This window comes from Pseudomaricurvus sp. ABR4_320 (genome assembly GCF_056159445.1).
On sequence record NZ_JBSWVF010000013.1, the window covers coordinates 1 to 115,343 of the forward strand.

A 115,343-nucleotide genomic window follows, 5' to 3' on the forward strand; every position below is an offset into this window, starting at 1 on the left:
ATAGATAATTTATGAAAGTAAAGCTCAACGCCGCCAGTGCGGTCATGATCGGCATACTCGCCACTCAGGTTTCCCAGTCCGCGTTCGCGCGGGCCTGGGAGTCCGCCGGCGGCAAGGAAGACGAAATGGTCTTTGTATTGACCGGCGATGCGATCATCAATCGACGTCTGTCGACCATCAACAAGCCCAACATCGACAAGATGTTTGAGGTTATTCGCGGTGCCGACGCGGCTTACACCAATTTCGAAACCTTGATTCATGATTTCGATTATCCGCCGGCGCAACAGAGTGGTGGAACCTACATGGGGTCGCCAAGTTTCGTTCTGGATGAACTCGAGTGGGCTGGGTTCGATATGGTGTCGCTCGCCAATAATCACACCGGCGATTACGGCGTAGAAGGGCAGCGCAGGACCGTCAGGGCACTGTCGAAAACGGATTTGATCTATGCCGGTGTTGGTGAAAATCTCGCTCTAGCCCGTATACCAGGATATCTCGATACCAGGAAAGGGCGTGTGGCGATGATCTCTTTGTCGACCACGTTTCCCGATGCGAGTATTGCGGGTCCTCAACGCAAAGATTTGCGTGGGCGCCCGGGGTTGAATCCGCTTCGCCATTCTGTGACTTACACGGTACCGCAGGCAACGTTCGACACTCTGTCTGAATTGTCCGGAGGCCCTGTTAATGCGCAAATGGCGGCATTTCGAGGTGTACCAGAGGGCTCAGTCTATTTCGGAGGGGCATCTTATGAAGTCGGTGAAGAAATCAGTAAGATCACCAAGCCCAATGAGCGGGATATGAAAGAATTGCTGGCCAGTATCCGCGATGCAAAACAGCAGGCTGATTGGGTTGTCGTGGCGGGCCATCACCACGAGTCGCTGGAGCTTGATGATCGTGATCAGCCGGCAGCATTTTACGTTGAATTTGCCCACGCGGCGATCGACGCTGGTGCCGACGTGGTTGTCTCACACGGGCACCATATGCTGCGGGGCGTGGAAATCTATAACGGCAAACCTATCTTTTATTCCCTCGGCGATTTCATCTTTGAAAACGACCTCGTCGATATGCAGCCGGCCGACAATTACGACAAGGTGGGGCTCGATGGCGACGCATTACCAAGTGATTATTACAGTAAGCGTTCGAAAAATGACTCTGTGGGATTTCCAGCCGATCGTCGCTACTGGCAGTCTGCTGTCACTGAAGTTGTCTATTCCATGGACGGCACATTAAAGGAAGTGCGCATGCACCCCATCGCCCTTGGTTTTGGCAATAAGCGTTCTCAGCGCGGCCAGCCCTATCCAGCCCCCAAGGAAGAAGCCGATCAGATCATTGATGACCTGAAGAGAGTGAGCGAGCCTTTCGGCACGCAATTCACTTACTCAAAAGGGCTTATTACGGTAACGCCTTAGCATCAAAAACCCTCCAGGTAGTGCTGGAGGGAATCCACAAGTAGTCCGGTTCTGACACGTAAGTTGTTAGGGAACCTCTGATTAATGTTGGCGAGCTCGACGGCGCAGGTAATTAATCCGCAGTTCCTTAGATGACCGAACCGGTCTGCAGTCCTTTTAACCAAAACGACAGGATAGTCTCCCAGAGGTCAGCGCGGTGGGCGGCGATCGCGCCCACGCTTTATTTTTCTTTTACGATGGCGTTTATAATGAATACGGTATATCTCAACGGCAACTTTATGCCTGCTGATCAGGCAAAAATCTCTCCACTGGATCGTGGATTTCTCTTTGCCGATGGTGTCTATGAAGTCGTTCCAGCGGTCGGAGGGAACTTGTTTGGGCTCACAGAACATTTGCAGAGATTGGAGCGATCCATGGCGGAGCTTCATATCGATAACCCAATGCCTCGCGAGGATTGGATTGCGCTGTCCAAGGCCATGATTGCCCGCAATGGGGGAGGTGACTTATCGGTCTATATACAAGTGACTCGAGGCGCACCAACGAAACGTGAACACACATTCCCTGCACCCTCGGCGGGCGTTACGCCCACGGTGTTCGCAACGACATCACCTCTGGCTCGGTCTTCCATTTATGACATCGATGCCGCCGCTGGTGCCAATGCCATTACACGCAAGGATATTCGCTGGGAGCGATGCGACATCAAATCCGTGTCGTTGTTGCCCAATGTGCTTTTTAATCACGAAGCACGTAAAGCTGGAGCCGCAGAAGCAATTTTGTTGCGCGAAGGGCTCGTTACCGAAGGAACATCGTCGAATGTATTTGCGGTCAAATCTGGCAGGGTGCTGACGACGCCTTTAAGTCATCGAATCCTGGGCGGTATCACTCGGATTTTCGTCATGCAGATGTGTCGAGAGCTTGGCTTTGATCTTGAGGAATGCGATATCAGTGAAGAAGACCTGCGCTCTGCCAGTGAGATTTGGATCAGCAGCTCAACGAAAGATGTCTTACCGATAATCAATCTGGATGGTATGGCGGTTGGCAATGGTGAGCCAGGACCTATGTGGAGGCTGCTGGCGCAACGTTTGGTTGACTTCAAGCATCCTGCCTGACGTTTAGATTCTGTCGTGCAACGCGGGTAAAACTGAGTTGTGCGATAGCATCTACCGATTTTACGACTGAGAAGTAATCTCTAGAGGGATTTTGATACTGGTAAGGAGTGTTGTTTCTGCTTTCACAAAAACAGACTCAACAAATGGGAAAATGGCGGTGGGGTAGGGATTCGAACCCTAGGACCTGTTACAGTCAACGGTTTTCAAGACCGCCGCTTTCGACCACTCAGCCACCCCACCGGAAGATGCGCATTATACATGGGTTGTCGCTCGCGGCAACCCGCTAACCCACTAAATTACAAAGAAAAAGCCCTTTTTTTTCGGAAGGGCGAAACCGATGTGTTTCCAGGTTACTCTTGCGGCGCTTCTGCTGCGACAGCGGCGCTTTGACGCTGATGTCGTGGGTCGTTGGCAGGGCGATCGAGTTGCCGCGGATTGCGTTCAATTTGCGCTGTCTGGGTAGTGTCCAGAGGTCCGCTGGCGATGATCTCCGCAATGATCGTACGGATTTCGACGTTGGTGACCGGCTTGGGATTGATTCGAGGGTCGTTCTGCGGCCGACGATATCCTTTTAGGGGTTCACCGTCATCAGAGGCTGTTGGCGCCTCGTCCGTCGATTCATTCGCCGCAGCGGCGGCTGCCTCTTCCAGCTGAACATCGTTGGAGACCTCTTCGACAGCGGCTTTGGTGATATCGAGCAACGGCGCCGGAGCGTCAGTACGATCTTCCACCGGTGCAACCTCAGGTTCAGCGGCAGCTACCGGGGCTTCAACCACAGGAGCTGGCGTTTCAGACTGAGTAGCGTCTGTTTCGCTGGTGGTCTCGGATTCAGCGGCATTTTCAGAAGCAATCTTTTCTTCAGTGGGAGCAGGCTTAGTCGGTTCGACTTCGGCTTGCGCCTTTCTTGCTTTCGCGGCTTCAACGGCTTCAAACACGCTGTTCGATGATTCGCTGGCATTGGCCGCTCCAATGACGCCGGCCATGGTCGCCTCAGAATCGCGTACATTCGACTTGGTTTCGTTGGAAGCGCGACTGTCTTTGCGAACAGCCTCATCTTCAGTAGTGGTCAGCTGTGGATCGAAGACAAACTTCGGAGGTTTCGACTCGGACGTTGGGTTGCTGTCATCTTTGTCCGTGATATCCGTTTGCGAGTCGTTAGACGTTTCTGCTGGCGCATCACGCTTTTCCGTTTTCGCTTTAGGCGCTTCAGCAACCGTCGCATCTACCGTTTCTGGCGCGTCTTGGACGTCACTGTTGGCGACTTGCTTACCACTGTCTTCTGTGGATTGAGTGTCTTGCTCGGAATCACTGCGTCTGCCGCGTCGACGGGGTTGAGCTTTACCGCGTTTGTTGGCAGGGCGCCTGGTTGGCCGATCGCTATTGTCTTCCTGATTGCTCTCGTCCCTTGCGTCCGCGTCGTTGTTATCAACTTTCGACTCGGCGTTTTGGCTTTGTTTTGGTTTGCGGGTCCGACGAGAGTCTTTGCGGCGGTTTTGCTTGCCGCGTTCGGAGTAGTTGTCCTGAGAGTCATCGGTACTATTTTCGTCCGCGTTCTCGCGATTGTTGGCTCTGGCTTGCCGATTGTCACCGCCGCTGTCTTTGCGTCGATTACGATTGGCATTGTTGCGACGAGGGCGAGAATCCGCTGACTTGTTGGCGGGCTCCTCAACGGGCTCAATGACGGCGTCCTCAACCTTTTTACGGGCTTCTGGATCGCCGAAGATGGCGTTGATGGTGCGCGTCCACAGGCTCTGCGGTTTATTGGCTGCGTCCTGGCTCGTTTGCGTGGGTGCAGGAGCCGGTACCATTTCGCCAGGCTGCAATTGTTGCACCGCCGGTTGAGGCAATGGTCCTGAGGGTGCCTCTTTGGTGTCGGTCTCCAGTGCTTCTTCTGGCGGAGTGATAATTTTGTAGCTGGACTCGGTCGTTATAACTTCATCGTCGCGCAGGCGCTGCACTTCAAAGTGCGGGGTATCCATGTGTTCATTGGGAAGAATGACCACTTTGGCATCATTGCGCTGTTCGATGTCAGAAATCGCCTTACGCTTTTCGTTGAGAAGATAGGTTGCCACAGAGACAGGAGTAATCGCCCGAATTTCGGCGCTGCGCTCTTTTTGAGCCTCTTCTTCGACCAGACGTAAGATCGACAGGGCGATGGACTTGGTGCCGCGAATGGTGCCCTGGCCGTTACAGCGTGGACAGATTTTGGACGTGGTTTCACCGAGGGAAGGGCGCAGACGCTGACGGGACATTTCGAGAAGCCCGAAGCGTGAGATGCGACCGACTTGGACCCGTGCACGGTCCATAGACAGTGCGTCTTTCATGCGGCTTTCAACTTCGCGCTGATTGCGAACCGGCTGCATGTCGATAAAGTCGATTACAACCAGGCCGCCCATATCCCGCAGACGCAATTGCCGTGCGATTTCGTCGGCGGCTTCTAGATTGGTTTTCAGTGCGGTTTCTTCGATGTCACCGCCCTTGGTGGCTCGAGCCGAGTTGATGTCGATGGACACCAAGGCTTCGGTCACATCGATCACGATCGAGCCGCCGGAAGGTAATTTGACTTCCCGTTCGAATGCCGTCTGAATTTGGCTTTCAATCTGGTAACGGTTGAACAGCGGAGTATCTTCTTCGTAGAGCTTAACTTTGGTTTTGCTGCCCGGCATCATTTGAGTGATCAGAGCATGCACCAGGTCGTAAGACTCTTTTTTATCGACAATGATTTCGCCCACGTCCAGACGCAGGTAGTCGCGAATGGCGCGGTAGAGGACGTTACTTTCCTGGAACAAAAACTTGGGCGCGGAATAAGTCTCGGAGGCCGTTTCAATGGATGACCACAATTTCAGCAGGTTATCCAAGTCCCATTGCAGCTCTTCAGCGCTGCGACCCACACCGGCTGTCCGCACGATAACACCCATGCCAGAGGGGACTTCAATGTTATTGAGCGCTTCTTTGAGCTCGGTGCGATCATCGCCATCAATTCGACGGGAGATGCCGCCAGCACGAGGGTTGTTGGGCATCAGTACAAGGTAGCGTCCAGCCAGACTGATAAAGGTTGTCAGTGCAGCACCTTTGTTGCCACGTTCTTCCTTATCAACCTGGACAACCACTTCGGCGCCTTCTTTGACGACGTCTTTGATTTTGACGCGGCCATCAATTTCAGAAGGGGATTTGGAGAAGTATTGACGAGAGATTTCCTTGAGAGGCAAAAATCCGTGGCGCTCCGCGCCGAAGTCGACAAACGCCGCTTCCAGACTGGGTTCAACCCGCGTAATTTTGCCTTTATAGATATTGGCTTTCTTTTGTTCCCGTGTACGGCTTTCGATATCCAGATCGTATAGCCATTGGCCATCGACCAGTGCCACGCGCAGCTCTTCAGGCTGGGTAGCGTTAATAAGCATTCTTTTCATTGTTTTCCTGTAAACATACATGTCACAGGTGGCACTTGGCATAAACGTCGAAGTAGACGAAAGTTAACGGGTTTCTTCAGTGTGCGTAGTTCAACGCCCGGCGTTGTAACGCTGTCTGAGTAACGGGAATACTGCAGGTTGTCAGGCTGGAGCCTGCCGTCATCGGTACTGCCGAATCGGGCGAGTGGACACCGTTGCTCATGAAGTTCCGAAACTGGGTTTGTTGAAAACCAATCGGACAAACATTGCTAAAATCGGTTTCGAAGGGTCTAACCCATTCGATTGTTCAATAATCTTTTGGACTATTGATCCGATTAATCGGCGACAAGTCGAATGATCAGGCTTGCCATACGATCCTTAATTTTCGTCTTTTCTATACTTTATAACCCGCGCCATCTGTGGGGTTATCATCGAAACCTGTACGTCGGAGTTAACTTACGCAGTGCTGGTTTGTGACCTGGCAGGTGCGAAAGTGAACACGCTTTTAACGAACAGGTTTTACGTAAACTCTTTCTTCTTCCAACTGTTTCAAATCTTTTACTGACCAGTCGTTTCGAGGTTAACCTTACGTTGTCTTTGCCTCGACGCTAGGATTCGGTAATTCAATCCCGTTTCTGGTACTATTCTTTCATCGTGTCTGAGGAGGCAATACGTCAATCTTTTCGTATCAATCGTCGGTTAAGAGGTAGGTGGTGACTAAGCAGCCACCGATATGGCCTCGTAAATTATACGATTGTGCCGTACCAGACTTTGGGGAATATAGCAATTATCTTCCCTAGCATCAATCAATTAGCGGAAATGTGGCATTTTTGTGGTTAGTTTTTTAAACATCGCCGTGTCTTTCTCTGGAGGATGGGGTTTTGACTGAACCACAGCCATATTCATCGGTACAAATGGTGACCATTTCCGACGACCGGGCTGGTCAGAGAATAGACAATTATCTGCTGGCTCATTTCCGCAATGTCCCCAAATCTGTGGTCTACCGAATCCTGAGAAAGGGAGAGGTCAGGGTCAATAAGGGGCGGGTCAAACCTGAGTACCGGTTGCAGTCAGGGGACAATGTTCGAATTCCGCCCATCTACCGAGAGCCAGAAAAAGCACCGGTTCGCGTCAATGATCAGTTTCTTGCCGAGCTGGAGGCGTCGATACTGTTCGAAGATGACCAGATGCTGGTGATCAATAAGCCCTCTGGTATTGCCGTGCATGGTGGCAGTGGCATCCGGGTTGGCTTGATCGAAGCGATACGTCAAATGCGCCCTCAGGAAAAATCCTTGGAGCTGGTCCATAGGTTAGACAGAGAGACGTCTGGCTGTGTGATGATTGCCAAAAAGCGCAGTATGCTGCGCTTTCTGCATCAGGCGCTGCGTGAGGGCAAAGTCGACAAGCGCTATCTGGCCCTGGCTGTGGGGCGTTGGAATCGCAATTGTATCGAAGTGAATGCGCCTCTTCGGAAGAACGAGCTGAGCAGCGGTGAGCGTGTTGTCAGGGTATCCGCCGATGGCAAGCCATCAGTCACGCGTTTTGAAGTGTTAGAGTATTTCCCTTTGGCAACACTCGTTGAGGCCTCCCCAATAACTGGGCGTACACACCAGATTCGAGTTCATGCTCAATGCGTCGGGCATCCGTTGGTGGGCGACGAAAAATATACGAACAATGATGATTTACAGGCATTAAGAGCACTGGGTTTTAAGCGGCTCTTTTTGCATGCGGTTAAATTAACCTTTCCCCATCCCGATCAGGCCGGCGGATGTGTCGTTGAGGCGCCCTTGGACGAGTCGTTAACGGGATTGTTGGAGCGCTGGAGAAAAGACGACTTGTGACCTTGTTTGTAACTGAAAAAGTCTTCGAAAAAAAGCTGTATATCTTCGACTGGGACGGCACTCTGTGTGATTCGACCGGTTATATCGTCGCCACATTACAGTCTGCGGCACGCCAACTGGCGTTTTCGCCTCTGACGGATGCGGCTGCGCTCAACATCATTGGGCTGGGTTTGCCCGAGGCCGTTGACCAGTTGTATCCCGGTATTTCAGCGGACGACAATGAGCGTTTAAGGTTGGCGTATCGCGATGAGTTTTTTCGCCCTGGGCGAGAGCAGGCGGCGTTGTTTCCGGGGGCAAAACGCCTTCTTGAGAGCATTCTTTCGAGGGGTGCTTTATCTGCGGTCGCAACCGGTAAAAGTCGCCATGGGTTGACCGATATGTTAGCCCGGCACGCGCTGGACGAACATTTCATCACGACCCGCTGTGCGGATGAAACCGCCAGTAAACCCAATCCTCTCATGCTAGAGGAAATTCTGGCTCACCTTGAGATGACGCCGGACCAAGCGGTGATGATTGGCGATACTGAGTACGATATGGATATGGCCGTGCAGGCGGGAATGGATTGCATCGCCGTGGATTTTGGTGCCCACAGTCTTGAACGGCTGCTCAAATATAAGCCGATTGCCGCGATTACATCGTTGAATGAATTGATCGGCTAGCCGACGATGTACGCACCGCTACTCGTTATTGAGTAAACGGTGCGGGCCGTGTTTAAAACAGGTCTACTTGATGAGCCTGTTCTTCTGCGTTGCCAATGTAATTGGCCGGTGTCATTTCTCTCAGACGCTGCTTGGCGTCTTCGGGAATTTCCAGTGTTTCAATAAACGCTTTAAGCGTTTCTGCAGTGATGGCTTGGCCTCGGGTCAGCGCTTTTAGCTTTTCATAGGGCTCTTCGATATTGTAACGGCGCATCACTGTCTGGATGGGTTCTGCCAGAACTTCCCAGCTGTCGTTCAAATCCTGCGCGATTCGGGCCGCGTTAATTTCCAGCTTACCGATCCCTTTTAGCGTGGACTCGTAGGCAATAGACGCATAACCAAAGCCAACCCCCATATTCCGTAGAACGGTAGAGTCGGTTAGATCCCGTTGCCAGCGAGAAACTGGCAGTTTGCTGCTGAGATGGCCGAACACGGCATTGGCAATCCCAAGGTTCCCCTCGGAATTTTCGAAGTCGATAGGGTTGACTTTATGGGGCATGGTTGAAGAGCCAACCTCTCCGGCAACGGTTTTCTGTTTGAAGTAACCGAGGGAGATATAACCCCAAATGTCCCGGTTAAAATCAATCAGAATCGTGTTGAAGCGGCTGATGGCGTCAAACAGTTCTGCCATATAGTCGTGGGGTTCGATCTGTGTTGTTTTTGGGTTCCAAACTAACCCCAGTGACGTGACAAATTGTTTAGACAGGTTCGGCCAGTCGATATTAGGGTAGGCGGATAGGTGGGCATTGTAGTTGCCGACCGCACCGTTCATTTTGCCCAACAGATCGACGCCGACGATTGCTGCGCGTTGGCGCTGCATGCGGGCGACGACGTTGACCATCTCTTTACCGACGGTTGTTGGCGAGGCGGTCTGGCCGTGGGTGCGCGACAGCATGGGAACGTCTGCGTAGGTTTTCGCGAGGTCAGTGATGGCCGCAATAATCCGGTCGATCTGTGGCAATAAGACGTTTTGGCGGCCTTCGTTCAACATCAATCCGTGGGAGAGGTTATTGATATCTTCTGAGGTGCAGGCAAAGTGTACAAATTCTGAGACAGCACTCAGTTCACTGTTGTCGCCGAACTGCTCTTTTATAAAATACTCGACGGCTTTTACATCGTGATTGGTGGTGCGTTCGATTTCTTTTACCCGCTCTGCCTGAGGCAGGCCAAACGAGGTTAGGATGCCATCCAGGAGCTGGTTGGTTGCGTCAGTGAAGGCGGGAACTTCGATGATATCGGGGCTTGCAGCCAACAATTGTAACCAGCGAATTTCTACGGTTACGCGGCTTTTTATCAATCCGAACTCACTAAAGATGCTGCGATAGTCATCGGTTTTACTGCCGTAGCGACCATCAATGGGGGATACCGCGGTCAGGGAGGTTAATTCCATGGTGTCTGCCTTTTGGTTCAAGGTGTTATCGACCCGCACGTCACTGTTTTGCTTTACAAGGGCAACCGATTGCTGTGCAGGTGTTCAGTCTTACGCTTTCGTTGGCGTTTTACAGTGTCCGCCGCAGGTTTACAGCGGACGCGATTTTATTTCTCGAAGTAAGTCATCGGCCAGTTGTGCCGTTTTCTTACGTGCAAAGATGACCTGAAAGCGATTGCCGCCAACCTGGCGCCACAGTGTCGCCGAACGTATCCCGGCCATCAGAAGGGTGCGAACCATATTGGCAATGCGCGCTTGTTGCAAATAGGCAAAATCGCCGGATACCTGGATCCGAAATCGGAAGGTGCTGATGGTGTCGCTGTAAATGTCTGCCAAGCCCGCAAGAACATTCTCGTGGGTCACACCAAAGTGTTTCGATTGCTCGGCGCTTTGATTGATGCGTTTGCCGATGACTTCGAGCATATCTCTGCGCGTCAGCAGCTTTTTCTGTAGATGCAACATTCCGAGCACATAACGCAGGGAATCCGGGTGTTCGCGCGATTGACGATGTTGCAGCAAATCGTTCATTACCTGCAAGCCCAGTTCGACATGTGCAATGTCATCGCCGTAGACATCCAAAACAGAATCTGGGTTTTGCTTAAAGAGACTGCTAACCGATGCCTCTAGGAAGGTGGAGGGGACGTATCCGGTTTTGGCCAGCTGTTCAACCAGTGCTGCTGCTTGGAATACACCGGCGAGGGCGAGGGTGGTATCGCGAGGAGAGCGGCTCAAGACTGGGGCTCCATTTGTGTGAAATAAACGTAACGATGACAGGCCATTGGCTAGTTCTCATCGGTACTGTTGATCACCGCGCCACCCAAACAGCATTCGCCATCGTAGAATACCGCGGATTGTCCCGTTGCGACGGCTCGTTGCGGTTCGGCAAAGTCGACGTGCACGCTACCATCATTCTGTACGGAGACTTCACAGGCTTGGTCAGTCTGGCGGTAACGGACTTTGGCAGTGCAGTGAAAATTTTTGGCCGGCGGTTCGTTGACCCAAAAGCCTGGTTCTGTGGTCAGTCGGCGGCAATAGAGTAGAGGGTGATCTGTACCTTGCACCACCAGTAATTGATTGCTGTCCATGCGTTTCGATGCGACATACCAGGGTTTTTCCGATGCGCCTTGACGTCCGCCAATGCCCAAGCCTTGGCGTTGGCCGATCGTGTGATACATCAAGCCCTGGTGCTGACCAATAACGCGTCCTTCGGTGTCTACAATGTCGCCGGGTTGCGCGGGCAAATACTGCTGGAGAAAATCTTTAAAGCGGCGCTCGCCGATAAAGCAGATTCCCGTACTGTCTTTCTTGTTGTGGGTAACCAAATCGTGGGTCTCTGCCAACTGTCGCACTTGAGGTTTTTCCAAGTGGCCAACAGGAAACAGGGTCTTGGCGATTTCGTTGCCCCCGACCGCATGCAAAAAGTAACTTTGATCTTTTTGGGGATCGAGTCCGCGCAGGAGTTCTCCTCGCCCATCGACAACTCGGTTGCGCACATAGTGACCGGTTGCGATCAAATCTGCCCCGAGCATTTCAGCATAGTCAATGAAGACTTTGAATTTGATTTCTCGATTACAGAGGATATCTGGGTTGGGTGTGCGGCCGGACTGATATTCCTGGAGGAAATGATCAAACACATTGTCCCAGTATTCGGCGGCAAAATTAGCGGTATGCAGTGGTATGCCCAGTTTTTGGCAGACAGCTTCTGCGTCGGCCAGGTCTTCCCGCGCAGTGCAGTACTCTGTGCCGTCGTCTTCCTCCCAGTTCTTCATGAACAACCCTTCGACCTGATAGCCTTCTTGCAAAAGTAGCAGGGCAGAGACAGAGGAGTCGACGCCGCCTGACATGCCGACGATGACGCGGGTATTGGCTTTGTTGTCGTCGATATGGCTTTTGCTCATTGGGTCTGGGCGGACTGGTTGAAGGACGGTTTGATCATAGTACCTTATGAGGGCCACCGATTCTGTGGTGCAGGGAGCAGGGCGCGGTATTCTACCTGTGCTCGTAGAGCAGGTCCAACGGATAGACGGTGGCGTGTTGATGGTCCTGCACTGCTTTTAACACCAGGGGACTGCGTAAGTCTGCCTGTCGGGCCTGGATGTCACTTGCGGTGAGCCACACGATGTCGTGAATGTCGGGGTCTCGCTCAGCGTCTTCAAGAAACTCGACCGGTGACGCGATAATATTGTGGCGGATATAGGTGATGCCATTTGGCGCATGGTACACAGAGATGTTGAGAAAGCCCGTTGGTTCGATACGCCAGCGCGTTTCTTCTAGTGTTTCGCGGATAGCCGCCGCAAGAATCGATTCGCCGTTCTCAATGTGCCCCGCAGGCTGATTTAACACCAGTTTGCCGTTTTTACGTTCCTGCACGAAAAGATATTCATCTCCTTTTTGCACGATGGTCGCAACCGTGGCATGGGGGAGTTTATGGCTGGTCATGAGTTGTCCTGTCGGTAACAGTTTTGTGATTATCGCTGACGGGGTAAATGAACGTTTTCCATTCGATATTCTCCCGGCTGCAGTTGCTTGAGCTGCCAGGGGCCGATGCTGGCGCGCACCAGTCTCAGGGTTGGGAAGCCCCAAGCCGCCGTCATCCGGCGAACCATGCGGTTGCGCCCTTCGCTGACGCAGATTTCAACCCATTGCGTTGGAATAGACTCTCGGGAGCGAACGGGCGGGCAACGCTCCCACAGCCTGGGCGTAGGGATCAATGTTGCGCGGTCTGCCCGTGCGGGGCCGTCTTTCAGCGATAATCCCTTCTTAAGCAGCTGTAAATCCTTTTGATTGGGGCTGCCTTCCACTTGTACCCAGTAGGTTTTTGGCAACTTAAATCGAGGCGATGCAATTCGATGTTGCAGTTGGCCGTCGTCGGTCAGTAAGAGCAGTCCTTCCGAATCGTAGTCGAGCCGGCCAGCTGGGTAAAAACCTTTGAATTCGCCCAGGTCACGGGCGAGGGTGGTGCGCTCTTCTTTATCGGTAAACTGACTCAGTACCTGGAAGGGCTTGTTAAAAAGAATGATCTTACTCATCTGTTGGTTCTATCCTACCTCGGGTGCTCTTTGCTTCTCCACCTGTACGGAAAGCAGCTGTGGTGGTATTATCCACCGCGCTTTCAGCGCTCGGTCCATCCTCCAGGGCTCACCTCGATCTAAGAATACCCGACGATATGGAGTAATAATGTCCACGGAATCACCCAAGATTATCTATACACTTACCGATGAAGCGCCCGCCCTCGCGACCTTCTCGCTGCTTCCCATCATACAAGCATTTGCCGAAAAAGCCGGAGTTACTGTAGAAACTCGCGACATTTCGCTTGCCGGCAGGATCCTGGCAAATGTTTCTGAATTTTTGCCCGAAGACAAGCGCGCCAGTGACGATTTGGCGGAGCTGGGCAAATTGGCGGAGACGCCAACAGCCAATATTATCAAATTACCTAACATCAGTGCGTCAATGCCGCAGTTGAACGCGGCCATCAAAGAGTTGCAGGCCAAAGGCTATCCGATTCCTGATTATCCATCGTCGCCTACAACGGACGAAGAAAAGAAAATCAAAGCTGCGTACGACCAGGTTAAAGGCAGTGCAGTAAACCCGGTTTTGCGAGAAGGTAACTCCGATCGCCGTGCAGCGGCGGCGGTAAAAGCCTTTGCTCAAAAGAATCCTCATCGTATGGGCAAGTGGACGTCCGACTCTAAAAGTCGTGTGGCTCACATGTCTGATGGAGACTTTTACAGTTCAGAAAAATCTGTAACTTTGGCATCGGATGACACGCTTTCCATCAAATTTGTTGGTGCTGACGGGACAGAAACGGTTTTAAAAGACAAGGTTCCTGTGTTGGCTGGTGAAGTTGCCGATGCAGCGGTCATGAGTGCAGCGGCCATCAATGAGTTTTACGCCAAGAGCATTGAAGAAGCGAAAGCCGAAGGCGTTCTTTTTTCTCTGCACCTTAAAGCGACCATGATGAAGGTTTCCGACCCCATCATGTTTGGTTTTGCGGTAAAGCAATTTTATAAGCCGGTGTTTGATAAATTCGGTGATGCGCTTTCCGCCATTGGCGTTGATGTAAACAATGGGCTTGGCGACCTTTATGCCAAACTGGACAAGCTTGAGCCAGCGCAGCAAGAAGAGATCAAAGCGACGATCGACGCCTGTTATCAGGATCGTCCACCAATGGCCATGGTGAACTCAGATAAAGGTATCACCAATCTGCACGTTCCCAGCGATATTATTGTCGATGCCTCTATGCCGGCAATGATTCGTGATTCCGGTAAAATGTGGGGCCCTGATGGTGCTCTGCACGATACGATGGCGGTCATTCCAGATCGCTGCTATGCCGGTGTTTATCAAGCGGTTATCGATGACTGTATTAAGAATGGCGCCTACGACCCGAGTACCATGGGAAGTGTGCCAAACGTTGGTCTGATGGCCAAAAAGGCTGAGGAATACGGATCCCACGATAAAACCTTCCAGGCGCCCGCTGAAGGCAAGGTTCTTGTCGTCGCCAGCGTTGGTGAAACTCTGTTGGAGCAGCCTGTCGGGGCAGGGGATATTTTCCGCGTCTGTACAGTGAAAGACGAGCCGATTCGCGATTGGGTCAAGCTGGCCGTCACCCGCGCTCGTGCAACGGGCTCTCCTGCGGTTTTCTGGCTGGATGCAAACCGCGCCCACGACGCGCAATTGATTGAAAAAGTTGAAGCCTATCTTAAAGATCACGATACAAGTGGTCTGGAAATCCTGATTAAGAGTCCGGTTGAGGCGACACTTTATTCAATCGAGCGAATTCGTCGTGGTGAAGACACCATTTCGGTCACGGGAAATGTTTTGCGCGACTATCTGACAGATCTTTTCCCAATTCTTGAGCTGGGAACCAGCGCCAAGATGCTGTCGATTGTTCCGTTGATGAACGGTGGTGGGTTGTTTGAAACAGGCGCCGGTGGCTCTGCACCCAAGCATGTGCAGCAGTTTGTTGAAGAAAATCATCTGCGTTGGGATTCACTCGGTGAATTCTTGGCGATCTCGGAGTCCTTCGCGCATTTAGGTAATACTTTTGGTATCGAAAAAGCCAAAGTGCTAGCTGAGACTCTGGATCAAGCTAACGGCAAGTTCTTGGATGAAGGTAAATCGCCGTCTCGCAAGGTCAATGAGCTGGATAATCGCGGCAGTCATTTCTACTTGGCGATGTATTGGGCAGAAGCTCTTGCGGCCCAGGATAAGGATGCTGAACTGAAGGCAACTTTTGCGCCTTTGGCGGAAACCTTAGTGAGTCAGGAAGAGGCTATCGTTAAGGAGTTGGTTGACTGCCAAGGTACGTCTGTTGATATTGCTGGTTATTACCGCCCTGACGAAAACCTGGCCTCTCAGGCCATGCGTCCTAGCAAAATCCTCAACGATGCGTTAGCGGCACTGTAATCCATTCGCCCCGATGTGTTCTGCATCGGGGCAATTTCCTGCAAGCCAGGTATTGAAAAGCCCAATTATCTCCCCAACATAGTAACGACGCGCAGACGAATTCGCTTCAAGCTGTCGCACTCGAGAACTGTGGTTCCGCTTGATATCAGATAAGGGTTTGTAGGGAGAGCCTACAAAACTTACCTAAAAGCCACGTTGTGTTATGCGTTGGGCCGTTGGTTAAACGGCCTGGAGTTTTCGCTGGGGGCTGGGTGGAGCTTCATCTGCTTCAATCGTTGGTGCGGGCTCTGGTGACCCGGTCCCGTTTGATTGCGCGATGGTGATGTCGGTGGCGTGTAGCCCCTTATCGCCTTCGACAATGCTGAATGAAACCAGTTGACCCGCTTTTAGGGTCTTGTAGCCATCCATTTGGATTGAAGAGTAGTGGGCAAAAAGGTCGCCTTCGCCATTATCTGGAAGGATGAAGCCGTAGCCTTTTGCATTATTGAACCACTTAACGGTACCCGTTGGCATGGTTGATATCCTCGAGCCGCTGCTGAACAGCGAATGTCTTTATTATCGTTGTTTATTACCGGCCAGCAGTTTAATAATGGCTTACCAGTGCCTTTGCTCTTATAGTTAATGATTGCATTGGGAAGCAATTGCTGATATCGGTATACTTACTTGAAGCGTTTCCGTTATAGCGAAGTTAATTTTTCAAGTCAATCGCAAAGCCTTCTTTTCATGAGGGTAGATTGATCAAATTTTAAACGTCTCGGTGAGTTGCATCACGGTGAAGTGTGGAAGTATGGAAAAATTGATCAAACCTGGCCTAATATTTAGCATGGGTGATCAAAATAATGATGACCAGTCCGGCGATAGCGGGCTGGCTGTGCAAGAGTCTCGTCCCCAGCTGAAAAAGCCACCGATGTATAAAGTGGTACTTATTAACGACGATTACACTCCAATGGAGTTTGTCGTAGAGACGCTAGAGATTTTTTTCGATATGAATCGGGAAAAAGCGACACAAATAATGTTGACTGTACACACCAAAGGAAAAGCGGTCTGCGGCGTCTATACCCGAGATATCGCTGAGACCAAGGCGGCCCAGGTTAACGAGTATGCCCGTCAAAACGAGCATCCGTTACTCTGCGAAATTGAGGCCGTTGATGACGCGGAGGAGTAGCGACGGTGCCCACCCCGTTTATGTATTTTGTGTATTTGTTCCAAATTTGAATCAGCAACTGTTCCGCTAGAGGTGATCACCAATGCTTAGTAAGGATCTGGAAGTTACTTTAAATGTTGCGTTTAAAGGTGCTCGCTCAAAGCGCCACGAGTTTATGACCGTCGAACATCTGCTGCTGGCCCTTATCGATAATGATTCCGCGGCAAATGTTCTGAGGGCCTGCGGTACAGATTTAAACGTACTGCGTAAGGATTTGGTGGAATTTGTGGATTCCACAACGCCTTTGATTCCCGAAAATGACACGGATCGTGAAACTCAGCCAACCTTGGGTTTTCAGCGTGTACTGCAGCGCGCGGTTTTCCACGTTCAGTCTTCCGGAAAAAAAGAGGTCACGGGTGCCAACGTCTTGGTTGCCATTTTCAGTGAGCAAGAGAGTCAGGCGGTCTACTATCTGAAGCAGCAGAGTGTTGCTCGCATTGACGTCGTCAATTTTATTACTCACGGGATTTCTAAAGTCTCAGGACATGATGAGCATCCCGATGATGCGAGCCCGGAAACCAGCGATGAAGCTGCGATGGGCGGCGAGGCTCAGCCGCAAAGTCCGCTCGAGTCCTTTGCAACCAATTTGAATGAAGAGGCTATGTTGGGTCGTATCGATCCGCTGATTGGCCGCCAACAAGAGGTTGAGAGGGTCAGTCAGATTCTGACCCGACGTCGTAAAAACAATCCGTTATTGGTCGGTGAATCCGGTGTCGGTAAAACGGCAATTGCAGAAGGCTTGGCCAAGCGTATTGTCGATGGCGATGTGCCGGAAGTATTGGCCTCAAGTGTGGTTTACTCTTTGGATCTTGGTTCGCTATTGGCCGGTACCAAATATCGTGGTGACTTTGAGAAGCGCTTCAAGGGCCTGTTAGCGGATCTAAAAAAGCAAGACAATGCGATTTTGTTTATTGATGAAATTCATACCATTATCGGCGCTGGAGCAGCTTCAGGCGGAGTAATGGATGCATCTAATCTGCTCAAGCCTCTGTTGACGTCCGGTAATCTCAAATGTATTGGATCGACGACATTCCAGGAATATCGCGGTATTTTCGAAAAAGATCGTGCCTTGTCGCGTCGTTTCCAGAAAATTGATGTCAACGAGCCGAGCGTCGACGATACCTATAAAATTCTGAAGGGTCTGAAAAACCGGTTCGAAGAGCATCATAAATTGCGGTATACCGATACGGCGTTAAAGGCTGCGGCTGAGCTTGCAGAGCGCTATATCACTGAGCGATTCCTGCCAGATAAGGCTATCGATGTTATCGATGAGGCGGGTGCTTATCAGCAGTTGTTGGCGCCGTCTAAGCGTAAGAAAGTGATTGGTGTTACCGACATCGAGTCTGTGGTCGCTAAGATTGCTCGAATTCCGCCCAAGACAGTTTCTTCCAGCGATCGTGAGCAATTGCGTGATTTGGATTCTAATTTACGCATGACAGTTTTTGGGCAAAATGAGGCCATCGATGCGCTGAGTACATCAATCAAGTTGTCGCGCGCTGGCTTGAATCTCGGTGATAAGCCCATTGGTTCTTTTCTTTTTGCCGGGCCAACTGGGGTTGGTAAAACCGAATTGTGTAAGCAGCTGGCGGGCGCTCTGGGCGTTGAGCTGATTCGATTCGATATGTCTGAATATATGGAGCGCCATACCGTTTCTCGCTTGATTGGCGCGCCTCCTGGCTATGTTGGTTTTGACCAGGGAGGATTGTTGACCGACTCAGTCACTAAGCATCCACACAGCGTGGTATTGTTGGATGAGATTGAAAAGGCTCACCCCGAAGTGTTCAACTTGCTCCTTCAAGTCATGGATCACGGTACCCTGACGGACAACAATGGTCGTAAGGCGGACTTCCGAAACGTGATTCTGATTATGACGACCAACGCCGGTGCCCAAGAAATGGGGCGCGCGTCCATTGGTTTCACCAATCAGGATCACACCAGTGATGGCATGGAAGTCATTAAAAAGATGTTCACGCCGGAATTCCGTAACCGGCTGGATGCCATTATTCAGTTTGGCGCGCTGAGCCTTGATGTGATCAAAACAGTGGTCGACAAATTCCTGGTGCAGTTGCAGACCCAGTTGGATGACAAGAAAGTGTCTCTCGATGTATCAGAAGAGGCTAGAGAGTGGCTGGCTGTCCATGGTTACGACGAGAAAATGGGGGCCAGACCGATGGCTCGCTTGATACAGGAAAAGCTCAAAAAGCCTCTTGCGGAAGAGGTGCTCTTTGGTGATTTGTCTACGTCGGGAGGCGTAGTGCATGTGATCGTGGATAACGATGACATCAAGCTGGATTTTGACGCCTGACCCCAACAGCCAACACGGTCCCTGGAACCCATCTTACGGATGAGTCCCAGGGAGTGTGCGTTGTTCTGAGAGTTGCCGCTGTAAAGGGCGGAAGGTCTTTACGTCAGACGCTCGAGACTTGAATCGGTCAGTGAAAAATTGGTTTCACCGACACGATAATAGTGAAATCCGTTAGCGGGCGCGGTAGGTAATACGGCCTTTGCTAAGGTCGTAAGGTGTCAGTTCAACCTTAACTTTATCGCCTGTTAGAATTCGAATGTAATTCTTGCGCATCTTCCCTGAGATGTGAGCGGTCACAACGTGTCCATTCTCAAGCTTAACGCGGAACATAGTGTTTGGAAGTGTGTCAATGACTTCGCCTTCCATTTCAAAATTGTCTTCTTTTGCCATTCGGCAATGTCCTCAGATATCTTTGAATTTGACCCTGAAATTTGCAGGGCGGCATTGTGCCTGAATTAGCAATAATAGCCAAGTTAAACTTATACTTTAGGAATATAAAATCGGAGCTTTTTGATTTTGGGAGAGGTTGGCTGGTCTTTGTTCTGGGAGCTTGGGTGCGCGCCACGTCATATTCTCGGGCGCTAATTAATACCAGAAAAGTGTGTTACAGACTTTCAGCAGAGCACTCTGTGTGGCTTTAGATTATGTCACTTCGTCACTGGCCAGCCTTAAGTAATTCTTAGCCAGCGGCCATTAATCAGCAATTCTAATGGGCGATACTCTGTCTTATAGCTCATTTTTTTGCATTCTTTGATCCAGTAACCCAGATAGACGTGGGGCAGTCCACTGCGTTTGGCCAATTCTAATTGCCACAAGATCGCCAAAGCTCCCAAGCTGCGTTTGGTTTCATCAGGGTCATAAAAGGTGTAGACGGCCGAATATCCCGCTTCCATTCGGTCACACACTGCGACAGCTTTTAACTCACCTTCTTTACGCAACTCAAGATATTCGGTGACTCCCCATTCGCGACTTAAAAATGAGCAGAATTGCTCACGGCTGGGAGGGTACATGTCGCCATCATAGTGGCGTTGCTCAATATACCGGGCATACAAGTTGTAATGTTCATCGCTATCAATGCATTCTGTGGTACTGATTTCTAAGTCGTCGTTGCGCTTCCAGCAGCGCCTCTGTTTGCGATTCATTGTGAAATCTGCAACTGGAATTCTCGCAGGTACGCAAGCGTTACAATTGTTGCAATGAGGCCGGTAAATGTGACTGCCGCTACGGCGAAAGCCCCGCTCCGACAGTTTGCTGTAAAGGATGCCGTCGACAGGATAATTGGGATCGACAAAAACCGAGATGGCTTCTTTTCCCTCTAGATAGCTGCAGTCGTGAGGGTGGGTGGTAAAAAGCCGTATATTTCCTAGGTTGCTCATTAATGGCTCTCGGGGGATGGACGCATTGTTTTCAGAATAGTGAATTACCGGACGGGTGCAACAGCCTTGCCGCATCTGATGGCGTTAAAACCGTCCTTTTACCGTTAATATAGGTCGGTTGGTTGATCAGCTGAGATAACTGATGTTCAAATTCGCTGCGAGGGATCTCCCGCGCGCCAAGAGATGCTAGGTGCGCGGTGTGAACCTGGCAATCAATTAGGGCAATACCCGCCGTGGTTAATATGTTGACGAAATGGACGAAGCCAAACTTGGAGGCATTGCTTTGTCGGCTGAACATCGATTCGCCGAAAAAGACTTTTCCCTGAACAACGCCATATAAACCGCCGACCAATTCCTGATCTCGCCAGACTTCAACGGAATGGGCCAGTCCAAGCTGATGCAATCGCATATAGGCACTGACGATGCTCTCGGTAATCCAGGTTCCGTCTTGATCTTCACGTGGTTCGGCGCAGGCTCTTACGACATGTTCAAAATTCTCGTCAACGGTGACGGAGAAGGACTCCTGCCGCATTAACTTGCGCATACTCTTTGACACATGGAGCTCTTCTGGAAAAAGTACCAAGCGTGGGTCCGGCGTCCACCAGAGTACCGGCTGGTTATCGTCGAACCAGGGAAAAATCCCTCGTTGGTAGGCCGCAATTAACTGTCTTGGGGACAGGTCTCCACCTACGGCCAATAATCCGTTTGGGTCTGACAGCGCAGATTCGGTATCTGGAAAATCAACACTGTCATTGTCCAGCCAGGACAAATTACCCATAGTTCAAAGAATTCCTGATAACGTGAGTTAGGCGAGATTATCCAGGAACTTTTCTGCGTCCAGTGCTGCCATACAGCCGGAACCCGCAGAGGTAATTGCCTGTCTGTAAATATGATCGGCAACGTCACCGGCGGCAAATACACCCGGGGTGCTGGTGCTGGTTGCTTCACCTTGGAGTCCGCTCTTAACGATGATATAGCCGTCTTTCATGTCCAGTTGCCCTTGAAACATGTCTGTATTGGGCTTGTGGCCAATGGCTATAAATACACCGGAGACGCTAAGCTCGCTGGCGGTCTCGTCTTTTGTAGACAGGAGGCGCAAGCCGGTGACGCCGCTGTCATCACCGACGACTTCGTCCAGAGTCGTATCCCAAAGAATGTCGATTTTGCCAGCCTGCTGCTTTTCGAACAGGCGCTCCTGCAAAATCTTTTCTGCGCGCAGCTCATTGCGACGGTGAATCAAGGTGACTTTCGACGCTATGTTGGAAAGGTAGAGCGCCTCTTCAACGGCAGTATTGCCTCCGCCAACGACAGCGACGTGTTGATTGCGGTAAAAAAATCCGTCACAGGTGGCGCAGGCACTTACGCCTTTGCCCATGAATGTTTCCTCGGACGGCAGGCCGATATACTGTGCTGAGGCTCCAGTCGCGATGATGAGCGCGTCACAGGTGTAGCTGTTGGCGCCTTTGAGCTTGAAGGGGCGCTCAGACAAATCGGTTTCATCGATATGATCAAAAATGATTTGTGTTTCGAAGCGTTCGGCGTGTTGTTGCATTTGAACCATCAGTTCTGGGCCCTGGAGCTCGGGCGTGCCGCCTGGCCAGTTTTCCACCTCTGTGGTGGTGGTCAACTGTCCACCTTGCTGCATACCCGTGATGACTACGGGATTGAGGTTTGCTCGCGCCGCATAAATCGCGGCGGTGTAGCCTGCTGGACCTGAGCCAAGAATGATGAGTTGATGGTGTTGCGTGTCACTCATGTGTTTAATACCTGTACAACTTAACCCTATATACGGGGAAATGTTTATCTTGCTTTGCTGTATATGGGCTATTGAACATGAATTTCAATGAGTTATCGAGCAAAATCTCATTTGCGCTCTTTGATGGGGCACGACAAACTGGGAAAATCCAGCCCTTTTGATTTAAACTAATTAAAATTCATTGGCTTAAAGCACTTATTTCATAACCCACTGGAAGCAAAATCCGACGCCAGACAGAAAACTTTGCGGTCATTGGAGTGATTTCCATGATTTTCGTGTCAGAGATCCAATGTCAGGCAAATACAGACGTAAAAGATAGTCCGGAGTGACAATTTGAAATCCTCCTCAAATGCCGCCACTAAGGGGCAAAACGTGGATTCTCAGCCCACATTACCATTGAAGATCGTCAGGGAAGGTACCGTAATCGGGTTGGTGGCACTGTGTACCTACCTGGTTATGGCTCTGGCCTCCTATTCGCCCGCCGATCCCGGTTGGTCTCGCACTGGATCCGGTGGTGATATCCAGAATATGGGGGGAGCATTCGGTGCCTGGCTCGCCGATGTGTTCTTTTTACTATTTGGCTATATGGCCTACCTGTTTCCGGTGTTAATAGGCTATCGCGCCTGGATGATTTTTCGCGACCGCAACAACAGCGATCCAGGCGATTGGGTCGTTTTTCTTTTGCGCTGTGTTGGATTCGCATTGCTGTTGATTACGGCCACAGCGCTGACCACCCTGTACGCCGGCGTGGAAAGCAGCTTGCTGCCGGAATCTGACGGCGGTCTATTGGGCAAGCATGTCGCTTTGGCCATGGAGTCTGCTTTCAGCCGGGTGGGTGGCACGCTGGTTATGATTGCCGTCTTTCTGTTTGGTCTCACGGTGTTTACCGATCTCTCTTGGTTTAAATTGATGGATGCCATCGGTCACGGTGTATTGACCATGATCGAGCGCTGCCGTAATCGGTTCAAGCAAATGGCGGAAGATCGGGCCGAGAAGGCCAAGGCGATTCCGCCGCCACGGGCTCAGCGCCCATTGACTATTGAGCACCAACGTAAAGAAAAACCGGTCAAAGCGGTTCGCGAACCTGAGAAGAAAGCCAAGAAAATCCCAATCATTGATCTTCCGGTTAAGAAAGCGAAGCCTGGTGTTCGATTGGAAAAAGAAAAGCAGAAATCCCTATTCGACAGCAAAGTGGTGGGCGACCTGCCGCCATTAACACTGCTCGATGGTGCCGATAAGTCCAGTGGCGGAGGCTTCTCCGCGGAGTCTCTGGAGCAGATGTCGCGCCTGTTGGAGCTTAAACTCAAGGATTTTAACGTCGACGCCGAGGTGGTTTCTGTACTGCCAGGGCCTGTGGTTACGCGGTTTGAAATTCAGCCAGCGCCGGGCATTAAAGTCAGTCGGATTACAAACCTGGCGAAAGATTTGGCTCGTTCACTGGCGGTGATCAGTGTGCGCGTGGTTGAAGTTATTCCCGGCAAATCGGTCGTGGGTATTGAAATTCCCAATGAAAATCGCGAAATGGTGCGGTTACGGGAGGTCTTGGCGTCCGACGTTTACGAAAAATCCAAGTCGTCACTCTCCATGGCTTTGGGGCACGACATTGCCGGCGAACCGATTGTTGCGGACCTCGCCAAGATGCCCCACTTGCTCGTCGCGGGAACCACCGGGTCTGGTAAGTCTGTCGGCGTTAACGTGATGCTATTAAGTTTGCTGTACAAATCGTCGCCAAAGGATGTACGTCTGATTCTTGTGGATCCAAAGATGTTGGAGCTCTCAATTTACGAGGGCATTCCGCACTTGCTCACACCGGTCATCACTGACATGAAAGACGCGGCCAATGGCTTGCGGTGGTGTGTTGGCGAGATGGAGAGGCGCTACAAGTTGATGGCGGCGATGGGCGTGCGGAACCTCGCCGGTTTCAACCGAAAGATCGAAGAGGCAGACAAAGCTGGGGAGAGCATTCCCGATCCGTTCTGGTCTCCGGACGAACACTTCGAGGCCGGTGAGGAGTCGCCCGAGCCGCCGAAGCTGGAAACCCTGCCAGCGATTGTGGTGGTGATTGACGAATTTGCCGACATGATGATGATTGTGGGCAAGAAAGTTGAGCAGCTTATTGCTCGAATCGCCCAGAAAGCCCGGGCGGCGGGCATTCACTTAATCTTGGCCACTCAGCGCCCGTCGGTCGATGTCATCACCGGACTGATCAAAGCGAACGTTCCGACACGTATAGCGTTTCAGGTGTCATCGAAAATTGATTCGCGCACGATTCTCGATCAAGGCGGCGCCGAGCAACTGCTGGGCCATGGTGATATGTTGTATCTGCCACCGGGAACCAGTTTGCCGCTAAGGGTGCACGGTGCGTTTGTCGATGACCACGAAGTTCACAGTGTGGTGGCAGACTGGAAGAAGCGGGGAGAGCCAGACTACCTAGAAGGTGTCATCGACGACAGTTCAGGTGGGTTATCCATCCCGGGTCTCGGAGGCGATGGCGATGGTGATGGCGGAGAAGAATCCGATCCGCTCTACGATGAGGCTGTCGCGTTTGTTACTGAAACTCGCAAGGCTTCCATTTCGTCGGTACAGCGCAAGCTCCGAATCGGCTACAATCGCGCCGCTCGGCTGATTGAAACCATGGAGGCTTCCGGAGTCGTCAGCGAAATGGGCACCAATGGCAGTCGAGAAGTTCTGGCGCCGCCACCTCCGGGTCGCTAAACACTAAGGGTTCTATGAATATCAAACACAGTATTGGCCGGGCCATTTGCGCTCTGGCCATGTTTTGCACTCTATCCGTCTCCGCCAGTGATGATTCTGCATCGGAACAGGGGACTGCCATTGCGCGTCTCGTCAGTTTGCTGACACCGCTGCAATCGATGACCGGCGACTTTGAACAAGTTCAGAAGGATCCGGATGGCGCCGAGATGTCGCGGGCCAGCGGCACATTCACCATGGCGCGTCCGGAGCGTCTGCGCTGGGAAACTCTGGAACCTTTTCCTCAGCTGTTGGTGACTGATGGCGCTACCTTGTGGTTGTATGATCCCGATCTTGAGCAGGTGACTGTCAGCGGTTTGGATGATCAAATTAATCAGACTCCCGCGGTGGTATTCTCCGGCGATCTCAGCGCCATCGATGAGCGGTTTACGGTGACAGCAGAAGGGGATACCTTTACATTGATTCCCAAGCAGGAAGATGGCCTGTTCCAGCATTTGGAGTTGTCATTCAGTGACCAGCAGCTTGCCGGGATGGCGATCGCCGACGGCTTTGGCCAACGTACAGAATTTCACTTTGCGGATGTCGAGGAGAATACCTCGCCTGCCTCGGACACCTTCATGTTTACCCCGCCGGAGGGAACCGACGTCGTTCGGCGGGAGTAGCCTTGTGTCGCCTGTCACGGATGATCCTGCACCCGCCACTAAATCCCTTTTTAGTCAAAGCCGACCACTTGCCGCGCGCCTGCGCCCCCAAACGGTAGACCAAATCGTTGGACAGCAACACCTGGTTGGCGAAGGCAAGCCTCTGCGAGAAGCCATTCTTGGCGACCATTTGCATTCTATGGTGTTTTGGGGCCCGCCTGGTGTCGGCAAGACCTCTCTGGCACAAGTCATTGCACAATCTTGTGATGCGGCGTTTTTAGCGGTTTCAGCGGTGCTGTCCGGCGTAAAAGAAATACGAAATGCGGTAGAACAGGCGAAATTGGAGCAGCAACTGGGGCGTCGTACCTTGTTGTTTGTGGATGAGGTACATCGCTTCAATAAGAGCCAACAGGATGCGTTTCTTCCCTACGTTGAGGATGGAACCGTGATCTTTGTTGGGGCCACCACGGAAAATCCGTCGTTTGCGCTCAACAACGCCTTGATGTCACGCTGTCGTTTATACGTCCTCAAAAGCCTGACGAACGAAGACTTGATAGCGTTACTGGATTCGGCCCTGCAGCGTCCGGACGGTCTGGGTGAGCGCCAGTTTCAGGTCGAGACAGGAGTGCTGGACGCCATTGCCGGCGCTGCCGATGGCGATGCGAGGCGCGCCCTCAATTTGTTGGAGGTCGCTGCTGATCTTGCCGAGGAGCGTGACGGACAAGCCTGGCTGACAATGTCCAGTCTCGAATTGTTGACGGCAGGCTCCACGCGTCGTTTTGATCGCGGAGGAGATGACTTTTACGAGCAGATCTCGGCGCTGCATAAAGCCGTGCGAGGTTCCAGTGTCGATGGTGCACTCTATTGGTTTTGTCGTATGGTTGATGGCGGCTGTGATTTACAGTATCTCAGCCGTCGTCTGATTCGTATGGCCAGTGAGGATATTGGCAATGCCGATCCGAGAGGCCTATCGATCGCGATGGATGCAGCTGCGGCCTACGAACGCTTAGGCAGCCCGGAAGGGGAATTGTCCTTAGCGCAAGCCGTGGTTTATCTCGCATCAGCGCCCAAAAGTAATGCGGTGTACAAAGCTTTCAAGGAGGCGATGGCAACGGTAAAATCCCAGCCTTCGCACCCGGTACCTCTGCATCTGCGCAATGCACCAACGCGGGTAATGAAATCTCTGGATTACGGGCGAGAGTATCGGTATGCCCATGATGAGCCAGGGGCATACGCCGCAGGTGAAAATTATTTACCCGAGGCGATTCATGACAGTCGCTTCTACGATCCTGTTGATCGCGGGCTGGAGCGAAAAATTGCCGAAAAGCTGGAGCATCTGCGTTCACTGGATGCCAACAGTTCTTGGCAGCGATACAAGAAATAATCCTGGGAGCGAGACGTTGCGGATATCAAGGCGCTCAGCGCCAAATTTTGTAGCGCGACCTGTGGAATTTTGATGGTAATGTGAGGTTATAGTGCACTGGTTAGCGGTCGCCCTGGGAGGGGCTTTAGGCGCCATGGGGCGTTATGGGGTTACAGCGGTGCTGTATTCACCGACACCGGTTGGCAAGTTGCCGTTAGGCACCCTGACGGTCAACGTATTAGGCTCCCTGGTTATTGGCGCTTTGTACATTATCATCGTCGAAAAAGGCTTGATGGCGCCGCATTGGAAAAGCCTGCTGATCGCGGGTTTTCTGGGGGCGTTTACAACGTTTTCCACGTTTGCTCTGGAGTCGTTTTCACTCTTGCAGCACGGCCACTACGGGATGGCTTTGGCCTACACCTTGATCAGTGTTACTGCCTGTATACTGGCGGTTGCCCTGGGCTGTTTTATTACACTTAAATTTATCTGATCTGGAATATCATGCTCGACTTAAAATATCTTCGCGCAAATGCGGAGGCTGTCACTGCCGCTCTGGCCCGTAAAAAATTCACTCTTGATATTGAAAAATTGTCGGCGCTGGACGATCAGCGCAAGCAAATCCAGGTACAGACAGAGAATTTACAACAAGAGCGTAATGCGCGTTCAAAAAATATCGGCAAAGCGAAAGCGGCTGGTGAGGATATTGCCCCCTTGCTGGCGGAAGTGGATGACCTCAAGCAGCAATTGAGCGCGGCGGAAAAACAGCTCAATGACATCTCAACGCAATTACAGGCAGAATTGTCCACCATTCCCAATATCCCAGCCGAGGATGTGCCTGCCGGTAATGATGAAGACGATAACATTGAGGTGAGAACTTGGGGGGACATACCAAGTTTTGATTTTGAAGTGAAAGATCACGTCGATCTCGGTGCGGCATTGAATGGCATTCAGTTGGATATGGCGAACAAAATCACCGGGTCTCGCTTTGCCGTTATGCAAGGGCCGGTTGCGCGTCTGCACCGGGCTCTGATTCAATTTATGCTCGATACACATAGCCGAGATCACGGTTACACAGAAACCTACGCTCCCTATATCGTCAATCGGGATTCCCTGTACGGCACAGGCCAATTACCGAAATTCGAAGAAGACCTTTTCAAACTGGAAGATGACCGAGGTTTCTACCTGATTCCAACCGCTGAGGTGCCGGTAACCAATCTGATGCGAGGCGAAACGCTGCAAAGCCCTGCGCAGCTGCCGCGTAAATTTGTCACGCACACACCGTGTTTTCGCTCTGAAGCGGGAAGCTACGGTCGTGATACCCGCGGTATGATTCGCCAGCATCAGTTTGAAAAAGTGGAGTTGGTACAGATCGTCGAGGCGTCTACGTCTGAGGCTGCTCTTGAAGAGCTAACCAGCCACGCTGAGAATATTCTTAAGGCATTGCAGTTGCCTTTCCGCACCGTCATCCTCTGTGGTGGCGATCTAGGGTTTTCTGCGGCGAAAACTTACGACATCGAGGTGTGGATTCCCTCGCAGGACAAGTACCGTGAAATCTCATCCTGCAGCAACTGTCGGGATTTTCAGGCGCGACGCATGCAGGCACGTGTAAAAAATGCAGAAGGCAAGGGCAGCGAGTTCGTCCATACCCTCAACGGATCCGGATTGGCCGTTGGCCGCACGTTGATTGCGGTACTTGAAAATTACCAGCAGGCTGACGGCAGCATACTGGTTCCGGAAGTGCTCAAGCCTTATATGGGGGGTATCGAACAGATATCCGTCTGATTCCACATGGATTATTTTCCCGTCGCCCTGCGTTTGCAGGGCAAACCCTGTCTGGTGGTTGGCGGTGGCAAGGTCGCTGAGCGCAAAGTATGCGACCTGCTGGCGTCATCCTGTCAATTGACGGTGTGGGCACCGCAACTGACCGATGACCTCTTGGAAAAGGCAAGGCGGGGTGACTTTCGGTACTTGAGTACAGAGTTCAGTCATGTCAGCCAGCTGGGCGGCTATTTTGTCGTTGTCGCCGCGACGGATAATTCTGAGCTAAACCACGCGATAGCCAAGGCGTGTGATGACCAGGGACAGTTTTGCAATAACGTCAGCGATGTTCGCTCGGGCAACACGTTGTTGCCTGCCCTGGTTCGTCGAGGCTCGTTGACGGTCGCGATTTCCTGTGACGGCAAATCACCAACCTTAACCCGAATGATAAAACATCAGCTCGAAGCGTTTTTACCGCAACGATATGGGGTACTTGCTGAGCTGATGGGGCAGTGGCGTAAAAAGGTTAAAGATGCACTGGCTGCAGCAGAGCAGCGCCGTTTCTGGAATCGCTTTTTGATGGATTCACAAGCCGCTGTCACTTTGGGGAACCTTGAGGCCGCCGAGAAACAAGTCGGTCGTCTGTTGGCGTCACCTGCGCCGATGACAGGCAGTGTCGCGCTGATAGGGGCCGGGCCGGGTGATCCGGAGTTGCTCACCTTAAAAGCCCTGCGGCTGATGCAAGTCGCCGATATTTGCTTGTACGATCGTCTGGTTTCCGATGAGATCATGGCGTTATTGCCGGATTCGTGTGAGCGGCGTTATGTCGGCAAACGCCAGGCGGATCACGCGGTTCCTCAGGACGAGCTGAATGTCTTGATGGCTGATCTGGCGGAGGCCGGCCACACGATCGTACGTTTAAAAGGCGGAGACCCATTTATATTTGGGCGTGGCGGCGAAGAGTTGGAAACGCTGGTGAGTCGTGGCATTGATTTTACTGTGGTGCCCGGTATCACGGCAGCATCCGGTTGTGCGAGCTATGCAGGTATTCCATTAACCCATAGAGATTACGCGCAATCGGTGCGCTTTATTACCGGGCATCTCAAGAATAATCAGGTAAATCTGCCCTGGCCTGAGTTGGCCAAATCAGATCAGACGCTGGTGTTCTACATGGGGCTCAGTGGTTTGGCGCAGATTTGCCGCGCTCTTATCGACAGCGGGCGTTCCCCATTAACGCCCGCGGCTATCGTAGAAAAAGGCACGACGCCGCAGCAAGCGATTTATCGGGGTACGCTTGAGTCCTTGCCCGACTTGGCAGTCAGTGCCGGTGCACGGGCACCAACACTGTTGATTATCGGCGAAGTGGTGCAATTGCAAGAGCGCCTTAACTGGTTTCGTCCCGTCACCCAATAATCCTATAAAGGTTTTGGCGTTGGCGCCGATAGCCTTTTTAGGTGGTGACAAAGATTATTGTGATGAAAATTCCCCCAAGGCCGGAGCCTGTGCTGCGCACGCAAAGTGTCAGACGTATATCCGGGGATAAAAGTGATACCGCAAAATCGCGCTTTGAGCAGGAAGTTACCGAGCGACGGGAGCGCCGTCAGGGGCGTTACGACCGACGTCAACGGCGCCAAAAGGTGTTGTTGGATCTTCGTTCTGGCCGTGACCGACGGCGCAATGGCCCCAATCCATCGATCGATATCGAAGTCTGATGCCACCGGGCTAAACGCCGGACCCTTGCAACACTCGATTCCATAAACCACACCCACCACAGAGCTGATGATCTCTGATAGAGTAGCGGCAATGATAATGGTTGCTGAGGGGTTCTTGTGTCCGAATTTGATTATGACCTGTTTGTGATTGGTGCCGGCTCTGGTGGTGTTCGAGCCAGCCGTATGGCCGCTCAATATGGCGCGAAGGTCGCCGTGGCCGAAGACACTTTTCTGGGTGGAACATGTGTCAACGTCGGGTGTGTGCCGAAAAAACTGTTCGTATATGGCTCGCATCTACCGGAAGATGTTGAAATGGCCGCAGGCTATGGCTGGACGGTTGACGGCGTCCGTTTTGATTGGCCGACATTAAGAGATAACAAAACCCGTGAGATTGAACGATTAAACGGCGTGTACAAAAACATTCTTGATAATGCCGGCGTTGAGTTGATTGAAGGGCGTGCGGTCATTGAAGGTCCTCATGGGGTTTCGGTCAATGGCAAGACCTATACCGCTGAACGAATTCTCATTGCGACGGGTGGAACCCCGGTACTGCCAAATATCCCTGGTAAAGAGCTGATGATCAGCTCCAATGAAGCCTTTTACCTCGATGAGTTCCCCAAGCGTGTGATGATACTGGGGGGCGGTTACATCGCGGTTGAGTTTGCCGGGATTTTCAATGGTCTGGGCGCCGACACAGAACTGGTCTATCGCGGTCCGCTATTTCTTCGGGGATTCGATACGGAGGTGAGGGAAGTCGTCGCCAAAGAAATCGCTCAGAAAGGGATCAAACTTAGCTTTGAGGTCAACATTGCCAGTGTCTGCAAGACCGAAAGTGGCGAATTGGAAGTGACCTTAACGGATGGCAGTACTCGCATCGTAGATTGTGTGATGGCGGCGACAGGACGTGCACCGCGGCTTGACGGTCTGGGGCTGGATTCTACCCAGGTTTCCTTGACGGAGAGAGGGACTGTCTCTGTGAATGACGACTATCAGACCACAGAGCCCAGCATCTATGCGATTGGCGATGTAATCGGAAGAATGGAGTTAACGCCGGTGGCCCTGGCTGAAGGCATGACTCTGGCGAAAAATCTTTATCAAGGTGCGGAGATCTCTCTCGATTACGACAATATTGCTACGGCGGTTTTCTGCCAGCCCAATATTGGAACCGTTGGTATCAGCGAAGATACCGCCGTGAAAAATGGCGGTAAATACCGCATTTACACCTCCAGTTTTCGGCATATGAAATTAACCTTGACCGATATACCCGAGCGTACCTTCATGAAATTGATCGTTGAAGATGAGAGTGATCGGGTCGTCGGCTGTCATATGGTTGGCGCGGATGCCGGTGAAATTATCCAGGGAATTGCAATTGCTATCAAAATGGGGGCAAAGAAAGCGGATTTCGACGCAACCATTGGCATTCATCCAACGGCGGCGGAAGAGTTTGTTACCATGCGTGAAGCGACTCGTACGATCGGAAGCTGAGTAGCGCAGTTAACATCGCCCGTACATGCTTCGAATTCGGTAGGGACGTGTGGTTATTTTGCCCTCACAGCACGTCTCTGGCCGGTCTATACTGAGAAGATTGTTGAGACATCGGTCTCCTAAGGATTATTGTAAAAATTCTTGTTGTTGAAAGCGATTGTTCTGGATCTGCACGCTCTGGTGAGGAGGCGCTATGTGGAAAGAAGTTTTCCTGTTTTACTGGATGCTTTATCAACAATACACTTGGCAGCCGACGTGGCTGGATTGCCGAAATCCCGAGCAGACACATTTTCATCGACGGCGTTTTACCCCTAAATACCGCCGTAAAAAGCGCATTGTGCGCAGCCTTTGGTACGGCCTAAGTGGTCTGATGCTGCTCTTTCCCTATCCTCCATTTGCCGTATTTGCTTCTCTGTTTGGTACCTTCCTGTCGTTTTGCATTCTTGACGAAACCCCTTAATTTCTAAGACCAGCGATCTTGCTAGTCTCTCCGCAAGCGGTCATTGACCGCGATGGGGTTGGGGTAGTTGAAAATAACGACATAACTGGAGACCAAAAAGGTAATGATCGCCGTCGCTTGAATCAAAACGGACACGGGTTCACTGATCAACTGGCTTTCAAAGGCAACAAAGGCGATCAATAGAGAAAATTCGCTTATCTGCCCCAGGCGAAAACCGATATCCCACGCCAAGCTGGACGTTTCACTGTGGTGCGCCAGAAGAAACCGAAAGGTAATGGGTTTAAGCAGTAGGATGATGGCCGCTAGCAGGAGACTGGCGAGCCATATATCTCCCAATAGTACGAGATTGAATTGAGCGCCGAGAGAAAAGAAAAAAAGGATTAGGAAAAAATCTCTGAGAGGCTTCAGGCTGATGGCAATGTATTGTGAAATCGGGCTGGTTGCTAAGGTGATACCGGCGATGAACGCGCCGGTTTCGCGTGATAAGCCGATGCTGTTGGCCAATTCTGCCAGTCCGAGACACCAGCCTATGGCAGCTAAAAAGATGTACTCGTGAAAGCGGTCGAATCGTTGAATGACGTTGAGCAGAATATATTTGACGAACAGAACCGCAAAAATGGTGAGCAATGGCAGAGCCAGAAACGCAAAGCCAAGCTTGGAAAAATGGATTTCGCCGAGGTCGCCGCTCAAGAGAACAATCAAGCAAAGTATCGCGAAGAAATCCTGCATCAGTAACAACCCCACCATGAGTTCGCCAGTGTGGCGATGATGCAAAACGGTCGTTGGGAGCAACTTGATGCCGATGATCGTGCTGGAAAACATCATCGCCATGCCAATGATAATGCTCTCCAGATGCGTAAAGCCGAAACTCTGGCCGACAATAAAGCCGCATAATGCAAAAATCAGCGAGCTGATAATACCGACACTGGTCGCTTGTTTCAGTACGTTTAGTAGAGACCTGGGTTGCATATCCAGACCGAGCAGAAATAATAAAAATATGATTCCTATGTGAGACATGTCGGTGACGAGTGAGACATCGGTCACCAAACCCCAGCCAAAGGGGCCCAGTATGGCGCCCAGCACGATGTAACCAACCAGCAGTGGCTGACGGGTATAGAGCGCTAGCGACGAGATGATGGCGGCGCCGGTAAAAATCAAAACAAACGACTGTATGAGGCTCTCGTGCATGGTGAACCTTCGAATAATTTGATGTCACGAGAGTAAAGGCAAATGGCCTTTTAGAAAACCGTCAGAGCAAAAATAGCGGATTTGAAGAGGGGGAAGCGGCAACAGCACGAAAGAGTGCCATTGCCAAATTGCCGAAAGTTACTTGGTGGCGCGACGACGAAACAGAGGTTGAGACTGGTCGTAGGCGGCTTGATAGGTTTCGGAGAAATCGTTGAGTGACGCCATTGTTGTCTCGAGATCGGTACCTTCCTCGAAACAAAAGCTGGTAAATCCACAGCGCTGCAAATAAAAAAGTTGGTCACGGATGATGTGGCCGCTGGCGCGCAGCTCACCTTCAAACCCGTATTGATCCCGGAGCAGTCGTGCGGTTGAAAATCCGCGGCCATCCATGAACGTTGGAAATTCAATACTGATCAAACCGAGTCCTTTGGCATCCTTGCCGAGGCTGTCAGCCAGCTCGTCGCTTTTCAACAGGATACCAAGAGTGGCTTTACGGCCTTCCAGAAGCTCTTTGTGGGACTGCCAACCCTGCAAGGTTACCAACTGCTGTGTTTCTGCCTGCGCCTTGGAGGGGATCTCATCGTCATTTAACAAGGTCCAGACGTCATCGACGATCTGCTTGTCTTTAATGATTTTTGGCATAGACCCGCTCCTTGAATGGTGCCATTCCAATGCGATCATAGGTGTCGATAAAGCGTTCTTCGTCGACTCGTTGTTCGAGATAGACATCGATCAACTTTTGCATCACCGATGGCATATCCGCAGCGATAAATGCCGGCCCAAGGACTTTGCCAAGATACGCTTTCGTGCCGGCGTTACCGCCCAGTTGCACTTGGTAAAATTCCTCGCCTTTTTTGTCGACGCCCAAAACGCCGATGTGGCCCACGTGATGGTGTCCACAGGCATTCATGCAGCCGGAGATATTCAAATCCAGGTTGCCGAGATCATAGAGATAATCCAGATCGTCGAAATGGCGCTGAATGGATTCGGCGATGGGAATCGACTTGGCATTTGCCAGAGAGCAAAAATCACCACCTGGACAGCAGATAATATCGTTCAGAGTGCCAATATTCGGAGTGGTGAATCCGTGATCGCTCGCTTTCTGCCAGAGTTCAAGCAACTGATCCTGGCGGACTTCAGCTAACACGACGTTTTGTTCGTGAGTGGTGCGGGCCTCACCGAAACTGTAGGCGTCGGCCAGATCGGCAATGGCTTCCAGTTGACTGTCGGTAAGATCTCCAGGGGCAATCCCTGTCGGCTTGAGTGACAAAGTTACCATGGCGTAACCTGCAACCTTGTGATCCCGAACATTATGGGTGAGCCAGCGACTGAATGCCGGGTTCTGTAAACGCTGATCGTCAAGCTGCGAAGCGATTTCAGTCGCGTTCAGTGTCTCGTAGGGAAGGGCAGGAAAGCACTGAGAAACGCGATCGATTTCCGCCTGTGTCAGCGTGATGGGCCCATCCTTGAGGCGCTCGAATTCCGCTTCAACTTTTTCACCGAAGGCATCAACGCCCATGGCTTTTACCAGAATTTTAATTCTGGCTTTGTATTTGTTGTCGCGACGACCCAGCTGGTTGTAAACACGAAGAATAGATTCCAGATAACTCAGTAGGTGAGCTTCGGGCAAAAATTCACGCACCACTTCGCCGATGGCTGGCGTCCGACCTAAGCCTCCGCCGCCCAAAACCGTAAACCCGGTTTCTCCCGCGTCATTGATGACGACCTGCAAGCCAATATCGTGAACCTGAACGGCGGCACGATCGTCTTTTGCACCGGTTACCGCAATTTTGAATTTACGGGGTAGGAAAGCAAACTCAGGGTGGAATGAGGACCACTGACGAATGATTTCGCAGTAAGGGCGCGGATCAATGACCTCGTCAGGGGTGGCGCCGGCAAATTGGTCAGTTGTCGTGTTGCGAATGCAGTTGCCGGACGACTGTGTCGCGTGCATTTCGACTTCTGCCAGCTCGGCAAGAATGTCGGGCACTTCTTCCAGTTGGGGCCAGTTAAATTGAATGTTTTGGCGCGTACTGACGTGGCAGTATCCCTTATCGTAGTGGCGAGCAATGTATGCAAGCTTCCGAAGTTGGGTGCTATTGAGCATGCCATAGGGGACATTGACTCGCAGCATGGGCGCCAGGCGCTGAATATAGAGACCATTTTGCAGGCGCAAAGGTAGGAATTCTTCTTCCTTCAGCTCGCCGGCCAGATAGCGTTCTGTCTGGCTGCGGTACTGGGCTATGCGGTCAGCAATGATGGTGTGATCGTAACGGTCGTAACGATACATCGATCAAGAAACCTAATTTTCACGGTTGATTGTTAGGAATACAGTAAATCGGCGTATTCCCTTGGAAAAAGCGCGAAGGATACACGAAAGTCGGATTCGCTGCGAGATTTGCATGGTGTGGTGAATGGTAACGGCCGTGTTACGTAAATTAGCGCAAGCCATTGGTGCAAAAGGGTTTTTGTGACAAAAATAGGGGGGCGGGGGAGAAAACGTTGATAGACAGAATTTTTATATGTATATATTTAAGACGCCCCGCGACATCACAATCTTCCACTCTGGAGAATAACCATAATGAATGAAGAGATTGAGATTCAAGAAACTGGCGACAGCATGGCTGATGCTGTCTCCGCCATTGTGCTAATCGGTGTTTTTGTAGCCACTTGCATCTTTTGGATCAGTGGTCAGTAGACAAACATTTGTTTGTTGCGCTACACCCCTATATGGGGAGTGCATATCCTCATATACTGTGGCTATAATCCTTCTTGGACCTGATTTGATGTCTTAATCGGTCGGGTTCATGCGCTTTTCTACCCGCTGATACAGGGAATGTGAAGCTATCTAGGTTTAGTAAGTTCACAGTTCTAAGCTGCATAAGCAGGTTTTTTTGCGCTTCAAAAAAGCTGGTCTGCTTGTTTCAAGCTTGGGGGTGAGCTGGCGTTTCTATCCACCTTCGATTGCACAGTAGGGATACTCTTGTCGTTTCACGTTCATAACAGCTACACCTATTGGATTTCGCGCCTCGCAAGTACGATGCAAGAAAAATTCAACAAGGACCTCGAAGCCTTAGATGTTACTTGGCCTCAATGGATGATCATTAATTTGCTCTCCAGGCATAAGGCGGAAACCCCTGCTGCACTGGCGGATTTGATTGGCATCAACCGTTCTGCGGTGAGCCGGTTACTGGATCGGTTGGAGAAAAAAGGTTTAATTGCACGAATTCATAACGACATCGATCGTCGATCCGTGAAAATTCGCATCACTGAGCCGGGCGCCATGATGGTTCGACATCTGGATGAAGCGGCTGAGCGTCATCAGGAAGAGTTTCTGGCGCAGCTGGAGCTATCGGAGCTTCATGAATTCAAAATCACCGCACAGAAACTGCTGCGAGCGGGTGGGGTGGAATCGAAGACCAGTTGGAAATACGAAAACAATTGAGTCTTCGAGATAGCCGGCATGGTGTCAGACAACTAAGCTGACACCAAAGGCGACTGCGGCGACGAATCCAATGGTGAACAGTATTCCGGCGACAATATATCGCCAGATATTTCCTTTGGTGAAATCTCGTTCCTGATTGCGGCGAGATTGAACGCCAAATGCTGCGGCTAGAGTACTGCCGATGATTGCGCCTACACCAGGCGCATGATTGTCATCTTTGCGAGGGTTTGAGTCGGGCTTGGGGCTGGTGTTAGACATGTCCGCCTCCTGTTAAGGTTATGACAGTATGCTAACACCTGTGCCGTCCTAATTTCGTCTCATTTCGCCTGTAGTCGATCAATAATCAAGATTCGGCTGTAGCCAGCGCTCTACCTCGGCGACGCTCACTTGCTTGCGCTCTGCGAGAGAAACCACTTGGTCCTTGCCAATCTTCCCGACGTTAAAGTAATGGGATTCCGGATGGGCATAATACCAGCCGGATACCGATGCGGCAGGGGTCATGGCGAAATGTTCAGTCAGCTCGACGCCGACTGACGCTTCGGCATTAAGCAGGCGAAACAATGCCGCTTTCTCTGTGTGATCCGGGCATGATGGGTAGCCAGGCGCCGGACGAATACCGGTGTATTCCTCACGGATCAGCGCGTCATTATCCAACTGTTCGTCAACGCTGTAGCCCCAAAATTGCGTTCTGACCAACCGATGCATGTGCTCTGCCAGAGCTTCTGCAAGGCGATCGGCAAGTGCTTTTACCATGATACTGTTGTAGTCGTCCCCGGCATCTTCGTACTGTTTGGCAAGAGCCTCAGCGCCGATGCCTGCCGTAACGACAAATCCACCGATATAGTCGGATACGGTATTTTCAGGGGCGATAAAGTCTGCCAAAGACTTTGTCGTTTCTGCCTGACCGTTCTTTAATGTTTGCTGCCGAATTTGATGCAATGTTTCTAACTGAGCAGAAGATTGGTTGCTGTCATACACCAGAATGTCATCATCGCGACTGGCCGCAGGCCAAAACCCAATCACCGCTTTAGCCCGCAATAGACGTTCATCGATGATTTTTGTCAGCATTTGTTGGGCGTCGTCAAATAGGGAGCGTGCCGCTGCGCCCACCGTCGCATCGTCAAAAATGCGCGGATATTTCCCAACCAGATCCCACGTAATAAAAAAGGGCGTCCAATCGATGGTTTCAACCAGAGCTCTTAAGTCGATATTGTCAAAGGTACGAGTGCCGAGAAAGGCGGGTTTCTGTGGTTGATAGGTTTCCCAATCGAGAGTTTGTCGTTGTTTCAAGGCTTGCTCATAGCTGAGTGCTTGACCTCGTGGCCGACGTCCTGCGGTACGCTCGCGCACTTGCGCATACTCGGTTTGTATGTCGAGCACGAATTTGTCTCGTTGATGCGGGGACAAAAGGGCGCTGGCGACACCGACGGCGCGTGAAGCGTCCGCTACGTAGGTGACCTGATTCAGGGAAAACTGCGGATCAATCTTCACAGCGGTATGGGCTTTCGAGGTGGTTGCACCGCCAATCAGCAGAGGCTTATTGATGCCCTGGCGCTGCATCTCTTTGGCGACGGTCACCATTTCATCCAGAGAGGGGGTGATCAATCCTGACAAGCCAATAATGTCACAGTCGTTATCAATGGCTGTCTGCAGAATTTTTTCACAGGGAACCATGACACCGAGGTCGATAACTTCGTAGTTATTGCATTGCAGTACGACACCCACAATATTTTTGCCGATGTCGTGAACATCGCCTTTTACCGTCGCCATGACAATGCGACCATTGGAACGGCTGCCTTCCTGTTTCTCAGCTTCGATATAGGGCTGCAAATAGGCGACGGCTTGTTTCATGACGCGAGCGGATTTCACCACTTGGGGCAAAAACATTTTGCCATCGCCGAACAGGTCGCCGACCACGTTCATGCCCGCCATTAATGGGCCTTCGATGACGTCTAAGGGGCGGGTGCTTTGCGCGCGTGCCGCCTCAGTGTCTTCTTCAATATAGTTGGATATGCCTTTCACCAACGCGTGCTCCAGTCGCTTGTTGACTGGCCAGCCGCGCCATTCCAGGGTTTCTTCAGCGACTTTGTTGCTGCCGTCACCCCGATATTTCTCGGCGATTGCCAGAAGGTTTTCCGTGCCTTCGGGCGTGCGGTTGAGAATCACATCTTCGACTCGGTCGCGCAGTTCAGCCGGAAGTTCATCGTAGACGGCCAGTTGTCCGGCGTTGACGATAGACATGGAGAGGCCGGCTTTAATGGCGTGATACAGGAAAACCGAATGGATGGCTTCACGGACGGGGTTATTGCCTCGAAAGGAAAAAGAAACGTTCGAGACGCCGCCTGAAATACCCGCGTGGGGCAGGTTTTCTTTGATCCATTGAGTGGCTTCAATAAAGTCTAACGCATAGCGATTGTGCTCTTCGATACCCGTTGCGACGGCAAAAATGTTGGGGTCAAAGATGATGTCTGAAGGATTAAACTGCAGTTTTTCAATCAGCAAATGATAGGAGCGGGAACAGATATCAATTTTGCGTTGGTAGGTGTCCGCCTGTCCGGTTTCGTCGAACGCCATAATGACTACGGCAGCACCGTACCATTGGCAGAGGCGCGCCTTTTCTAGGAATTCCTCTTCACCTTCTTTTAAGCTGATGGAGTTGACCACCGCTTTGCCCTGGATGCATTTTAAGCCGGCCTCGATCACATCCCACTTGGAGCTGTCGACCATAATTGGGACGCGGGCAATGTCAGGTTCACCGGCTACCAGATTGAGAAAATGAACGATGGCGGCCTCTGCATCGAGCATGCCTTCGTCCATATTGATGTCGATAATTTGTGCGCCGTTTTCGACTTGCTGTTGGGCAACTTCCAAGGCTGTCGAGTAGTCACCGTTCAATATCAGCTTTTTAAAACGGGCTGAACCCGTCACGTTGCAGCGCTCGCCAACGTTGACGAACAACGATTCAGCCGTGATATTGAGCGGCTCAAGCCCACTCAGGCGGCAGCTGGGCTCTAAGGTTGGTTGTTGTCTTGGAGGAATCTCAGCGACCGCGTCGGTGATAGCGCGAATGTGAGCGGGGCTGGTTCCGCAGCAGCCGCCGACGATGTTCAGGAAACCACTGGTGGCAAACTCTTTGACGATTGCGGCCATTTCTTCGGGGGATTGATCGTATTCCCCGAATTCGTTGGGCAATCCGGCGTTCGGATGGGCCGATACAGGACAGTCCGCGATGCGAGACAGTTCCTGAACGTAAGGGCGCAGTTCCTGGGCGCCGAGGGCACAATTAAGGCCAATAGCGATTGGGTTGGCGTGGGCGAGGGAGTTATAAAAGGCCTCAGTGGTTTGACCGGACAGCGTGCGACCCGAGGCATCGGTGATGGTGCCAGAAATCATCACGGGCCATTCCCGTTGCTGGCGCCGAAAATATTCTTTGGTCGCAAACACAGCCGCTTTGGCGTTGAGCGTGTCAAAAATCGTTTCTATCAGCAGGATATCCGCACCACCTTCGATCAACCCATCAATGGCTTCGAGGTAGTTTTCGACCAGTTCATCGAAAGTGACATTGCGAACACTGGGGTCGTTGACGTCAGGAGAGATCGAACACGTGCGACTGGTGGGGCCCAAAACGCCTGCGACAAAGCGCGGTTTGTCAGGATTGGCGCGAGTGACGTCATCGGCTTCCTGGCGCGCAAGTCGTGCGCTCTCACGGTTGATTTCATAGACCGCTGCCTCCATATCATAATCTGATTGGGAAATCCGCGTCGCGTTGAATGTATTGGTTTCCAGGATATCGGCACCCGCTTCGAGATACTGACGATGAATGGCGCGGATAACATCCGGCCGAGTCAGGCTCAAAAGATCGTTGTTTCCTGCCAAGTCTTTGTGGTGATCTGTAAATCGCTGACCTCGAAAGTCGCTTTCTTTCAGCTTAAATTGCTGAATCTGAGTGCCCATGGCGCCATCCAGCAGTAAAATGCGTTGCTGTAGTGCTTTTGCGAGAATGTCGTTGTTGGCTGCTGAAAAAGGCATGGCGGACCTGTTTGGTTATCGGCTGAAGCATCAATTGCGAGTGTTTGAGGATCTATATCAAAATATTTTGATATAGATGGCATTCTAGCAGACTCGTGGGCGCGTGCCCATCCTGCGTTGTTAGGATGGTTCTAGAGACCCTGATAAATATAGTATTTTTTAGGCGCAAGGTTTTCCGTAGAATGACCCTTCCAGAAGTGAGGCGAACTTATGCTTAATGTAACCATTACCGATTCTGCTCAGGATTACCTTGCTGGCCTGTTGTCCAAGCAGGAATGTGAAGGCATCGCCATTCGCATGTTTGTGGCCAATCCCGGAACTCCGCAAGCGGAAACCTGTATAGCCTATTGCCGCCCAGGCGAAGAGCAGGAAGACGATGTTGTTATGGAGCTGACGAAGTTTAAAGCCTATTTCGAAGGCCGCAGTATCCCGTTTCTTGACGACGCGAAAGTGGATTATTCGCCGGATCGTATGGGTGGCCAGCTCACCATACGAGCCCCTAATTCAAAAATGCCTCGGGTCTCGGACGACAGTCCCATTGAGGACAGGATCAATTACGTCCTCTATAACGAGGTCAATCCAGGGTTGGCTGCCCACGGCGGTAACGTTTCGCTGGTTAACGTCACCGAAGACAATTACGCGGTGTTGCAATTTGGGGGCGGTTGCCAGGGGTGCAGTGCGGTTGATTTGACGTTGAAAGAGGGGGTGGAAAAAACCCTGGTAGAGCGAATTCCAACGTTGGCGGGCGTGCGAGACCTGACCGATCATACAGATACCACCAACGCCTATTATTAATCTTTGATGGCCCGTTAATCTGAGCGAGCAGTGGGTCAACCGCGCTTTCGGCGAGGCTGACCGACTCACTGATTAGCCTTGTTGGCGCTCGCGCAGAGGGCGGCGCAGATCAGCGGCCATCTTTTTCAGTGTGGCTTCGGTTGTTGGCCAGTCAATACAGGCGTCGGTAACCGAAACGCCGTATGCCATCGCGCTTTTATCGGCGGTCAGCTTTTGATTGCCTGGACCAATGTTACTTTCCACCATAATGCCAATGATTGAACGGTTGCCGTCAATGATCTGATGGGTGATGTTCTCCATAACCAGTGGCTGCAGCTCGTGATTCTTATTGGAGTTGGCGTGGCTACAGTCCACCATGATGTTGGTGCTGATACCGGCTTTCTCCAACTCCTTCTCGCACAGGGCAATACTGACGCTGTCGTAGTTGGGTTTATCGTTGCCGCCGCGCAATACAACGTGTCCGTAAGGATTGCCTTTGGTGTGAGTTATGGCCACCTGGCCTTCGGGGTTGATGCCAAGGAAGCGGTGGGGGCTGGATACTGACTGTAAGGCATTCATCGCAACGGTAAGACCGCCATCGGTTCCATTTTTAAAGCCCACGGCGGAAGAGAGGCCGCTCGCCATCTCCCGGTGAGTTTGTGATTCCGTGGTACGAGCACCGACCGCAGACCAGGAAATCAAATCCTGGATGTACTGTGGCGAAATGGGATCCAGTGCTTCTGTCGCTGCTGGCAGTCCCATTTCTGCAATATCGAGCAGTAATTTGCGCCCGATATGAAGGCCGTCCTCAATTTTGAACGAATCGTCCAGGTAGGGATCGTTGATCAACCCTTTCCAGCCAACGGTAGTGCGGGGCTTTTCAAAATAGACCCGCATGACAATATACAGTGTATCGCCGACCTCATCTGAAAGTTTTTTGAGGCGTTCGGCATAGTCAATCGCCGCTTTGGTATCGTGTATGGAGCAAGGTCCAATCACCACCATCAGTCGGTGATCTTTACGATCAAGAATATTGCGTACCACTTCACGTCCGTTGGTAACCACTTCTGCAGCGGTTTCGGACAGGGGTAATTCTGACTTGATGGCAGTGGGCGAAATAAGAACTTCCTGAGATACGACGTTCAGGTCGTCCACTGTGTACTGTGTCATAAGGCACCTTGTGCTGTTAAAGGACTAACCGCCGTAGTTTACTAAAAAACCGGCATCCGCGGGCAAAAAAATCGGATGTTTCAATGAATTGCAGTCTTTTCGCTGCCTGTGTCGTCACTGAATCTTCAGCCAGCGGCGGTTAAACCGGTGAATCATTCGGGGGAGATGCTGACCCAACCACGAATTCCGTTACCAAAAACAAATTTGCCAACCCTGTTGAAGAGCGATTTGTTGCAAGTGTGGATCTGGATTGATGACGAAACTGAGCGCGGCGACTTCCAGCAGTGGCAGATCGTGAATGGAATCACTGTACATGGCTGACAAGGGCAGAGATTCCCTCTGTTGTTGCTGTAGCCACCGATGCAAACACACCAGTTTGCCTTCACGAAAGCTGAGAGGCTCCTTTACCTGTGAGGTGAGCTTTCCCGTTTCCGTGTGAAGATCGATGGCAATAACATGCTCAATACCCAACAATTGAGCGATCGGTTCGACAATCAAAGTCGGGCTGGCCGAAATCAGTACCATCAAATCGCCGCTGTTTTTATGCGCGTTAAGTGTCTCTACCGCCTGGGGATAGAGCTGAGCTGGAATGCAATTTTCTGCAAATTCACGGGCCAATTGGTGGATCGCTGAAAGTTGCATGCCTTCCAGTGGCTTTGCCCAGGTTTCCATGTAGGCACGCATATCGATGGGACCGTCGACATAGGCTTGCATGAATTCTTCGCAAATAGCGATGCAAGGCTCGATATTTGACCAGCCTTTACGACGCAGAAAGTAAAGCCACTCTTGGGCACAATCAGTACGTAGCAGGGTGCCATCGAGATCGAAGGCAACCAGCTTTAAGGGTGTTGCTGTAATGAGATTAACTCCGCAGGGGTATTATACGAACAGGCGGCCGGCAAATTCTTGTCGGTAGCTTGGGTCGTCAACCTGTGTAACGACAAGATTGTAACGACCATTGTCATCGACCGGGATGGGTCGTTGCTGTTCAGGCATTAGCGACTGTAAGCTGTCGCTTGTTTCGGGCAATTCAAGTTGAAGGCCGCTGGCATCGGTTTGCAAGAAACAGCCCGCACTGGTCGTCTTAACGCGGAGTGCATTTTTTCGCAGCGTGGAGAGCGAGCCGGCAATTCGTCTGTGAAAGCCCTCTGGCCCCATGATCTGAATGTCGTAACGGCCTGCTGTGACTGGCCAGTGAACGGTCATTTGACGGTTTCCCGCGATCGTGTAGCGATGGGGAATCGCCTCTAAGTTAAGGCGGTCGTAGAGGTGAATGACGACTGTGCGCTCCCCGATATTTTGAAACTTCAGCGACAGCGGGTTCGGCTTCTCGACGATGTGCCACTGCAGTTCGATGGCATACAGGTTTGGGCACTGTTTGCGAAACCCTGATTCTTGCATGGGCAATGTCGGTTTACTGGGAAGTGGGGGCGTTGTTCGCCCTGGCAGCAAGGCCGCTTTCGCTGCGTCAGCGCGTGGATCCGGAAGCGTAGGTTGTTTAATTTGGTTGGGATTGGCGAAATCAAAAGCATTTAAAAAATCACCACAGACTGCTCGTCGCCAGGGGCTGATGTTCGGTTCAACAACACCAAATCGCTGTTCCAGAAAACGAATTACCGAGGTGTGGTCCAGCACTTCAGAGTTGACTTTGCCACCTCGACTCCAGGGTGAAATTACATAGGCCGGCACCCTCGGTCCCAAACCATATGGTCGTTGGCGATACTCGGGAAGATCCAGATCGGCGTCTGCTGACGAGGGGTGAGTGTGGTATTCGCCTTCCGTGGAAATATGAGAATCCCCTGCGTAACCATGTTGACGTGTCGCGTCAGGCGAGGGAGGGGCCGGTGGCGGAAGGTGATCAAAAAAACCATCGTTTTCATCGAACATGATAAACAACGCGGTTTGTGACCACACCTCTGGATTGGCTGTCAGTCTGTCCAAAACCTCTGCTGTATAGGCGGCACCTTGCGCCGGGCTTGAAGGGCCCGGGTGTTCTGATCCTTCTGCGGTGGCGATTATGTAAGAGACTGATGGCAGCTTATTGGCGAGGACATCGTCAGCAAGCTGATCCAGTCCTCGGGTGGTCAGCCCTCGCCGGGCGAGCTCTGGATCGGAATTCGGCGAACGGTTAAAGGACTGGCGAAAACTGTCAAATCCCACGAGTGGATTGTCGGTAAAGTTATCGTCCATGTCTTGGTAGATTGTCCAATCGACGCCAGCACTCTGTAACCGTTCAACATAAGTTGTCCAGGTGTAAGCGTGTTCAGCACCACCATTGGCCGGGAAATTATCGTGCGAGTTACCTATGGCGGGGCCGCCATCTTGTCCACTGGCGTCGATGGTACCTGACCAGAGAAACAATCGATTGGGGTTGGTCCCTGTTTGCATAGAACAGTGATAGGCATCGCACAGCGTAAAGGCGTCGGCGAGCGCGTATTGGAAAGGAATGTCATCACGTTCGAAATAACCCAATGAATGCAACTGTTTGGCATCCGGCCAATGTTGCATACGTCCATTGTCCCAGGCAGCTTGCGCATCAGGCCAGGAATGGGGCGTCCCTTCGACCCGCATATGTTCAAAAGATTGCCGGGTATTCAGGGGAAAGGGGGACGCAACGATCGATTTGTCGCCCATCGTAAAACGCTGTTGAAAAACGCTGCAAACATTTTCTGTATGCTCAGTCGGAGCTAGAGCAGGCGTTGGCGCAGGATAGGGATCGATAAACCCTCGTACGCCTGCCAGGGTCCCAAAATAATGATCAAAAGAGCGGTTTTCCTGCATGAGAATGACGACATGTTTGACGTCCATTAGGGTTCCCGTGGTGACGCTTGCAGGAATCGATAATGCGCGGGCAATGGCGGGAAAGCTCGTAGCAAAACCCGCTGCACCAGCCACCGATAAAAATTGTCGTCTATTGATGTCAGTCATAGCCGTGTACGTCGTTAAAGTAGGAACAAACAGTGATTAAAAAGGTGGGGCCGCAAGCCCCCACAAAAGAGGTTCTTTAAAAATCAGCGCCGATAGAAAATGTCACGGTACGTGGTGAGCCAGGATATACGCTGTTATTGCCGACCGCGGAGATGTAATTTTTATCCAGCAGGTTGTTAACGTTTAAGCGCAGATGAATGGCGGAAATGACATCGTAGGAAGGTTCGATGTCGGTTCCGATGTAGGCATCGACAACCTCATACCCCGGTGCTTCCGCAGAGTTTTCAAAGTTGATGTATCTGTCGCCGATGTGGCGCAAAGAAACGCCGCCGTTGATTGCCTGGTCTGAATAATCTGCGGACAGTGAATAGAAACTTTCTGGTTCGCCGTAAATCCGATTGCCTTCCTGTATTTCGGCATCGGAATCCAGCCCAGTATCACCGGTAGAAATATATTCAGAGTCATTATAGGTGTAGGAACCCGAGACTCGGACTCGGTCGGTCAACTGATAAGCCGCCAAGACTTCGGCACCACGACTCTTTTGACCGCCAACATTTACGTAGCTGCCATCGACAGCCTCTTTGTAGTCGATGCCTTCGGCAACACTCGTATCAATTTGCACAATACGATTATCAAATTCGATGTCGTAAAAGGTGACGGCGGCTTTGAGATTACCATTGTCATAGCGTACGCCCAGCTCGATATTGTCGGACGTTTCCGGGTCGATATTATCAAGCTCAGAATTGGACAGGCCCGAGTCAATAATATCGGGAACCACAGACTTATAGTTCTCTGAATAACCGGCAAAAATTTCAAGGCCGTCTATCGGTGTTGCATAGGTCAGACCTGCATAGAGCAGTGGGTCGGAGGTGGAATCCAGATTGCCCGTGCGAGTCTCGTTATAGAAGTGGTCGACGGTGGTATCAACTTGAAACTGCTTTACACCGAGGCTTGCGCTGAGCGGCCCGATATCCATATTTTCCTGGGCGTAATACATCCATTCTTTGGTGTTGGCTTCCGTTTTAAATTGAACCCAATAGGGTGAACCATTGAACGCCGGGCTGATGGCCGAGTTTGTAATCAGATGCCAGGAGCGGGTGACGTCTGCGTCGTAATTTTCATACCAGAAGCCACCGCGTAAGGTGTGTTTGATATCGCCAGTGGAAAATTCATAGGCGATATCGCCGGTAATTCCGTAGCGACGATTGGAGTAGTTCGACGTTCGATAGGAGCTGACTGCTTCGACGTTGCCATCGTAACAATTCGGGTCTTTTTCGGCATCCAATCCATAGCGTCCCGTACAGGCATCAATCAATGTTGCAGGCGTTGTCGTACCGGTATTCACAAAATAAATATCGTCGCCTTGATAATCGCCATACTGGGTCGAGCCGGAGAGCTCATTGTCGAGAGTCCCGTCACCATCGACATCGGTCACATAAGGTGGAATCCAATCGCCGCGACCTTCCATGCGGTGATAATACACGGCTGAGTTAAACGAAATTTGTCCGTAGTCTTTATCTACGCGCAAACTGGTAAACGTATTTTCCCGTAGGGCGCGCCAACCGTTTCGATTGTTCTCGTCGAGACCTGGGATCCCTGTCCATGTTGAATGTAAACCATCGTGGTTTGGGTTGGCCGCATAGTCGTCGAGAGAGACATATTCGTATTCGTTTTCATCGGAATCATTGTAGGTCGCAAAGCCGGTGATTTCGTAGCCAGCCAAAATGGTTTTAATTTTACCGGTGAGATAGTCTTTTTGGGTGACGGCTTCGTTATCCCAGACGTCTTTATTTTCCGCCGACGATCCACTGATGTAAAAATACGTGTCTGGTCGAATTTCTCCAGAGTCGTAACGGAAGCGATACTTTTGCGCATCTTGATCACCTGTCATATAGAGCAGGCTTAAATTTTCTTCGAGTAGTGGATCGGAGGTGATGAAGTTTAATGTTCCACCCAGCGCCTCGTTGGAGCGGGAGCTGATGTCTGCGGTTCCCTGACTGACTTCAACGGTTTTCAGGTCGAGTACATCGATAAATTTATTCGCCTTACTGCCGCCGCCGTAATTTGAACCTCCATTCGGAAGACCGTCCAGTGTTGTTCCGATTTGGCCGTCGTCGGTATCGAAACCACGCATACGAATGTTTGTCATCCAATCTGATGAGCCAAAGGTGTCCGCCTCCTGGACAATGACGCCTGGCAGTTCCTGCACGACGGTATTGACCGACGCATTGGCTGGGCGTCTCGATATCATTTCTGGTGAAACGATATTCGACGAGAAGCTTTGTTTTTGTCCAACAACCACGAGCTCTTCAAGAGTTTTATCACTGCTCTCAGGCGTTTTAGTCTGAGTTGGCTCATCGGCTACTGCCAGGGTTGAAGCGATCGCGAATACCAGGGGAGAGAGTGTGAAGCGTTTGTTCGGGAACATCGGAAACCTCTGAGGGAAAAGACAGAAACGGCAGAACGGATGGCGTTGTCGCACCAAGTCGATGGGTTAACTGCCGCCCAATATAGAAGCTTCATGTGACATTTTTGTGTGAAATTTATGAAAATATGTGGGAATATTTTTAATAATGTGGGAAATGTGTGTGTATGTGTGGTTTTTGAGGCGGTTAAGTTCTATATTAGCGTGCTAATTGAACGGACTCTTCGGACCGTTAAACGGTTTTACATGGAGGCAATGTGAATACCTCAGACCGAATTTCGCAACTCATGACAATGATTGAAACGCGTGAGGCCATGACCATCGCCGAACTAGCGATTCATTTTGGTGTTTCTGAAGAAACCATCCGCCGAGATGTCCGTCAATTGGAATCCCAGGGGCGGGTGGTTAAAGTGCACGGTGGGGTGCGCCGACAGGAGCTGTTGGTAGAGCCTCCTTACCGACGGCGCATCAACCTCAATGCTGGGGCAAAGCGGCAGGTTGCAAAAACGGCTGCTGCCCTGGTGGACGATGGCATGAGTATTTTTATTGACAGCGGCTCGACCAGTTATTGGTTTTCACGCGCACTTGTGCAGCCGAAGAATCTCCTTGTCATCACCAATTCTTTGGAAGTGGCGGGCGAGGTTGCCGGGCGTAATGATTGGCGACTGGTTTTTACCGGTGGGCAGATTGACGGAGATTATCGAGCCGCATTTGGCCAGGAAGCGATGGCACAAGCGCGACGCTTCACGCCAGATCTTTTGTTTCTTTCGATTGGCGGTATTAATCCAGAGATTGGTTTATTGGATTTTCATGTTGATGAGGTGGATTTCAAGCGGTCTTTGCTGGATCGGGCGCGCGAAAAAGTCGTGCTCGCTGATGCATCCAAGTTTGCGTGTGCGGGTGCTGTGCATCTGGCAAATTTTGATGAGGTTGATGTATTGGTGTGTGATCAAGCACCCGATGCAAAACTGGATCGACGATTAACAGACGCTGGGGTCGAGGTTAAATACCTCGCCGATTAACGTCGCGTGTTTGTAACACGCGACGATGCCCTGGAATGGTTGGACAGCTCTAAAAAAATATTTCTACGAGAGCTTATTCTTTGAGATGGTTTCTATTCTTCCACACGATAAAAATAGGGCACTAAAGGAAAATAGAGTGCGGTAACAACCCGATTATTTTCCCGAGCCTGGTAGAGTTTTCGATAGCGGGACAAAGGTTCGGCGTAGGTGGCCGCCTCCCGGGCGGCGAAGGTTTCCAAGGGTTCATCGGGATGTGGTTGCGATGTTTTATAGTCAATAATCCAACGGATACCGTCGCGGTCAATAAAAGTGCGATCCAGTATTGACTGCCTGACCGCAAAGGGAGATGTGTGAGGTAGTCTGTGGATGACATTGTCGGTATCTTGGTGTACCCAGGAGATTTCGCAACTGCTGTCAGTATGCTGTCCATCAAGTAGCCAACGGCCAGTGGGGTCTTTCAGAATATTCGACAAAGCCGTTGCGAGCGTTTGCAGGGCTTCGTTGCGTTGTGACGCAGGAACCCCAAGGGTTGTTAATTGTCTGGCCAGGGTTTGGTGTTGATGCTGGCAGCGCTCGTTATCCCACCGACCAATGCCTTCGCGGGTTATTTGTGCCAGAGTTCGGTGTAAAACTGTGCCGACAAAGCGGGCATAACGCTTACGAAATCCATTGGCAGGGGGTCGATTTAATGGGCCGTTGGCTGGGGGCGTTGGCAGTTTCGGAAAGAGTTCAGGTCTCGTAGGTGGGCGTACTTCGTAACCAGCGGGTAGGGCTCGCAGCACTTGCTGGTACTCGGGGGCTCTTGCTTCCTCCGATTTGGGCGAGGGGTTGTGTGCCGATTCGTACAGGATTGCCTCAGAGGCAAGCGTTGGCCAGAGTATTCCGAGATAGGAATTTGCGGGAGGCGTTTTTAATTCACCGGTTTTGGTGTCTCTGGCTGTTTGGCCAATAAGATGCAAGCGTTTCGCCGCACGAGTACAACCAACATACAAAAGGCGTGTAGCTTCCAATTGCGCTCGATATTTTTGCTCGCTGCGGATGTAATCGTAAACGGGATCCGTCTCCTCTCCGGTGGCGGAAAGAGGACTCAACAACAGTTGTCTCTGCTGGTATTCGTCAATGCGCTCCAACCATAACAACAGCTGTTTGTCGTCACTGCGAGATTGTCGCTCCAGACCTGGAATAATGACGCAGTCGAATTCCAGACCCTTCGATTTGTGAATGGTCATGACCTGAACACGAATTGAAGGATCGACTTGTGGGCGAGCGTAGAGTTTCGCCATGGCCTGCTCAAACGCGGTCATATCGTCAATGAGTCCGCCGCGGTCGTGCCTTTCCAGGAGTCGAAAAAAATCTTTTGCATCTTCGAGATCACTCTGCTCCTGCAAGGCTGCTGCGCCCCCAAGTGCAACCCAAAGCCCTTCGATACTTTGTCGCAGACTGCGCCGTCGTCGATTTTCCCAGGCGGCTTGAAACAGGGGTACGCAGATGGCAAGTCGCTGCCGACCTCGGTCAGACAACTGGGGTATCTCACGAAAATTGAGAAGGTTTTGAAAGATGCTTGGATGAGACTCAGAGAGGGCGATCCAGCCCTCTGGAGTATATCGGGCGAGATGCAATAGGTCGCTATTATCCAGGGCCAACCAAGGGCAGCGCAGCAGAGCCAGCCAGGCGTTACGATGACTGATGTCGAGCAGAGCGCGTGTCAACGTTAATAAATCTACGACTGTAGTCCGACCTTGCAGAGGATCAATATCATTGGCGCTCCAGGCAATGCCAGCCTGCTGTAAACGGTCGATGATCGCCGGTAAATAAGAGCGGTTACGGACCAGAATGGCAATGCTGGAATCGCTGCTTGTCGCAAGTTCATGGGTGAGCAGATCAACTACGAGCTCGGCCTCTCTAGCGCGAGCGACATTTCGCTCGCCACTATCGTCAACGATGACATGGGCATTGACGGCGGTTCCGGGAAGCGGATCATTAAAGGCAACGGAGGGTGCGTATTTAACGGCGCCACGAGCGATGTCATCTTGTGGGGGAAACGCGGTTTCAAACGCCCGATTGACCCAATCGACAATATTTCTTTGCGAGCGAAAATTGACACACAGATCTAGCGGGCGCAGTGGCAAATTGCCAATGCCATGGCGGCGGGCATCGAGAAACAGGCCGACGTTGGCATCGCGAAAACTGTAGCAGGATTGCATTCCGTCACCGACAATAAACAGCGTCCTGCCATCGTCCGGCTGCCAGCCCGCCGTGAGCTTTTCCAGCAATTGCAGTTGGGGAACCGACGTGTCTTGAAATTCATCAACCAGGAGATGTTTTATTTGATAGTCGAGCATCAGCGCCAGGTTGCTGGGATTTTCTGAATCTCCGAGCGCCTGTAAAGCACCTTGGCTAATTTCCGTAAAATCTACGGCATTGAGGCGGCGAAAAGCCAGTTTCAATTGGACATAGCACAGGGGTAAAATTTGGGTCAACGCTTGCAATAGCTGCCACTGTCGCTCGCTGTAATGAACGGTCGGCAGACTGCGGATCCGGGCGAGTGATTCAAGCAACCCATCGCAATCGGCGAAGGCTGTTAGCATCTCAGCCATTCTCGTTTTCTGTGATTTTGCTGCGGCTTTTTCCTCTTTGGTTTTGCCGGCTGGAAAACCGATCGCTTTGGTCAAACCTTTCGGGGAGCGCCAGCGATTGTCATTGGTCATTAGCAATTGGCAGAGTGCAAGCCAAAGGGACAGGTCCTGTGGGGCCGCCTGGGGCAGATCCGAGATCTCGTCGAGTGCCACTATGGCAGAATCCGGTGCTTCCTGACGACAATTTGCTGCGGCATAGCTGGCCAACGGATAAAGTTCGCCCCAAAAAATTGACACTCGCTGCTGAATATTTTCCAGGGCTTCTCGGATGACATCCTCGAGAACGGCCTCGAAATACGCGCGGGCGTCCTGATGATTGGCGCTGAACACATGTGCCAGCCACTGGGAGCGACTGGACAGCAAGCTGACTAACAGGGTGTGAACCCGGTCGAGATTGTTATCAAAATGCAAGAGTAAGAGCGACAGAGCGTGTTTGGGGCCCGATTCATCTTCGAGCGAGTTCAGTGTGGCTTGTACTGCTTCGCTGTATATCAGCTGAGGGTTGTCGAGCAATTGTGTTGAACCGCCAATCTGGCTGTCCACAGGGTTGCGCAAGGTCAACGCGCGGCATAGCCCATCAATGGTGAGAATACGCAGACGTTGAGGGTTATCCAACAATTGCCAGTGGGCTTGCTGATCCCGATCTAATGCTGCCCGCGCTAACGTCCAATTGGTGAGCGCGTGAGCCGCGGTGGGTGCGGGTTCTGTTGCCGCTCTAACCAGAGAATTGACAATGCGCTGGTGCATTTCCGATGCCGCTTTACGGGTAAAGGTTATGCAGATGATTTCTTCTGGTTGTTCCACTTGAGCTAATAATGCAAGTACGCGTTGCGTCAACAGCTCGGTCTTACCCGAACCGGCCGGTGCGGTAATGGCTATGGATTGTTGGATATTTAACGCTGCCTGGCGCTCTTCAATATCTGCCGGTGTGCTCATTGGTTAGGGTAGGTCATTAGAGTTGGAGAGAAGGGGGGCATCCTGCCAGCGCAGCAACGGACGTAAAAAGTGCAACCGAGATTCGGCAAGCGGGTGTTTTACACGGAGTGGAAATTCCCCTTGGAGAAATTCCGTGAGAGTCTGCGCAAGCCACTCTTCCCAGCGTTGGCAGTTGTCTTGCCAACTGCCCGCCAATCCGAGTCTTTCTCGAGTTGACGAATTTAAGACCCCCGGAATTTCATCGATCAGGTCTCCCATAGCAATGAATTTCACCGCCTTGGGATTGAGTTGGCCGTAGGCGATTCCACAGAGATTGCCGTCATAGCAGCGGGTATAGAGCGGCAGCTGAGGTTCTTCCAGTCGATCACCACGCCAGCCTTTAGCGTCGGGTTGACCGGATTTGTAATCAACAATCAGTTGTCGCCCGTCGGCTAGGCGGTCAACACGATCCAATCTCAGGCGAAAGTCTATGCCCATAAATTCGGTTGCGAGATCAGCTTCAATCGCGGCGACTGAAAACTCCTGCCGCTCTTCTTCTAACGTCAGCCACGCATTGATTAAGGCGAGTTGGCGTTGTCGCTCCAGCTGCAAATAGGATTTGCCGAGAATATGTGGTTCTCGACGGGCAGACTCCGCCAGCTGCCTGTCTAATGAGAGTGTTAACCGCTGTTCACGTTCCGCCGAAGACAACTGCACGAGTTCGGATTTGGTCTTGGTCTCTCGCCAGAATTCGGCAAGGGTATTGTGCATCACATTACCACGTTGCATCGGTGTTAATCCAAGACTGAAAAGCGATTCCTGATCGGCGCCAAGACGATAGAAGGCGAAGGCCGCCGGGGGGGCTAGTGCCTGCCATTTCAGCAAATTTGACAGACTTCGCAACAGTCGTTTTTCGAGTTCATGAACGGGCGGCGCTGAGCTGATATCGATAAGTGTTATGGATTCCGGTGACAGACGTTTTTCAAGGGAAGATTGCCAGCTGTCACTGTCGCATGCTTGTGGGAACGCTGACTCTACATGGAGTTGAGACAGCAGACGGCTGGGTTGTTGCTCTTGATCATCGTCTTCGAGTTTCGCCGCGTAACTGAACACCAGGTGTTGCGCACTGCGGCGGAAATTTTCTGTCAGGCGGCGGGCATAGGTCAGTTCTCGGTGAGCATCGCAATGGGGGGTTTGGTGTTCCCGTTGCAGAGAAATGGGCAGCAAAGCATTGGGTTGGCTGGTCGGTGGCCATTGCTGCTGATTCATGCCCGTTACCCAGACATGACTGAAATTGAGTCCGGAAGCCTCTAGTGCACCGAGTATTTGAATGGGCGAATCCGGAGTCTGTACCTGAAATTCCCGACTGCTGGCGAGTTCCGTCAAAAGGGACCGCGCCTCGGCAATCGTATAGAGGTCGCCACTTGCTTCCAAACCTGAAAAGTCTGTGAGCAGGTCGTACCAACTGGCGACCTGTTGGTATTCATAGGTATCCAGTATTCGCTGCCCTGGCCAGCCCAGCCTTTCCAGATGTTGATCGAAGAGATCTGCCCAACTGGCCGCCGATTGTTTGGTAAATGCGATGGCGTTATCGACGCGCAGATAGGTGAGCGTTTGATAAATCTGGTGCCAGTTTTCCTGAGTCTCTTGGGATGTTTGAGAAGGGCGCTCACGTATCTTTTCGCTCAGAAAAATCACGTCATTCAATCGAATTTCCGTGCGGGCACGTAGGCGCATTTCTTTCAATAGCAGGCTCAGCTCAGTCGAAACATTTCCCCAGGGAAGAAACGGTGAATTGAGTAGCCGAGTCAATTGATCGAGATTGAGCGAACCTCGGTAGCTGTGTAAAACATCCAGTGCATCGGCGACGATCGGAGTCTCGCCAAGGGAAATACCCGCAGAAAAGTTAAAGGGCAGAGCGCGGCGTTCCCGGACGGGCGTCAGTAAATCTGGCTCAAAGGTTTCCATAAAAATGCGTTCGAACAGTCCCCTTTGTTGTTTTGCCTGGGGGGATATGATGGCGAGCCGAAAAGAGGGTGTGTCCGGAGAGTCGGGCACTTGCCTCTGCTGTTGTAAAAGGTTCACTGCCCAGTTTGCTGCAGCCCGGATTTCATCTTCTTCGGAATCGCATCGATACAGTTGTTGACTTACAGCTTGTGAATTTTCTGCCAGTGGTTCGCAATTCAGGCATTGTGAAGTGGCTGAGAGCAGTAAGGCTGAACTGAGTGGCGTAAGCTCATCAAATCCGTAGGTGACAATGGTGGTGTAAGCTGGCAGGTAACCTTGCGTGAAGGCTTGCAACAATTCTTCCTGAAGTGTTTCGGGCGTGTGTAGCCGCTTGATTGAGCACAGGTTTTGAAAATTTTTTCGCCAGTCTGCAAAACGTTGGTCGGTATCACTTTGTTGGTGAGCTTCCAGTGTCTCTGTAGAAATTTGCCAACGATGTAAAATTTGATCTGCGCTGTATGCCTCGCTGGCCAGTCGCGCGCTGTTGATCAGCTCAGTACCTTTCGGGTCGTTGTCAATAATCTGCTGCCAGAGCTGCTTTATTTGAATATCGGGTGCCAGTATGCGGTCACTGGCTTGCCCTTGATCCTGCAGTTGTTGCCATCGCGCCTCAATCCATTGGCTGTACGACCAAATGTCAGGGCGCAGCCAACTGGTGTCGCCGCTAGCCCGTTGGTGTTGATGATAAGATTCTAGTAAAGCTCGGCTCAGGCGGTTGTTGGCGGTCAATACGAGCGCGCCCCGCTTCAGCTGTTGTAAACACTGGGCCGGATTCAGATGGGGGCCAGTTGGCACGTGGGAAGTCGCCTCTGTAAAAAATGAACGTCATTGAAGATTAAGGCTCTGTTGTCTTGTGGACGACAGTGACATACCGTTGAAGTCATTGCGGTTAAACCGCATCAGTGGAGAGGAATCTTACAAGGAAATAAGCTGGCCATCCAGGTTGTTGATGGCATGGAAAATAGCGATCGGATCGACGTATTACCCCGCCATGCGCTTTTTGTATGCGCGTACGGTTTTATTAAATTCATCGGCGATGCCGTGCATTTCTTCCACCATTTCATTGTGTTTTTTTGTGGATTGTACACAAGCCAAATAAATCTCCGCGTCTTCCATATAGGCTTTTACATCGTTTTTTGCTTTGATCATTTGCGGAGTGACCGCTGAATTGGGATCGGGAATGGTTGGTTTTTCCGGTCTTTCGCAAGCCAGCAGCGTTGTTGACATCAATGAGAAAAACACTCCGGCGAGTTGTGTTGGGTAGCGCATCGAAGACCTTCTTCTTCCATATATCCAAGGATCGCGCTGTAACTGCTTAGCGTCTCTTTTTAGTCTAGCACAGGCCCAAAATGCTGCTGTTTGGTGGCAGCGGAATCAAAAAACTGTGCCAATCGTGATAAATGTCTGATAATTGAGAGGAATCTCTCTTAGGCAGGGACTTATTTTACCCGCTCGATGCGAGTACCAAGTCCCGGGAAGGCGATTATGAATTTTGAGTTTACCCTCAGCCAGCGGGAATTAATTTGCCTGGCGATTGCCTCGGGCACATGGCTTTTTCTCTGGCTGGTTGCTGAGTTGCTGCTGAGGCAGCGGCGTCGACGTCTGTTGGCGGAGCAGTTGAACCAGGTGCGCCATGAAACCGAGTTGGAAAAAGCGTTACTCGAGCAGGACAGAGATCATGCCCAGGACTACGGACGTCGTTTGGAGCAGCAGTTAAGGCTTGCTCAAGAGCAGGTTTCCGAGCAACAGCAGTCCATTGTCGACTGTGAGCGGGAGTTGGCGACGGCCCTGGCAGTCGCGGAAAAAATGCCCCAGGTAGAGCAGCGTTTAATCGAGCGGGAGGCAGAGCTTCGGCGGTTGTTGGCAGAATTGGAAGCGACTCGCGCTGGCGCCGATGCGGAAAAATCTGCCTTGGAAGACAAGCTGCGAATGTTGCAAGACGCGAGGCAGCAATTGTCTGCGGAATTTAAGTTACTCGCCAATCAAATTTTCGACGATAAACAGCAGCACTTTAGGACCCAGTCCACAGCCTCGATCGATGCCAGCATTTCCCCGTTGAAGCAACAGCTGGATGCGTTTCGACAGAAGGTGGAGGATGTGTATGAACGTGAAAATGGCGCCAGAAATCAATTGCTCGGTCAGATAGTGGAGCTGCAAAAACACACTCAGGAGATTGGTCGCGATGCGCTCAATTTAACTCGGGCGTTGAAGGGAGACAATAAAACTCAGGGGAATTGGGGTGAGTTGATTCTGGAGCGGGTACTGGAATCTTCCGGTCTGGAGAAGGGGCGGGAGTTTGAGTTACAGGTGACGCTCAAGGACCCCGATGGTGGCCGCCGGCAGCCGGATGCGCTCATTCATTTGCCCGATCAGCGGCAGTTGGTGGTCGATGCTAAAGTGTCGCTAAAGGCCTATGAGTCTTGGGTCAATACGACAGAGGAATCTGCGCGGCGGGAGCTAATGTCCGCGCATCTGCAGTCGATTCGCAGCCATGTGCAAGGCCTCAGCGAAAAAGGCTATCAGCAATTGGAGGGGCTGCGAACGGTTGATTTTGTCTTTTTGTTTATTCCGGTAGAATCCGCATATTTGGCCGCGCTTCAGGCCGATGCCAATCTGTTTCAACAGGCGAGTGAAAAGCGCATTATCCTGGTTTGCCCCACGACGCTGCTCGCGGCTTTGAGAACCGTCGAAAGCATTTGGCGGTATCAGAAGCAAAATCGCCACGCAGAGGAAATTGCCGCGCAGGCCGGCGGTCTGCACGACCAGTTTGTACTGCTTTTTGAGTCTCTCGGCGAGCTTGGCAGACAACTGGAGCGCGGCGTTGTTACGCATCAGACCGTCATGAAACGTCTGGGCTCCGGGCGAGGCAATCTATTGGCCCGGGTGGATGGTTTACGTCGATTGGGAGCAAAGGCCCGCAAGCAACTTCCCGATGCCGGGTGTGAAGATGCTGAGATGCCCCTGGTGATGGATGAGTCTGCACCGGAGGAAGAAGAGGTTTCCGCGTCGCAATCGCCTGTGCCTCTAACGAACTTACGTCGTTAAGGGGGAGGCAATGTGTGCATGGTGAGCCATGTTTTCTGTGACAACGATTTATAGAGTAAGGATGTATTATGAGCGACAACAGCCCCTTGTTTTTCTGGGGCTTGGCCGGGGTGGTTATCATCGTCATTCTGTTCGCCATTGCGGTGTATTATTTGCGTCAGGTGCAGTTGATGCGCCGTCGGCAAAAGGAAAACGAACAGGCGTTGCAAGAGGCAATGCAAAAGCGTCGCGCTGACTATAATCGCAGTATTCAAGTGATCGCCCAAGGCATTTTAAATGATGATCTCACCTTGACCGAGGGCGCGATTCGCATCAGTAATATTCTGGATCGGCTCTCGGTTGCAGGCGAATTGCGCGAGGCGTATACGGCGTTCGATCTGCTGCGCAGCGCGACGGCACATATCCCCATTCTGGAAGCCTGGAAACAGCTTTCCACCAAAGAAAAAATGCAGTTCGATCGCCAGCGTGTAAAGCTGGAGACGGATCATCGGGAGTTCGTGGTCAATGCCGCGCAGACGATACTCGGTCGGGAATTTTGATCGGAAACTCCATTACATTTTTTGCAACAGTACACCGGCTTCAATGTGGTGAGTGTAGGGAAATTGATCAAAAAGAGCGGCTTTAACAACCTGGTGTGTCTCTGATAGCTCGGCCAGATCGCGGGTTAATGTGTCGGGATTGCAGGAGATATAAAGAATATGGTTGAAACCGGATATCAGTTGTCGCGTAGCGTCGTCCAAGCCTGCGCGAGGTGGATCAACGAATACTGTGCTGAATTCATAGCTGTCGAGATCGACGTTTTTTAATCGTCGAAATTCTCGGGTTTTGTTCAAGGCTTCCGTTACTTCTTCGCTCGACAATCGAACTAGGGTCACATTTTCAATCTGATTTTCCGCCAGATTATGCAGGGCGGATTTCACCGATATTTTCGACAGCTCCGTCGCGAGAACCTTGCGAAAACACCTCGACAAAGGCAACGTAAAGTTGCCGTTACCACAGTAAAGTTCCAGCAGATCCTGGGAAAATGGCTGTACGGCTTTGACCGCCCAATTCAACATAGATTCGCATACGGCTGCATTGGGCTGGGTAAACCCTGTTTCGACCTGTTGATAACGATATTTTTGTCCGTCGACCGTCATTTCCTCATACACATAATCTCGGGTGACGGTAATCTTCTGGCGTCGCGATCTACCTACCAGATCGATCGAGAGATCTTGCGCAAGCTGTTGTGCTCGCTGCTCCCAAGACTCATCCAATTTGCGGTGATAAACCAATGTCACCAGGCAATCGCCCGTGGTCGTAGAGAGAAACTCGACGTGGTACAGCCGCTGCTTTAGCTGCGAATCGGCGTTGACTGCGCTGATAATTTGCGGCATTAAGGCGTTAATACGGGCGCTTGCCACCGGGAAGGTTTCTAAAAAGTAGGGCGTTTTATTATCGCCAGGAGTGAACATCGCGTAGTGTGCCGTTTCGCCCTCATGCCATACCCGAAATTCTGCGCGCATACGATAGTGCGACACGGGTGATTTGTAGATCTCTGCAGGGTGATCGAAGTAGGGTGCGAGTAACATTTGAAGCCGTGTTTGCTTCTCATCCAGTTGAGATTGATAGCTTTCGGTCGGCAGCGGGGTGTTTGACATGGTCGTTGTTCAGCCAGATTAGGAGCAAAGGTGCCGCATTTTAGCGGCACATGACTGAAGAACAAAGTCTAATGGATTAGGGTAGCTGGTGAGCATTCGCTCAGCGTGGTCGTTTAATTCGCAGACCTGTCAGTTTTGCGTCACTTGATCTGCGGATGCCAATCCGTCTTGTGGGGCATCGACGACGACTTCTGCACGGCGATTCTCAGCGCGGCCCGACTCTGAATCATTGCTGGCCACTGGGCTGGCGTCACCATTGCCTTTGATACGCCAATTTACCGTAGCGGTGATATCACTTTGAGCCAGATAGTCGGCGACCGCCTGTGCTCTGCGCTGTGACAAATCATAGTTGTAAGCGTCGGGTCCTGTTGCATCTGTGTATCCGTCGATGCGGATGGACAATTCAGGAATGCGGTCGGCGTCCAGCTCGGTCACCATCGCATCAATTGTAGCTTTGTCTTCATCGGTAAGAACCGCAGACTCTAAAGCAAAGTTTACGGTGACTTCCTGTGACTCGAAACTTGGTGCAGCGACTGTTTCCTCCGTGGCTGCCATTGTGCCTTCGTCGGCCAGGTTATCGGCGGATTCACTCTCACCACCCACAGGAACCTTTTTGGTCATACGGGTAGAAGCGCTTGCTGTCGCGTTGTAGACATTGGAGTCTGTTTTCATATTGAGAACGCGATACTCTGAGTCCGCGCCGTCGGTGGCAGCCGTTTGCTGAGTTGAAGAGCATCCAGCCAGTACGCTGGCAGATAGCAAAACAGCCATGCTAATTTTTGTCTTTGGAAATCTCATCTTTTCTCTCCGTTTCATCGAACTGTTATCGCAAACAATTCATCGCAATGTTGCGCCTTAAAAATCTATCAAGGCGATTACAAGTCATTGCCAGTGGAAAAGCGAAACTCGTGCCAGATTCTGGTTTAGAGTAAAAAATTACATAAAAAACAGATGATTATAATTGTTTTATGAGGGCTTTGGGGGAGGGGGTCGCAGACGTTTGACGCCATTTTATGAAAATATTTCGCGGACTTCGTAAGATTCGCAATTGACGGTAGCGATTGCACCGGGCACTCCATGCGCCAAAACATTATTCGAGTGGGGTCCTCACAGGGTTTGTACAGGATTTGTGCTGCAAAGGTATTTCCACCCCGTTCATTATTCATTGATTTTGACGGGAGAGTCAGTGAGCTGTTATAACGGTTTACGAAAAATGTTCTGCGCGCGGCAGGCTAATGACAAAGCGGGTACCATGGTCGGGTTTTGAGTCAACGTCGATGGTGCCTTCGTGGTGCTCTGTAACAATAAAATAACTGATGGACAAACCGAGGCCGGTGCCTTCTCCCGTCTCTTTGGTGGTAAAAAAGGGCTCAAAAATGTGACGGCTGGTACGCTGATCCATGCCGGGCCCGTTGTCTTCAATCTCGACAAAGACACAAGCGGAATCTGCGTAGGTTCGCAAGGTGATTTGTGGGCGACGACGTTTGCAAATGCTGGTATCCGCTTCAATGGCTTGGCAGGCGTTGCGCAGTATGTTTAGAAATACCTGCTGCATTTCTGTCGGTGAACACAGAACCAATGGTACGTCAGTCGCAAACTCCCGCTCAATGCGCAGCGCTGTTAGTCCCTCGTGATGGGTGAGCTCAAATGAGTTGGCGGCCAATTCCAGGCTGTGTTCCAGCAGCTCAACAATGTCGACCGATTGATGGTCGAGAGGTCCGTAGCGGGAAAACTCGAGCATGTTTTTGACGATGTTAGCGGCACGCTCTCCGGCTTCACGAATACCGTCTAAAAAGGTGTAGATTTCCCGCTTTGTCAGATATTCGCGAATAAGCTCAATGGAAGAGCCAAGTTCTTTGGCAACGGTTTTGTTTTGGGCAAGTTCTGTCGATGTCCGCCTGTGAATATTTTGAATGCCGTTCAGTATGGCGCTCAGTGGATTGTTAATTTCGTGAGCCATACCCGCTGCCAGCTCGCCAAGTGACATCATCTTTTCGTTTTGAATCATCATGGTTTCCATGCGAACTCTCAGGGTGACATCGTCCAAGCGAATTACGGCACCGGTCATTTCTTCCGAAATTAGGGGGTAGACAGTTAGGTTGACGTAGCCTTGTTCATTGCCAACATCGTGAGCAATGTTTTCACGGATTTGTGGAATGCCGCTGTCAATAGCTTCCCGAATGAGTTCCAGTGTAACCGGGATCTCAGGGTAAATTTTGAGAAGCTCCTGTCGCAACGCAATATCGGTCGCCGTACCCGTGGCTTTTTGTGCGGCTGTGTTCCAGTGGGTTATCGTGCCTTCGCGAGTCACGCCGATCAAAATAGACGGCATGGAATTGAGGATACTGCGCAAATAGTCTTGGGTTTCGCGCAGCAGTACTTCCGTCAGTTCCTGCTTGGCAATTTCATCGTAGAGTTGGTTGTTAATTTTACGAAGCCGATTGGTGCGTTCGCTGACTCGAATTTCCAGATCTCTTCGATAATCTTTCAAACTTTGTATTTTACGGCGATGGCGATAACGGCTCAGGTTCGCATCGATCGCCAATAACAACAGCAAAATGGTAGAGAACCAGAGGATGTGAATTTGTGTGGGACGCAGTTGCCAGAAAAAAGGATTCAACAACAGTAATAGCAGCGCGCCTGCCGTGGCGAACAAAAGCAGTCGCCGATAAATTCGGTGCATATTCCCGAGTTGCATCATGGTAGCCATCCAAAGCGTTATCCCTTGCTATGATAAGAGTTAAGGCAAGCGGTGCCTACGGCGAATGCCGACGAGTGTTGAATGGCAGTATGTTGCTGAGTGTGACACTTGTGTGAACCTTGAGGCGTATTTGATGTCAGAAAGACTGGACATTTATAGCTAAATAGTCTAAATCTTTCATAAAGAGTTCATTTACAGGTCATATGATCTGTCACTGTTCTCCGCGAATGAGGTTTGGTCATTGCGGCACGTTATTGAAGTTTGTCGCGTGGAACCTTTCGCGGGAACGCAATAAATACAATAAGGAGGTGAACCTATGCAGGATTATCTGGAAGATATCCTCGAAGATCTCTACGAGGAATTTGATGACGATCTGCACAGTGAGGAATATCGGGAAGTTTGATCGCAACCTTAGCGATTGTGAGCGTTTGGAAAAGATGTCTAGACGCTCTCCCCGGTGAACTTTACTGAGTTTTTTTCTCGCGGCCCTGATCACTGGGCCGCTATGAATCCCCCCCAAGAATTGCAACATCCCAATCTACTGGATACTGGCATTCGTCTGTCGATTAAGCGCGAAGACCGGTTAGACCCTCGAGTATCTGGCAATAAACTTTATAAATTGTGGGGCTATTGGCTGCAGTTGCGCGAGCAGAGCAAGACAGGCTGGCTCACGTTTGGCGGTTATTATTCCAATCACCTGCATGCAACAGCCGCCCTTGGATACTGCCTGGGAATTCCAACCGTTGGCGTGGTTCGAGGCCATAAACCTGAGCGGTTGTCGCCAACATTACTGGATTGTGAGCGTTGGGGTATGACGTTGGACTTTGTCAGCAGAGCTGATTACCGACGGCGTGACGACCCGGAATATTGTGATGAGTTATTGCGTCGCTATGGCAACCATTTTTTGATGGTGCCGGAAGGGGGCGCAGGTCCCGAGGGGATGGTTGGGTGCCAACATCTTCAGCGAAGCTTGAGAGAACAGGTGGATTTACAGGCTGCGACGCTCTGTGTTGCCTGTGGTTCTGGAACGACGTTGGCGGGACTCTGGTCCGAGTCTCAAAAGGGTGAATCTTTGCTCGGGTTTTCGGCATTGAAACTGGGCGATCAGCGTGAAGGCTATCGACATTCACTCGCGTGCATGGCCGGTGGCGAGCAGGGTGGACGAGGTAAGCTTTCCGTGACAGATGACTTCTGTGGCCGGGGATTTGGTCGGGCGGATACGGAATTGCTACAGTTTACGGTCGATTTTGAGCGATTTACTGGCGTTCCTCTGGAGCCTGTTTATACCAGTAAAATGGTTGCTGGTGTTGTCTCTCTGGCGGCACAGGGCTATTGGCCAGAAGGGCATCAGGTCGTGCTGTTGCACACGGGGGGCTTGCAGGGGCGACGGGGCTTTCCAGAACTGATGAAGAGCTCGGTCTCTTAAGTTCTGGAAATTTCCCTTGGCCAATGGTTGGGCACGATAAAATAGCGAGCCTGTTCAGTCAGTGTGCTGCCGCTTCTCTGCAGCCGAACCAGTTGTTGCGGACGATCGTTTTCCTGGGACAGCAGATGGCTGGCCTGGTTGATCAGCTGTGGTGCATTAAAAACGTGAGCCTGACCTGAGGCGGGCGTCATCTGCAGGCTCAGTGGCGCGAACCACTGATGCCGGGCTAGCATGCACCAATAGGTCTGCTCGTCCAGGTGATTTTGTTCCTGGCAGCGTGCAATCAGCTGGGACAGTTCCTGCAGGCGTAACCATTCGCCGGATTCGTGATCATCGTTGACATAGTCTGGCAGCGGGAGTTGCTGTTGAAATGGGTGAAAAAGACGACCTTTGACAATCGCAGAACGTGTCAGAGTGTTCGTCTGCCAATTTGATGGCAAGAGGGAAATAACTGCAGGGTTCTCGAGCAATCTTAGTTGGCGATGGGTCAGGTGTTCGATCTTTTTGTCTAAGCGGTCTTTTTGTCCTGGGCCAACCCAGGAATAATCCACTGTATTTTCTGCGGAAGTGGACGCAACCCCAAGAAAGAACTTGACGGCAAGCTCGCTGTGTTCCAGCCGCAGGGCTTTTGTGTCGTAGGCCAAAAGATCGGCCTCGCCCAGCGTTTTGTTCGCCAGATGAAACGGTTGGTTAAAGCGGTATTCCCGTTGCGACCGGTTCGCGTAAGGGCCATTGATCAGCCAATATTGCCAAAGTTTTTCAAAATAAAAACCGAGGCGGCCTGTGGCGGTTTTTCCAATGTATGTCGTCAAATCTAACGGTGTGTGATCGAGCGCCAAAAGAAATTCTTGGGCTGCGTCGGTCAGCGGTTGCACATGGCTAGAGATTGATAAGTTTGCACTTTTTTTAATCAGTGATGGGCTGAAGATGCTCCAGGCGAGATCTCGGACCAGGGGGTGCTTGAGTTCTGGCAGCAGGTTGTTAAAGGTTATTTCCATACAAATCAGTTGCTTGTCATTTATTTCGGTAATGAAAGTCTGACTTGTAGTGGTCAAATCGCTATAATAACCAGACTTTTCGTATCTCAGAGTCCGCTCATGACGGAATTCAAAAAAATTGGTCTTGTCGGTCGTCCCGGCAGTGATCGTGCGCTCTATACGTTGAAACGTATGATTCGCTTTCTCCAGCAGGAGGGTATCGATATCCTCCTTGATGAGGAAGTGGCCAAGACCATTCCCGATAATCAGCTACCGACAGTCTCTGTAGAAGCTATGGGAACTCGCTGTGACTTGGTGACAGTGGTCGGCGGCGACGGCAGCTTGCTGGGGGCGGCGCGTACCCTGGCAAAATACGGTGTTCCGTTGCTCGGCGTCAATCGTGGCCGTCTGGGTTTCCTCACGGATATAACGCCGGATGATATCGAAAACCGAGTTATGGAGGTGCTCAACGGGCACTACACCATGGAGGCGCGGTTTTTACTCGATGCATCGGTGGTCCGACTGGGTACGATCATTGGCGGTGGTGATGCATTAAATGATGTGGTGATCCATCCGGGTCGCTTTATCCGCATGATCGAATTCGAACTCTACATCGATGGGCAATTTGTCTACAGCCAGCGCTCCGACGGATTGATTATTTCGACGCCAACAGGATCGACGGCTTATGCATTGAGTGGGGGGGGGCCAATCATGCATCCAAAACTCGATGCCATTGTTATTGTGCCCATGCATCCCCATACACTCAGCAGTCGACCTATTGTGATTGACGGCAACAGTGAAATTCGTGTCAATGTCGGCGAGCACAACAGTGCCTATCCCCATGTGACCTGCGATGGCCAGAATCATGTGGTAACCAATCCCGGCGATGAGATTCACGTTCATAAAAAGCCTTACAAACTGCATTTAATTCATCCACTCAACCATAATTTTTATGAGACCTGCCGCAGCAAGCTGGGGTGGGGCAGTAAGTTGGGGGAGTAGATGGTGTTTACGACAATGCCACCCAGGGGTGATGTCGGCGTCTTTTTGCGCAGTTTATGTACACGTCCGTATTTCGCCGGGCGTTTGTCCAGTTTACCCACATTAAAAATGGCACGGCGGTGTCGAAGCCAGCGATCAATACCGCATGGGAGAGGAAGTCTGAGTGCATCCAGCGTTAGCTGACCGTTGTCAGGTCGATATCATAGGCGATGTGCATGGTTGCTATGAGCCGTTGGTAAAATTGTTGCAGCGGCTTGGGTACCAGTCGCGCAATGGCACCTATTGCCACCCGGAGCGTCGCGCCATTTTTGTCGGTGATTTGATTGACCGTGGTCCGATGATTCGTGAGACTCTGGATCTTGTGTATCGCATGCATCAGGAGGGGCAGGCTCTCATGGTGTTAGGCAACCACGAATACAACGCCGTTCGTTTTCGCGAGGAGATCTTCCAGTTGTTGGAGGCGGGGGAGCAAAATCAATTGCCGGAACGACTGCTTAAGCTGATGCGTGAAACTCTGCGTCAGTTTGGCCGCTACGGTGACCTGTGGCGCCAGTTTACCCAGTGGATGTCGACCTTGCCGTTGTTTTTACAGGGCGTCAATTTCCGGGTGGTTCACGCTTGCTGGGATCAGCAGTTGGTCGATCGTTATCTGACACAGTATCCAGAAGACGGCATCAACGAAGACTTTATCGAAGCGTCTAAAGTGAAAGGGACCTTGGAGAGCCAGACGGTGGACCGTCTGACGCGTGGCACCAGTATGCCGTTGCCAGACGGAATGCAACTGCAAGGTAAGGATGGCTTTATTCGGCGTTTTTTTCGTACGAAGTTCTGGGCACAGAGCCCGGAAACATACGCGGATGTGGTATTTCAGCCGGATCCGTTACCTTACGAAGTGGCAGAAAACAAATTGCAAAAGCATCATAAAACTCAGTTGGTCCATTACGGAGAGGCAGAACCTCCCGTATTTTTCGGGCACTACTGGATGAAAGGCCGCCCGGCGCCACTTAAAGACAATATTGCCTGCCTGGATTACAGTGCGGTCAACTTTGGTCGTTTGACCGCTTACACCTTCCGCGGTGAAGCGGTACTGACTCCGGAGCATTTCTCCTGGGTATATGTTGATCCCTGATGGCGACGCGCTGGCAGAAAGTCCACATGTATCCGGTGGAGCAAAACCTCATGCCGCTGGTACGCACCCTGCGGCGTCATGCCATTCCTCATCGCATCACCGAAGAGGCCGGAGGGCAGTGCCTTTGGGTGCCGGAGCAGGTGGATATCACTCTATTGCAGGGCGTATTGGATCGCTTGGCTGCCGGTGACGTCGAAGAGTTTGTCAGCGAAGAGCCCAAAACAACCGTTCGCGATTGGCAAATTCGGCAGAAACTGAGCGTTGCGCTGACACTGCTCAATCATTTTCCGGTCACACTGCTGACGATATACTTTGGCATCCTCGGCGCCTTACTGATCGGGCTGGATCATTCGTTTTCCTGGGTGGCGAATTTTACGTTTCAGCCACTGTATGTCATCGGTGATCGGGTCGCCTTTGAAGGCGTCTCTGAAGGCTTGCGTCAGGGCCAATACTGGCGGCTCTTTACACCCATTTTTTTGCATTTTGGTCTTCTGCACATACTCTTTAACGGGTTATGGGTGTGGGAATTTGGACGCCGTCTGGAGCGGGTATTTGGCAGCGCAAAACTGATTGGGCTGATTCTCGGAATTGGCGTGTTCAGCAACTTGTGTCAGTACTTCTGGTCGGGGCCGGGCTTGTTTGGTGGTCTATCAGGAGTACTCTATGGGTTGATGGGGTATCTGTGGATTTATAACCGCCTGCGGCCACATCCAGAGTTACAGATTCCCAATGGAATCATCGGATTTATGCTGGTCTGGCTCGTACTGTGTATGACCGGTGCCGTCAATGTGTTTATGCAGGGCAGCATTGCTAATGCGGCCCACGTGGGCGGTTTGATCGCTGGCGTACTGATGGCCATTCTGGCCGATATCGGGCGCAAAGGTAAAAACGGGTAATGTCTATGGATATTGAACAACTGCTGGGATCAATCACGCCAGAAATCTACGAACAGCTGAAGCGCGCCGTTGAACTCGGCAAATGGGCCAACGGCGAACGCCTGAGTGCTGAGCAGCGGGAAAACTGCATGCAGGCCGTAATAGCGTACGAGTTACGACACGTGCCAGTGGAAGAGCGCACGGGTTACATCCCTCCGAAGCCCCACCAACATTGCGGAGAATCCGGAGAGGTTGCGGAACCCGAGTCGCCGGTTGTAGAAGACAAACCTCTGAAGTGGCACTAAACGCCTTATGGAACTGTTAGGTAGGGGGCATCTGTCCAAAATGGACGTCGCGGCGTCGTCGCCCGTGGCGTATCGATTGCCTCTGGACGAGCAGAGGATTGAATTAAATCCGCTGATCGGGCGTCGTATCGGGCTACATTTTCTCGGTCAAATACACTGTCGGGAATGTGGTCGTAAAACGAAAAAGAGTTTCAACCAGGGTTTTTGCTATCCCTGTTTTCGTTCGCTGGCGTGCTGTGACAGCTGTATTGTCAGCCCCGAAAAGTGTCACTACGATGCCGGGACTTGTCGTGAGCCTGAATGGGCTGAACAGTTTTGCATGGCTGATCATGTGGTTTACCTGGCGAATTCATCGGACGTAAAAGTGGGCATTACTCGTCATAGCCAGGTACCTGTGCGCTGGATAGATCAGGGCGCCACGCAGGCATTGCCGATAGCTCGTACGCGTACGAGGTATCTCGCCGGGTTGCTGGAAGATGCTCTAAAAGCTCGGCTTCCGGATAAAACAAATTGGCGTAAAATGTTACAGGGCGCGGGGCAAACTCAAGATTTACGCGCCGTCGGCGCTCAGGTGGTCGAGCAATTTCAAACAAATATTGATGATTTGCAGAACCGTTTCGGTGCCGATGCCGTAGAGTGGGTCGAAACGATCGATGATCATGGGTTTGAATTTCCCGTGCTAGAATATCCGGTCAAGATCGCATCCCATAACCTCGATAAGAATCCTGTTGCCGAAGGGGTGCTACAGGGAATAAAAGGGCAATACCTCATCATGGACAGCGGCGTCATTAACATCCGTAAGTTTACGTCTTACCAAATAGAATTTTTTGCCGCGGCCTGAACTCAGGCGACAGCAATGCCGTCACGCGAGGTCGGCCGCGGCCTCGATAACCGAGATTGATTATGAAAGACGCATCACCCAAAACCATTTTTCTCAAAGAGTATCAGGTTCCGGATTTCCTGATTGATCAGACCTATCTGCATTTCGATCTGCAACCGAACAATACGTTGGTCGAAAGCCGACTGAAGATCCGCCGTAATCCTCTGGCCGACAACCCTCAGGCGCCGCTGGTGTTGGATGGCGAAAAAATGTCGCTCCTGCGCGTGGAACTCAACGGCCAGAAATTATCGCCGGAACGCTATCAAGTCACAGCGACAGATCTCACCATTAACGAAGTCGAAGACGAGTTCGAATTGGTGACCGAAGTTGAAATAGACCCTGCCAGCAACACCAGTCTGGAAGGCTTGTACAAATCGCGTGCGATGTTTTGCACTCAGTGTGAAGCGGAGGGTTTTCGCCGGATCACCTACTATTTGGATCGGCCGGACGTGCTCAGTGAGTTTACCACCAGTATCGTCGCCAATAAGGCGACCTATCCTATTTTGTTGTCCAATGGTAATTGCGTCGAAACCAGTGATCTCGACGATGGCCGTCATCAGGTAACTTGGCACGACCCTTTCCGCAAACCCGCATACCTCTTCGCGTTGGTTGCAGGTGATCTCGATCATATTGAAGACAAATTTGTCACCTGCAGCGGACGTGAAATTACCTTACAGATATTTGTCGAAAGTAAGGACCTTGATAAGTGCGATCACGCCATGCGCTCCCTCAAGAACGCCATGCGTTGGGACGAAAAGGTCTACGGTCGTGAGTACGATCTGGACATCTTTATGATTGTTGCGGTCGACGATTTCAATATGGGCGCGATGGAAAACAAGGGGCTGAATATCTTCAATACGTCCTGCGTTTTAGCCAAGCCAGAGACCACTACTGACGCCGGCTTTCAGCGTGTTGAGGGGGTCGTTGCTCACGAGTATTTCCACAACTGGTCCGGCAACCGGGTAACCTGTCGGGACTGGTTTCAATTGAGTCTTAAAGAGGGTTTCACCGTCTTTCGCGACGCACAGTTTTCCGCCGATATGAATTCGGCCACGGTCAAGCGCGTTGAAGATGTCAGCCTGTTGCGGACGCTGCAATTTGCAGAGGATGCCGGCCCTATGGCGCATCCGGTGCGGCCCGGCTCCTTTATTGAGATTTCCAATTTTTATACCCTGACCGTGTATGAAAAGGGTGCCGAAGTGGTGGGCATGCTACACACACTGCTTGGTGAGGAGATGTTTCGACGCGGTTCCGATCTCTACTTTGAACGTCACGATGGCGAGGCGGCAACCATTGAGGATTTTGTCGGTGCCATGGCCGAGGTTTCCGGTCGAGATCTCTCCCAGTTTACTCTCTGGTACAGCCAGGCGGGTACTCCCCGGATCAAAGCCACAGATCACTTTGATGCCGCGACGGGCCGTTACACGTTGACCTTGGTTCAGTCGGCGACCGACACACCTGAGTCAAAAGCGTCGGCAAAAGAGCCGTACCATATCCCCGTGGCGGTCGGGCTTCTCGGCAAAGACGGGAATCTCCCGATGACTCTCGCCGACAGTGACACAACCGTCGCTGCCGATCAGAGTTGTGTGCTGGAGCTGACAGCCGCAGAACAGCAATTTGTATTTGAAGGCCTCGATGAAAAGCCGGTTCCCGTGTTGCTGAGAGGTTTCTCCGCGCCGGTAAAACTCAACTATGAGTACAGCCGTTCGGATTTGATGCGGATTATGAGCGCCGATTGCGACGGTTTCAGCCGTTGGGATGCCGGTCAGTCTCTTGCTGTAGCCGTTCTGAACGACGCCATGACCTGTTACCAAGAAGGGAAGACCATCGCGGTAGATTCTCTATTGATCAATGCCTTCGCCAATCTGCTGCAGGATACGACTCTGGATAAAGCGATGGTCGCATTGGCATTGCAGCTTCCGACCGAAGCCTATTTGTGTGAGATTGCTGACGTCATTGACGTTGAGGCCATTCATCACGCGCGGCGCGAAGTGCGTCGTATCCTTGCCGGTGAACTGCGGGAGCTATTGCTGAAAACCTACCATGCTTGCACAACCGATAAACCGTTTTCCGTCAGCGCCGAAGCGATTGCTGAACGCAGTTTGAAAAATATTTGTTTGGGGTATTTGATGTTGGCGGATGCCAGCAGCAGTGATCTGGCCTGGCATCAGCTCTGCAATGCCACCAATATGACGGACGAACTTGCGGCATTATCGGCCCTGGTTAATGATCCTGCCGATGGAGCTGAAGCCCGTCGCCAGGATGCGCTGGAGAGATTCTACGACCGTTGGCATAAAGAAGCGCTCGTGGTCAATCAATGGTTGATGGTTCAAGCCGGCAGTCAATTACCCGGCGGTCTTGAGCGGGTGCGCAAGTTGATGTCGCACGAGGCGTTTGATATTCGCAACCCCAACAAGGTACGGTCGTTGATCGGCGCGTTTTGTAACGGCAATATGATTAATTTCCACGATTCGGACGGGTCTGGTTACAACTTCCTGGCGGATCAGGTGATCGAGCTTGATGGCCTCAATCCTCAGATCGCCAGTCGGCAGCTGACCCCGCTAACCAAGTGGCGCAAACTTAAGGGAGAGCGTCGTGAGCTGATGAAGGCCGCCCTCCAGCGCGTTTTGTCGGCACCAGACTTATCAAACGATGTGTTTGAAGTCGCCAGTAAGAGCATCTAGGCAACGCCATAAAGATCCATAGATTGCCACCGGCTTTCTAAACAATGACGCCAACCATACTCGTGTTCTTAGAGCGTGTTTGGCGCCCTGGCTCTCTGAGGGAGAATCCGCCTAGACAGGTGAACTGAGGAAAACAATCCCGCGTAACAGTCACTTCACTCGTTTGACTGGATACTTCCCGATGTTGCTTCTGCTGATCTTTCTTTTTTCAGCATTGATCTTTTCATTCTATTGCTCAGTGTCAGAGGCGGTGCTGTTAAGTATCAGCCGTCCTTATGTCGCGTTGATGGAAGAGCAGGATCCGGCGATGGGGCAGCAATTGCGTCGCCTGAAAGACGACATCAACAAGCCGCTGGCGGCGATTCTCACACTCAATACCATCGCTCACACAATCGGAGCAGCTGGCGTCGGAGCGCAAGCCGCGGCAGTCTTCGGTAACGCCTATCTGGGCATTGTGTCTGTGGTCATGACGCTGCTTATTCTGGTGTTCTCTGAAATTATTCCGAAAACTCTGGGCGCACACTACTGGCGGCCGTTGGCGCGTCCAGTGGTGATGACCTTGCGTTGGCTGGTGCCGTTGCTCTATCCATTTGTCAAACTCTCGGAATGGTTGACCAAAGGCATTACCCATGGTGAAACCACAGAAATTACCCGTCATGAAATGGCGACCATGGCCGATCTCGGGGAGCAGGCTGGCGAACTCGCTGAGCACGAGTCAAAAATACTGCGCAATGTGTTCGCCCTTCAAGAAACCCCCATTCGTCAGATTATGACGCCACGCGCAGTCGTTTTTTCACTCAAGGAAGATTTGACTGCGAGCGGCTATCTAACGGATTACAAGAACAAGCAGTTTTCGCGCATTCCAGTATTTACCGAACAGCCGGACGATACCTCGGCCTTTGTTCTTCGCAGTGACCTTTTGGAAGCCGTGGCGGAAGGGCGGGGCGATACCCCACTCAGCAGTTTGAGCCGCAGTTTAACGGCGCTTTACGACGGTATCAGTGTCCTGCAGGCCTACGAGACGATGACCACAGCTAACATGCAAATCGCTGCGGTCATTGATGAATACGGTGACCTGAAAGGCATTGTGACCCTGGAAGACGTCATCGAAACCCTGTTGGGCTTGGAGATCGTCGACGAGAGTGACAAAGTCGTCGACATGCAGTTATTGGCTCGCAAGCTCTGGAAACGCCGGGCCAAGCGTAAGGGAACCGACATCGACGAGTAATGCGCTGTGGCTAGCAGGTACACGCCTCTGCCTGTATCATGCGCTCGTGAGTCAAGCGCCATTTGGCTTGACGAAAATCATAAACACGGGGCAGAGAAGCAACACCGATGACGTCTGAATTACCGCGCACACTGACAGGAATTACCACCACCGGCACACCTCACCTGGGCAATTATGTTGGCGCAATCCGGCCAGCCATACAGGCCAGTTTGAATCCTGACAATCAGTCATTCTATTTCCTGGCAGACTATCACGCACTGGTGAAATGCCACGACCCCAAGCAGGTTCATCAATCTACGCTGGAAATTGCGGCAACCTGGTTAGCATTGGGGCTGGATACCGATAAAGCCATTTTCTATCGTCAGTCCGATGTCCCTGAGATTCCTGAACTCTGCTGGCTATTGACCTGCATGGCGGCAAAAGGATTGATGAATCGGGCCCATGCGTACAAAGCGTCCGTGGCGGCCAATCAGGAAGCGGGAGAGGACCCGGATTTTGGTATTACGATGGGGCTTTACAGCTATCCGGTTTTGATGGCGGCCGATATTTTAATGTTCAACGCGACCAAAGTTCCCGTGGGTAAAGATCAAATTCAGCACGTTGAAATGGCGCGTGACATTGCTGGCAGGTTTAATCATCATTTCGGTGAAACCTTTCTTTTACCCGAAGCGGTTGTTGACGACAATGTCGCGGTTTTGCAGGGCCTTGATGGCCGCAAAATGAGCAAAAGTTACGGCAACACCATCCCGTTGTTTTTGCCCGAAAAGCAGCTTAAAAAACACATCAACAAAATTAAAACCAATTTGCTCGAGCCGGGGGAGCCCAAAGATCCGGATTCATCGACCGTGTTTCAGATTTGGAGTGCATTTGCCGATGCCGAAAAAACGGCAACGATGCGCCAAGCCTTTGCCGATGGTATTGCCTGGGGCGAGGCGAAAAAGCAGTTGTTTGAGCTTGTAAATGATGAAATAGGCGATGCCAGAGAAACCTATCAAGGGTTGCTGGATAACCCGTCAAAGATTGAAGAAATTTTGACGGCAGGAGCAGAAAAAGCCCGGTCCTACAGTCGTCCGATGATCGCCCAGTGCCGAGAGGCTGTGGGCATTGCATCGCTGGCGAAGTAGTTTTTGTTGACTGATCATTCTTTTTAACGCCTGCCTACACGGGTTTTTCTCTAACCTCGTAGAACCAAGTGCCAAGTCTTCTTTGCTTGAACGACTTGGCGTCTTGTTCATTGTCGACCAGTGGCCGAACATAGTCTTCCCAACTAATCTTTGTGTAACAAGGGTTTAATAATATTTTAGGGTTGGGCTACCACTGCGAACAGGTCCCCGGTTTTTTTCTGCTATCGACGTAAAGAAGTCAGAGCTTCTGCTCGTCGCTTTCCTGGGAATTGTCTGGGGCGGTCTACTCTTGTCTATTTTATGGCGCGAAGATTATGCTTCCTCTATAGGCATGCTGATCGCTCTCGCACTCAGCGGTTGGTTTTTGCGTTGGAAAGCACAAGGACCTTCGCAGCGAGAGCTTCCCGTCGCTGAAGACGCTAATGAGGAACAGAATCAATTTTTATTAAAGGCGGTAGAACACTGCGAAAGTCTGTGCCGTGACTCATTAGAGAATTGTGAAGAGCTGCGTGGCAATGTGGAAAATAACGTCGGCAATCTCTCTGCAAGTTTTCAGGACATCAACGGCCGTTCTCACGAGCAGCAAGAAATTATGATGGAAATCCTGGGACGGATTTCCGGTAGTTCTGAGAACAATATCGCTGAAGAAGACGTGACCATTGCACATTTCGCGAACGAGGTGGGCAAGATTCTCGATGACTACGTACAGCTATTTGTGGATGTCAGTGAGAAAAGCGTCAATGCTGTACATAATATTCGCGATATGGTTGAACACTTTGACAGTATGTTTGCGACCATAAATCACATCCGTCGTATAGCCGATCAAACCAATCTGCTGGCCTTAAACGCCGCGATTGAGGCGGCGAGGGCTGGGGAATCTGGTAGAGGTTTCGCCGTTGTCGCCGATGAGGTTCGAAAGCTATCCAGAGATTCTTCATCATTAAATGAGGACATTCGTAGCAAAGCAGAACTGGCAAACGCCACAATGCATAAAGTGGAAACGGTCGTCGGTGAGATTGCTGCATTGGATATGAATATCGCGATAGATGCGAAAGGACATCTGGATGGTATGTTACAGCGGTTAGAATCTGTAAATACCGAAGTGTCTGCGGGCGTAGAGAAAATCAGTGGCGTTAACGGTCAAATACAGCAGGATGTTTTTCAAGTCATTACCGCGTTGCAATTTGGTGATATTATCATTCAACAAAACGCGCGGGTTGCCAAAACGTTAGCGGTTTTGGAGTCGATTCTTGGTTTGGTTACCAACAACCTAGAAAGTACGGGTGGCGAAGTGTCCGAGGCGTTGAACTCGATGCAGCAATTGTTGGAAACCCATCATGCCGCAGACGCCGAGGTGCCGGCGGAAAATGAGCCTGACTTGTTTTGATGTGTTTGTCTGATGACGTTCTTTCGCAGTTAAATGATAATGGAAATGACAGATGACAATTACGGTAGTTTCGAATATTCCAGATGAATGCACCATTATTCTGGATGAGAAATTTGACTTTGGTTGTGTTGACGAGTTTCGACATTCCTATGAAAAAATCAGTTCCGGTGCGTTAAAAAAACTGATAGTCGATTTTCGAAGAACGCGATTTATGGACAGCTCTGCACTGGGCATGCTTATTAATATGCAGCGATTCTGGGATGGACGTTGCAGTGAATATCATTTGATAAATCCCAATCAGCAACTTCAGAAGATTTTTGCCATCAGCCGCTTCGATAAAAAGTTTGCCATCGATTAAGGGCGCGACATGGCCATTCTAATTGTCGATGATCTCGCCACCAATCGAGAGCTGCTTAAGATCATACTCGAAGATTATGACTACCCGTGTATAATTGCCGACAGTGGTCAGGCGACGCTTGAGCTGTTGGACACTGAGCCAACCATTGAACTCATTTTAATGGATATTCGTATGCCGGTCATGAACGGCATCGAAACCTGTCGTCAGATTAAGTCGCATTATTCAGACCGCTTTATCCCGGTGATTTTTGTAACAGCTCTGGATGAAGAGGATCAGCTCGCCGAATGCATTTCAGCGGGGGGCGAGGATTTTATTCTTAAGCCAATTTCCGAACGCTTACTGATTGCTAAAGTCAGTGCGCACATGCGAACAGTGGCTCTATACAATCAATTGGAACAGTCTCATCGGGAATTGTCGCTGTACAAAATAGCCACAGATCGCGAGCATCTGATTGTAGATCACATTTTCCGAAACAGCATTCACCGCATTTCGACGCGCTGTCCCAACCTCTCAATTCACTGTTCGCCACTGTCGATGTTTAACGGCGATCTGGTCTTATCTGCGCCCAGCGGTTCCGGTGGTGTGTATGTCTTACTCGGGGATTTTACCGGACATGGTCTGGCCGCAGCGATGGGCTGTATGCCGGTAGCAGATATTTTTTATGCGATGACACGAAAGCGTGCCAGCCTTACGGAGCTTGCGTCGGAACTCAATTTTAAATTGCGCAATTTACTGCCGGATAGCATGTTTTTTTGCGCGGCTCTGATAGAAATGTCTTCCACTGGACGTCGATTGACTTATTGGTCCGGAGGAATGAACGATCTGTTGGTAATACGTCCTGATGGCCGTGGTTTGCAGCGAATTGGATCTCAACACATGCCGCTCAGTATTCTCAATGACCAGGAGTTTGACGCCAGTGTTGGGACAGCCGAGTTGGAGCCCGGCTCTTACCTGCTGATGTACACTGACGGTGTGATTGAGAGTCGCAACGGTGATGGCGAGCTGTTTGGCGAAGAGCGCTTGCAGGCGCTCTTGGAAAATACCGACGGGGATTATTTACAGGCGATGGTACAGGGTGTCAATGAATTTCGCGGCACCGCTGAAAAATCTGATGACCTTTCGATCGTTCAATTACGTTGCGATCCCATTGACTATCCGCAACCGAGCGCCTCGCATTTTCAGGATTCCAGTCGAGACTATCAGCGTTTGCCCTGGCGAATGCACTTTCATCTCGGACCGGAAGATTTAAAGAAGCCTGATATTATTCTCAGCATCATTCGTCACGTTGAGTTTTTTGAACCTCTACGACAAGAACTGGACGTACTGTTTCTCATTCTGAGCGAACTCTACAACAATTCCTTGGAGCATGGTCTGCTGGCGTTGGATTCTGATTTAAAAGCCAGTTCCCAGGGCTTTGACGAATATTATAATCAACGTCAGCAACGTTTGGATAAATTGGTCGACGGTTTCATTCAAATTGAAATGAGCCTCTCTGGTGCGTCGCGCAACCTCCTGCAACTTAAATTGTCCGATTCCTGCAATGGTTATCATCCGTCAGTTCATGCGATGCAGGCGGACATCAGCACCGACGCTGCCGCTGGGCGAGGTATCTTTTTGGTGAGAAATTTTTGCGAATCACTGAGTTATGAACCCGATGGAACTGTGACCGCACTCTATCGATTGGACTAGTGGTAAAAGGGGGCAGCTCCGCTACTTGGTCGAACTCAATACTTTGACCATCGCGGAGGTGAGTCGCTGCATCTCTGCGTCGGTGATCACATAGGGCGGCATGACATACACCAGTCTGCCGAAAGGACGTACCCAGATCTCTTCAGCAATAAATGCTGTCTGAATGCTGGCCATATCGACGGCGGTGTTCATTTCAACAACGCCAATGGCGCCAAGCACTCTCACATCTGCGACGTTTGGCAGTGATCGACAGGGTGTTAGTCCGTGTTCAAGTCCTTGCTCGATGGTAGAGACTTTCTGCTGCCAGTCTGAAGAGAGCAGCAAGCTGACACTGGCGAGGGCCGTCGCCGTTGCCAGCGGATTAGCCATGAACGTTGGTCCGTGCATAAATACACCGGCAGCACCCTGGCATATCCCCTGGCTGACCCGATCATTACAGAGGGTGGCAGCAAGGCTCATATAGCCTCCGGTCAGTGCTTTACCGATGCAGAGAATATCTGGTGTTATGGCCGCATGTTCACAGGCAAACAGTTTACCGGTGCGACCAAACCCGGTTGCGATTTCGTCCGCAATCAGTAGAAGATTATATTTGTCGCAAAGCTGTTTGATTCCGCGCAAATAGTCGGGCGAATAAAACCGCATGCCACCGGCGCCTTGGACGATAGGTTCAAGTATGACTGCCGCCAGCGATGCGTGATGCTGAGCGATCAGCGCCTCCATGGAATCGAGTGATTCGGGCATAAGAGGCGTGTGAAAGCCCGCGGGAGGCGCTTCGGCAAACAGCTGTTGTGCCAGTGCTCCCTGGAAAAGTTGATGCATTCCAGTTACGGGATCACACACGGACATGGCCCCGAAGGTATCGCCATGGTAAGCGCGTTTGAGTGCCAGCATACGTACTTTTTGAGGGTGTCCCTGGCTCTGCCAATATTGGATAGCCATTTTTAAAGCGACTTCGACGGCCACGGAGCCTGAATCCGCAAAAAACACTTTATCTAACCCGGCGGGTGTGATTTCCACCAGTGTTTTCGCGAGAGCAACGGCTGGCTCGTGGGTCAAACCACCAAACATCACATGAGCGGTTTTGTGGAGTTGTTCTGTCACTGCAGCGTTGAGTACGGGGTGGTTGTAGCCGTGGATAACGCTCCACCAGGAGGCCATGCCGTCCAACAGCTGGCGACCATCGTTGAGTTCCAGATAACAGCCCTGAGCGCGGGCTACCGGGTACACAGGTGGTGGGTTGATAAACGACGAATAGGGGTGCCAAATGTGCTGACGATCATAGGCCAGCAGCTCGTCGTCGGTCATTGATGTAACAGTCATATCGCCCCGGAAAATCCCGCTGAAAGGTTTAAGGGCGACAGTTTACCACGATAGCCTGGCGCCGCGCCGCGAGGGGCGGTGCCAGAGGTTTCAAAGAATCAACTAAAGCGCTCAATCAGATCAAATTGTTGGCGTGCCAGCTCTTGGGTCTGCTGACTGGAGGTCGACGACTGTTCCGACAGGCTGATGGTGCGTCCGGCGATGGTATTGATGGCGTCAGTGTTCTTGTTCACCTCAACGGCGGTGGCAGATTGTTCTTCGGCGGCTGCGGCGATGCGCTGAGACATCTTATCAATACTGTCGACAGAGCCACTGATTTCTACCAGTGCCTGACTAACATTGGACATTTCAGCAACGCTTTTTTCCGCCAGGGACTGACAATTGCCCATATTGGACGAGGCGGCGTGAGTTGCGCTACCGAGCTTCTCGATGATCTCTTGGATGTGCCCGGTGGATTCTTGGGTGCGTTGCGCCAGCGTGCGAACCTCGTCGGCAACGACGGCAAAGCCGCGGCCCTGTTCGCCGGCTCGAGCAGCCTCAATGGCGGCATTGAGAGCGAGCAGGTTGGTTTGCTCGGCGATGCCTCGAATAACGTCCACAACAGATCCAATTTGCGCGCTGTCTGCCGACAGCCGGTCGATCACACTTCCGAGCTCTGACACGGTGGTACTGAGGTTTTGTAAAGCGTTGCTGGCACCACTGAGCACCTCACCGCCTTTTTCCACCTGCTCCAGAGCAACGCCGGTCGATGCAGAGGTCTCGCTAACACCGGTAGCAACTTCCTGAACAGCTTCCGCCATTTGGCGCATGGCCAGAGCCACTTTTTCCGTTTCTCGACGCTGTTCCTCGATTCCCTGGTGGCAGCTCTGAGACTGTTGTTGGGTTTGGTTGGTGCCCTCCAGTAACTTACCTGAGGATTCCCGGAAACGGCCCAGTGCGGTTCGCAACCGAGCTTTGTGGGCAATGCCTGACAGCTCAAGTTCAGCCGCCGCACCGAGGCGCCCTGTGTAGATATAGGCCGCCATCGGGTCATGGATGGTCTCACGCGCGTTTTTCAGGGCGTGTTCGTTGGATTTTTGCGTCATGAAGAAAACAGAGCAGCCAATAATAGTCGATGCTGTCAGTGCGAGTAAGAAAAACACCAGGGACAGTTCATCCTGCTCGGCGATTGCTGTTCCGAGAATACTGATGAATGACAGACAAAAGCAGGTGGCAACGAATCCGTAGTAAGACAAAAATTTCTTGAAGGTCGGAAGAGGAGATTTGTTGTTTTGCAGTCGCTTGTAGACGTCGACGGCTCGATCAATGGCAGATTGGTCCGCTTTGACACGCACGGACTCAAAGCCAATCACCTGACCATTCTGCTTGAGGGGGGTAACATAGGCGTCCACCCAATAGTGATCGCCATTTTTGCAGCGGTTTTTAACAATGCCCATCCAGGGTTTGCCGGCTTTTAGGTTGGTCCACATCTGTTTGAAGGCAGCGGCCGGCATGTCTGGGTGACGAAGGATATTGTGGGGTTGATCGATCAGTTCTTCACGGTTGAATCCGGCGATGGAACAAAAGCGATCGTTGCAGTAGGTGATCTTGCCCCCGATGGTGGTTGCAGAGACAATTTCATCGCCGTTTTGGAGCGCGATCTCACGTCCCGTGACTGGGCCGTTATGCTTCATGGTCCTTGGTTCCTCGTATGATCATTTAGATATAAACTTCCGCGCAAGCAAATCGGTTTGGTCATTGAAATGGCTTATCCTTAAAGCATATGCGGCTTTTACCGCTTGTAAAGAAAGCGGCCTGGCTTTCCCTGTATTGGCACGTAGATCTTCAAGTTGATCGGTGTCTCCCGCTGTCTATGACTTTTTTGCATCGATCAAACTCTGTACACTAGCCGCCTTTTGAAGCACCGGACTCATCATGGATTCTTCGATCTCCCGCCAGCAGCGCCTGGAATTCAACAAATTGCAGAAGCGCCTGCGACGTAACGTCGGTAATGCCATTGTCGATTACCAGATGATCGAACAGGGCGATACCGTCATGGCCTGTATCAGTGGCGGTAAAGACAGTTTCGGTATGCTGGATGTACTGTTAAATCTGCAGAAGACGGCCCCCATTGATTTTCAGGTGGTCGCGGTCAATCTCGATCAGAAGCAGCCGGGCTTTCCTGAAGAGGTGTTGCCCAATTATTTTGAATCTCTGGGCATTGCCTACTACATCGTCGACAAAGACACCTACAGTATCGTGCGGGAAAAGATCCCCGAAGGGCAGAAGACCTGTGGGTTGTGTTCAAGACTGCGACGAGGGACGCTCTATGCCTTTGCGGAAGAGATAGGCGCGACTAAGATTGCCTTGGGTCATCATATGGATGACATTGTCGAGACTCTGTTTCTCAACATGTTCCATGGTGGCCGCCTAAAAGCCATGCCCCCGAAATTGCGTTCCGACGATCAGCGCAATGTGGTCATTCGACCCTTGGCCTATTGTCGAGAGTCAGATCTGGAGGCCTACGCCAAGTACCGCGAGTTTCCGATTATTCCGTGCAACCTCTGCGGCTCTCAGGACAATCTCCAGCGTCAGAACATTAAAGCCATGTTAAGGGAGTGGGAGCGCAAGGATGTCTCACGAGTCGAGCAGATCTTCAAATCGATACAGAACGTTTCCCCCAGCCAACTGGCGGATCGTGAATTGTTCGATTTTATCAATCTGCCGTTGGATCGGGCGGGGGAGCGGGAAGCCTACGCGTTTGACGAGGGCATCGTTAGCGCATCGCGGCCACTGGCTGACGATAACGCATCCCTGGCAGTCCGGGTTGATTTGATCGACAGTGTGAATCTATAAGTGCATTGGCCGCGTTTTTACACCTGACTGTCCGAATAAGGAATCGAGCCTCCCAGAGGGCTCGATTCCTCACGTCAATATGACCTGAATTTACAGGGTCACAATGTCTAAACCAAGCTCTTCAACCTGGGCGCGTTTGGCGGCACCGGTTACCACGGCAGTCGAGGCTTTTTCGGCGGTCAAATACTCACGTGCAACCCGCTTTAAATCATCGATGGTTACCGCAAGAATGCGCTGACGGAAGGTTTCTCGGATCTCACGAGTACGTCCGTACAATTCCGCGTGAAAGGTTTGCTTGGCTTCGCCTGCGGGTGAACTGGGCTTATCCAGAGAGCCAATAACGCCTAGGATTGCTTCTTCCAAAGGTTGAAAGTCATGGTCGGTGTTTAACAGCCACTCGATGGCACCGTCAAAGTCAGCCAATGTTTCGCCGAGACGAGGATCCCGATAAGAGAACATCCGAAAGGCGGCGATGCTGCTGTCCTGAGACGCGCCACCGCCATAAGCGCCCCCTTGTTCACGAATGACGCGGTGTAAATAGCCATTGCGAAGGAAGCCTCCCAGAACGGTTAAAGGCGCCGCATCTGGGTGTTCCATGGCGACTGTTGGGTAGGCGCGAGCGCAGAAATTGACCTGAGTATTGGTGATCCAGGCCTGTGAGACTGGGTGATGAACCGGCTCCATAGCAAACTCAGGCAGGGCATCTGACATTCTGTCTTGCCATTGTTCGGCGATCGACTGTTGAAATTCTGCGATGCTTTCGGGTTCGCAAATCAGGAGATATTGCTTGGGCGCCTGGCTGAGCAGTTCGCGAATGTCGGTCAGCTTGGCGCTGAAGGCGGCTTGTTCAGAGGTTTCCTGCAGTTGTTTGTCCAGTTGTTTTACGGTCTGGATACCCGCCAATCCGTAGAGTTTGTGTGTGACCTGAGCGGAGGCACACATGCCGGCGGTGGCAGCACTCATTGCCAATCCATGGCCGTTGCCCGTGACGCTTTGTTCGCGGCGGGCTCGAATCTGTGCAATCAATTCCTGAATACGGCCGTGTTCGTCGAAACGTACTTGCTCAAGGGTCTGCCACATCAACTCGCAAAGTTCTCGTTGTTGCGGTTTTAGAGCTTTTGCCGACAGCGTCAGCGTTCCTTTCACCTTTTGCACATCGTCGGTCTGTCCACGGATGCTGATGTAAGCGGAGATCGATCCGGCGACTTTGGCCTGCCAGCGTTGGACATCCATATAGGATTTTTCGCCGATGCCCAGCTCCGTCATAAAGGTGGCGTAATACGCCAGAGTCTGCAACTGATCGAGAGTCATCTCTGGCAGGTCGACGATGATCTGCTGATAGACCAGACCGTTGGTGCCAGCAGCGTAGGTGGTTAACCGGGCAGGCAGGTCTTTGATGTCGTGAATGTCGGTATAGTGCATGGCGGTTGGAATGTCGTCCAAGCCGACCTTAGGTAAAACGTCCGCATCGTCTACCTGCAGCTGACGTTCCTGTAATGCGTTCGCCAGGGTGATAATTTGCTGACAGGCGTCATCGTCCAATGTGGCTTTGATGCCCGCCAAGCGATCCGCTTCTGCCTGTGTTTTCCGATCTGACAGTTCACTGTCTGGTCGCAGGGTTAAGCGCACTCGGTGCTGATTTTCCAGCAGCAGGCTGCGGGTAAGATGACGAATAAATTCCGGGTCTTTGATTTCTTCATGCAGTTCCGCCAGAACCGGGTCCAGGTTCAGCAGTGCGATCGGGTCGCCCCGATGGGTGGCCGACGTCAGCGTCGTTAAAATAATCTGTAAGCCATAAGGATAGCTATCGCCACCCACTTCCCGCTGTTGCAATTCCAGCTGTTGTAAAGCGGCCGCCAGCTCTTCATAAGCGACGCCTTCTTCCGCAACCTTGGCAATAACCTCGAGAATTAGAGATTCAATGGCATCGGCGCTGCCTTGCTCAGTGCCCTCTAACCCACACACAAATAAGAGTTCTTTTTGCGAGTCGTCGAGGCCACACAAGGGGGAGGGCGCTTTGCCCAATTTGGTGGTTTCCAGGGCGTGCTGAAGGGGAGAGGCGCTGTGGTTCAGCAATACGCTCGCCAACAGTTGCGCACGCAGGCTTTCTTTAAGGTTGGTACTGTGTCCAAGAAGCCAACCCAGTACCACATGGGTTTTGCTGGCAGCGTCATCGGTATCGTCCAACGGGTAAGCTTCTTCGACTCTGACCGGCGCTAAGTAGCGTTTTTCATCGGGTACCGAAATGACTTCCTCTAGGGGGGTAAAGCGGTTTAACGCCTGGTTTTCGAATTTGGCTTGATGGTCGATAGCCGGAATATCGCCATAGGTCATGAAGATGGCGTTGCTGGGGTGATAGTGGGTCTGATAAAAGTGCTGTAATTGCTCGTAGCTCAGGTCGGGAATCGCCTCTGGGTCGCCACCGCTGTTGAAATGATAGGTGTTACTGGGAAATACATATTTACAGAGCGTGTGCCAGAGCTGCGAGGTGACAGAGCTCATGGCGCCTTTCATTTCATTGTACACAACGCCTTTATACACCAAGGGGGAGCTGGCATCCCCCGCCTCTTGAAAGTCCAGTCGATGTCCTTCCTGGGCGAAATCCAGGGGATCCAGACGGGAGAAAAAAACCGCGTCGAGATAGACGTCTAACAGGTTGTTAAAGTCTTTCTTGTTCTGGCTGGCAAATGGGTAGGCAGTCCAGTCGGAACTGGTAAATGCGTTCATGAACGTGTTGAGCGAGCGGCGAATCATCATGAAGAACGGGTCACGCACAGGGTATTTCTCGCTGCCACAGAGCGCCGTGTGTTCCAGAATGTGCGCGACACCGGTAGAATCCTCCGGCACGGTGCGCAGGGCGACGAGAAAGACGTTTTCGTTGTTATCGGCGCTGATGTGGATGTGCTGAGCGCCTGTTGCTCGGTGTTTGTACTCTTCGACGGTTACCTGCAGTGACTCGATGGTTTGGCTGCGCAGAAACTCAAATGTCGGGTGAGCTGATGTCATGAAGATCCTCTGTGCCTAGATAGCGACGGGTGTTTGGACAGCGTCGTCGACATGTTTATCGGGAGTGCCGACGGGCCGTTCTGAACATACGTTCGATTAGAATGACTCGGTTACAATATCTGTAACAATTAACGTCAACTGCCCATATGTCAATAGTTTACGGCTCTCTGAGTGCTTCGTTAGGAATTAATTGGTTTGTCAACGGGTGGAACCGGCTTGTGTCTAAACAAGCTGGCGCTTTTTTATACATCTCTTTTTCGTATTGGAATTATCTGTGGCTCTAGAGTCTGATCGTAACTTTGATGATCTGGCGGCGCGATTTCGCCGCAATGTTTATGACCGGCTCAAAGGTCGTATACGGCTGGAGGTTTTGCAGAGGGATTTACTGGCCCAAGTGCCAGCCTTGGGTGGCGCCAGTCGCCCCCTTCGAATCCTCGATGCGGGCGGTGGTCAGGCTCAGTTGGGTATTTGGTTGAATCAGCAGGGGCACAATGTCACCGTTTGCGATATCTCAGAAGAGATGCTGGCTTTGGCTCAAGAAGCCGCCGAGGTTGAGGGGGAGCCGTCGCGTATCACGTTTGTCCATTCTTCCATCCAGGCGCTAGCGATGGAAAACTCGACGCCATTTGACCTGATCATTTGTCATGCTGTCCTCGAGTGGGTGGCACAGCCCCAGTCGGTTCTCGCCGCTCTCGTTGCCATGTTGGCGACAGACGGTTGCTTGTCTCTGTCGTTTTACAATGAAAACAGCATTGTGATGAAGAATCTGTTGCGAACCAATTTTGATAAAGTCTTGGACGAAGATTATCGAGGCTATAGAGGCAGCCTGACGCCGACATGGCCTCGCAAAAAAGAAGACGTTTACCTTTGGTTACAGGATTTCCCTCTGACAGTGACCAGCGAAACCGGTGTTCGCTGTTTCCATGATTTTCTACTGACGCCCGAAGTCCGCGATGTCGATCCGGAAAAGCAGTTGGCGCTTGAGCTGCGGTTGTCGACTCAAGAGCCCTGGCGGTCGTTGGCTCGTTACATCCATCTTATTGGGTTTAAAAACAACTGAATTACGGTGTGACGTTTTTGCAGAAAATGCAGAAGACATCGTAAAAACTTCCTTATACCATCTGGCTGCTCAGGGCTTAAACCACGCCCCTTCATGTCTTTAGTGTTTTCTAACCGATTGAATCTTATGGGAAATACTATTTTTTCTTTTGCAGTTTTTTTGATTGGCCCAGGCTTTGCTGTATTCCTATCGAGAACGGGCAGGTTGCAGGCATAAGTCATAACCACCCGGCTACAAGCAAAACTGAGAGAAAACCAATCGGAGAAATTGTTATGAACGCTGATCAATTTAAAGGTAACTGGAAGCAACTGAGAGGTAAAGTCCAGCAGCAGTGGGGAAAGCTCACCGACGATGATCTTGACGTTATTGAAGGCAAGCGCGACGAGCTTATTGGAAAAATTCAAGCCAAATACGGCAAAACAAAAGATGAGGCAGAGAAAGAAGTCGACAGCTACCTGTCATCGTCAGATGTTAAACACTGATCGATAACGTCAGTAACGGAAAGCGCCAACTGGCGCTTTCTTTTTTCCCAGTTATATTCCTTCCAAAATCCATCTAGCCCAGCAAAACATCTTTGGCTTCATTGATCCTTGCTGCTAGGTAATCACTCCCGCCGCGATCTGGGTGAACCCGTTGCATAAGAAGCTTATGACGATGGTTAATCTCTTTTTCTGTTGCCGAATCTTCTAATCCCAGCACCTGTAGCGCTTCGGTTCGACTCATTCCGGTTGTCGCGCGCTGATTGGCAGATTGCTGAGATCGGTTGAAACGGTAATTTAGGTAGGCGTTCAACAGCTCCTTTGAGGGCTGGTCTTTACCGGCAATGTCTTCTTCCAACAGTTTGAGGTCGGCATCTGACAGGGTGTCGAGAGATTGTCCGCGAAACGGCCCGCTGACGACTGTGCCGGAAACCGCGCCACTTGCTTGATCAATACGTAGCTCAATAAACGCTGATTTCAGCACAGATGCCCCGGTTGCTGCGCGAAATTTTTCCCAGAACGGCAGCACCCGAATCCCCAAATTCGCGAGCCTCATGGCAAAGGGAATGGCTCCAGCGATAAGCGCACCAATCCAGTGTAGACGTCCGGTGGCAGCCAGTAACACGACAATGCCAACGGCGACCCATACCCCGTATTTCAATAAAAAGGGTTTACGTTGCGCCGCGGGGAGTTTGCGAAATTCCCGCATGAGATAGAGCAGGCCAGCAAGAATGGCGAGAACAAGAAGTATCCGAATCATGAAATCTGCAGTGGCTAGGGGCGTTGTTTGCGACTGGGAGCTAGATTATACGGAGCTGGTTAGTAAAGGCCAATTTTCGTCAAGTTCACAGAACGAAAAACCCCTCTGACCATTGCGGCCAGAGGGGTGAAAAAGTGCCCAGTGAGAGCTCTGGGCGAGTCTTAATGGCTTAAGACTTAGAAGTGCATTTTTACACCGGCGAAGATGTAACGACCGAGAGCATCATAGACTCCTGGGAATGTATTACCGTTTGCATTATCGCTAGGTCCTGGGTAACCACCTGCAATTGGTGGCGCTTTATCGAAAATGTTGTTAACACCGACAGTAACATCAAAATTATCTGTTGGGGACCAGATGCCGGAAAAGTCGAAGTAGTTAATCGCTTTCAGATCCATGTCGTTGCCATTGAGATCGTCAACTTCGCCTAGGTAACGCCAAAGAACACTGGCTGTAATACCCCAAGGGGTGGTCCATGTTGTTCTCAAGTTGTTTTTCAGGTCAATTTTAGGGTCGTCACATATATCGCCGAAACCGCCGGCACAATCAATTTTTGGTGCACTCGATAACTCTTGAATTTCCCAAGTATCGATATAGCCTAGGATATTAGTGAAGTTCAATGACCCCAAACCGCTAAGATCCATATCGTATTCAACAATAAGATCGTAGCCCGCGACTTCCTCAATAGAGAGATTGTCTTGTAGCGCAGTGATATAGCCACTTGTTTCAACATTACTACCGATCCAGAGGTCGCCATTGGCTCCACGTCTTATGTTCGCACACTGAGTTTCATCTCCATCCAAGCAGGAGTTTAGTATCAGTTCAGGTGTGAGGTTATTAATTCCTTGTTCTATTTCGATGTTGTAGTAGTCGAGAGTAAGCGTGAGACCGTCAACCATCTCAGGAGTCCAAACTACACCTAGAGTGATTGTTTCTGCTTCTTCTGGTGCAAGCTCTGTATTACCACCTTGTAGATAGTTGTATTGTCCTGCAGGGTTTTCAGGAATGCTGCCGAATTGCGCGGCTGTGACACCTGAGAGAGCACATTCTTCTAAGCTCCGTCCGCCAGATACAGTTAGTCCAGCGGCATCAAGTGCGCCCGCACAGACATCTGTCATATTCTCAAGATTTAGACCTTGAGGTAAATAAAGTTCGCGGATATTTGCTGCGCGAATCGCTTTTTGATAGCTACCACGAAACCGAAGACTATTATCGACAGACCAAGTACCGGCGATACCATAAGTGTCCGTATCAATACCGTAATCGTAGTCAGAAAAACGGTAAGATAGATCTAATGCTACAGACTCAGCAAACGCAACACCTTCAACTAATGGGATATTAGCTTCAATAAAATATTCTTTAATTTCATAGCTGCCAGATACAGGATTTGACGCCCCACCTTGACCTGCACCATCACCACTTTGGAAGCCATAATCTGGGCTATAGTCCAAAGATTCTTTGCGGTACTCATAGCCGAAAGCAACACTGACACCAGTCTCGGCGGAAGGAAGTTGGATTCCGTAGTTGCCGAGATCCGCAGTCATATAGGCAGAAAATACTTCCTGTTCTGTCGTGCCGCGAGCAAATAGCGGGAGTATCAAATAATCCAGCGCCTCTTGAGTAACACCTCCAGTAGTGAAAATATTCCAAGGTACACAGTCAGTATCCCAGGCTGAAACAACTCCAGGTACGCCAATTGCCGATAAACACGCGGCTTCGCCGGTGGTTGGATCAGTACGAACATCCAAAGCTCGCGCTAAGCGGGTGTTGGATAGATCATTTAGGTAGGTGTTTTCCATGCTGACTTCGGAAAACATGTAGTAAGTATCGTAGCTCCAGGTGTCATCAAGATCGCCCTCTGCACCAAAGACAAACCGATGACTGGTGTGACGGAGGTCTTGCTGACGGTTGCCACCTTCAACATTTCGTTTAGAAATATATGCAGGAGCGTATTCGTCAGCGCCAAAACCATACTGTGTACATATGGCATCAACTTGCTGATCAGATAAGAGTGGATTACCACAATAAATCTCTTCAGTGGCAAAGAAGTTGCCTGATGGTGCAATTTGAGAAATAGTTCGGTCGTCCATATACATGATTTCAGAGTATACGGTGAGCTGATCTGTCACGTCATAGTGAGCGAAAGCTCCAGCTGTGACGCGCTCATCAGGACGTTGAAAATAGTTCAAGGCGCCATAGTTGTAAGTGGTACCATTTCGATCAACAAACTGGTTGCCATTTACCATGTAGTCGTAATTTTCAAAATCTGTAACACGGCCTTCAGCGATAGTTCCTGAACCCACGCAAGAATCAGACGTATCACTGTGCGCGCAGGCACTGTAGTCTAAATCAGAACCTAGAGCTTCATTAATATCTCGCCAAGTTGCGTAGGCAGTTACGTTGCCTCTACCGTCGTCTAGGTTACCGCCAACGATAAAAGAAACTTCTGTGCTGTCCCCGATAGAAGATGAACCGCTAGGCCCTGCGATTCCGCTTTCATCGAGTATGTTTCCCCAACGAGAGCTGTCGTTATCGTGCTGGTAGAAGCTGCCTTTGACATCCAGTTCTACGCCTTCGAAATCGTCTTTCATCAAAAAGTTAACAACACCGGCAATCGCATCAGAACCGTAAGCGGCGGAAGCACCACCGGTCAAAACCTCTGTGGAACGAATTAATGCGGCAGGTATCTGGTTGATGTCCGCTCCAACACCACCAGAAATTGGTGAACCGGCTGGTAGGCGACGTCCATTGACCAATACCAGTGTTCTTTCAGGTCCTAAACCGCGCAATTCGATGGTCGCGGTACCCGTTGCACCGTTTGACTGGCCAGTTCCCTGATCCGCATAGATAGAAGGGATAGTTTTCAGCATGTCTTCCACACGCATGGTGCCCTGGAAGCTGAGTTCTTCAGCGTCAATCTGAGTGACCGGCGCGGCGCTGACCAGGTTGGTCTTCTTCAAACGGGTACCAGTGACGACAACTTCTTCAATGGGTTCAGAAGCGGTCGGCTCGGACTGGGCAAAGGCCAGGCCGGGTGCCAAGACTGCCGGGCTCAGCCCGAGGATCGCCATGCGGATGGCGGCTGGCAGTTTAGGTTTCGTGAACATGACGTCTCCAAAAGTGGCAAAGTTAACGGTAGCTGCATCCGGGGGGCTGGCTCTGGTGACCCTCATCAAAGAATCGGGCTGAGAATGAGCGTTTCGTGCTGAATGGGCGAAGACAGCACCCCATTTGGATCTCGCTTACGTCATTGAGACGAGCTGATAAAAAAAATCCTCACAAAAATTTAAAAAAAATTTAAAAATTTATGGAACTAACCGATTATCGTTGAATACTGCTTTAATTCAGATCAACAAATGATCGAAATCGGTGTTTCTAAAGATTTTATAGGCGTGGGAACAGGATAGATGTCGAAGAAAGAGGGGGGAGCTAGAACTGATAAGAGAGCTGTAGATAGCCAAAGCGGCCTTTAATGTCGTAGGAGCGGGCGTCGTAGTTGTCGTTAAATGCAGTGGCGACAAAGGGGGGCATTCGGTTTAGAAGGTTATCTATGCCAAGCGTCACTCGAAGTTTTGCAGCCTCGCCCAGTCGGGTGGTCATCTGCACGTCGTGAGTGGTCCAGCTGTTTATGCGTCTCCAGCCCTGGCCTTCGACATACTCTTGCAGTGAACTGATAAAATTGATGGTGTAATTGGCTTCCCAGTGTCCTGCAGTCCACAGCAAGCCCGCGTTGGCTTTCCAGTCAGGCAGGGCACCGCTGCCTTCGGTCGCGGCATCTTCAAATGTTCCAGCCATGTCTCGAGCCTGACTGTCTTGATTGTTGCGAATGACGAACTTTTCTATGTGGGAGGCGTTGGCCTGCAATCGCAAGGGGGCGGATTGCAGTTGATAGTGAGCTGAAATGTCGAGCCCTCGAATAGAACGTTCACCGACATTGATAAACGGCGCCAACAACTTGCGTAAGTTGCCGTTGTCATCCCTCAAGACTAAGTCTGGGTAGTTGCCATATCGTGCATTTTCATCAAGGATGTATTGGGCGCCGGTATCAATGACGTCGGTTTGCTCGATTTGATAGGCATCGATACTGAGGCTGAATCCTGGCGCCACGCTGGGAGTCCAGAATAAGCCCAGTGTGTGAGATGTTGAGCGCTCCGGCTTTAATTCCGGATCGCCACGGTATTCCGTAAGAAATTGATTCAGCGTCGGGTCGCTAACAAGCGCACAGCCTGGCAGATTTCCGGCGTTTGCCGGATTTGCGCAGGGGTCGTCTAAGGCTTCGTAAGATTGATTGCCGCTGCGATGCAGTTCATTCAGGCTGGGGGCGCGAAATCCCTTTGAATAGGTTGCGCGCAGAAGCAAATCCTGAAAGGGGTAATAGCGGAGCCCGATTTTAGGTGCGAAGTTATCGCCGAAATCTGAGTAGTGAGAATAGCGACCGGCAAGCTCCAGAGACAGTTGATCGGCAAATGCGTGATCGTCCAATAAAGGGATTGCAGTCTCGACATAGGCCTCGGCCACATTGCGGGCGCCTCTGGCGGTCGCTACCGCGGCACCGCCGACCACATAATCCGCCGTTGTGGAGGGGATCAGCTTAGATTCTTCTCGACGGAGGTCGAGTCCCGCAGCCAGTTCCACATCGCCGGCACTTAGGGCTAGGATAGGTAACGTCAAATTGGCGTTGATACCCATCAGTTGGCTCTGGCCTTCAGAGCGTCGCTCAGCAGATAAATATTCCACCTGATCCGGCGTGATAGAGCCTACGGGGCCAAACAGGTTCGTGGGAACACAGCCGTCAATGGAAACGCCTTGACACTGACTGGACGGGCCGAGAGAACGTGCAAGGTGCGGTCCGTTGACGAGACCCGACAGCCGCTCTTCGGCCTCTGTGCGGGTAGCAATAAAATTGGCATCCCAAGCCAAGGAGGACGCTTCACCATTGAGCCCCAGTGTAAATCGGAGATATTCCGATTCGTTGGTTTGCTGGCGGTTTCCGAGTTCAATAAGTCGGCGACGTACATCAATCAGATCTTCACCAAATGGATTGTAGATGTTGTCTGCGGAAACAATGACCGGAGGGTCTTCTGAGGTGGTAAACAGCGGGCTGCTGGCAAGATCAATGGATGCTCGAGTCAATCCAAACATGGCGCTCGACGTTACTGTAACTGCGTCCGTCATATCGACGTAGCCCGAGGAATAAAAGTCGAATCGTTCTGACGGGGAAATAGAGCTGGTCGTTTCTCTGTAGTTGTACAGATCCTCGTCAGTGGCCGTGCGAAAAGCGTCCGTCGATCCGGTTCCGGCCGAATTGCTAGTCGGGTCATAGATGACCGTCTGGCCGTTCGACAAGGTAACGCGGCTGTTCGGTGTGGCGCTTGAGCGTTTGTCCAGCCCGCCCACGGAGCGATTATCGGCATCCGCGCTGAGTTCTCTCTCTCGGCTGTAAAGGCCTTCCTGACGATAGTAATTCGCAGAGACAAGAAAGCCACCGCGATCGCGCTGCAACCCCCACTGTAGGTTGGTGGTACTGGTGCGGGTATCGCCATAGCTGCTTTGACCGACATATTGATCTAGCCGCAAACCTTCATAGTCGTTTTTCATGATGATGTTGACGACGCCAGCGATCGCATCCGCGCCGTAGATGGCGGATGCACCGTCTTTCAGAATTTCAATGCGCTCGATCGCAGCGGTGGATATCGAATTGAGATCCACGGAATCGCCCGCGAGCCCATCAAACGCCATGCGCTGACCATTGATCAGCACAAGCGTGTTGTTGGCTGGCAGGCCTCGCAATGTCACTTTGGACGTTCCGTCACCGCCATTAGAGACTGCGGTACTGGTGGAATTGCCGGACACTGCGGGTATGTTCTTCAGGTAGTCACCGAGTGACTGATGACCGCTGCGCGCCAGTTCGGGCGCTGAAATAATGTCGACGGGCGATGAACCTTGATAATCCATGCGTCGAATGCGCGACCCGGTAACGGGTAATCCAATAACCGACACTTCTTCGTAGGATGGCGGTGGAGTGGGTGCCAGTCCAAGATTGGTGGATTCCGGTACCTTGCGTGAGATCGCAACCACGGTGTCGCCCATCATTTGATAGTCGAGCCCTGTGTTTAACAAAATGGCGTCTAAGGCGCTCGCGCCTGTGTATTCACCGTCCAGTTCGGCAACGGTAATGGCAGGAATGATTTCAGTCGGTATGAGGATGTTGAGTCGAGTTTGACGCCCAAACTCCAATAGCGCTGTCGCCAGGGGTTGCGCGGGGAGGCCGAGCGTATAGGACTCTTCTAGGGCGCCTGACGTTGCTGGCTCTTGCCAACACACACCGGCACATACGATCAGCGATTTGAGAAAAGTTAGCCTGGGCCGCATCTCAAGGAAAATTAACATCAACCATGGTTAGATTACGTCAAGGCAAGTCTCATGCCTTAATACCTGGCAGGTACATAAAAACGATAAGCTGACGACCATTTATCAAACGCTGCGAGACTCGTCGGCAGGTGACGCAGACCTTGACCAGGGTTGTCAGCGAGGCGGTCATTGCTGAACAATGTGGCACTCTGTTCAGCAAACGCGCAGATCGATTTTTCGTTATCCTGCTATGTTCTGCACCATGACTGCTGTTGGGTAGAATCCCACGACAGATGCCCAGACGCTGTGCTCAGTGGCGGTAAACTCGCCGCACGTCGTCTTGATGATCTTCCTTGAGGTCAAAAGACGCAATCATTGCGTTCAAGATGTCTTCTGGATGATCTACCCCGAAGGTGCCAGACACACGGATATTATCCAGAGAGGGATCGGAATTGTCGACGGGTTTATCCAGATACCGGTTTAATTCGTCTAGAGCTTCGCTTAACGGAACCCCATCGAATACCAGTTGTTGCTCCCGCCAGGCGAGGGAGCGAGCGACATCGGCGGAGCGAACACTGCCGAGGCCGTGTTGATCGAAGCTCACCTGTTGGTCTGCGACCACATGGGCAAATCTCGGTAGGGGGGTGGTAGGGTCTTCTTTCTCGCTGACTTCCACCTTGCCTTCGGTCACGACGACCCGAACAGATTTTGCCCTGCGATCTATATCAAATGCTGTTCCGAGGGCTTTTACCTGGCCCGAACCAACGTCGACAATAAAGGGGCGATTCGGATTTTTAGCAACTGCGAAATAGGCTTCGCCGCGCTCCAGCCAGAGCTGTCGGGAGTCATCAGTGTAAAGAACTCTGACAGTCGTATTGGTATTGAGAGTCACAGAGGAGCCGTCGGCAAGCTGCACTTCGCGAAACCCGCCAGCTGCCGTTGAAAAACGCTGCTCTGAGACGGGTGTTGGTTGGTTTAGAAAAACCAGGTAAAGCAGGAACGCCATCGCCGCCGCAATGCTACCTCGCCATACCGGCATTTGCAGCCCGCGACCAAGGCGCTGCAAGAGGCTCTTAAGGCCGCCGCTATGGCCTGGTGTCGTCGGTTGGATATGTTGCTCTATATCTGGAACATAGGTCACTGCACCAAGCGTGTCCCAAGTTTCGGACATTTCATCAAACGCGCGCAGATGTTCCGCAGAGGTGTTTAGCCAGAGAGAAAAAGAAGATTTATCTGCAGATGTGACGTCAGATGAACGCAGGCGCACGATCCACGCTGCGGCTTCATCCAGTAATCTTTCGTAGGCCTTGTCGGCTCCAGTGTTCATTTCTTTTCCTAGCAAACCAGCTACAGTCTAACCCTGTGTCGTCGTCATATATCGTCGTTGAAAATCAGACCGTGAGTGTACGTCCCCATCCTATTTATCATCGTTGGAGGTTGCAGCACATCGTAGAGATAACGTTTCGATAACCTTATGACCGCTGGAGAGCTGAAAACCTCAAAACTATTTTATTTTTTTTGGCTGGAATATGTTCTGGAGCTTCGCTCCAATGCTTTGCGACTCTGCTTCAGAGCCTGCAGTATGTATTTCTCAACGCAGGATACTGACACGTTTAATTGCATTGCTATTTCATTATAAGACATTCCCCGCACCCGGTGGAGCAAAAAAGCCTGTTTGCAATTATGAGGCAGTGCCTTAATCGCAGATTCGACGCATTCGAGCTCGTCTCTCGCTGACAGCAAGCGCTCGGGGGAGTGTCCGTCAATGTCAACGTCTTCAGGGGTTTGCGCGATGTAGTTGTTGTACAGGGATTCTCGGCGCTTGAGATCAATCGTAAGGTTGGCAGCAGTTTGGTATAGATAAGCTTTGGGGTTATCCAACTGCTGTTTTTCGGCCAGGCGCTGAATACGTATGAACGCATTCTGTGCGATATCTTCCGCGTCTTCTGCACTGGCCAATTTACGCTTCAAAAAGTTCACCAGCCCCTGAGCATGTTCGATAAACAGTTGTTCGAGTACTGTAGATGATGCCTTGCTCATACGTATCTATGAAGGTCCCGGTTTAATCGACTGTCCAAAAAAGCCGTTTGGCGGACTCGGTTAGGGTGGCGCTTAACGGACGCGCCGGCACTGAGTCGCCATTAAATTATCGTTTTCCTCAACGTTACTGCATCCATGAGCAAAGCGAAGAGAATCTGGTGCTGATAGCCACCGTCCTTTCCCTGTGACCGATCTTCTGGGCCGACCTGCGTGCAACATGTGGTCCAACTGCTTTGCGACAGGTTTATCGACCGGGAAGATATGAGGACGGATCTCGCCGACCTACTGCGTAACACGACCCTTAAAGCGTGATTTTACGCGACTTTCACATTTCGATGAAACGCTTATGCAAAGTTTTGTCGATGGCGATTAACTTAACCGATTAGGTTATTTTTCGCACGTAATTTTCTGGAAAAATTGACGATTTAATCAGGTTTTGCACCATGCTGGTTCACTCTCGCTTGCTGTGTAAAAAAATAGGGCGCGGGCATTGGGGCCAATCGTGGAGCGAGGATAGAAGCGTGGGAAGAAAGAGATTGCGTGAGGAAGATCGTCTGTCAGACGTCTCAACAACTAACGGCAATAAAAAATAGGTTGATCAAACAATCAGCTTTTTTTCATCGTTGCCTAATGTCACTCGATGATACGGTTTGAGACGACAACCTGGCCATTGACAATTGCCACTAAAGACCAACAAAAGTACTGGATATCCTATGACCGAACTCGTTCGAATGGCGCTCAACACGCGTCCTCGTCCAAGATACAGAATCTTGCTTCCGTTTTTCTCCTTATTGTTGTCATTTAGCTCGGCATGGGTTGATGCAGAAACCTCGTCAACGAACCCTAATGAAGCGGCGCTGGCGTTATTTGAAACCTTGTATCAGGAGGAAATTCATCGCAGCCCAGAAACCATGACCTATTTGGGCATGCGTGACGACTATGATCAGTGGGATGATCTGTCACCAGAGGCGGTTCAGGAGCAGCATCGTTTTTATCGGGATCAGTTAAGCCGCCTGCAGGCTCTGTCCACCGAGTCGCTGGATGCTGGCACGCGACTCAGTTATCAGCTCTATGAAAAAAAGTTGCAGGATGAAGTTGATGACTATCAGTGGCGGCTTTATAGCTACCCCGTTAATCAGATGTTTGGTGCTCACTCTCACGTTCCTTCGTTCCTGATCAATATTCATCAGGTCGAGTCTCAAGAGGATGCTGAGGCGTATATTGCCCGCTTACGGGGTGTCGATACCTATATGGATCAAGTCATCGCGCAACTGGAATTGCGCCGAGAGGCGCATATTATCGCACCTAAATTTGTGTTCCCGAAAGTCATTCGAGATGCGCAAAATCTCTTATCTGGGAAGCCTTTCGATAGGGAAGCATCATCTGTAGACAGTACGCTGTTGGCGGATTTTCGAGCAAAGGTTGCTGCACTTGATTTGCCGAAAGAGACGTCAGATTCGCTCATTGAGGGCGCGAATGATGCCCTGACAGAGGTTCTGGCGCCGGCGTATCGAAAACTGATTGCCTATTTGCAGGAGTTGTCTGAGGACGCGGATACTAAAGACGGCGTTTGGCAGTTCGCTGACGGTGATGCATTCTATGCTTACGCCCTACAGCAAACGACAACCACGGACTATTCACCAGAGCAAATTCATACTATTGGATTGAAAGAGGTCGAACGTATCCACGGAGAGATGCGTGAGATCATAAAACGTGTTGGATTTAAAGGCGATCTACAAGCGTTTTTCAAATCCATGCAGGAAGATTCTCGTTTTTTCTATCCCCAAACTGAGGAGGGTAGGGATGCCTATTTGAGCAAAGCGCGAGACATCATTGAAACCATGAAAGAATCGCTACCGCAGCTGTTTAATACCCTGCCTAGGGCCGACCTTACCGTAAAAGCAGTTGAGCCATTTCGCGAAAAATCAGCAGGTAAAGCGTTTTATAATGCGCCGTCACTGGATGGTAAGCGGCCCGGAATTTATTACGCCAATTTATCGGACATGAGTTCGATGCCAACGTATCAAATGGAAGCCTTGGCGTATCACGAAGGGGTGCCTGGCCACCACATGCAGTTGAGTATTGCGAGAGAGTTGGACGATGTTCCTGCGTTTCGAAAACTGATCAGCTATACCGCCTATATAGAAGGTTGGGGACTTTATTCGGAGCTGACTCCGAAGGAAATTGGTTTTTACGAAGATCCTTATTCGGATTTCGGCAGACTCGCACTGGAATTGTGGCGAGCCTGTCGTCTGGTGGTCGATACCGGAATTCATTACAAACAGTGGACTCGGGAAGAAGCCATTGAGTACCAGGTTGCCAATACGCCTAATTCTCGCAGTGATACCGAAAAAGCGATTGAGCGATATATTGTTATGCCGTCTCAGGCGACCGCCTATAAAATTGGTATGCTGAAAATTTTAGAGTTGAGGGAAACTGCCCGTAGCGTGCTGAAAGAAGACTTCGATATTCGTGAGTTTCACGATGTGGTGTTGCGAAATGGTGCGGTTCCTCTAGATATCCTCGAAACCTTAGTCAATCGCTGGATATTGGAAAAACAGCAGTCCTAGGACTGCTGCATTTAACGAGCTACCAGCCGCATTGACGGTTTTTGTTGCGAGCTTCCAGCCAGGACACTAGTGGTTGGAAGTATTCGGTTACTGCCGCTGCACTCATTTTACGACTGCCTGTCATCGCTTCGAGGGTCTCAGGCCATGGCTGAGATTGACCCGCTGACAGCATTTGCCATAATTTTTCTCCGGCGTCTTTAGAACCGGCAAAGTTGCAACTGTACAACGGTCCCTCATAGCCAGCGGCGTCGCACATCGCCTTGTAAAATTGGAATTGCAATATGTGAGCAAGAAAATAGCGCATATACGGTGTATTGCCGGGGATGTGATACTTGGCGCCCGGATCAAAGTCCTTTTCAGACCTTTCAATTGGCGGTGTTATACCTTGATAGTCCTCTCGGAGTTCCCACCAGCGGGCATTGTATTCAGAAGGCGGCGTAGCGCCTGAAAAAACGTCCCAGCGCCACTTATCAACCAGTAATCCGAAAGGCAGAAAAGCAATCTTATCCAACGCCATCTGCATCTGCGCGTTTAGTAGAGCCTCCTGACTCAATTCGCTACCCGTAGTGAGCTTCACCGATTTTAGGTAATCAGGTGTCATCGACAGCACCATGGTGTCGCCCACAGCTTCATGAAAGCCGTCGTGTGCGCCGTTTTGGTAAAGCACAGGCTGGGGGTTGTACGCCAGATCGTAGTAGATATGGCCAAGCTCGTGGTAGATGGTGCTCAGGTTTTCCATATCCGGTTTGATACACATTTTTATGCGCACATCGCCGCTGTAGTCGATATCCCAGGCTGATGCGTGGCAGACAACATCTCGGTCCTGGGGTTTTACGAGCATCGAGTTTTCATAAAATGATGCGGGCAGCTTGGTTAATCCGAGGCCCTGGTAGAATGACTCGGCTTGCTCGACCATTTCTTTGGCGGTGTAGTTTTGTGTCTCAAGTGCCGGGGTTACATCCAGTGACGGAGCCTCTGGATAGGGCGCGACCAGTTCGTAAATGTTGCCCCATTGCTGTGACCACATGTTGCCAAATACATGAGCTGGAATCGGGCCCTCATTCGGTACAACGTTATCTCCATAGTGGGCGTTAAGCTGGCTGCGAACTTCACAATGCAGGGCTTGGTAGAGTGGCTTCACCTCGGCCCATAACTCATCCACAGTGTCGGAAAATTCCGCAGGCGACATGTCGTAGCCTGCGCGCCAATACTCACCGGCATCGGCAAATCCAAGTTCGCGAGCGCCAGTATTCTGTAATTCGACAAAACGCTCATAATCGGCGCGCATCGGCACGGAGACGGATCGCCATCCTTGCCAGGCTCGTAGCAACTCAGCGGGGTCCCGACTTTTTGCCAGGGTATCGGACAGCTGGGTTAAGTCTTCACACTGTTGGGTTTCCTCGTCGCAGAATTGTCCGGCTCCGTAGGTTGCCTCTAATCGACTCGCAATAGTAGTTAGCTCAGCCAGGGCTTTGGAATCGGTGGGGACTCCATTGGACATCCGCAATAAATCCAGCTGGCGGGAGAGGTTTTCATCGAGCGATACACCATCAAACTGTCGTGCGGCGATCGCCTGTTGGCTGTTCCATGCGAGAAACCTCTCCGAGGCTGCAGCAGCCAGTGCCTGGGTATCGGGAGTGATGTAAGTGGCTTGAACCCAGGCGGCTTTGGCGGCGGCCGTGGAGATGGCTCGAACTTGAGCGTCGTAATCTTCTAAAAACCTTTGCGCGCCTTCTCGATCTGCCGTGTAGGACGTTGGTTCGGCATTCGCCTGGCTTGTCGTGCTGAACAGACCCGCAGCAATGATCGCTACACAAAGGGGTAAGGGGCGAGTCATGGCTCGACCTCCATGGCGTCGCCAGATGATTTTTTTTTCGCCGGTGGCTCGGCAGATTCCGGGGAACCTTTCATCCAGGCTTTTATCAGAGGCGTTGCCAACAGCATCAGCACACCGGCTACCAGGCTGCTGTATACCACTCGCATAAACTGGTCTGGCATGGCTTCGGCGCCGGCCACTGTGATGTGTCCCGCCATCAAACCCGCAATGACATTACCGAGAGATGAGCCCATAAACCATGTGCCCATCATTTGACCCAGATAACGACGGGGGGAAAGCTTGGTAACTGCCGAGAGTCCCACCGGTGATAAACAGAGTTCGCCGGTGGTGTGGAACAAATAGGTCAGCATCAGCCAAGTGGGCGCAGCCAGTTCACCACCGGCGGCAATTTTGGCGGCAAACACCATGACGTAAAAGCCGAGGCCTAATTGAATTAAGCCAATGGCAAATTTTACCGGAGACGATGGATCCAAATTGCGCTGAGCGAGAAAAACCCACAGCCAAGCGAAGAAGGGCGCCAACAAAATAATGAGGATTGGATTGACCGACTGCAGCCAGGATGCTGGCATATCCCAGCCAAGCACGTTTAAATCGGTATAACGGGCCGCAAAGAGGTTAAGCGAGGAGCCCGCCTGGTCGAAACCTGACCAGAAGACTGCTGACGCCAGAAAAAAGATCGCGATGACTCCGACGTGTTTTTTCTCTTGTCCGGTTAAGCCACCGAAGATCAAAACCCATGCGAAAAAACCAATCGCCAGCACAATGACGGCCTGGGCAAACCACAGGGCAAGAAGCCCCGCATTGGGAATCCAGATTTTAGTCCAGGCGGCGACGATGGCCAGGGTTAAGAGCGCACAAAAGACGCCAATCCCTATCCAACCAATGCGCCGTACTTTTTTATCCTGTGGCGTATCGCCATTAAAATTCGGCTTGAGACCAATTTCGAAGAGATGTTTGGCGCCGAGTCGATACTGCCAGAGTCCAAACAGCATGCCGATACCCGCAGCACCAAAGCCCCAGTGCCAACCCACTTTTTCACCCAGAAAGCCAACGATCAATTGGCCCACAAAGGCGCCCACATTAATGCCCATATAAAAAATGGAAAAGGCCGCGTCGCGACTGGCGGAGCCTTGCGGGTAGAGATCGCCTACCATGGTGGAGACATTGGGTTTCAAAAGACCCGTGCCCAACACAATAAAAATCAGTCCAAGGAAAAACGTCTCCCGCATCGGCAGTGCCATGGTGAAATGACCCAGCGCGATGATCAACCCGCCATACCAAACGGCGTTGCGCTGACCGATCAACCGATCCGCAATCCAGCCACCGGGCAAACAGGCTAGGTACACGGCTCCCGTATACATGCCATAGATTGCGGTGGCTTCTGTGTCTGAGAGGTTGAGCCCACCGCCTTCGGTCGCGGCGGCAGTGAGTGCAAGAACCAGGATGGCGCGCATGCCATAATAGCTGGCGCGCTCCCACATTTCAGTCCCAAAGAGAACCATAAGGCCTCGTGGGTGCTGGGAAAAAAGATTGAACATTGCGTCTATTCGTCTCCGGCTGATGGATCTGGGCAAGCGAGTGAACTTTCGTTCGTTATGATTATGAACGACTCGCGTTGCTTGGCCTAGAAGTTGGGACGAATGAATACAGAAACCCCTCAACAGGGGCAACCATCTTGTTTGCTGGTTTAGGGTGGTTTAGCTTTTTAAGGGATGAGCCGTGGCTTAAATGGCGACGGCAGGTGTTCGCGGGAGGGAAAAAGCCAGCGCCATTAGATCGCGCTGGCTTCGACTTCTCCGGCCCAATGTGCATGGTTTTCAAAGCGATAGCGGTAGCTAAGAACAAATCGATCGGCCTGGCGGTGGAGCCAATCAATCACCGAGCGGAGCAGTGCCAGTGGCGGTGTGGTAAGGCATTCAAATTCAATGATCAATTGCTGGCCATCAACCGTGGACAAGCGTTCAATCCAATGAGTGAAAATTTCCGATTCCGAAGCGACTTCGGTCGCATCTTTTGCATAGTTGGCCAGAGAGAACTGTTGGCACAGAGGCGTGGGTGGCGCGTCGGGGGAAGGCAGGGCCAAGCCCGTCTGTAGAAAACGATTAATGGTTTCTTCTGACGATTGTATGGATAAAGTATTGAAGCAAACTTCCGTTGACATCACTGCGTTACCGGGTCGATTAGCACTGGATCAAAGTGTAGCCAGATACGACCCTGGGTTCCGGAATTTGTTCACAGAATGAATGGCAATTTTTGGATCTTTTAAGTCTACGACCTTGCGTGGCCAAACGTCACTTGCGTCGGTCTACTAAAGGGTTTCTTCACGCAAGCGATCTCGGACTCGCATCAGCAATTTACCAAATTCATTGTGGCCTCGTCGGTCGCGACCACAGCCCCAGAAATAATCGTAATTACTGTTTTCTATCAGTGTTTGATCACCGGTTTTGAGCAGTGCCAGACAGCAATCAGTGTGGGTTTTTGCGCGAATATAGATTCCTCGTGTCATCATCGTGACGCGCAGCTTGGCCCAATCCTGGCGCGGTCGCCGCCACCAGCGATTGCCAGCTTTTTGTGCCTCGAGTGGCGTGGCCAGATTGCGAATCTCGTCAATTTTCGCGACATCAGTGAATTTCATGGCCTGATAATAGTGCTCCACCGTTGGCCATTCGGCATCGTCGAGCTGAAAGCTAAGGGGGCAGAAGCTGCCGAGAAGATCTGCCGGATCGTGGCGGCTGAAGTAGAGAGCGTTATCTTGAAGAGGGGCAAATAGACTCATGAGCATTTCGTACGGGTTGTTTCGGCGCCATTATCCCTCTTTCTTACGGGTTTTGTCTTCCTTTCGTGTTGGCTCACAGGCATGTGTATGAATTCCGACCCGAGTGCGCGCTGGTCGTTCCCACGGATGCTGCTACCTGCTTGCCATCTTGAATGGAGACTATCAATGGCAGGAGCGGCGGGTGCTGGCCCAAACACACGAGTTTTAGTTCCGCGTCGAACAGTCTAAATCAGACGATATTCCTACAATCCTACCTCGCGTTGAAAACCGGAGTCATTATGAAACGTCGGCAATTTATTATGTCCACCGCTGCCTTACCCTTTCTAACGGAGACGCTAAGTGGATGTTCGACGACGAAAAATTCAACCGGGGAGACAGACCAAAGTCGCCTTGAGGTGGGGTTTGCTAACCCGCCGCCGCCGGTGATCGAGCGTCGTCCCAGTTCAATTTCCCAATTGGGGAGGACCCGTATTGATCCCTATGCGTGGCTGAAAGAGCCTTACTGGAAAGACATGTTGAGAGATCCGTCAGTTATTGACGACGATATAACGAATGTCCTCGAAGCAGAAAACACCTATGTCAATGACGTAATGGCACCAACACAGGAGTTGCAGCAGCAACTGCGGCAGGAATTGCAAGCCAGTCGACCTGAGACGTCGAACACAACTCCTCCGGTTACTGACGGCCCCTGGGACTATTATTCCTACTTTCGTCCCCAGGGAACTCAACCTATCTTCGCTCGCCGTCCCAGTCAGGGGGGCGAAGAGCAGATTTTACTTGACGGTGACGCGGCGGCAGAAGGGCTAGCCTATTACCACATCGGCAAGACTTTACACAGTGACGACCATCGATTGTTTGCCTGGACCGAAGATCTCAGCGGTGCTGAAACCTATCGCATTTGCGTTCGGGATATCGATACCGGAGACGTTTTAACCACCACCCCGCCCGAAGCATTTGGAGATCTGCTCTTTTCGGGCGATTCCCAATGGTTATTCTGGACCTGGCGAGACAAAAACAGTCGCCCGGCAAAAGTCTTCAGGCGCCCTGTACAAGGTGGGGCAGATACGCTTGTGCACGAGGAGCGAGATCCAACATTCTTTCTCGAATTGCTGCGAACGTCATCCAAGGCCTATTTACTGCTGCGCTTGCGGGGTGCGGATACCAGTGAGATCCAGGTTATTCCCGCCGGGCAGCCAACAGTGCCGCCAAGTGTCATAGAACCTCGAACAACGGGACTCTACTATGACGTCGATCACTGGCAGGATCGATTTATCATACGGACCAATGCTGACAGTGCGGTAGATTTCAAATTGATGTGGGTGCCAGTATCGCAACCGCATCGAGCGAATTGGCGTGAGTTGCGGGTGGAACGTCGTGGCAGCTTCATCACCGAAATCCGCACTTTTGAAAACTTTCTCGTACACCTGGAACGCAGCAATGCGAATCTGCACATTTGGGTCACGCCGTGGGAGGATGACCCAGTCTATGAAATTGCTATGCCCGATGTCGCCTACAAGGTAACGCTCGATCAACATCAGGATTTTGCTTCAGATCAGCTGGACTTTGAGTATGAATGTCTTAACAAGCCAACCGCTTGGTATCGATTTGATTTGCACACGCGTCGGCGTGAATTGCGTCAACAGCACCAAATGGCTGACGGATTTGGAGAGCGCTATGTGGTCGAACGTATCAGCGCACCCGCTGCTGATGGTGTAGACATTCCGATTACCCTTTTACGTCGAGCCGATCTGGAACTGGATGGCCGTGCGCCACTTTTGTTGTACGGCTATGGCGCTTACGGTTTTTCCTTGGATGCTGATTTTTCTTCAGATCGTTTGCCTCTGGTTAATAGAGGTTGGGTGTACGCCATCGCGCATGTAAGAGGTGGTTCGGACAAGGGCTGGAATTGGTATCTTTCTGCGAGACAAGATAAAAAAGATCAGTCGTTTGCAGATTTTTGCCAGTGTGCTGAAACGCTGGTAGGGAGGGGGTACACCTCAGTTGGGCGTATAGTCAGTCACGGTGCTTCCGCCGGGGGGCTTTTGGTTGGAGCCAGTTTAAATCAACGTCCGGATTTATTTGCCGGTGTCATTGCCGAAGTGCCGTTTGTCGATGTTCTGAATACCATGAGTGACGGAGAACATCCGCTGGTTCCTGTTTGTCGGCCGGAATGGGGCGACCCTATTGTCGACCCTGCAGCCTACGACACCATTGAAGCCTATTCACCTTACGATCAAATTTCACAGCAACCGTATCCGCCGGTTCTCGCCACGACCAGTTTATTTGATAACCGTGTTTTTTATTGGGAGCCGGTCAAGTGGATCGCGCTTCTGCGTGCCAATTCAACCAGCGACAGTCCTCTGATGGTCCGTACGGCGATGATTGGCGGCCACTATGGGCAATCGGGTCGCTTTGGCAACCTAGAGCAAGCGGCATTGTTTTGGGCGTTCGCAATCACGGCAACATCGACGCCCCCTGTTGAAGAAACAGGTTGAGACTGGCGAGTTTGAGTATGGCCCACCGTATTCAGTCCATGGCCCTGAGTGGACGGTGTCGAACGCTAAGGCGTGTTACTTTGCACGTTATAGCCCATTCGAGCAATGTTGTTGAATTTCGTAAATGAGACCTCGCAAAAACAGCGAATTTCGGAAAGGAGTAGCGAGATGCCGTACCACGTATCAAAAAAATATCATCTAACGTTAGTCGCCACATGCTTGACGAGTTTGCAAGTATCTACGGCCTTATCACAAACGGATATTGGTGATTCTGGTGGTATAGAGGAGATTATCGTTACTGCCAGTAAGCGGCCACAACCGTTGCGAGATATTCCCGCGTCGGTATCTGCGTTAACCGAATCTCAAATGGATGATTTGGGAGCGCAGTCCTTACAGGACTACATTCAGTTTGTTCCCGGTGCGGTGTTCAATAGCTATATGCCCGGAAGATCCCACGTTGTACTGAGAGGCATTGCGACGACCGGGGGCAACGATCAGGGGCAGGGAACGGTTGGTTATTACATCAATGATGTGCCTTTAACCGAACCTGGCTGGAGCATTGTGGTGCCCGACATTGATACCTTTGATGTTAATCGTGTTGAAGTCCTACGTGGCCCGCAGGGCACCTTGTTCGGCTCAGGTTCTCTAGGGGGTGTCGTGAACTATGTCGCGAACACTGCGGAAGCCGATACATTTGATGGTGAACTCGAGGCTACCGCAAATTCGACGAAAAACGCCGACGTGGGGTATAACCTGAAAGGAATGATCAATGTTCCTTTGGTTCAGGATACGCTGGCAGCAAGGTTTGTGATGACCCACAGAGAAGATGCGGGTTATCTCGACAACATCGGTACGGGTAAAGATGGGGCAAATACCGTGACGGTCGACGGTGGCCGAATGTCGTTGGTTTGGAATGCCAGTAATGAATGGACGTTTACCTGGTTGAGCCTGCTGCAAAACACAGATGCGGAGGATGCCAGCTTCCGACTGGCTGAGCTGGATGAATTCGAGCGCAGCAGTGCGCTGCCCGAAACAGTGGAAACCGATGTGACGGTTCACAGTGTGCGCGCCGACGGAGATCTCGGTTTTGCAACCCTGACCGCAGTGGCGTCTTACCAGGAAAAAGAGCAGGACTGGATCATTGATTATACCAGCCTGCTGTCCGCCTATAATTCCGATCTTGCGCTAAATCTTTCCGGGCCTTTATACATTCATAGCGGTGGCGAAACAGAGGGAAGCAGCATCGAAATTCGCCTGACGTCTCGGGAGTCAGATTCTATTGAATGGCTGGTTGGCGGTATGATGTTCGATACGGATAAATCTCTCTATGAAACGATCGGCGCAGCGGGAGCCAGCGTCGAATTTGATAACTCGGCTCTGTTTGGTCCTGGCAGTGGGGCCATTATTGCGCCTGATGGCAGTACCTTTAACGGCTATTACAGCGAGGTTGAAGGCACAGAGACTGCTCTATTTGGTGAAGTTTCCTGGCATCTTACCGATGCTTTGACGTTAACCGCAGGCGGGCGTTGGTTTGATACAGAAATTTCAACAGCGACGACCCAAGTCGGATTTTCGACCTATCCCGGAGATCCCATCTTTAACAAAGAAACCACGCAAGATGATGGCTTTACGCCAAAGTTTGCGGTGGAGTACGCGTTTTCGGATGACTTAAAAGTTTACGGTCTGGTCTCTGAAGGTTTTCGATTCGGCCAGCCGAACAATATTCCCCCTCTAGCCGGTTTTACTACGCCGGATGGTTCTGCGTCGGATTCCCTCACCAACTACGAAGTAGGGATACGTTCCAAGCCTATGTCCGATCTTGTGGTCGATGCGACTCTATTCTATGTCGATTGGCAGGATATTCAAATTCGATTGCAGCGTCCGGACTTTTACAACTATTCGGGAAATGGCGGTGGCGCAACGAGTCAGGGCGCGGAGATTACGGCGCAATGGCAGCCTGCTGACGCGCTGTCGATCAGTACCAGTGTTACCTACACAGATGCCGCTTTGGATGATGACATGGTTATTCCATACTACGGCACAGCGTCGGCGGGCAGTCCTCTGCCGGGATCGTCCGATTGGGCGATTTCCTCCAGCGTGAGTTATCAAATCGCGGCGCCGTTTGAGCCCAAGCTGTATCTCTCGTATCAATATTTGTCAGAAGGGATCAGCGATCTGTCCAGCTATGCAGCCGGTGCCGCGAATACTCAGGGAGGCTACAATCTATTCAACGCGAGGTTGTCGATGGTTGTTGGGCGTCCACAAATTTCGCTGTTTGCCGATAATCTGCTGGATGAGCGTGGCGTTACCTATACCCAGTCAGAGGCGAACGGGCTTGGCGAAGGTATTTTGCGTCCTCGCACATTGGGCGTCACGGTAAACCTTCCGTTTTGACGCTTGCTTTCGGTCGGAACTTGTCCGCGACGGTATCCCAGTCGCGGACGTTGTCCACACATTGGCCTCTGGAACTTAACTCGATTCGTCATCCGGCAGGCGATGGCTGTTGCACAACCGCATATAGTCTGCCAGAGGGGAATTCCCCAACATTCTGAGTAATTCCATCAGTGTCTGTGACGATTCATCTTGGCCCATTTTAAAGCGAGCTGAGATATCGATGACCTCTGCTTCGAATCCGATTACACCTTGCGATAGCTCAGTGAATCTGCTTCCCATTTGGTCTGTTGACCAGTCGCTGTGGTGCTGTGCCTCCATGACATCCACCAGCGTGTTCAGTGCGGCCACAGTAAGTTCTGGTTTGAAAGTTAACTGCGCGGAAATTTGCACGACAGCATAGTTGTAGGTGGGTGCCCAAGTGGTTTTACTTTGCCACGTTGGTGAGAGATAACCGCTGGGACCTTGGAAGAGAATTTCGACATCAGAATGGTGTTTCAATACCTCTGTGTGAGCGTTGTGTTTCGGGATATGGCCTATAAGGCTCAATAGCCGACCGGCTTTATCGTAATTCCCCAATAGGGGCAACGGAGTTGCAGAGATGGGACTTCCCTGTGTAGAGATGACCCACGCCAGTGGGTATTGGCTTATCAGTGATTGAATGGCTTGCTGGGATGGAGGCAGATATCGGGGTGTCATAAATCGGACCCCATGCCGTCTTCTTTGAGTCTATCGAGAGCGGATACAAGAAGTATTTTCTGCAGCCAAACTGCCGCGTCATCCAGCGCTTGGCAGCTAACGTCGGCAATGGCTACGGCTTCCAGAAAACTGTGGGTTGTGCCCGGGTAGACGGTTGCAGTGACCGGCACTTGTGCCGCCGCTAATAATTCTGCCATTGCCATATTCTCGCTGTAGAGAATGTCACCGTCGGCAATAGTCATAAATGTGGAAGGCAGAAGGCTAAGGTCGGAGTGCAGCGGTTTAGCGTAGGGCGTTTCTTGCGGTGTTTGATTGCCGATATAGTTGTTCCAGAAAATTGTCATCTCTTCTGCATTGAGAAGATAGTCCGGTCCATCATAACGTTGGTAGGACGACGTTGGTGTGCTGTCGTAAACACCATAGTTCAGAAGCATGCCCTGACACGGAGAAAACTGTCGATCTTTCATCAACAGATTGGCCGCGACGGTTAAATTGGCACCGGCGGAATCGCCTCCGACAACCATTCGATTGGCGTCGATGCCTGCAACCGCGTCACTGTCACGAAGAGCTGTAATGACATCGACAATCTCTTCGATCGCAACCGGATATCGAACTTCTGGCGATAAACTGTAATCGACACCGATCACGGCAACTTTGGATCTGGCAGCATACTCCCGCATGAGCCTATCGTGTGTGTTCAGGCTGAATAACGTCCAGCCTCCACCGTGAAGATAGAGCAAGACTGGCAATGTTTGCGCCAAACTGGGTCGATATACCCGTATGTGAACGTTCGATGCCCCGATAGTGTACTCATCAATTGCCGCCATTTCCGGGCCGCCCTCTGCCCAAGGGGCTCGGACGGCCTCCGCAATCTTGCGGCGCTCGGTTAGGCTGAGATTTTCCAGATTGCCAAAGCGGGCATAGCCATCCTGTATGGCGTTCCTAAAACGAAGGATGTTCGGATCCAGTGGCGTGCTATGGTGTTCGATGTTGGGATTTTTCATGGGATTGGCTCGCGGTTAACTGACCGTTCTCTGTGTGTTTATCTCGTGTGATTTCGTTGATTGACCTAAAGCGCTTAGAGCGACGCAGGAAAAACGTCCTACGGCCCGAATCCTGCTTTCAATCGCAACGGTTTTATGGATGACATCAAACCGTTGATGTGTCGTCGAATGCTCTGAGGGTTTCACGAATAGCCTTTGCAGAACCAAGACGCGCATCCTGGGCATACAAACAAAACTGCGAAGGGGATTTCGATGAAGTCGAGCCGAGACTCTATGTTGATCAACAGGCCTGTGGTCAGCCTGGTGGATGAATATCCTCCGGGTTTTGTCGATCCCACTCATCACCATGAGCGATCTCAGTTTTTGTACGCGATTTCTGGCGTGATGTCGGTGGTCACGCCTAAGTACAGTTTTGTCTTGCCGCCTCAACGCGCTCTTTGGTTGCCTGCGGGAACTGAACATCAGGTTTCTTGCCGAGGGGCTGTTGCCTTGCGTACGCTCTACATTGACTCGCCTTATGATCGACACCGTGAACCCCACATTGTAGAGGTGCCCGATTTTCTTAAGGCTTTGATTCAAGAAGTGGTCACGTTTGAACCTGCCTACGATGTCACCGGTCGCGAAGGCAGAATAGTGGATTTGCTGCTGGACGAAATAGAGCGTATGCCGGCAATGCCTTTCCATACCCCAATCCCGGAGGATGAAAGGTTGCGCCACATTTGTATTGAATTGCTGGAAAATCCTACGGACCAAAGAGGGCTTGATGACTGGGCCTCTCAGGTCAATATGAGTCGCCGAACGTTTACCCGCCACTTTAAACAACACACGGGTATGAGCTTTTTCGTTTGGCGACAGCAGGCCAGGTTGTTGATTGCTCTGTCGCTCTTGGCTGAAGGGCATAGTGTCACAACAGTTGCTTATGATGTTGGCTACGAAAGTCCGAGCGCGTTTACGTCCGTCTTTCGCAAAACGTTTGGCGTGACACCCAAGGAATACGTTCACGGACAGACAAAGGGCAAGTTTTTTGAATTGCCGGAGCAAGTCTTTACCACGGTTTGTCGAGATCAGCCTTCGAAAGTCACCCCAAAGCAGTGGATGTCTTGAGTGCAGCTAGCGTGCAGTATACGTAGCGCACCCGTCGAACGCCTTCTAAGTTGGATCAATTTGTGTCGCGTGTGGGCCAGATAGCGTGGCTTGCGCTGGAGCTATTGGCCTGCTTCATGGATGCGTTGGTTTGCATGAGCAAGAATTACCCCATGCAGAATACTGCCTTTAGATCGGCTGATCCTGGCGATCTTCAGACGCTCACAAAATCGATACAGCATGATCAAAGCGGCCGCGAAAATCGGCTGTAAGGCCTCTGGGGCCAGGGAAAAGAGCGCTTTACCGCTGCAGAGATCTCGAAAGCCACTGTCGACATGTTGACGTTCTACCGTCGTCGGCCACCCAAGTATGTCCGCTATCTGACTGATGCCACCATCGGTCGCGTAGCAGTGCTGCCAATGCCATTGTTGTAACCGAGGCAGATAGGGCGCAATTGCATCATCAAGTGCCGCGATGGTGTCTTGAATTTCTGTAGCGCTTGGTTTGGCGGATAACTCGGCATTGCCCAGGGTTACGCAACCACTTTTCAGGCTAATGAAATCCTGCAGGCCATAATGATTCCCAAGGCTGAATTCCGTACTGGCACCTCCCAGATCGATAATCGCTCGGTTCTCGTGAGCCGGTGGCTCGAAGAGAGCAACCCCGTAAAATCCATATTCGGCTTCTTGCTTCCCGGAAATGATGGCAATGCTGATGTCCAGGGATTTCTCTACGAGGGTTGTGATGGCATCGGCATTGTTGGCTCGTCGTAAGATTTCCGTGGCTACCGCAAAGCGACGCTTGGGTGAGTAGTGATTAAATAAAGACTGTATTTCCGCGAGCGCTTGTCTAGCGCGTTCCAACGCCGCTGGAGTAATGCCTCGATCGGCTGAGAAATCCTTGGCCAGTTGAACGACGTATTTATGCCGGCAAAGCTCTTGCCAGTGGCCGTTCTGCCAGTGTCCGATCAGCAGTTGAAAGCTGTTTGAACCCAAGTCGATTGCAGCCCAGATGTCCGATGAATGAGGCTTCTGCGGCTGTGCGGAGTTTGGCGTTTGTGTCATAGTCTGCTGCAATGGTCTGTCGAAGAAAATCAACCGGAGAATACCGCATGTTTGCCTCCCGTAAAAAACTGGAAATGCCTTCCGCTGAAACGGCGCTGCCCGGCCGCGATACGCCAATAGCCGTGCCAAGTGTGCACGCAGTACTCGGTACGTCGATGCAACCGCCATTTCCCGAGCATTGTGAGCAAATCATCTTAGGCTTGGGCTGTTTTTGGGGTGCTGAACGACGGTTTTGGACTCAGCCCGGCGTTTATACCACTGCGGTTGGCTACAGTGCCGGATTTACACCTAACCCCACCTACGAAGAAGTGTGTACCGGTCAGACCGGACACAATGAAGTGGTTTTGGTGGTGTTTGATACGACGAAGACCGATCTTGAAACTCTTCTGACCCAGTTTTGGGAAAGTCATAATCCGACCCAAGGTATGCGTCAGGGGAATGATATGGGGACTCAGTATCGATCTGGTATCTATTGTTTTGATGACGCCCAATTGGTGGTTGCTGAAGCCAGCCGAAAGCACTATCAACAACAGCTATCTGAGGCGGGAGTCGGGCAGATCACCACTGAGATTGAACCAGCCGATGCGTTTTACTATGCAGAAGACTACCACCAACAATATCTGCACAAAAATCCTGACGGTTATTGTGGCCTCGGCGGTACAGGCGTTTGCTTTTAAAACACGCTATCTTTAAAAGTGATTGGTCGGTCGCGTTGTTCTGACGCGGCCCTGCCAACGTGGGAACCACTTCAATTGTGGGCACGGGAAACTCGCTTTTGTGATGTCCAGTCGATACAGAATCTCACGAATATGTTGAACTGGCATCCACCTATGGGGTCATTAGGAGCTGGCGCGCAAAGCCTTTGATGATTCATTTTTTCGTTTTACACCAAAGCTCCACACTCATGTCACGATTGTTACCCGTTTTATTCTCCTTGATCCTATTGGTTGGGATGCCCGCTAGCTGGGCTCAAGATGATTCAGCAGCCCCTGAGCAAGCGACTGAGGGCCAGAGTGCGGCGAAGGCTGAAGCTGAAGGCGCCAAAGCGGATTCTGGTTCAGAGTTACTGCAAGACAGCGACAAAGACAAGAAAGAAAAGGCATCGACGAGCGGGGCGGCAACGGATATTTCATCGCGCTTGTTGCCTATCTTGCCCATGCAGAAAGATACGGAGAAAGAGGCAAAAAAAGAACCTCCAGAGCCCCAATCTGACAGTGAAATCCAAAAGGAAGTCAACAAACTCAAAGCGGATTTGAAGAAGCGCGAAGCGCTCGTCGCCGAAGCACAGAGCAATCTGGATTACGCCAACGGGCGCCTGGAATCCTACCGAGGTGAATACAAAGACCTGGAGCAGCGATTTGCACTGGAAGGATTTCAGCCATCGGTAACCTATTCAAATCTCTTGCGTCGGCGCTTAGATCGACTGCAGAACACGCATCTTGCAGACGATCTCGAAGCGCAATTGCGCGATACCCTTGAAGAGGCATTGGTTCAACAGTTCCGGCTGGAGGAATTTGGTGCGGAGCTAGTACCGAATGAAAGCAACGATGATCAGTTACAAAAACAACGACAGACCTTGCTGACCCAGGTCAGAGAGGAGACCACAAAGCACATTTCGGTACTTAATAAGTACCTGGACACAGTGCGGAAAATTCGCAATCTGATTGATTCCTACCAAGACCTTGTTCGACAGCATTTGTTCTGGTTGCCGAGCACAGGGCCTATTACGCTGGATATTTTTGGCGAATTTTATCGAGATTTAAAATGGCTGGCTCGGCCCGAACATTGGGAGAGAATCGTCGTATCTATGCCTGATGCTCTGCGGTTGAACTGGGCAGAGGCTGTGTTGTTTTCAGGGTTGGCGCTGGTCTTGTTAAAAACGCGCAAGTGGTTTCTTAAGCGGTTGCGAGAAACCGCGGACTCTGTCGGGGATGTCAGCCGGGATCATATCGGTGTGACCATTGCCGCGATGGGGTATACCTTAATTCTAGCGTTGCCGGGGGTCGTTCTCGTTCTCTTGGTTGCATTGTTGGTCAGTGCTGGCGGCCGCTTTGGTGCCGCCTTGGCGGTGGGGTTAACCGGCTCGGCAACACTGCTCTTCTTGTTGCAAATCGTGAGGCATATCTGCCAAAAAGATGGGCTAGGTGAACGCCATTTTAATTGGAGCCCCAACAATCTCGCCGCGCTGAAACGGGCGGTGCCTCGCCTGGTTTGGGTCATGCTGCCAGCGACGACCATTACAATCATGACGGAAGCGCCGGTCGGGGAGTATTACCGCGACAGCCTCGGCCGTACCATGTTCGTAATGGCCTCTGTTGCTCTGGCGCTGTTTTCTCACCGGGTATTGAGGGCCGACCGCAGCTCGCGCAAAACCAGCGGGTTGCGCAAAGCCTATTCCGGAGATTTTATCCATGTGCTGGCGGTGGTGATCCCACTGGTTCTGTTGGCGGCGTCATTAATGGGGTATCACTATACGGCGGTGGAGTTGGAAGCCAGCGTCTTTACCGCGTTCTGCTGGATTGGTTTGGTGACGCTGATTCATTATTTGTCGCTGCGTTTGTTGGCCATTCGTGAGCGACGTCTCTATCTGCAGCGGCTGCGTGACAAACGCGCTGAATTGCAGCGTCGAGCCAAAGAAAAAGAGGCGGTGGAGAACTCTGGCGAAGGCGTTCCCCTCAGTATTGAAATGCCTAAGATGGACCTCCACGACATCAGCAAACAAAGTACCGCGTTGATGAGTATTTTGGCGTACCTAACCGGGCTCGTGGGGCTTTGGTGGTTACTGTCCGATGTTATTCCCGCCTTCCAGGCGTTGGATTCGATCGAGCTGTGGAAGGTGTCGTCCGCTCTGGAAGAGTCGGGCTTCGCGCCGATCACCTTGATGAATGTCGGCTTGGCCGTGCTCTATCTGACATTGATGGTTCTGGCGGCAAAAAACCTCCCCGGAACTCTCGAAGTGTTGGTCCTCAGTCGCATGAATTTATCGCCCGGTAGCGCGTACGCGGTAACGACCATGGCGACCTATTTGATCATCATCGTCGGTGTGGTTTCGGCTTTGAGTACATTGGGTACGCCCTGGTCGAAGTTACAGTGGCTGGTAGCCGCGCTAGGTGTGGGGCTGGGTTTCGGCCTGCAGGAAGTCGTAGCGAATTTTGTCTCGGGGATTATTCTGCTGTTTGAACGTCCGATCCGAGTGGGTGATACGGTGACTATTGGGAATACCACGGGGACCGTAAGTCGTATTCGGATCCGTGCAACCACGCTGGTCGACTGGGATCGCAAGGAACAAATTATTCCGAACAAGACGTTCGTCACCCAGGATCTCACCAACTGGACGCTGTCGGATTCCATTACCCGGGTCATCATCGCTGTGGGTGTTGCCTATGGCACTGATGTAGACAGAACACAACAGATTCTGCTCGATGTTGCTAAGGCCAACAGTCGCGTCGTGACGGACCCTGCGCCGACGGTGTTTTGTGTCAATTTGGGGAACAGCAGTATCGATTTTGAAATGCGGCTGTTTGTGAAATCTCTCTTGGATATCATGCCCATTCATCACGAAATGCGGGCTTCTGTGACTCAGGCGTTTGCCGCCGAAAATATTGAGATTCCCTTTCCTCAGCAAGATATCCATATTCGAACGCCTGGGGTGTCGAGTGAAGTGCCTGAACTTATGTCTACCGCTGCGGATCAGCAGCCGGCAAACGCGTAAGATCTAGGGTTTGGCCGTAAAACCCTCTGGTGTTTTACCCTGAAGTTCGTAGGCAAAGGCGATGATATGTGCCACCGCGATGTAAAGCGTTTCTGGAATGGTGTCGCCGAGTTCCAACGTCACCAGCAGGTCGACCAGGGCGGCATTATCACACAGCGGAATATTGTGCTGACGAGCGATCTCAATGATCTGATTGGCTTCCTCTCCCAATCCTCGTGCGGTAACCGAAGGGGCGCCTTTGCCATCGTAATAGAGTGCGACTGCTTTGCGCAGTTCTTCGTCGGAAAATGATTGCGTTGGGTTGTCGCTCATGTGGTGATATCCACCAGTGAGTAGTTCAGGGAAAGGCGTTCGTCCCGTGGGCGTCCGGGCAGGCATTCGACATCTTTCACTGTGACGCCATCGTCCTCAAGTCGCTGACGCAGTTGTTGAATCCGTTCGCAGCTCAGCTTGTAGGTATCATTCTGTTCGGCCCACAGTGTGGCGCTGACCTGGTTTTCGGTAATCAGAAGATGGGCATGAAAGGCGCCGGCGTCAGGAAGATCGAAAGACAGTTTTACCTGCCACTGGCGAATACGTCGAGCTTCCCGCCTTTTATCTTCGTCCTCGAAATCCGTAACCCACTTTTCCTCCAATTGCATGTCGATATGTTGCAGATCGTTGCCGTGCCTTACAGGAATTTCAAGCTGCCAATGTTGCACGTTGTTGGTGTCACTCAGGCCGTGAGAGGTCTGCAAACTCTGCAGTTGCTGCACCAGTGTTTTTGTCAGCGCCTGGCGTGACAGGTCGAGCAACTGCTCTTGTATCTGCTCCGCATTGGCGAGT

General features: G+C 51.4%; 86 protein-coding genes and 1 tRNA gene (1 of these 87 running past the window's edge). 42 read left to right on the forward strand and 45 right to left on the reverse strand.

The annotated features are described in order from the left end of the window. Positions 1 to 11: 11 nt before the first annotated feature. Positions 12 to 1,406, forward strand: coding sequence for a CapA family protein (locus ACXAFR_RS20640; protein WP_475180434.1), 1,395 nt, complete (start codon positions 12 to 14; stop codon positions 1,404 to 1,406). Between the two features lie 248 nt (positions 1,407 to 1,654). After that, positions 1,655 to 2,515, forward strand: coding sequence for a D-amino acid aminotransferase (locus tag ACXAFR_RS20645; protein ID WP_475180436.1), 861 nt, complete (start codon positions 1,655 to 1,657; stop codon positions 2,513 to 2,515). Between the two features lie 152 nt (positions 2,516 to 2,667). On the opposite strand, the gene ACXAFR_RS20650 is transcribed toward ACXAFR_RS20645, so the two are convergent. Both ACXAFR_RS20650 and rne read right to left on the reverse strand, forming a co-directional pair. After that, a tRNA-Ser gene (locus ACXAFR_RS20650) sits at positions 2,668 to 2,755 on the reverse strand. Positions 2,756 to 2,865: 110 nt separating this feature from the next. Continuing rightward, complete coding sequence (gene rne, locus ACXAFR_RS20655; RefSeq protein WP_475180439.1) at positions 2,866 to 5,925, reverse strand: ribonuclease E; 3,060 nt, start codon at positions 5,923 to 5,925, stop codon at positions 2,866 to 2,868. An 893-nt stretch (positions 5,926 to 6,818) separates the two neighbouring features. On the opposite strand from rne, the gene rluC reads away from it, so the two are divergent. Together rluC and ACXAFR_RS20665 are read left to right on the forward strand one after the other, a co-directional pair. Continuing rightward, a complete protein-coding gene (gene rluC / locus ACXAFR_RS20660; protein ID WP_475180642.1) occupies positions 6,819 to 7,745 on the forward strand; it encodes a 23S rRNA pseudouridine(955/2504/2580) synthase RluC in 927 nt (308 codons plus the stop codon). After that, complete coding sequence (locus tag ACXAFR_RS20665; protein WP_475180440.1) at positions 7,742 to 8,404, forward strand: HAD-IA family hydrolase; 663 nt, start codon at positions 7,742 to 7,744, stop codon at positions 8,402 to 8,404. The genes rluC and ACXAFR_RS20665 overlap by 4 nt, the downstream gene beginning before the upstream one ends. Positions 8,405 to 8,456: 52 nt before the next feature. Here ACXAFR_RS20665 and purB read toward each other — a convergent pair whose 3' ends face one another. From purB to ACXAFR_RS20690, 5 genes are all read right to left on the reverse strand, one after another. Beyond that, positions 8,457 to 9,833 carry an adenylosuccinate lyase gene (gene purB, locus ACXAFR_RS20670; RefSeq protein WP_475180442.1) on the reverse strand — a complete coding sequence of 459 codons (1,377 nt, stop codon included), beginning with the start codon at positions 9,831 to 9,833 and terminating at the stop codon, positions 8,457 to 8,459. Between the two features lie 129 nt (positions 9,834 to 9,962). Further along, positions 9,963 to 10,604: a high frequency lysogenization protein HflD gene (gene hflD / locus ACXAFR_RS20675; RefSeq protein ID WP_475180444.1), complete on the reverse strand. Its 642-nt coding sequence runs from the start codon at positions 10,602 to 10,604 to the stop codon at positions 9,963 to 9,965. Positions 10,605 to 10,654: 50 nt separating this feature from the next. Next, positions 10,655 to 11,770 (reverse strand): tRNA 2-thiouridine(34) synthase MnmA, encoded by a 1,116-nt coding sequence (mnmA, locus tag ACXAFR_RS20680; RefSeq protein WP_475180448.1) that lies wholly within the window; start codon positions 11,768 to 11,770, stop codon positions 10,655 to 10,657. Positions 11,771 to 11,861: 91 nt separating this feature from the next. Further along, the gene (locus tag ACXAFR_RS20685) at positions 11,862 to 12,311 is read right to left on the reverse strand and encodes an NUDIX hydrolase (protein WP_475180449.1); all 450 of its coding nucleotides are present in this window, start codon (positions 12,309 to 12,311) and stop codon (positions 11,862 to 11,864) included. Positions 12,312 to 12,340: 29 nt separating this feature from the next. Next, entirely contained in the window at positions 12,341 to 12,901 is a 561-nt protein-coding gene (locus ACXAFR_RS20690) for a pseudouridine synthase (RefSeq protein ID WP_475180451.1), read from the reverse strand. 148 nt (positions 12,902 to 13,049) lie between these two features. On the opposite strand from ACXAFR_RS20690, the gene ACXAFR_RS20695 reads away from it, so the two are divergent. Continuing rightward, a complete protein-coding gene (locus ACXAFR_RS20695) occupies positions 13,050 to 15,278 on the forward strand; it encodes an NADP-dependent isocitrate dehydrogenase (protein WP_475180453.1) in 2,229 nt (742 codons plus the stop codon). Between the two features lie 219 nt (positions 15,279 to 15,497). Here ACXAFR_RS20695 and cspD read toward each other — a convergent pair whose 3' ends face one another. Further along, positions 15,498 to 15,791, reverse strand: a complete 294-nt coding sequence (gene cspD / locus ACXAFR_RS20700; RefSeq protein ID WP_475180454.1) for a cold shock domain-containing protein CspD — start codon at positions 15,789 to 15,791, stop codon at positions 15,498 to 15,500. A 310-nt stretch (positions 15,792 to 16,101) separates the two neighbouring features. Between cspD and clpS the strand changes: the two genes are divergently transcribed. Both clpS and clpA read left to right on the forward strand, forming a co-directional pair. Continuing rightward, positions 16,102 to 16,443, forward strand: a complete 342-nt coding sequence (gene clpS, locus ACXAFR_RS20705; protein ID WP_475180644.1) for an ATP-dependent Clp protease adapter ClpS — start codon at positions 16,102 to 16,104, stop codon at positions 16,441 to 16,443. A gap of 82 nt (positions 16,444 to 16,525) precedes the next feature. Then, positions 16,526 to 18,787 carry an ATP-dependent Clp protease ATP-binding subunit ClpA gene (gene clpA, locus ACXAFR_RS20710; RefSeq protein WP_475180457.1) on the forward strand — a complete coding sequence of 754 codons (2,262 nt, stop codon included), beginning with the start codon at positions 16,526 to 16,528 and terminating at the stop codon, positions 18,785 to 18,787. Between the two features lie 171 nt (positions 18,788 to 18,958). Here clpA and infA read toward each other — a convergent pair whose 3' ends face one another. The 4 genes from infA to trxB all read right to left on the reverse strand — a co-directional run bounded on the left by infA (position 18,959) and on the right by trxB (position 21,919). Continuing rightward, positions 18,959 to 19,177 (reverse strand): translation initiation factor IF-1, encoded by a 219-nt coding sequence (gene infA, locus ACXAFR_RS20715; protein ID WP_475180460.1) that lies wholly within the window; start codon positions 19,175 to 19,177, stop codon positions 18,959 to 18,961. Between the two features lie 278 nt (positions 19,178 to 19,455). Next, complete coding sequence (locus ACXAFR_RS20720) at positions 19,456 to 20,163, reverse strand: arginyltransferase (protein WP_475180461.1); 708 nt, start codon at positions 20,161 to 20,163, stop codon at positions 19,456 to 19,458. Positions 20,164 to 20,194: 31 nt separating this feature from the next. After that, on the reverse strand, positions 20,195 to 20,941 hold the full coding sequence (aat, locus tag ACXAFR_RS20725; protein ID WP_475180464.1) for a leucyl/phenylalanyl-tRNA--protein transferase: 747 nt from the start codon (positions 20,939 to 20,941) through the stop codon (positions 20,195 to 20,197). Between the two features lie 27 nt (positions 20,942 to 20,968). After that, the gene (gene trxB / locus ACXAFR_RS20730) at positions 20,969 to 21,919 is read right to left on the reverse strand and encodes a thioredoxin-disulfide reductase (protein WP_475180465.1); all 951 of its coding nucleotides are present in this window, start codon (positions 21,917 to 21,919) and stop codon (positions 20,969 to 20,971) included. A gap of 333 nt (positions 21,920 to 22,252) precedes the next feature. Here trxB and ACXAFR_RS20735 point away from each other — a divergent pair, with 333 nt between their 5' ends. The 9 genes from ACXAFR_RS20735 to ACXAFR_RS20775 all read left to right on the forward strand — a co-directional run bounded on the left by ACXAFR_RS20735 (position 22,253) and on the right by ACXAFR_RS20775 (position 32,050). Further along, positions 22,253 to 24,634, forward strand: a complete 2,382-nt coding sequence (locus tag ACXAFR_RS20735; protein WP_475180467.1) for a DNA translocase FtsK — start codon at positions 22,253 to 22,255, stop codon at positions 24,632 to 24,634. Positions 24,635 to 24,648: 14 nt separating this feature from the next. Continuing rightward, positions 24,649 to 25,293 carry an outer membrane lipoprotein periplasmic chaperone LolA gene (gene lolA, locus ACXAFR_RS20740; RefSeq protein ID WP_475180469.1) on the forward strand — a complete coding sequence of 215 codons (645 nt, stop codon included), beginning with the start codon at positions 24,649 to 24,651 and terminating at the stop codon, positions 25,291 to 25,293. A 4-nt stretch (positions 25,294 to 25,297) separates the two neighbouring features. Further along, positions 25,298 to 26,656, forward strand: a complete 1,359-nt coding sequence (locus ACXAFR_RS20745) for a replication-associated recombination protein A (RefSeq protein WP_475180470.1) — start codon at positions 25,298 to 25,300, stop codon at positions 26,654 to 26,656. Between the two features lie 91 nt (positions 26,657 to 26,747). Continuing rightward, positions 26,748 to 27,125 carry a fluoride efflux transporter CrcB gene (crcB, locus tag ACXAFR_RS20750; RefSeq protein ID WP_475180471.1) on the forward strand — a complete coding sequence of 126 codons (378 nt, stop codon included), beginning with the start codon at positions 26,748 to 26,750 and terminating at the stop codon, positions 27,123 to 27,125. 11 nt (positions 27,126 to 27,136) lie between these two features. Continuing rightward, the gene (gene serS / locus ACXAFR_RS20755) at positions 27,137 to 28,417 is read left to right on the forward strand and encodes a serine--tRNA ligase (protein ID WP_475180474.1); all 1,281 of its coding nucleotides are present in this window, start codon (positions 27,137 to 27,139) and stop codon (positions 28,415 to 28,417) included. 6 nt (positions 28,418 to 28,423) lie between these two features. Further along, on the forward strand, positions 28,424 to 29,806 hold the full coding sequence (cysG, locus tag ACXAFR_RS20760) for a siroheme synthase CysG (protein ID WP_475180475.1): 1,383 nt from the start codon (positions 28,424 to 28,426) through the stop codon (positions 29,804 to 29,806). 62 nt (positions 29,807 to 29,868) lie between these two features. Then, a complete protein-coding gene (locus ACXAFR_RS20765) occupies positions 29,869 to 30,105 on the forward strand; it encodes a hypothetical protein (protein WP_475180477.1) in 237 nt (78 codons plus the stop codon). A gap of 117 nt (positions 30,106 to 30,222) precedes the next feature. Beyond that, positions 30,223 to 31,590, forward strand: coding sequence for a glutathione-disulfide reductase (gorA, locus tag ACXAFR_RS20770; protein WP_475180479.1), 1,368 nt, complete (start codon positions 30,223 to 30,225; stop codon positions 31,588 to 31,590). A gap of 193 nt (positions 31,591 to 31,783) precedes the next feature. After that, complete coding sequence (locus ACXAFR_RS20775) at positions 31,784 to 32,050, forward strand: hypothetical protein (protein WP_475180480.1); 267 nt, start codon at positions 31,784 to 31,786, stop codon at positions 32,048 to 32,050. Positions 32,051 to 32,071: 21 nt separating this feature from the next. Here ACXAFR_RS20775 and ACXAFR_RS20780 read toward each other — a convergent pair whose 3' ends face one another. From ACXAFR_RS20780 to ACXAFR_RS20790, 3 genes are all read right to left on the reverse strand, one after another. Then, complete coding sequence (locus ACXAFR_RS20780; RefSeq protein ID WP_475180483.1) at positions 32,072 to 33,238, reverse strand: cation:proton antiporter domain-containing protein; 1,167 nt, start codon at positions 33,236 to 33,238, stop codon at positions 32,072 to 32,074. Positions 33,239 to 33,376: 138 nt separating this feature from the next. Beyond that, positions 33,377 to 33,880 carry a DUF934 domain-containing protein gene (locus ACXAFR_RS20785; RefSeq protein WP_475180486.1) on the reverse strand — a complete coding sequence of 168 codons (504 nt, stop codon included), beginning with the start codon at positions 33,878 to 33,880 and terminating at the stop codon, positions 33,377 to 33,379. Continuing rightward, a complete protein-coding gene (locus ACXAFR_RS20790; protein ID WP_475180489.1) occupies positions 33,864 to 35,528 on the reverse strand; it encodes a nitrite/sulfite reductase in 1,665 nt (554 codons plus the stop codon). The genes ACXAFR_RS20785 and ACXAFR_RS20790 overlap by 17 nt, the downstream gene beginning before the upstream one ends. Positions 35,529 to 36,221: 693 nt before the next feature. Between ACXAFR_RS20790 and ACXAFR_RS20795 the strand changes: the two genes are divergently transcribed. Beyond that, entirely contained in the window at positions 36,222 to 36,683 is a 462-nt protein-coding gene (locus ACXAFR_RS20795; RefSeq protein ID WP_475180490.1) for a MarR family winged helix-turn-helix transcriptional regulator, read from the forward strand. Between the two features lie 24 nt (positions 36,684 to 36,707). Here ACXAFR_RS20795 and ACXAFR_RS20800 read toward each other — a convergent pair whose 3' ends face one another. Continuing rightward, complete coding sequence (locus tag ACXAFR_RS20800; RefSeq protein ID WP_475180493.1) at positions 36,708 to 36,941, reverse strand: DUF2970 domain-containing protein; 234 nt, start codon at positions 36,939 to 36,941, stop codon at positions 36,708 to 36,710. A gap of 78 nt (positions 36,942 to 37,019) precedes the next feature. Further along, the gene (gene metH, locus ACXAFR_RS20805; protein WP_475180497.1) at positions 37,020 to 40,712 is read right to left on the reverse strand and encodes a methionine synthase; all 3,693 of its coding nucleotides are present in this window, start codon (positions 40,710 to 40,712) and stop codon (positions 37,020 to 37,022) included. A gap of 210 nt (positions 40,713 to 40,922) precedes the next feature. Here metH and nfuA point away from each other — a divergent pair, with 210 nt between their 5' ends. Beyond that, the gene (nfuA, locus tag ACXAFR_RS20810) at positions 40,923 to 41,507 is read left to right on the forward strand and encodes a Fe-S biogenesis protein NfuA (protein WP_475180501.1); all 585 of its coding nucleotides are present in this window, start codon (positions 40,923 to 40,925) and stop codon (positions 41,505 to 41,507) included. Positions 41,508 to 41,579: 72 nt separating this feature from the next. Here the strand turns inward: nfuA and ACXAFR_RS20815 are convergent, their stop codons facing one another. From ACXAFR_RS20815 to ACXAFR_RS20830, 4 genes are all read right to left on the reverse strand, one after another. Continuing rightward, on the reverse strand, positions 41,580 to 42,656 hold the full coding sequence (locus ACXAFR_RS20815; RefSeq protein ID WP_475180504.1) for a 3-deoxy-7-phosphoheptulonate synthase: 1,077 nt from the start codon (positions 42,654 to 42,656) through the stop codon (positions 41,580 to 41,582). A gap of 189 nt (positions 42,657 to 42,845) precedes the next feature. Beyond that, positions 42,846 to 43,514 carry an HAD family hydrolase gene (locus ACXAFR_RS20820; RefSeq protein ID WP_475180646.1) on the reverse strand — a complete coding sequence of 223 codons (669 nt, stop codon included), beginning with the start codon at positions 43,512 to 43,514 and terminating at the stop codon, positions 42,846 to 42,848. 21 nt (positions 43,515 to 43,535) lie between these two features. After that, on the reverse strand, positions 43,536 to 45,584 hold the full coding sequence (locus ACXAFR_RS20825; RefSeq protein WP_475180506.1) for a phosphocholine-specific phospholipase C: 2,049 nt from the start codon (positions 45,582 to 45,584) through the stop codon (positions 43,536 to 43,538). A gap of 76 nt (positions 45,585 to 45,660) precedes the next feature. Next, on the reverse strand, positions 45,661 to 48,012 hold the full coding sequence (locus tag ACXAFR_RS20830; protein ID WP_475180508.1) for a TonB-dependent receptor: 2,352 nt from the start codon (positions 48,010 to 48,012) through the stop codon (positions 45,661 to 45,663). A 254-nt stretch (positions 48,013 to 48,266) separates the two neighbouring features. On the opposite strand from ACXAFR_RS20830, the gene ACXAFR_RS20835 reads away from it, so the two are divergent. Beyond that, positions 48,267 to 49,031, forward strand: a complete 765-nt coding sequence (locus ACXAFR_RS20835; protein ID WP_475180511.1) for a DeoR/GlpR family DNA-binding transcription regulator — start codon at positions 48,267 to 48,269, stop codon at positions 49,029 to 49,031. A gap of 92 nt (positions 49,032 to 49,123) precedes the next feature. On the opposite strand, the gene ACXAFR_RS20840 is transcribed toward ACXAFR_RS20835, so the two are convergent. From ACXAFR_RS20840 to ACXAFR_RS20850, 3 genes are all read right to left on the reverse strand, one after another. Next, positions 49,124 to 52,603 (reverse strand): UvrD-helicase domain-containing protein, encoded by a 3,480-nt coding sequence (locus ACXAFR_RS20840; RefSeq protein ID WP_475180513.1) that lies wholly within the window; start codon positions 52,601 to 52,603, stop codon positions 49,124 to 49,126. 3 nt (positions 52,604 to 52,606) lie between these two features. Further along, a complete protein-coding gene (locus ACXAFR_RS20845; RefSeq protein ID WP_475180515.1) occupies positions 52,607 to 55,384 on the reverse strand; it encodes a PD-(D/E)XK nuclease family protein in 2,778 nt (925 codons plus the stop codon). Positions 55,385 to 55,570: 186 nt separating this feature from the next. Beyond that, complete coding sequence (locus ACXAFR_RS20850) at positions 55,571 to 55,858, reverse strand: hypothetical protein (RefSeq protein ID WP_475180517.1); 288 nt, start codon at positions 55,856 to 55,858, stop codon at positions 55,571 to 55,573. A 216-nt stretch (positions 55,859 to 56,074) separates the two neighbouring features. On the opposite strand from ACXAFR_RS20850, the gene ACXAFR_RS20855 reads away from it, so the two are divergent. Further along, entirely contained in the window at positions 56,075 to 57,634 is a 1,560-nt protein-coding gene (locus ACXAFR_RS20855) for a DNA recombination protein RmuC (protein WP_475180520.1), read from the forward strand. A gap of 68 nt (positions 57,635 to 57,702) precedes the next feature. Next, positions 57,703 to 58,173, forward strand: a complete 471-nt coding sequence (locus ACXAFR_RS20860; RefSeq protein ID WP_475180521.1) for a DUF2489 domain-containing protein — start codon at positions 57,703 to 57,705, stop codon at positions 58,171 to 58,173. A gap of 12 nt (positions 58,174 to 58,185) precedes the next feature. Here the strand turns inward: ACXAFR_RS20860 and trmA are convergent, their stop codons facing one another. The 3 genes from trmA to ACXAFR_RS20875 form a co-directional block, all read right to left on the reverse strand. After that, positions 58,186 to 59,274, reverse strand: a complete 1,089-nt coding sequence (trmA, locus tag ACXAFR_RS20865) for a tRNA (uridine(54)-C5)-methyltransferase TrmA (protein ID WP_475180523.1) — start codon at positions 59,272 to 59,274, stop codon at positions 58,186 to 58,188. A 129-nt stretch (positions 59,275 to 59,403) separates the two neighbouring features. Further along, positions 59,404 to 60,072, reverse strand: coding sequence for an OmpA family protein (locus ACXAFR_RS20870; RefSeq protein ID WP_475180525.1), 669 nt, complete (start codon positions 60,070 to 60,072; stop codon positions 59,404 to 59,406). A 406-nt stretch (positions 60,073 to 60,478) separates the two neighbouring features. Continuing rightward, complete coding sequence (locus ACXAFR_RS20875; protein WP_475180526.1) at positions 60,479 to 61,975, reverse strand: two-component system sensor histidine kinase NtrB; 1,497 nt, start codon at positions 61,973 to 61,975, stop codon at positions 60,479 to 60,481. A 505-nt stretch (positions 61,976 to 62,480) separates the two neighbouring features. Between ACXAFR_RS20875 and ACXAFR_RS20880 the strand changes: the two genes are divergently transcribed. Beyond that, the gene (locus ACXAFR_RS20880) at positions 62,481 to 63,401 is read left to right on the forward strand and encodes a 1-aminocyclopropane-1-carboxylate deaminase/D-cysteine desulfhydrase (RefSeq protein ID WP_475180528.1); all 921 of its coding nucleotides are present in this window, start codon (positions 62,481 to 62,483) and stop codon (positions 63,399 to 63,401) included. Here ACXAFR_RS20880 and ACXAFR_RS20885 read toward each other — a convergent pair. After that, positions 63,398 to 64,399, reverse strand: a complete 1,002-nt coding sequence (locus tag ACXAFR_RS20885) for a DUF1853 family protein (protein WP_475180530.1) — start codon at positions 64,397 to 64,399, stop codon at positions 63,398 to 63,400. The two genes, ACXAFR_RS20880 and ACXAFR_RS20885, sit on opposite strands and share 4 nt — an antisense overlap. A gap of 99 nt (positions 64,400 to 64,498) precedes the next feature. Here ACXAFR_RS20885 and ACXAFR_RS20890 point away from each other — a divergent pair, with 99 nt between their 5' ends. From ACXAFR_RS20890 to ACXAFR_RS20940, 11 genes are all read left to right on the forward strand, one after another. Continuing rightward, positions 64,499 to 65,380 (forward strand): NAD(+) kinase, encoded by an 882-nt coding sequence (locus tag ACXAFR_RS20890; RefSeq protein ID WP_475180531.1) that lies wholly within the window; start codon positions 64,499 to 64,501, stop codon positions 65,378 to 65,380. 163 nt (positions 65,381 to 65,543) lie between these two features. Next, positions 65,544 to 66,509 (forward strand): metallophosphoesterase, encoded by a 966-nt coding sequence (locus ACXAFR_RS20895; RefSeq protein ID WP_475180533.1) that lies wholly within the window; start codon positions 65,544 to 65,546, stop codon positions 66,507 to 66,509. Beyond that, positions 66,509 to 67,405 carry a rhomboid family intramembrane serine protease gene (locus ACXAFR_RS20900; RefSeq protein ID WP_475180535.1) on the forward strand — a complete coding sequence of 299 codons (897 nt, stop codon included), beginning with the start codon at positions 66,509 to 66,511 and terminating at the stop codon, positions 67,403 to 67,405. The genes ACXAFR_RS20895 and ACXAFR_RS20900 overlap by 1 nt, the downstream gene beginning before the upstream one ends. Before the next feature lie 5 nt (positions 67,406 to 67,410). Next, the gene (locus ACXAFR_RS20905; RefSeq protein WP_475180536.1) at positions 67,411 to 67,689 is read left to right on the forward strand and encodes a YeaC family protein; all 279 of its coding nucleotides are present in this window, start codon (positions 67,411 to 67,413) and stop codon (positions 67,687 to 67,689) included. A 7-nt stretch (positions 67,690 to 67,696) separates the two neighbouring features. Then, positions 67,697 to 68,530, forward strand: coding sequence for a DUF2797 domain-containing protein (locus ACXAFR_RS20910; protein WP_475180539.1), 834 nt, complete (start codon positions 67,697 to 67,699; stop codon positions 68,528 to 68,530). Positions 68,531 to 68,592: 62 nt separating this feature from the next. After that, a complete protein-coding gene (gene pepN / locus ACXAFR_RS20915) occupies positions 68,593 to 71,253 on the forward strand; it encodes an aminopeptidase N (protein WP_475180542.1) in 2,661 nt (886 codons plus the stop codon). A 181-nt stretch (positions 71,254 to 71,434) separates the two neighbouring features. Beyond that, the gene (locus tag ACXAFR_RS20920; RefSeq protein ID WP_475180543.1) at positions 71,435 to 72,481 is read left to right on the forward strand and encodes a CNNM domain-containing protein; all 1,047 of its coding nucleotides are present in this window, start codon (positions 71,435 to 71,437) and stop codon (positions 72,479 to 72,481) included. Positions 72,482 to 72,588: 107 nt separating this feature from the next. Next, entirely contained in the window at positions 72,589 to 73,605 is a 1,017-nt protein-coding gene (locus ACXAFR_RS20925; protein ID WP_475180545.1) for a tryptophan--tRNA ligase, read from the forward strand. 289 nt (positions 73,606 to 73,894) lie between these two features. Continuing rightward, positions 73,895 to 74,992, forward strand: a complete 1,098-nt coding sequence (locus ACXAFR_RS20930; RefSeq protein WP_475180548.1) for a methyl-accepting chemotaxis protein — start codon at positions 73,895 to 73,897, stop codon at positions 74,990 to 74,992. A 52-nt stretch (positions 74,993 to 75,044) separates the two neighbouring features. Continuing rightward, positions 75,045 to 75,350 carry an STAS domain-containing protein gene (locus tag ACXAFR_RS20935; protein WP_475180551.1) on the forward strand — a complete coding sequence of 102 codons (306 nt, stop codon included), beginning with the start codon at positions 75,045 to 75,047 and terminating at the stop codon, positions 75,348 to 75,350. A gap of 9 nt (positions 75,351 to 75,359) precedes the next feature. Continuing rightward, positions 75,360 to 77,039, forward strand: coding sequence for a SpoIIE family protein phosphatase (locus tag ACXAFR_RS20940; protein WP_475180553.1), 1,680 nt, complete (start codon positions 75,360 to 75,362; stop codon positions 77,037 to 77,039). A gap of 21 nt (positions 77,040 to 77,060) precedes the next feature. Here ACXAFR_RS20940 and bioA read toward each other — a convergent pair whose 3' ends face one another. Both bioA and ACXAFR_RS20950 read right to left on the reverse strand, forming a co-directional pair. After that, positions 77,061 to 78,359 carry an adenosylmethionine--8-amino-7-oxononanoate transaminase gene (gene bioA / locus ACXAFR_RS20945; protein ID WP_475180555.1) on the reverse strand — a complete coding sequence of 433 codons (1,299 nt, stop codon included), beginning with the start codon at positions 78,357 to 78,359 and terminating at the stop codon, positions 77,061 to 77,063. A 98-nt stretch (positions 78,360 to 78,457) separates the two neighbouring features. Continuing rightward, positions 78,458 to 80,032 carry a methyl-accepting chemotaxis protein gene (locus ACXAFR_RS20950; RefSeq protein ID WP_475180558.1) on the reverse strand — a complete coding sequence of 525 codons (1,575 nt, stop codon included), beginning with the start codon at positions 80,030 to 80,032 and terminating at the stop codon, positions 78,458 to 78,460. A gap of 241 nt (positions 80,033 to 80,273) precedes the next feature. Between ACXAFR_RS20950 and ttcA the strand changes: the two genes are divergently transcribed. After that, positions 80,274 to 81,194, forward strand: a complete 921-nt coding sequence (gene ttcA / locus ACXAFR_RS20955; protein ID WP_475180559.1) for a tRNA 2-thiocytidine(32) synthetase TtcA — start codon at positions 80,274 to 80,276, stop codon at positions 81,192 to 81,194. 90 nt (positions 81,195 to 81,284) lie between these two features. On the opposite strand, the gene ACXAFR_RS20960 is transcribed toward ttcA, so the two are convergent. Then, positions 81,285 to 84,200, reverse strand: a complete 2,916-nt coding sequence (locus ACXAFR_RS20960; RefSeq protein WP_475180562.1) for an insulinase family protein — start codon at positions 84,198 to 84,200, stop codon at positions 81,285 to 81,287. A 274-nt stretch (positions 84,201 to 84,474) separates the two neighbouring features. Between ACXAFR_RS20960 and ACXAFR_RS20965 the strand changes: the two genes are divergently transcribed. Together ACXAFR_RS20965 and ACXAFR_RS20970 are read left to right on the forward strand one after the other, a co-directional pair. Then, positions 84,475 to 85,260 (forward strand): methyltransferase domain-containing protein, encoded by a 786-nt coding sequence (locus tag ACXAFR_RS20965; protein ID WP_475180563.1) that lies wholly within the window; start codon positions 84,475 to 84,477, stop codon positions 85,258 to 85,260. 272 nt (positions 85,261 to 85,532) lie between these two features. Further along, entirely contained in the window at positions 85,533 to 85,742 is a 210-nt protein-coding gene (locus tag ACXAFR_RS20970) for a CsbD family protein (RefSeq protein WP_475180564.1), read from the forward strand. A gap of 73 nt (positions 85,743 to 85,815) precedes the next feature. Here ACXAFR_RS20970 and ACXAFR_RS20975 read toward each other — a convergent pair whose 3' ends face one another. The 5 genes from ACXAFR_RS20975 to ACXAFR_RS20995 all read right to left on the reverse strand — a co-directional run bounded on the left by ACXAFR_RS20975 (position 85,816) and on the right by ACXAFR_RS20995 (position 94,887). After that, on the reverse strand, positions 85,816 to 86,499 hold the full coding sequence (locus tag ACXAFR_RS20975) for a J domain-containing protein (protein ID WP_475180565.1): 684 nt from the start codon (positions 86,497 to 86,499) through the stop codon (positions 85,816 to 85,818). A gap of 176 nt (positions 86,500 to 86,675) precedes the next feature. Then, positions 86,676 to 89,567 (reverse strand): TonB-dependent receptor plug domain-containing protein, encoded by a 2,892-nt coding sequence (locus ACXAFR_RS20980; protein WP_475180568.1) that lies wholly within the window; start codon positions 89,565 to 89,567, stop codon positions 86,676 to 86,678. 358 nt (positions 89,568 to 89,925) lie between these two features. Continuing rightward, entirely contained in the window at positions 89,926 to 92,886 is a 2,961-nt protein-coding gene (locus ACXAFR_RS20985; protein ID WP_475180569.1) for a TonB-dependent receptor, read from the reverse strand. 271 nt (positions 92,887 to 93,157) lie between these two features. Continuing rightward, positions 93,158 to 94,174: a FecR family protein gene (locus ACXAFR_RS20990; protein ID WP_475180571.1), complete on the reverse strand. Its 1,017-nt coding sequence runs from the start codon at positions 94,172 to 94,174 to the stop codon at positions 93,158 to 93,160. A gap of 182 nt (positions 94,175 to 94,356) precedes the next feature. Next, a complete protein-coding gene (locus tag ACXAFR_RS20995) occupies positions 94,357 to 94,887 on the reverse strand; it encodes an RNA polymerase sigma factor (RefSeq protein WP_475180575.1) in 531 nt (176 codons plus the stop codon). Positions 94,888 to 95,600: 713 nt separating this feature from the next. Between ACXAFR_RS20995 and ACXAFR_RS21000 the strand changes: the two genes are divergently transcribed. Beyond that, the gene (locus tag ACXAFR_RS21000; RefSeq protein ID WP_475180578.1) at positions 95,601 to 97,457 is read left to right on the forward strand and encodes a DUF885 domain-containing protein; all 1,857 of its coding nucleotides are present in this window, start codon (positions 95,601 to 95,603) and stop codon (positions 97,455 to 97,457) included. Positions 97,458 to 97,476: 19 nt separating this feature from the next. Here the strand turns inward: ACXAFR_RS21000 and ACXAFR_RS21005 are convergent, their stop codons facing one another. The 4 genes from ACXAFR_RS21005 to ACXAFR_RS21020 all read right to left on the reverse strand — a co-directional run bounded on the left by ACXAFR_RS21005 (position 97,477) and on the right by ACXAFR_RS21020 (position 102,070). Then, positions 97,477 to 99,294 (reverse strand): M2 family metallopeptidase, encoded by a 1,818-nt coding sequence (locus ACXAFR_RS21005; RefSeq protein WP_475180579.1) that lies wholly within the window; start codon positions 99,292 to 99,294, stop codon positions 97,477 to 97,479. Beyond that, positions 99,291 to 100,832, reverse strand: coding sequence for a peptide MFS transporter (locus ACXAFR_RS21010; protein WP_475180581.1), 1,542 nt, complete (start codon positions 100,830 to 100,832; stop codon positions 99,291 to 99,293). Before ACXAFR_RS21010 ends, ACXAFR_RS21005 begins: the two co-directional genes overlap by 4 nt. A gap of 233 nt (positions 100,833 to 101,065) precedes the next feature. After that, on the reverse strand, positions 101,066 to 101,455 hold the full coding sequence (locus tag ACXAFR_RS21015; RefSeq protein WP_475180583.1) for a hypothetical protein: 390 nt from the start codon (positions 101,453 to 101,455) through the stop codon (positions 101,066 to 101,068). A 147-nt stretch (positions 101,456 to 101,602) separates the two neighbouring features. Then, positions 101,603 to 102,070 carry an NADAR family protein gene (locus tag ACXAFR_RS21020; RefSeq protein ID WP_475180587.1) on the reverse strand — a complete coding sequence of 156 codons (468 nt, stop codon included), beginning with the start codon at positions 102,068 to 102,070 and terminating at the stop codon, positions 101,603 to 101,605. A gap of 278 nt (positions 102,071 to 102,348) precedes the next feature. Between ACXAFR_RS21020 and ACXAFR_RS21025 the strand changes: the two genes are divergently transcribed. Both ACXAFR_RS21025 and ACXAFR_RS21030 read left to right on the forward strand, forming a co-directional pair. Beyond that, complete coding sequence (locus ACXAFR_RS21025) at positions 102,349 to 104,565, forward strand: S9 family peptidase (protein ID WP_475180589.1); 2,217 nt, start codon at positions 102,349 to 102,351, stop codon at positions 104,563 to 104,565. Positions 104,566 to 104,733: 168 nt separating this feature from the next. Further along, positions 104,734 to 106,959, forward strand: a complete 2,226-nt coding sequence (locus ACXAFR_RS21030) for a TonB-dependent receptor (RefSeq protein WP_475180591.1) — start codon at positions 104,734 to 104,736, stop codon at positions 106,957 to 106,959. A 75-nt stretch (positions 106,960 to 107,034) separates the two neighbouring features. Here ACXAFR_RS21030 and ACXAFR_RS21035 read toward each other — a convergent pair whose 3' ends face one another. Continuing rightward, complete coding sequence (locus ACXAFR_RS21035) at positions 107,035 to 107,655, reverse strand: FMN-binding negative transcriptional regulator (RefSeq protein WP_475180594.1); 621 nt, start codon at positions 107,653 to 107,655, stop codon at positions 107,035 to 107,037. Next, complete coding sequence (locus ACXAFR_RS21040; RefSeq protein WP_475180597.1) at positions 107,652 to 108,659, reverse strand: alpha/beta hydrolase fold domain-containing protein; 1,008 nt, start codon at positions 108,657 to 108,659, stop codon at positions 107,652 to 107,654. Before ACXAFR_RS21040 ends, ACXAFR_RS21035 begins: the two co-directional genes overlap by 4 nt. Before the next feature lie 252 nt (positions 108,660 to 108,911). Between ACXAFR_RS21040 and ACXAFR_RS21045 the strand changes: the two genes are divergently transcribed. Next, on the forward strand, positions 108,912 to 109,763 hold the full coding sequence (locus ACXAFR_RS21045) for an AraC family transcriptional regulator (protein WP_475180600.1): 852 nt from the start codon (positions 108,912 to 108,914) through the stop codon (positions 109,761 to 109,763). Between the two features lie 101 nt (positions 109,764 to 109,864). Here ACXAFR_RS21045 and ACXAFR_RS21050 read toward each other — a convergent pair whose 3' ends face one another. Continuing rightward, positions 109,865 to 110,806, reverse strand: a complete 942-nt coding sequence (locus ACXAFR_RS21050) for a Ppx/GppA phosphatase family protein (RefSeq protein WP_475180601.1) — start codon at positions 110,804 to 110,806, stop codon at positions 109,865 to 109,867. Between the two features lie 47 nt (positions 110,807 to 110,853). Here ACXAFR_RS21050 and msrA point away from each other — a divergent pair, with 47 nt between their 5' ends. Together msrA and ACXAFR_RS21060 are read left to right on the forward strand one after the other, a co-directional pair. Continuing rightward, complete coding sequence (gene msrA, locus ACXAFR_RS21055; protein WP_475180604.1) at positions 110,854 to 111,483, forward strand: peptide-methionine (S)-S-oxide reductase MsrA; 630 nt, start codon at positions 110,854 to 110,856, stop codon at positions 111,481 to 111,483. Between the two features lie 227 nt (positions 111,484 to 111,710). Next, the gene (locus tag ACXAFR_RS21060; RefSeq protein ID WP_475180605.1) at positions 111,711 to 114,518 is read left to right on the forward strand and encodes a mechanosensitive ion channel domain-containing protein; all 2,808 of its coding nucleotides are present in this window, start codon (positions 111,711 to 111,713) and stop codon (positions 114,516 to 114,518) included. Positions 114,519 to 114,521: 3 nt separating this feature from the next. Here ACXAFR_RS21060 and ACXAFR_RS21065 read toward each other — a convergent pair whose 3' ends face one another. Both ACXAFR_RS21065 and fliK read right to left on the reverse strand, forming a co-directional pair. Next, the gene (locus ACXAFR_RS21065) at positions 114,522 to 114,830 is read right to left on the reverse strand and encodes an EscU/YscU/HrcU family type III secretion system export apparatus switch protein (RefSeq protein ID WP_475180606.1); all 309 of its coding nucleotides are present in this window, start codon (positions 114,828 to 114,830) and stop codon (positions 114,522 to 114,524) included. After that, a protein-coding gene (gene fliK, locus ACXAFR_RS21070; RefSeq protein WP_475180609.1) for a flagellar hook-length control protein FliK crosses the window boundary here: on the reverse strand, positions 114,827 to 115,343 show its final stretch. It continues 1,313 nt past the right edge of the window; only the last 517 of its 1,830 coding nucleotides appear in the window; its start codon lies beyond the right edge, outside the window — the gene reads right to left on this strand; it ends in the stop codon at positions 114,827 to 114,829. The genes ACXAFR_RS21065 and fliK overlap by 4 nt, the downstream gene beginning before the upstream one ends.

What these genes read in the sequence shown, in the direction of transcription:
- ACXAFR_RS20860 (WP_475180521.1), top strand. Translation starts at nt 57,703, where the DNA reads ATGAGCGACAACAGCCCCTTGTTTTTCTGGGGCTTGGCCGGGGTGGTT.
- ACXAFR_RS21060 (WP_475180605.1), top strand. Translation starts at nt 111,711, where the DNA reads ATGTCACGATTGTTACCCGTTTTATTCTCCTTGATCCTATTGGTTGGG.
- ACXAFR_RS20960 (WP_475180562.1), bottom strand. Translation starts at nt 84,200, where the DNA reads ATGACATCAGCTCACCCGACATTTGAGTTTCTGCGCAGCCAAACCATC.
- ACXAFR_RS20855 (WP_475180520.1), top strand. Translation starts at nt 56,075, where the DNA reads ATGAATTTTGAGTTTACCCTCAGCCAGCGGGAATTAATTTGCCTGGCG.
- ACXAFR_RS20775 (WP_475180480.1), top strand. Translation starts at nt 31,784, where the DNA reads ATGTGGAAAGAAGTTTTCCTGTTTTACTGGATGCTTTATCAACAATAC.
- ACXAFR_RS20975 (WP_475180565.1), bottom strand. Translation starts at nt 86,499, where the DNA reads ATGATTCGGATACTTCTTGTTCTCGCCATTCTTGCTGGCCTGCTCTAT.
- clpA (WP_475180457.1), top strand. Translation starts at nt 16,526, where the DNA reads ATGCTTAGTAAGGATCTGGAAGTTACTTTAAATGTTGCGTTTAAAGGT.
- ACXAFR_RS20840 (WP_475180513.1), bottom strand. Translation starts at nt 52,603, where the DNA reads ATGAGCACACCGGCAGATATTGAAGAGCGCCAGGCAGCGTTAAATATC.
- trxB (WP_475180465.1), bottom strand. Translation starts at nt 21,919, where the DNA reads ATGAGTGACACGCAACACCATCAACTCATCATTCTTGGCTCAGGTCCA.
- ACXAFR_RS20935 (WP_475180551.1), top strand. Translation starts at nt 75,045, where the DNA reads ATGACAATTACGGTAGTTTCGAATATTCCAGATGAATGCACCATTATT.
- ACXAFR_RS21015 (WP_475180583.1), bottom strand. Translation starts at nt 101,455, where the DNA reads ATGTCAACGGAAGTTTGCTTCAATACTTTATCCATACAATCGTCAGAA.
- ACXAFR_RS20815 (WP_475180504.1), bottom strand. Translation starts at nt 42,656, where the DNA reads ATGACACAGTACACAGTGGACGACCTGAACGTCGTATCTCAGGAAGTT.
- purB (WP_475180442.1), bottom strand. Translation starts at nt 9,833, where the DNA reads ATGGAATTAACCTCCCTGACCGCGGTATCCCCCATTGATGGTCGCTAC.
- ACXAFR_RS21045 (WP_475180600.1), top strand. Translation starts at nt 108,912, where the DNA reads ATGAAGTCGAGCCGAGACTCTATGTTGATCAACAGGCCTGTGGTCAGC.
- ACXAFR_RS21030 (WP_475180591.1), top strand. Translation starts at nt 104,734, where the DNA reads ATGCCGTACCACGTATCAAAAAAATATCATCTAACGTTAGTCGCCACA.
- ACXAFR_RS20995 (WP_475180575.1), bottom strand. Translation starts at nt 94,887, where the DNA reads ATGAGCAAGGCATCATCTACAGTACTCGAACAACTGTTTATCGAACAT.
- ACXAFR_RS20880 (WP_475180528.1), top strand. Translation starts at nt 62,481, where the DNA reads ATGAATCCCCCCCAAGAATTGCAACATCCCAATCTACTGGATACTGGC.
- metH (WP_475180497.1), bottom strand. Translation starts at nt 40,712, where the DNA reads ATGCCTTTTTCAGCAGCCAACAACGACATTCTCGCAAAAGCACTACAG.
- ACXAFR_RS20790 (WP_475180489.1), bottom strand. Translation starts at nt 35,528, where the DNA reads ATGTATCGTTACGACCGTTACGATCACACCATCATTGCTGACCGCATA.
- bioA (WP_475180555.1), bottom strand. Translation starts at nt 78,359, where the DNA reads ATGACTGTTACATCAATGACCGACGACGAGCTGCTGGCCTATGATCGT.
- ttcA (WP_475180559.1), top strand. Translation starts at nt 80,274, where the DNA reads ATGGATTCTTCGATCTCCCGCCAGCAGCGCCTGGAATTCAACAAATTG.
- ACXAFR_RS21065 (WP_475180606.1), bottom strand. Translation starts at nt 114,830, where the DNA reads ATGAGCGACAACCCAACGCAATCATTTTCCGACGAAGAACTGCGCAAA.
- ACXAFR_RS20695 (WP_475180453.1), top strand. Translation starts at nt 13,050, where the DNA reads ATGTCCACGGAATCACCCAAGATTATCTATACACTTACCGATGAAGCG.
- mnmA (WP_475180448.1), bottom strand. Translation starts at nt 11,770, where the DNA reads ATGAGCAAAAGCCATATCGACGACAACAAAGCCAATACCCGCGTCATC.
- ACXAFR_RS20940 (WP_475180553.1), top strand. Translation starts at nt 75,360, where the DNA reads ATGGCCATTCTAATTGTCGATGATCTCGCCACCAATCGAGAGCTGCTT.
- ACXAFR_RS21020 (WP_475180587.1), bottom strand. Translation starts at nt 102,070, where the DNA reads ATGAGTCTATTTGCCCCTCTTCAAGATAACGCTCTCTACTTCAGCCGC.
- ACXAFR_RS20900 (WP_475180535.1), top strand. Translation starts at nt 66,509, where the DNA reads ATGGCGACGCGCTGGCAGAAAGTCCACATGTATCCGGTGGAGCAAAAC.
- ACXAFR_RS20850 (WP_475180517.1), bottom strand. Translation starts at nt 55,858, where the DNA reads ATGCGCTACCCAACACAACTCGCCGGAGTGTTTTTCTCATTGATGTCA.
- ACXAFR_RS20780 (WP_475180483.1), bottom strand. Translation starts at nt 33,238, where the DNA reads ATGCACGAGAGCCTCATACAGTCGTTTGTTTTGATTTTTACCGGCGCC.
- ACXAFR_RS20925 (WP_475180545.1), top strand. Translation starts at nt 72,589, where the DNA reads ATGACGTCTGAATTACCGCGCACACTGACAGGAATTACCACCACCGGC.
- ACXAFR_RS20685 (WP_475180449.1), bottom strand. Translation starts at nt 12,311, where the DNA reads ATGACCAGCCATAAACTCCCCCATGCCACGGTTGCGACCATCGTGCAA.
- ACXAFR_RS20800 (WP_475180493.1), bottom strand. Translation starts at nt 36,941, where the DNA reads ATGTCTAACACCAGCCCCAAGCCCGACTCAAACCCTCGCAAAGATGAC.
- ACXAFR_RS21005 (WP_475180579.1), bottom strand. Translation starts at nt 99,294, where the DNA reads ATGACTCGCCCCTTACCCCTTTGTGTAGCGATCATTGCTGCGGGTCTG.
- ACXAFR_RS21040 (WP_475180597.1), bottom strand. Translation starts at nt 108,659, where the DNA reads ATGAAAAATCCCAACATCGAACACCATAGCACGCCACTGGATCCGAAC.
- ACXAFR_RS20890 (WP_475180531.1), top strand. Translation starts at nt 64,499, where the DNA reads ATGACGGAATTCAAAAAAATTGGTCTTGTCGGTCGTCCCGGCAGTGAT.
- ACXAFR_RS20920 (WP_475180543.1), top strand. Translation starts at nt 71,435, where the DNA reads ATGTTGCTTCTGCTGATCTTTCTTTTTTCAGCATTGATCTTTTCATTC.
- ACXAFR_RS20765 (WP_475180477.1), top strand. Translation starts at nt 29,869, where the DNA reads ATGAAAATTCCCCCAAGGCCGGAGCCTGTGCTGCGCACGCAAAGTGTC.
- ACXAFR_RS20830 (WP_475180508.1), bottom strand. Translation starts at nt 48,012, where the DNA reads ATGTTCCCGAACAAACGCTTCACACTCTCTCCCCTGGTATTCGCGATC.
- aat (WP_475180464.1), bottom strand. Translation starts at nt 20,941, where the DNA reads ATGGGTAATTTGTCCTGGCTGGACAATGACAGTGTTGATTTTCCAGAT.
- ACXAFR_RS20645 (WP_475180436.1), top strand. Translation starts at nt 1,655, where the DNA reads ATGAATACGGTATATCTCAACGGCAACTTTATGCCTGCTGATCAGGCA.
- clpS (WP_475180644.1), top strand. Translation starts at nt 16,102, where the DNA reads ATGGGTGATCAAAATAATGATGACCAGTCCGGCGATAGCGGGCTGGCT.
- ACXAFR_RS20690 (WP_475180451.1), bottom strand. Translation starts at nt 12,901, where the DNA reads ATGAGTAAGATCATTCTTTTTAACAAGCCCTTCCAGGTACTGAGTCAG.
- infA (WP_475180460.1), bottom strand. Translation starts at nt 19,177, where the DNA reads ATGGCAAAAGAAGACAATTTTGAAATGGAAGGCGAAGTCATTGACACA.
- serS (WP_475180474.1), top strand. Translation starts at nt 27,137, where the DNA reads ATGCTCGACTTAAAATATCTTCGCGCAAATGCGGAGGCTGTCACTGCC.
- ACXAFR_RS20785 (WP_475180486.1), bottom strand. Translation starts at nt 33,880, where the DNA reads ATGCCAAAAATCATTAAAGACAAGCAGATCGTCGATGACGTCTGGACC.
- ACXAFR_RS20720 (WP_475180461.1), bottom strand. Translation starts at nt 20,163, where the DNA reads ATGAGCAACCTAGGAAATATACGGCTTTTTACCACCCACCCTCACGAC.
- cysG (WP_475180475.1), top strand. Translation starts at nt 28,424, where the DNA reads ATGGATTATTTTCCCGTCGCCCTGCGTTTGCAGGGCAAACCCTGTCTG.
- rne (WP_475180439.1), bottom strand. Translation starts at nt 5,925, where the DNA reads ATGAAAAGAATGCTTATTAACGCTACCCAGCCTGAAGAGCTGCGCGTG.
- ACXAFR_RS20970 (WP_475180564.1), top strand. Translation starts at nt 85,533, where the DNA reads ATGAACGCTGATCAATTTAAAGGTAACTGGAAGCAACTGAGAGGTAAA.
- msrA (WP_475180604.1), top strand. Translation starts at nt 110,854, where the DNA reads ATGTTTGCCTCCCGTAAAAAACTGGAAATGCCTTCCGCTGAAACGGCG.
- cspD (WP_475180454.1), bottom strand. Translation starts at nt 15,791, where the DNA reads ATGCCAACGGGTACCGTTAAGTGGTTCAATAATGCAAAAGGCTACGGC.
- ACXAFR_RS21025 (WP_475180589.1), top strand. Translation starts at nt 102,349, where the DNA reads ATGAAACGTCGGCAATTTATTATGTCCACCGCTGCCTTACCCTTTCTA.
- ACXAFR_RS20885 (WP_475180530.1), bottom strand. Translation starts at nt 64,399, where the DNA reads ATGGAAATAACCTTTAACAACCTGCTGCCAGAACTCAAGCACCCCCTG.
- ACXAFR_RS21010 (WP_475180581.1), bottom strand. Translation starts at nt 100,832, where the DNA reads ATGTTCAATCTTTTTTCCCAGCACCCACGAGGCCTTATGGTTCTCTTT.
- ACXAFR_RS20640 (WP_475180434.1), top strand. Translation starts at nt 12, where the DNA reads ATGAAAGTAAAGCTCAACGCCGCCAGTGCGGTCATGATCGGCATACTC.
- rluC (WP_475180642.1), top strand. Translation starts at nt 6,819, where the DNA reads ATGGTGACCATTTCCGACGACCGGGCTGGTCAGAGAATAGACAATTAT.
- ACXAFR_RS20905 (WP_475180536.1), top strand. Translation starts at nt 67,411, where the DNA reads ATGGATATTGAACAACTGCTGGGATCAATCACGCCAGAAATCTACGAA.
- ACXAFR_RS20990 (WP_475180571.1), bottom strand. Translation starts at nt 94,174, where the DNA reads ATGAACACTGGAGCCGACAAGGCCTACGAAAGATTACTGGATGAAGCC.
- ACXAFR_RS21000 (WP_475180578.1), top strand. Translation starts at nt 95,601, where the DNA reads ATGACCGAACTCGTTCGAATGGCGCTCAACACGCGTCCTCGTCCAAGA.
- ACXAFR_RS21050 (WP_475180601.1), bottom strand. Translation starts at nt 110,806, where the DNA reads ATGACACAAACGCCAAACTCCGCACAGCCGCAGAAGCCTCATTCATCG.
- ACXAFR_RS20875 (WP_475180526.1), bottom strand. Translation starts at nt 61,975, where the DNA reads ATGATGCAACTCGGGAATATGCACCGAATTTATCGGCGACTGCTTTTG.
- ACXAFR_RS20980 (WP_475180568.1), bottom strand. Translation starts at nt 89,567, where the DNA reads ATGGCGATCCTCGGGCTGAGCCCGGCAGTCTTGGCACCCGGCCTGGCC.
- trmA (WP_475180523.1), bottom strand. Translation starts at nt 59,274, where the DNA reads ATGTCAAACACCCCGCTGCCGACCGAAAGCTATCAATCTCAACTGGAT.
- ACXAFR_RS20950 (WP_475180558.1), bottom strand. Translation starts at nt 80,032, where the DNA reads ATGAAGCATAACGGCCCAGTCACGGGACGTGAGATCGCGCTCCAAAAC.
- pepN (WP_475180542.1), top strand. Translation starts at nt 68,593, where the DNA reads ATGAAAGACGCATCACCCAAAACCATTTTTCTCAAAGAGTATCAGGTT.
- ACXAFR_RS20825 (WP_475180506.1), bottom strand. Translation starts at nt 45,584, where the DNA reads ATGACTGACATCAATAGACGACAATTTTTATCGGTGGCTGGTGCAGCG.
- nfuA (WP_475180501.1), top strand. Translation starts at nt 40,923, where the DNA reads ATGCTTAATGTAACCATTACCGATTCTGCTCAGGATTACCTTGCTGGC.
- lolA (WP_475180469.1), top strand. Translation starts at nt 24,649, where the DNA reads ATGAATATCAAACACAGTATTGGCCGGGCCATTTGCGCTCTGGCCATG.
- ACXAFR_RS20910 (WP_475180539.1), top strand. Translation starts at nt 67,697, where the DNA reads ATGGAACTGTTAGGTAGGGGGCATCTGTCCAAAATGGACGTCGCGGCG.
- ACXAFR_RS21035 (WP_475180594.1), bottom strand. Translation starts at nt 107,655, where the DNA reads ATGACACCCCGATATCTGCCTCCATCCCAGCAAGCCATTCAATCACTG.
- ACXAFR_RS20985 (WP_475180569.1), bottom strand. Translation starts at nt 92,886, where the DNA reads ATGTTAATTTTCCTTGAGATGCGGCCCAGGCTAACTTTTCTCAAATCG.
- ACXAFR_RS20870 (WP_475180525.1), bottom strand. Translation starts at nt 60,072, where the DNA reads ATGAGATTTCCAAAGACAAAAATTAGCATGGCTGTTTTGCTATCTGCC.